Raw genomic sequence first — 115,343 nt, forward strand, 5'->3', positions numbered from 1 at the left:
TTACTATACTTGAAACCACCATAAATAATAAAAAGTCCAATGAGACCTAAAATAATTTTGAAAATCATTTTTTCACCTGTAGTTATCATTATTGTTAGTAAGAGGAGCGCTTTTTAGATTTTTAGATAATCAAAATCTTATTTTACATCTTTGAATTAATGTTTAAATTAAATAAAAAAGGGCTATTCATTAGAATAACCCTTTTTTATTACATAATTTTAGCAGTGGTGGAGACAAAATTCATTTTTTCATTCTGCATTAAAATGAAATGTAACGTAAAGGATTTACTAGTCCCACTTTTTGCCCTTGCCAAGATGTGTTATGCATTTCAAAATGTAAGTGGCTACCAGTTGAACGGCCAGTAGAACCCATATAACCAATTACTTGTCCTTTTTTAACAGATTGTCCAACGCTTGTATTATAACCGCTTAAATGCCCGTATACGGTTGTCCAAATATGCCCGTCAATTGAGTGAGTAATCATTATTACATTCCCATAAGTAGATAATGGGCTTGCGCGGAAGACAACGCCATCTGCAGCAGCAACGATTGGTGTACCTTGTACATTTGCAATATCTGTTCCGTAGTGGACTTCAGCACCTGCACCAATATCACGGACACCAGAGTTAGAAGTTATAGTGCCAGTTGTTGGTCTAGTCCAAGTACCGCTTGATACATTAGATGAAATTGCTGGTTCACTGTGCTTGGAAACCGAAGCTGTTTTTGCAATACTTGGTTTTTTTACATGTGAATTTGTTTGTCGGGCTGATTTAACTTGACGAGCTCTTTCAGCTTCCTGACGAGCTACTTTTGCTAAACGTGCTTGTTCTTTTACGATGCTTGCTTGTACTTTCTTGCTAATTGTTAGTGCCTCTGAATATTCCTTTTCAGCTAACCGTTTACCAGCTAATAATTTAGCTTGTTCTGCTTCTAAACGATCTATCACTTTATTTTTATTTTTCTTTTGACTTTCTAATGAATTTCGTAATGCTTTTAATTGATCGCGATTATTTTGTTGTTCAACAAGTTTTTGTTTGAGTTCTTTTTTTTGTTCTTCAAGTTTCTTTTTATCATTTTTTTGTTCATTTATAATATCACGATCAGCGGCTACTAATGTATTGACAGCTGATATTCTGTCTATAAAGTCAACAAAACTATCAGAACCTAGTAATACATCTACGTAACTAACAGAGCCACCATTTTCTTGAATAGAGCGAGCTCTATCCTTCAATAAAGCATCACGTTCTTTTATGTTTTTTTCTAATTTCGTAATTGATGCATTTAGTTTTTCTATGTAACTTGTTGTGGATTCAATTTCTGCGAGGACTTTATTGATCTTTTTGTCCATATTATTTATTTTTGAATTTAGCTTGTTAATCTGGTTCATGAATACATCAATTTTAGATTTCGTTTGATTTATTTTTGAAGATTTTCGTTTAATATTTGAAGATAAGTCCGATTTTTTTTGATTTAATTCTTGTTGTTGTGTTTTTAAATCATTCAACGATTCCGCGCTAGCGCTAACCGATGGAATTGCTACAGTTAATGCTAATGTTGCTGCAATGAATTTGTTTAAATTTTGTGATTGTGCTTTCAATTAGTAACCCACCTCTAGTTAAATTAAATAATATCTCTTTTAATAAATATCTATTTACCCACAGCAAAAATCCAAGATATAGTCTACTCCCGTTGGGCATTTCGAAATTTAACGCTTTATGTACAACGATCTCATCCTGTTATTCTTAAAATGTAATCCGTACTATCAATTTTCACCTCTATTTCTCTGATCCTCTTTTTTCAATAAATCCATTATATCTGTTATATTCCATTTCTTTCATTACAGTTTTTTTAAATATATGGTCAGATCACTCCTTAAATTGTATTATCTGTCATATAGGAAGTCGGAGTTAAATATTTTGTTCATCTATTTATGTTTTTATGTAGAAAGTGATAGAAGGTAAAGGAGAAATAAAGGAGCCTTAGTTTTGTTAAGAAGCTGGGTAAACAAGTAAATCTAAAGGCTGAAAAAATTTTAGAAAGAGTAGAACTAAAGAGAGTACTTAAGAATCCTAAAGCAACAAATGTTTATATGGAGTATGTTGGAATCAGAGACGGTTCATTCCGGTTATATGTATCAGACAATGGTTTTGTATGGATTGATGTGGATGGGAGATATTATAAATTTGTAAATATAAAAATTATTAACGATTTATTATGCGAAATAAAAAAGCAATGGCCTAACGAGCATTGTTTTTTAATTTACTTTAGTATGAATGAAAAAAAGACCAGCTTCTAAATGAAGCTGGTCTTTAGTATTTAGTTTTCTCTTTTTTGTTGTTGATTTGTATGGATTGCTAATAAACGCTGTTTTAAATCTTCTTCCATTCGGGCAATTTCAATTTCGGCCGCTTTCCGTTTTTGGCGTCCGTCCTGTTGGATTTGCAGCGTTTCTTCTATAGTGGAGATAAGATTTTCTTGTGTTTTCTTGAGTGTATCGATTTCAACTAATCCACGTTCGTTTTCTTTGGCTGTTTCGATAGTGTTTATTTTTAGCATTTCAGAATTTTTGAGAAGCAAATCGTTAGTTGTTTTCGTTACTTCTTTTTGTGCTTCCACAGCTTTGCGCTGGTTATTAAGCGTTAAAGCGATGGCTATTTGATTTTTCCAAAGCGGAATTGCTGTCATAATGGATGATTGTATTTTTTCAGCAAGCGTTTGGTTTGTTTGCTGAATCATTCTAATTTGAGGCGCAGTTTGAATAGTGATTTGGCGTGACAGTTGCAAATCATAAATTCTTTTTTCAAGACGATCTACAAATTGAGTGAGATCGTTGTATTCTTGTACATCCATTTGGTCTTGTGAATTTTCAGCTTTTTGTCTTAATTGTGGAAGAAGGTCAGTCATAATTTCTTCCTTTTTAAGTTCAGCAGCTGCAATATAAACATTCAGCGCTTTAAAATAGGTTTTGTTTTGCTCATATAATCCGTCAAGCATATGAACATCTTCCACTAAACCAGCCTTAGAATGTTCGAGTTGAATGCCTATGCGATCGATTTGAGTGCTCAGTTTTTGATATTTTGTCATGAGTTCTTGAATTGAGTGCGAAACGCGACTAAAGAATTTTCTAAGTCCTGTTTTCTTTTCTTGGTGCAAAGCTTCAGGCTCTAATTCATTTAGTTTATCCATTAAACTTTTCAAAACATCTCCGACAGGACCTATATCTTTTCCTTGGACATGATCAAGCATTTGATGAGAGAAACGTGACAATTCAGTTTGTGCGTTAGCCCCATAAGTTAAAATCGCTTCATAATTTCCAACTGGAATTTGTTCGGCTAGTTGCTTTGCTTTTTCTTGCTCTTCTTTTGGCAATGTATCGAGCATTGTCTTTTTAGTTTCATTTGAAATTGCCTTTGTTTGAGCGGGCTCCGGCTGCAAATCAAAGGGATTGCTAAGTAAATCATCTATTGAATGTGAAGTATTGGAAGGTGAATCCTTCATGCTAATTCTCCTCTCGATGCATCAATTTTTCTTTTGGCGTTGTGTTCAGTTTTGCAAAATCCAGCTCCATTTTGAGCTCTTCAATATCGGATGCCAGAACTGTCTGTAAATCCTCTTGCATCACGTTATTCAAGCTTTCTAATGTATCTCGTGTCTCTTGTAATGTTAAATGTACATCTGCACTTTTGATTGGCTGCGTGGAGAGAAGAGCATACTTTTCAGTTAATTCGCTTGCAGAGTGAATATGTGCATAAAAAAATTGTTCTGCCTGGTAAAACTTCCTTGGGTTTTTACGTACTATATTAATGATTCTTTTTGCCATCCGATTCATTTCTAACAATTGCTTAAATATAGAAATGGAACGAATCTTCGTATAACAGCGATTAATATTTCGAAGCTCAGTGTTCGCTTCACTCAATTGCATTTCGATATGTTTATATTCTGAATGGGTCAGACCCCATTTTTTTAAAAATCGAAACTGCTGTACATATTTTATTGCAATATTTGATATCCCATAACCAACGACACCTAACAACGTACTGATTCCAAAATTCACGTCAAACCATAAGCTAATTGACCATGTCGCAACCATCACGAGGATATTAAGTATATGTCGAATTGTTATTTGTTTAAGGTTAAGCATTATTTTATCTCCTCCTGCCATAATATTAAATACGAATGATTGATTAGAAAGTTTCATTATTCACCGAAGGATTTGTTTTATAATTTATTTGTTTCTATTATTTTAATCTATTCGTTGGATAAATGCGAAAGGGAACGCTTAGGCAAATATTTTGGCATCCAACGATTCACGTAATACAATGAAGTAAATTCCTAAGGAAGAGAATAAAGCTTTTTAGACAACTGTTATGTATACGAATTGTTGAAAAGTAAAAATGAAGGATTGACAAGCATGTACAAGATAATTTATATGAAAGCAGACTATGAACCATGGTGGCAATTTGACGGTTGGGAGCAAACAATACAATCAGTAAAAGAGTTTGATGATTTAGCAGAAGCAAAGAAATATTTGGAAAATATATTAACAAATTTTGAGAATGAATTTCCATTTAAAGCGATGAAAAAAGAGCGTTTTTGGGCATTTTGGTCTGAAGATGAAATTGAATTTTGCGAGGCCTGTGATGAAGATATCCAGACGTACCATGGGGTCGTGTGGGAAGAAATAGGGCAACACACTAAAAAGTTATAAACTTTTTGAAAAATCACCAAAATTGTTGACATTGGAAATTAACGTGTTATACTTAATTTAACAAATGAAATTGATTTACCGCAAACTTCCATTCACATATTACAAAAAGTGATCGGCTTGTCTCGGTACTTTCTGTAATATGTGAATTTTTGTTTTAGGTAATGATTTTTATTTGTTCACTTTATTTTTGGAGGTTTTCTCACATGAAACAAGGTACAGTAAAATGGTTTAACTCAGAAAAAGGCTTCGGTTTTATCGAAGTAGATGGCGAAAACGATGTTTTCGTACACTTCTCAGCTATCCAAGGTGATGGCTTCAAAACACTTGACGAAGGTCAAAAAGTAGAATTTGAAGTTGTTGAAGGTAACCGCGGACCACAAGCTGCAAACGTTGTAAAACTTTAATTCACAACTAACAGGGGTAACTTGTTTACCCCTTTCCTTTAAATAGATAGTTTTATATTTATATATTACAAAGAGTAGCTTATAAAAGATGCTTTTTGTAATATGTAAAATTTTAATTTCGATTGAAACTTGCGTATTAAATTTATTTTTGGAGGTTTTCTCACATGAAACAAGGTACAGTAAAATGGTTTAACTCAGAAAAAGGCTTCGGTTTCTTAGAAGTTCAAGGTGAAGATGACGTATTCGTACACTTCTCAGCAATTCAAGGCGAAGGCTTCAAAACTCTTGAAGAAGGCCAAAAAGTAGAATTCGAAGTTGTTGAAGGCAACCGCGGACCACAAGCTGCAAACGTTGTAAAACTTTAATTCTTTCAAAAGCATCCTTTGTGGATGCTTTTTTTATTTAGTTTTTAATAGGAAGAGAAGAGAGAGTAGGAAAGTACAAAAACCACAATAAAAAGTGTGTTCATTTAAGAACACACTTTTTATTTAATCTAATTTATTTGCTTCTTTCCATTCAAGGAATTCATCATACGAAAGTTGTTTATCTAAAATAGAGCCATCTTGACGAATTTCAATAACACGATTTGCAATCGTTTGGATAAATTGATGGTCATGAGAAGTGAAAATCATAGCACCTTTAAAGTTAATTAATCCTTCATTTAGCGCTTGAATGGATTCAAGGTCCAAATGGTTAGTTGGTTCATCTAATAAAAGTACGTTGGAATGAGAAAGCATCATTTTAGAAAGCATACAACGAACTTTCTCGCCACCTGAAAGAACAGCAGGGGATTTCTTTACTTCTTCTCCAGAGAAGAGCATACGGCCTAAGAAGCCACGTAGAAATGTTTCTGTTTCGTCTTCTGGTGAAAATTGACGTAACCAATCAACCAATGTTTTTTCATCACCTTGGAAGAAATCTTCATTATCAAGCGGGAAGTAGCTTTGAGAAGTAGTTACACCCCATTTGAATGATCCTTCGTAGTTTTCGTCTTCTCCAGCAAGAATTTTAAGAAGTGCTGTTTTTGCAAGAGCATCGCCGATTAAGATAATTTTATCTTCTTTATTCATTGAGAAACGTACATCTTTAAATTGTACTTCATCCTCAATTGATTTACCTAGGCCTTCAACAGTTAATACATCATTTCCAATTTCGCGTTCCACTTGGAAGTTGATATACGGATATTTTCGGCTAGATGGTTTGATATCATCCAGTTGGATTTTTTCAAGCATTTTCTTACGGGAAGTAGCTTGTTTTGATTTGGATGCATTCGCAGAGAAACGTGCAACGAATTCTTGCAGCTCTTTTATTTTTTCTTCTTTTTTCTTGTTTTGATCATTTAGCATTCTTTGAGCAAGTTGGCTTGATTCATACCAGAAATCATAGTTCCCAACATAAATTTGGATTTTGCTATAATCCAAATCAGCAATATGCGTACATACTTTATTCAAGAAATGACGGTCATGGGAAACAACGATTACTGTATTTTCAAAGTTAATAAGGAATTCCTCTAACCATTGAATAGCTTTTAAATCAAGATGGTTTGTCGGCTCATCCAATAGAAGAACATCGGGTTTACCAAATAGGGCTTGCGCTAACAAAACTTTTACTTTTTCGGATCCTGTTAAATCACGCATTGTCATATAATGCATCGATTCAGGAACACCTAATCCTTGTAAAAGAATAGCTGCATCAGATTCAGCTTCCCAGCCATTCATATCTGCAAATTCACCTTCTAACTCAGCGGCACGAATACCGTCTTCATCAGTAAAAGGATCTTTCATATAGATGGCATTCTTCTCTTGCATCACATCATATAATCGTTTGTGACCCATCATTACTGTTTCTAAAACTTGGTAGTCCTCATATTCAAAGTGGTTTTGTTTTAAAACAGCAAGACGTTCATCAGGATTCATGCTGACATGGCCATCTTGTGGTTCAATATCACCTGATAATATTTTTAAAAATGTTGATTTACCTGCACCATTGGCACCGATTAAACCGTAGCAATTTCCTGGTGTAAATTTAATATTTACATCCTCAAACAATTTACGGTCGCCATAGCGAAGTCCTACGTTACTTACTTGAATCATGTATGTAAGTACCTCCTTATTCACAATGTATCTATTATATCACGGAAAATAAGAAAGCCAAACCCTCAAGTAAAAACTGTGTTTCAGAATCTAATACATTCTGTTGAGATAGGGAAAAGCAGCTAAATATTAAAAACCAGCTTCTAAATTCGCTCCTTTATTAGTAATTCAAAAATATATTTCAAAAGAATAGAAAAATAATTAATTTGAAGAAGCTGCTAATTGTTACCTCTTTAATTTTCTCTTACGATTGCTTCTAAAACTACTCATCTTAAAATAAAAAAAGAAGAGAGTAGTCTACTCTCTTCAAAAAACTTATTTTTTCATTGAACCTGTTTTTTCTAGACGTTCATACATTTCAAATGCTCGACTTAAAATATGTGGTGTTTGTGCATTGCCAGTTGCTTCAACAGCTGCATTATAATATTCCCATAATTGTTCTTTAAAGTCAGGGTGTACGCAGTTATTAATGATTAGCGGCACACGTTCTTTTGGTGCTAATCCACGAAGATCCGCAACACCTTGTTCTGTAACAAGTACATCAACATCATGTTCTGTATGATCTACATGGGTAACCATTGGTACGATAGAAGAAATGCTTCCACCTTTAGCATAAGATTTTGTTATAAAGATACCTAGGCGCGCGTTACGAGCGAAATCGCCTGAACCGCCAATTCCATTCATCATTTTGCTACCTGATACATGTGTAGAGTTAACGTTTCCATAAATATCAGCTTCCAGGGCAGTATTGATTGAAATAAGGCCTAAACGACGGATTAATTCAGGTTGGTTTGAAATTTCTTGTGGACGTAATACTAATTTATCTGCATATTTGTCAAGGTTACCGTACACTTCTTTTCCTTTTTCAGCGGAAAGAGTAATAGATGTTGCTGAAGCAAAATCTACTTTACCAGCATCAATCAGATTGAATACAGCATCTTGCAATACTTCTGAATAAACTTCTAAATGTTCAAATTCAGATTCTTTGAAGCCATCTAGAACAGCATTTGCGACAGATCCTATACCTGATTGGATTGGTGCTAAAGTGTTTGTTAAACGGCCAGCTTTAATCTCAGAACGTAAGAAATCTAAAATATGGTTAGCCATAATTTGAGTTTCTTCGTCTGGTGGAACAATTGTAGATGGTGCATCAAGGTTTTCAGAGATTACAATTGCTTTTACTTTAGATGGATCGAGCTTAATGCCTTTTACACCTAGGCGGTCAGAAGTTTTTGTCAATGGGATTGGTTCACGGTTGCCTTGTTCTCCTGGTACATAAATATCATGCACACCAATTAAAGATTCGGGCTGTGCTACATTCAGTTCAATAATAATATTTTCAGCAACTTCCGCAAGAATAGGATTGTTACCGACAGAAGTAGTAGGGATTAAATAGCCATCTTCTGTGATTGCAGTAGCCTCAATAATAGCATATTTGAATGTACCAAAAATATTTTGACGATATTGCTCAGCGCCATGAGATAAGTGCATATCAGCAAAAAGAATTTCACCATTGTTGATTAAAGTTCGAATACCCTTATCCGCTTGGAATGGTCCACGTTTGCGAATCCCACCAGCTATAGCTAAGTCGTGGTCAACTTCTGGTCCCAATGAAGCGCCAGTGTATACATCAATTTTAAATTTCTCATTTTTAGCGCGTTCAACTAAGGCAGCTGGTACTACTTTCGCATCGCCTGCACGAGTAAAACCACTCATGCCTACTACATCGCCATCTGAAATGAGAGCAGCAGCTTCTTTTGCTGACATAACTTTGCCAGCTAATTCTTTCATTCCAATACGATTTTCAAATGTTGCTTCCATTTTTCATTACCTCCTAAGTGTATTGTTCTTCCAACTTGTTATGATAATATATTAATTCAAGTTGAGATTGAATGCTAATATGATATATATGAGTCTATGTAAATTGAAATGTAGGCTGAATCATTTATAACATTCTGAACAATAAATGAAATCGGTTTCTGTATATATTTTTACATATGCTAATCTTTTTATCCACTATTTTTTTCTAAAATTTTTTTAGACAATAAAAATTATTTATAAAATTCAGTTATTTAAATTCATTTAATCATCTTTTTTTCTTTTGAATTTGCATTTTAATTTCCAATTTTATAATCCCAAAAAAAGAATAAAACCTTTGTAAATAAAGAGATTAAACTAATAAATGATATTAGAATAATGGAATAATTTTATTTTTTATTTAAAAAAGGAATTTATTACAAAATGTGAATTTTAAAGTAATATATTTTATACTATATTAATTTGATTGAATTAGAAGATTAAAGTGCTTTTTAGAATTTTGTTGCAAAAAATAGAAAATCCATGGAAATTAGAAGCTTATATTTGTGTGTGTTATCGAAAGGCGTCTAAAATTAGCAAATGATAAGATTTGTATAAAATTATATTAAAATTATTTTTAAAAATATTTTCCTGGGTGACATGAAATTTTAGAAATAGATTATTTTGTTGAGTTTTTAATTTTTAAGTGCAAAAAAATTAAAGCCCTCCTTAAACATTCGAAATGCTAAAGAGGGCAGGATGATATAGGATTATTTATCGTTCTGAATTAGCTTTTAATACAGCTTGTAAAAAATCAATGCCTAATTCTGAAAGGTCACAGCCAGAGGCATTTGGATGACCACCGCCTTGATAAGCTTTGGCGATGTTTGAAAGATTGACTTTATTGCCGATTGAACGTAAAGATACCCGATTTTTAACAAGACTGATGATAAAAACAGCATCAATTTCTTCGCAATATTTTTCTGCCAAAAAGTTTCCTAATTCACTATAATAGGAATCCGTTTCCACAACCCCAATATTTAGTGTTCCTTCATGGCCTTTCAAATTATACTCTTTTACGATCACCATTTGTTTTGACTTTTTCTTCAAAACTTTTTGAAGCTCTTCCTTAGAAAATTCTAAATAAGCTGAGTCCTCAGGTGTAAACAATTCGCCGTGTATAATATAATCTAAACGGGCTTTAATAAATTCATGTCTCCGCCTTGCGTAAAAAATTGTATTTAAGTCTGCTGCTTCTTGTATTGATAAAATATGCCAGTCCCATGTATCATATAAACGGATTTTTTCAACTAATTGAACTAACCGGTTATAGTATGTTTCTTTTTCTTTAACGGTATATTCGTTAGTACTAATTGAGCTTTCAAGAGATTCATCTTCTTCCATTTGAAGGAGAGGAGATACTTCATAATCAGCTTGGTGCAAGGCCTTGAAAATGAGAGTAGTAGCAGACATTTTTACATCATTTAATGTAGGAATTACCGAAGCCCATTCATAATCATTTAAAGCAATCGCTGATTGGTGATGATCAATTAACACAATATACCGTCCATCTGGATGTTTGTTTATTTGATCAATCATTTGCGCAGTTTCATCATTTACGCTGAGGTCTGTAATAATCAGTAATTCCTGATCATTCAGTTCATTTAATTTAACTTGTACAGTTTCATCAACTTTTCGGGTTTCTACATAATAAGGGGTATGTGGGATTCCATAGGCACGGAGGACAATGGATGGACCTACTCCATCTAAATCTGTATGAGTGATAAGATGAATATGTTCATAATTATGCAGTTTTTTAGGCAATTTTTTAAAATTCAATACTTTCCACGCCTTTCTTTCAAAACATAGCTCTCATTATAGCATTATTTGAAGCAGAAAAAAAAGTCGGTCATTCTCTAAAAGAATGACCGACCGTCTTTTACTTGAAAGCAGAAATTTCGGTGATTGTTTTTCCGTTTGCTACCTCTTTTATAAGACCAATATTAGGAGCATAGTAAGAATAATTCTTTCCTTTTCCGTTTTTCACCATCACGACGTGTTTGAAGCTGCCGTCTTTCGTTTTAACTGTTTGGTTGGTACCAAGAACTTTCATTACTTGGCCATCGGAACCTTGCCATGTTTGTTGTTTTTTTATAGGGTATTTAATAGCCAATGTTGCAATACCATCTTCTTTATAGCCTGTAAATAGCCCTTTTGTTGTTTCATATTCCATCATGCCATAGTTGTCCGGTTCAGCTTTATGTAGCCAAAAGTTTGTAACTGTACGATTGTCGGCATACACTTTTTGGAATGTTGATTTATGTGTTTCTTTGAATTCCGATCCTTTATTAAAAGGTGTTCTATATTCATATGTCTTGTTAATATTTCGTGCATAGTGCGTGTTTTTATGGGGAGCTAATGAATGGAGATCACTTGTTTTAACATAGCCTTTACCAAAATAAAGAGAAACCTTTGTCCATCCATTTTTGGTTCCTTGTAATACCGCAATACCTTGCCCTTTTTTTAATTTCTGAATGACAGAGCTTTTGGCTGAAGGCTTTTCGTAGATCTTTGTATTTGTTGTTGCTATTTTAAACGATTTGAGAGAAGCGGTTGTATATGGATCCTTAGTTGTTTTAGAGACCGCAGATGCATTGGATTGTGCTGGCTGCGCTGCAATAGAATATGTCCCAAATGTAAATGTAGAGAATAGAGCCATCGATAATAGTATTTTTCTTTTCATGTTCATTCCTCCTCAATCATCTATATGTATTTATTCCACAAATCATGTCGTAAGATTTAGGTTAATACTTTTCTATAACCTATTGAGAAGTTTCTAAACGTAAAATTAAAGGATTTATCGGATTAAGAGAGAATAAATAGGGGAAGTCTTATAAAATGCTTACTATGTAACTAAACTAAAAAAGGCCTACATTAAAGTAGAACCTTTCCTTGTGTTTATTCGTTTATATAGGGGTATTACCAGTTGGATTTAATAAATTCATCTCGACCCGATTCTGCGCGATCTTGTTGATAATGATCTGGATTCTTTTTATAAAAATCTTGATGGTAATCTTCAGCAGGATAGAATGTCTCAGCTGCCCTTATTTCAGTAACAATCGGTTTTTGGAAGCGGCCGCTGTTTGCTAAATCCATTTTTGATTTTTCGGCTGATTGTTTATGTTCTGGCTTATGATAAAAGATTGCTGTACGGTAACTGCTTCCGCGATCTTGAAATTGGCCTCCATCGTCAGTGGGATCAATCTGTTGCCAATAAATTTCAAGTAATTTTTCATACGGGAAGATGCTTTCATCAAATACAATTTGCACAACTTCTAGATGACCAGAAGTGCCTTTTTTTACGTCCTCGTATGTTGGATTTTCTAAATGGCCGCCCATATAGCCTGAAACAACACTTTCTATGCCATCCCATTCAACAAAAGGTTTTACCATACACCAGAAACAGCCCCCAGCAAAAGTTGCAGTGGAAAGTTTTGTAGTTGTCATAATTGTGGCCCCCTATAATTGATAGTATTCATACTTGATTGTTTTCTATCTTTAGTATGTAGTTAATATAATAACTTTTTCAAAAGTAAGTAGCAATGGAAGGAGAAGCATTATGAAAGAAACAAGACATAAGCACATACGCAAGAAACGGAAATTAAGAAAAGGTAGAGTCTTTTTCTTACTTATCGTTGTAGTACTCATAGCAATAGGAGCATTTGCGTTTACTCAATATAAAGCAGGATTGAATCTAGCGAAAACATCAGGGGATATACAGAAAATCGCTAAATTTAACGGAGATCCACAGACTAAAAAAAATGTAGAAAATATATTATTGCTTGGCGTCGACTCAAGAGGCGAGGCTAACTCAAGAACCGATTCAATGATATTGGTTTCAGTGAATAAAGATACAAACAAAATTAAAATGGTCTCATTTATGCGTGATATTTATGCAAACATCCCAGGATATCAATCGTACAAGTTAAATACAGCATACTATCTAGGAAAAGTAGATTTATTAAAAAAGACGATTCAAAATATGTTCGACGTAGAGATTAACCATTATGCATTAATTGACTTTAAGAGTTTTGAAAAGTTAGTGGATATCGTCGCTCCGAATGGTGTAAACGTATATGTTGATCATGATATGTCTGAAAACATTGGTGTTTCATTAAAGAAAGGTGAACAAACGCTAAATGGTAAGGAATTACTAGGGTTTTCTCGTTTCCGTCATGATAATAAAGGTGATTTCGGTCGTGTTGATCGCCAGCAAAAAGCATTAGAAGCACTAAAAAAAGAAGCTATGTCACCAAGAAACTTTAAAAATTACCCAAAATTACTAGGCGCTATTCAAGGATATGTGCAGTCAGATTTAACAGATCAGCAAGAACTTGCATTAATGCTTTCTATCATAAAAGGAGGCAATCCAGATATTACGCGATTAACTATTCCAGTGCAGCATAGTTATGAGTATGGTTATTATCCTCAAGCAGGCTCAGTCCTCAATATTAATATTGAGCAAAACCAGCAAGCCTTAGATAAATTTCTTGATTCTTAGCAATTAGAAAGGGTTATAATGGTTGTAGACATTGTAAGCTCGCAAAGAGGGGGATCTTGATTGCAGACAGAGAAAAAATCATTTTTTACCACTCGCTTCATCCAATTTATGGGTGGTAAAAATTTGTTATTTGGTTTGATTACTTTATTATTAGCAGGTTGTATTATTTGGATTTATGATAGAATATCCTTCATCTTTTATCCGATCGTTGTTTTTCTAAGAACAGTCGTCCTGCCGGTTATATTAGCGGTGATTGCTTACTATTTATTGAGGCCGATTCTTAAAATTCTCGTAAAGTGGAAGGTTCCAAAAGTGGGCGGTATCTTCTTGATTTATATTGTAGGAATTGGATTAATCTCTCTCTTTGTAACACTCATCTTTCCATTTTTAAAAGAACAATTTATGAATTTGATTCAAGAATTCCCGAGCTACTTTATGCAGGTAGTACATTCTGTACAACACCTTTTGGAAGACTCAAGATTAAGTGAAACACTTGCAAAATATAATTTTGATTTAAATTCTGTGTTGAATAATATCTCGAATCAGCTTAATGAAATGGTAAAAGATGCGAGTAGCGAGATTGGGACAGGTCTAGCTAGCGGAGTCACCGGATTTATATCAACCTTAACAGGAATTATCTTGGCCATTGTTACTGTTCCATTTATTTTGTTCTATCTTTTAAAGGATGGTGAAAATTTACCGAATTATCTATTGAAGCTTTTGCCTCCACGCATGAGAAAAGATACTGCTCATGTTTTGCATGAAGCTGACCATCAAATTAGTAGCTATATACAAGGACAAATCCTAGTGGCCATTTGCATCGGTATAATGGTGACTATTGGATTTCTAATCATTGGCTTACCGTATGCAGTTATATTAGGGGTATTAGCGATGATGACAAGCGTAGTGCCATATTTAGGTCCTGTTATTGCCATTACGCCTGCAGCAATCATTGCAGTTGTCAATGCTCCTATCATGTTACTGAAGTTGGCTGTTGTATGGACGATTGTCCAATTAGTGGAAGGGAAATTTATTTCACCTCAAATAATGGGGAAATCCCTACATGTGCATCCAATAACAATTATCTTTGTATTACTGACATCTGGATCGCTATTTGGCGTTCCAGGAGTGGTTTTGGGAATCCCAGGGTATGCAGTCCTCAAGGTACTCGTATCGCATCTATTCTATCTATTCAAAAGACGTTACAATAAATATAACGATCAGCCTTCACTGAATTATGAACTGGATGATTGGGCAAAACATAGAGAAGAAGAGAAATGAAGTAAAAAATAAAAATATCCTGCTGATGAAAACGTATCATCTGCAGGATGTTTTTTTATGCGTGCACTTTATTGAGTGTTGCAAGCCGTCCAATTGCATCTTGAAGCAATGATTCATCTTGCACAAGTGCAATTCGAACATAATTCTTACCAGCTTCTCCAAAGACAGAGCCAGGTACTAGAACAACCCCAGTTTGCTCTATCGTATCAAATACAAAGTCAATATCATTTAGCTCTTGATTAGGATATTTAGCCCAAATAAACATCCCACCATTTGAAGGCGTAACATTCCATCCAAGCCCTTCTAGTCCTTCAACTAGGATTTGATGACGTTTTTTAAAGATACGGCGTAATCTTTCAGTAATCTCTTCAGCATGATCTAATGCTACACATGCTGCATCTTGTATTGGTTGGAAGGTGCCAAAATCGAGATTTGACTTTAACTCATGGAAAATAGAGATAATCTCAGCATTCCCTACGATATATGCAATTCGCGCACCTGCAAGGCTAAAGCTTTTGGATAGCGAGTTAATTTCAATACCTACTTCTTTTGCACCCTGCGTAGCCAAAAAGCTTATCGGACGATCTCCCTCAAAGTAAAACTCAGAGTAAGCAGCATCATGAATAACTATAATATTATACTTTTTGGCAAATTCAACCACTTCCAAGAAAAATTCTTTCGAAGGATTTGCTGGGACAGGATTACCTGGCAAGTTTAAAATAAGCAATTTGGCCTTAGATGCGATTTCCTCTGGTACTGCAGAGAAATCCGGCAGGAACTGATTTTCTTCTAAAAGAGGCATATAATAGGGGATTGCTCCAGCCAAATGTATTCCTGCATCATATGCTACATATGCAGGGTTTGTTGTGAGTACATAATCTCCTGGGTTGCAAAATGCTATCGGTAGATGGATTAAGCCTTCTTGCGATCCCATTGTTTGAAGAATCTCCGTTTGAGGATTCAATTCCACATTTGATCTGCGTTTATAATAATCAGCAACAGATTGTGTAAACTTCGCTGTGCCGCTTAAAGTATAGCCATACGAATCAGATTTAGCTGCTTGTTTTGATAGCTCTTGGCGAATTCTTTCGTCAGGTGGCAGGTCAGGACTGCCGATGCTTAAATCGATTAAAGACGTTCCCATCGCTGCCTTTTTATTTGCGGCAGCTTTTAAATCTCCGAATATGGCTCTTTTAAACATAGCCATTTTTGATGAACGTTCGATTTTCATTGAATTCACTCCTAATCTTATTAACACTCTATGAGCTTACTATATTTACACTCATAAAGAGTATAGAACGAAGCTAAACTAGAGAGAAAAAATAGAACTCTCATTAGTTAAACTCCGTTTAATTTTTATATAATTTTATCACGATAAGCTGCTATAATACAGATGAAATTAGTATGATACAGATGAATGAAGTTTTATTATTTTTAGTAAATTTAATTTATTCGAAAAGTTTTAACAAATAACGAGGTATATTTGCATAATTTTTGATATACTAATGGGGAAGTTAGTCTATGTGTCTAAATAACTATCATTATAGTTTTGTTAGTGAAGGTAGAGTGTATTTTTGATAGAGCAGCTTCTTATTAATCGGCTTTATTAAAAACTATTTATTTTTAACACATAGAGGTTAATTTCAAGCTTTATAAAAAGAAGCCTTTGCTCTAATTAATAAGTATGAAAGGAGTTAGTGTGATGGGGAAAACGATAAAGTGGAAAATTATTAGTGCAGTTATGGTATTGGTACTAATTAGTCTAGTGGTTTTGAATCTATTTAGTACATATATTGTTAATGAGAAAACTAACAACAATCTTATTTCACAAAGCAAAGCAATAGTAACAGAGATGTCGGCATCTATTGATTACTTTTTACAAGGATATGAAAAAGGTGTTGTTCAATTTTCAGCAAATCAAGAGCTTGAGGGAACTGCGAAACAAATCAACCTAAAACTTTCAGAATTTTTAGATAATTATGACGGAGCTACCTCTGTTTATTTCGCAAAACCTGATAAGCAACTTGAAATCCAGCCTTCTGTAGAATTAGGAGATGATTTTGATCCTACAACTAGAGAATGGTATACAAATGCTGTGAATGACCCCAAAAATGTTTTTTGGACAAAGCCTTATTTAGATGAAGCCACCAAAACATATACCATTACTGCAGCTAAAGCAATAGAGAAGAACGGTAAGTTAATTGGTGTTGTAGGTGCAGATATCCTACTCTCAGATTTATCGAAAGAATTGTCAAAAAGAAAACTTGGTTTTGACGGTTATCCAGTATTAATTGCAGAGGATGGGACAGCTATTGTTCACCCTTCAAAAGAAGGAAAAAGCTTAAGCCGATACAGCTATGTGAAAAAAATGATGGTAAACAAAGAAAAGGTTGGTGTGGTGGAAGCATCAAATCAAGGCAAAAAAATGATTACGGTGTATAACACATTACCTAACTTGAATTGGAAGGTCGCTGCTGTTTATGAAAAGGAAAAAGTAGAACAGGCAGCACACGATATAAGAAACTTCTTTCTTATTTTTTCTATTATATTATTAGCCCTTTTATTTATTGTCTTAATTCTTATTATTTCTTCAATTACTAGACCTATTGCTGTTTTAAGAAAGTTAATGGACAAGGCATCTGGCGGAGATTTAAATGTTGCTGCAACCTATAATGGTTCTAATGAAGTAGGACAGCTATCGAATGATTTTAACTCCATGATAAACAGCATGAAATCCATTGTTCAAGTGGTAAATCGAACATCGCAAGAAGTAGGCCACCACTCTCAGCAACTTAACAAGCTTGTCGAAGAAACAACAGCTTCGAGCGAAGAAGTGACGGCTGCAATCGGAGAGATTGCTAAAGGAGTGAGTAACTCAGCTGAAAAGTCAGATCTTGCATTTGAACATGCTAATGCTTTAAGTAATCAAATTAACCAAATAAAGAATAAGACAATATCAATGCAAGACATTGCTGAACAAGCACAAGGAGTTAACAAAGAAGGTCAATCTCAAATGGAACAATTTCAGGCTGCCTTTTCTAGCTGGGAAAGTAATCTAATTAGTATGGCGGAAAAAATTGCATCTTTGGAAAAACAAATACTCTCTATTGATACAGTAATGGAAACCATACGAAATATTTCAAATCAAACGAATTTGTTGGCTTTAAATGCAAGCATCGAAGCGGCTCGAGCTGGTGATCAAGGGAAAGGGTTTGCAGTTGTAGCAGAAGAAGTAAGAAAATTAGCTGAGCAAACAGCTAAAGCCACAGAAGAAGTAAGAGAAACAGTACAGGCTCTGCAAAGAGAATCCAAAATAGTCACTGAACAAATGCATTCTACGAAAGACAAATTTCAAGATCAGTTGGTTGTGGTAGATTCTACTAGTGAATTGTTTAACAATATCTCTTCTTTAGTTTTACAGTTAGAAGAGGCTATTGATAATATTTCAAATGACACATTTAAGATCACAAGCTATAAAGATGAAGTAATAGACATGATTCAAGAGATGACAGCCACTTCTGAAGAATCAGCTGCAGCTTGTGAGGAAGTAAGTGCCTCTTCTTCCGAACAATTGGCAGCAATTGAAGCAGTTTTAAATTCGGCAGAGAAGCTTTCACACTTGAATAACAAACTTTCTGAATCAATCCAAAAGTTTAATTTATAGTTTTTAATTATTTGAATTTTTATAATAATCATGTTACGATCAATATAATTTTATATTTCTTATCAAGAGAAGCTGAGGGGAAGGCCCTATGACGCTTCAGCAACCTCTGTGTATGCAGAAAGGTGCTACATCCTGCAAGATTAAATCTTGGAAGATAAGAGTGCACGCATATCAATGCCCCTTTTCTTCTTGTAAGGAAAAGGGGTTTTTGTTTTATAAAGAAAAGGGGGTTATTTAATGCCAATTAATATTCCGAAAGATTTGCCGGCAACGGAATTATTAAAAAAAGAAAAGATTTTTGTCATGGATGAAAGTAGATCAAATCAACAGGATATCCGACCGCTTAACATTGCTATTTTAAACCTAATGCCCGAGAAAGAAAAAACCGAACTGCAGCTTCTTCGACTTTTAGGCAATACACCATTACAGGTTACTGTTACATTTTTACATACCGCTACGCATATCTCTAAAAATGTTAGCAAATCTCATTTAGATACATTCTATAAAACATTTAATGAAGTAAAAGAGTTTCGTTTTGACGGATTAATTATTACAGGTGCTCCAGTTGAGACGTTGGCCTTTGAAGAGGTGGATTACTGGGAAGAGATGAAAGAAATTCTTGAGTGGTCCAAAACTAATGTCACGACAACACTTCATATATGCTGGGGAGCGCAAGCAGCGCTTTATTATCATTATGGAATTGATAAATACTCATTAGATCAAAAATGTTTTGGTGTTTTTCAGCATACTGTTCAGGAGTCAACAGCAAAACTAATACGAGGGTTTAATGATGTGTTTGTAGCACCACATTCACGCCATACTTCTGTTTCGGTACACGCAGTGGAGGAACATCCTAATTTATCTGTACTCTCTAAATCAGAAAAAGCAGGTTTGTTTATTGCTATATCAAACGACGAAAAAATGATTATGGTAACAGGTCATTTAGAATATGATGCTGAAACTTTAAGTGAAGAATTCAAACGCGATTTGGCTAGGGGTAATGACATAGCTATACCGAGTAATTACTATCCAGACGATAACCCTAATAATCAGCCGTTAAATACCTGGCGTTCGCATACACATCTTTTGTTCTCAAACTGGCTTAACTACTATGTTTATCAAGAAACACCTTATGAATGGGCATAGGTTAACTCTCATTCTCTATTGCTTATCTTTCTATTTGTTATAATAGACGAAAGAAGATACAAGAAAAGAGGATTATATGTGTTTGTGACTATTGGTATTTTAGCGCATGTGGATGCTGGAAAAACCACCTTATCCGAAAATTTATTATATCAATTTAATAGCATAAAAGAACGAGGTCGGGTGGACCACCAAAATGCTTTTCTAGACCATCATGCCATTGAAAGAGAACGGGGCATTACGATTTTTGCAGAACAAGGAAGGCTTGAAATGGGAGACGATACATATACCATTATCGATACGCCAGGGCACGTCGATTTTTCTCCAGAAATGGAGAGAGCAATCGCTGTAATGGATTATGCCATACTTGTTGTTAGCGCTTTAGATGGTGTACAGGGACATACAGAAACAGTTTGGTCTTTACTTAGAAAACATGACGTCCCCACCTTTATTTTTATTAATAAAATGGATGCAGATACAGCAAATGGTGAGGCAGTTTTACATGAGTTGCGGCAAAACTTGTCAAAGAACATTGTTCCAATAACAAACGAATTTACAAATGGTAGAGTATCAGATCAACTGATTGAATGGGTAGCAGAGAGAGATGAAGAAATACTTGAAAAATATTTCAACCAATCTCTGCTTGAAGGGGATGTAAAGAAAGCTTTTCAAAAGATGATGATAGAAGGAAAGGCTTTTCCCTGTGCTTTTGGCTCTGCCTTAAAAGATGAAGGAATTACCGAATTCTTTGAGCAAATTATGCTTTTAGCGAGAACCAGCTATGATGAGGCACTGCCATTTTCAGCGAATGTGTTTAAAATCCGCCATGATGATAAAAAGCAAAGAATTATATTTATGAAAGCACAAGCAGGAAAGTTATCGGTTCGAGATGTACTTGAACTAGGTGGAACCCCTGAAAAAGTAACCGAAATTAGGCTTTACAATGGGAATGATTATAAGGTAGTTAAAGAAGTGCAAGCAGGAGAAATATTTGCAGTGACTGGCATTTTAAATGCAAATATTGGAGATGTCGTTGGAACAAAGAGCATTGCGCAAATGCCTTTTGAACTCATACCAACATTGCAATCTACTGTTGTGAATGATGGGACTGATCATATTAAGGACGTATTAGCATGCTTTAGATTATTAGAAGCAGAAGATCCTTCTTTAGAAGTCAGTTGGATAGAGAGATTTCAAGAAATCCGTGTTCATGTCATGGGAGCTATTCAACTTGAAGTACTGAAAGAAGTAGCAAAACAGCGTTTTTCTCTCGATATCCATTTTGAAAGCCCCCAAGTTTTATACATGGAAACCATCAGTAATACTGTAATTGGGTACGGTCATTTTGAGCCGTTAAAACATTATGCAGAAGTACATCTTCTGATGGAGGCAGCCGAAAGAGGTGCAGGCATATTATTTGAAAATAGATGCCATGATGATGATTTATCTACCGGGCATCAGCGTTTAATCGAACATCATATTTTTGAGAGGTCGCATAATGGACTTTTAACAGGCTTCCCTCTAACAGATGTCAAATTTACATTACTGACGGGGCGTGCACATGAAAAACATACAGAGGGTGGGGATTTTCGTGAGGCCACTTTTCGTGCAATACGGCAAGGACTCGAAAAAGCGAGTATTCAATTATTAGAACCATACTATTTCTTTAAAATGAAGACAGACCAAGTTCATATCGGACGAATGATGACAGATGTTCAGCAGGCAAGCGGTACTTTTGAAGCGCCGATTATGAATGGTAATCAAGCTATTTTGGAAGGAAGGGTACCTGTCTCTACGTTTATGGATTATAGTACTGTATTTGCTGCATATACAAATGGCAAAGGTGCAATAACATTGAATTTTTGCGGGTTTGATCAATGTCATAATCCTGAAGACACCATTGAAAGAATTAATTATCGAAAAGACGCTGATCCGGAATATTCATCATCCAGCATATTTTGCGCGAGAGGCAAGGGGTATGCTGTTCCTTGGGAAGAAGCAGAGCAAAACATGCATTGCTTGAAAAAATGATCGATGAAATCGTCAAGCGTAGATTAAAGTAAAACACAAAGTTATAATTGAAAAGGAAACCTTAGCTAAGGTTTCCTTGTTTTTTCTCAAAATAGAAATACATAATACTTTTTATAATAGTATATGATAATATACAAATTATAATATTCAGTATATTTTAAAAACGTTTGTTGGAATTGTTTTTTGGAGGTGAAATATGACAACTACCTATGCAGAGTGGGGAGAAGCTAGAGTTAAATTAACTTGGAAAAAAGACTGCTTACTTCCCTTAATTAATGAAATTACAAGTGTACATGGTTTTTGCTTTTACGATGATAATTTTTTGTTGGTTGATTTAAAACATAGAGGATGGGATATTCCTGGTGGACATATTGAAGCTGGTGAAACACCAGAGGAATGCTTTAAGCGGGAGGCGAGGGAAGAAGCTTATATTGATGGGGAGTGTACTTTGTTAGGATACATTATTGTTGACCATAGTGAAAATCCTGCATGGACAGATGACAGCCCATATCCCCAAATAGGATTTCAGGTATTTTACAAAATGGAAATAACAAGTCTACTTCCGTTTGAAGGAAAGTATGAATCTACACAACGAATATTTATAAATCCTGAGGAGGTTTCAGCGTATCATAGCGAATGGAATATTCTTTTTCAAGAAATATTAGATTATGCAACATCTATACAATAGAAGAATTTCTATTAGGAAGCTAATAAGTAATAATTCATTCATTCATAAAAAAGACTGCAGACAAACACAAACTAGTGTCTATCTACAGTTTAGATATCATGAAAATTTGTATGGGCGTAGTGGGAGTCGAACCCACAACCCCCTGATTAAGAGTCAGGTGCGCTGCCAATTGCGCCATACGCCCGTTTGCCTTAATGACATATATAGTGTAACGCCGAATCCCTATAAAGTCAAGAGGCAAACTTGGTTATATTGATACTGTACTAGTGATGCTCAATCTTATCTTTTTTAAATATCTCAACATCTACAAGGCGGGCACCAGCTTTATGCAATATCCCCTCAATTTCCTTGACTGTTTGATCTGTTGCTCCTTTGGCTAGTGTCACGATAACTCTCCTTAAGTACCAATCATCATCATCAATAGAGAACACGCAATGGACAGGCCATTTTTTGCGGATCACTGATAAGGTTTTTGCAAGGATACCTTCTTGATCTGGCAAAGCGATCGTTAACGCACAGCTTCCTGTCTTATACCCCCATGCTTCTTCTAATAGTTCAAAGACACGAGAATGTGTAAGAATACCAGCAAAATTATCGTTTTCATCTAGTACCGTTAAATATGGCAATCGCTTGATTGTAAAAAACACTTCATAAAATGAGCTTTCCATTCCGATAGTACCATCAGGATCTGCCGCTAAATCCCCGATAGGAATATCTTCATCATTACCATGTTCTAACTTATACTCTAAAATTGCAACCTTAAAGGCATTCCCAACAAACTTTTCTTCTTTATCATCTAAAATTGGAATGCAACGATAACCCGAGGAGTAAAGCTTTTTTAACACAGATGAAATTGAATCACTTTCCTTGCAAAAAATAACATCATGCTTATTTACATATTTTTGTTTGACAATCATTGTATGACCTCCAAATTCTGTTTAAACATTTTTATTTGCAAAAGAAGCATCACGGCTAATAAGCCGAGAGAGTATTTAACCCCTCTCAAAAGCATACTCGCTATCATATGCATGAGCTTTTTTAACTATTCCCTTATAATTGATTTTACAATCCTCATTATGATAATTAAATAGTTTTCTGTACAAAAATTCAGAATTGTGTAATATTATAGTAGAGTAAAATTGGATAAAGGAGGCTATTAAGTAAAATGTCGTATAATCATAATAGTGTAAAGGAACGCCTAAATTCTATGGAATTGCCTGTTATTGCTGCCCCTATGTTTTTAGTGTCTGGAATTGAGTTAGTTGTAGAAGGATGCAAATCGGGTATAGCGACCACTTTTCCTTTATTAAATGCAAGAACGAATGAAGAGCTAGAGAAGTGGATGAAAGAAATCACTTTACAGTTAGAGGATGCAACAAAGAAAGGAAGTACTGTTGCACCATGGGGAGTCAATTTGATTGTACATCATACAAATACACGTTATCACGAGGATGTGGAATTGGTAAAAAAATATCAGCCTCCTCTGGTTATAACATCTTTGGGAAAACCAACTGATATTGCAACCACCGTACATGAATATGGAGGACTTGTTTTTTCGGATGTCATCAGCATAGAACATGCGAAAAAGGCAATGGAAGCAGGGGTTGATGGACTTATATTAGTATGTGCTGGAGCAGGTGGTCACGGAGGTACCTTACATCCTATGGCCTTCGTGCATGAAGTGAAAAAATTCTTTAACGGGATTATTATTTTAGCGGGATCTATATCATGTGGGGAAGATATACTTGCTGCTCAAGTAATAGGTGCCGATTTTGCCTATATGGGGACAAGACTAATTGCTACTGCCGAATCGATGGCAAGCGGAAAATATAAAGAAATGACTGTTGAAGCAAGCGCCAGCGATATTATTTATACGGATAAAATTAGTGGGGTGAATGCAAACTTTATTGTACAGAGTATTGTCAATGCTGGGTTAGAGCCAACTGATTTACAAAAGCCTCAACAATTAGAAATTGTACACAAAGCTGATGAGGCAAAAGCCTGGAAGGATATTTGGAGTGCAGGTCAGGGAGTTGGCAGCATAAAAGAAATTTTGCCAGTTTCAGAGCTTGTTGCTCAATTATTAGATGAATATCAAACAAGTATAGAAAAAATAGTCAAAAAGCAACTGGTAAAGATAAACGAAGCTTAATAGTGAGGGAAGCTTTTATGTCAAAAAGACATAAAAAGCTTCTTTTTTTGTTCTTTTTAAGAATTATTAGTTTACATAATTAAAGTTGTTTAAAAAAACGAATTTACTATGTATTGAATATTTTTTATTATTTTTATAAACCTCGCTAGTCTATATAATAAAAACATAACAAAGCACTAAAGAGCAAAATCCAACAAAACCGTATATAACCTAAAAAAATGATAAGAATAGACGTGGAAAAGTAAATGAAATTTTTACTAAACTTCCTATTTACATATAACATAAGAGTAAAAGGACACTGCTACTTCAATTTCAAAGGGGAGTCGATAAAATTGAAGGCATACCACTATGCACTTCTTATATTGCCTATTATGATTATTATTTGTTTGCTTATTTTAATTTTTTATCCCAAGCTTTTCACATCAATTCAACAGCGGGAAGAAAAATCATACACTTATTTAGGGAAGGATGCGCCCCTTCCAACGGAACTAAACCCAATTGTAGAAGAAAAGAAAAATACATTAATTAATCAGGCAGCAAAAAAGAAAATCGATATAGTTATCACAGAAGGAATTCGATCATTTGCAAAGCAAGATCAAATCTATCAACAAGGACGCTCTAGACCTGGGCGTATTGTTACTTATACGAAAGCTGGGGAGTCGTACCATAATTATGGACTTGCATTTGATTTTGCGTTGGTTGATCATTCTGGCAATATTATATGGAATACGCAATATGACGGTAACCAAAACAGCAAAGCAGATTGGTACGAGGTGGCTGATCTTGGCAAAAAATTAGGGTTGGAATGGGGCGGTGATTGGCCGAGCTTTAAAGATGATCCACATTTTCAGATGACATTTGGTTTAAGTATTGAACAGCTAAAAGAAGGGTACCGGGTAAAATCAGTAGAAAAATGAAAAAAACAAGCAACCTTTCTGGGGAAGAGGGCAATGAACATTTATAGCATATTTTTTATACATTCAACATATTGAATAGGAACAGTGCATAGGAATAATGTGTAGGCATTGGACAACCTCTGCTTAATATAATAAAAAAGGAGTCTGCATATGAAATTTATACTACTATTTCTAACCAGTATTGCTGCTTTTGTTTTCACTTTCATCGTTCCTACACTTGAAGCGAAATTTATATGTTTAATTGGTTCATTGTTATTATTTAGATTAGGAATTTATATGATAAATCAATCTGAAAAAAAAAGAACTGCCGAATTAGAACAGGAAGTAGATGATTTATTACAACATCTTCCTTTCACACATAAAACAATATCAGATGATTATCTTCAAGCATTATTTATAGATGAGGCTTCCCAAACCCTTTTCACTGCCATAAGAAAGGATACAGGGGAATCTTTTGATGTGAAAGAATATCTATTTCCTGAAGTGTATGAAGCGGCGATTGAAGAAGATGGGAACCAGCTTGCTTTTATAGCAAGAGGAGGAATACTTGGGGGTTCTTTATTGAAGAACGTAGACCATATCGAAGTTTTCGATACCCAGAAAGAAGACGATGATTTAAATGATGAAGATTTTAGTGAAGAAGAGCAAGATGACATAGAAGAGGGCATTTCGAAAGTAAGCCTAAAATTAGTATTGGACAACCTAGCACATCCTATTTTTGAATTTATCTTTTTTGAAAGTGAGGAACCTGTTGACCCTGATTCAGATGAATATAAAGATGCTTTTAAAGCATGTAATCAATGGTATCAAATGATAAGTATTCTAATAAAACGCCAAGATCATCAAAAGCAAGTACTTGTTACGAGATATGAAGAAGCCCAAAAGGTTATTTAATAATTTAAATAACCTTAATAATCCTATTTGAATAAATAATTTAATCAAAGATAAACTAAATTTTTTCGAAATAAAATTAAAAAAATGGTTTAAAAAAATGTACAGAAGGTATACTATTAATGATTTCACTTATAAATCCTTTTCTGGTAGGAGGGGTTAACCAATGGGTGAACCAAGTCCAGGTGAGTAGTAAAGCTCGACCGCAGATTAAAATGTACCATGCCAAAGAAAGGAAACGGAGTGAAGACCCGTGGAGTAGTCTTGGGCAACATAGCGATTCTTTAACCATTTAATCGTCATTTCGATGATGAGGAGGAAGAATTCCATGAGTATGCCGCCAAAAAAGCGCTAACAAACAAGAATTCAATGTCTCTAGACCAGATTAAATAGTAATGATCAAGTTGAAACGGAGTGAAGACTCGTGGTGTAGACTTGTCAGTTATTTTTAATCATCGTAAACCATATGATCTGGAGAGTGAAGTCCGATGAGCATGTAGAACGATTGTTCCACTGTTTGCGGAAGTTCAGCTACTGTGGGCTAGATTAAAAGGTCAAAAATGAAGCTTGCATAATTTAATCGCCGAAGAGGATAAGTGAAATCAAGCTCGGGGAATTTATTTCCCGGGCTTTTTTATGTGTTTTTTTTTGAATAAAATCATGAAAGTTATCAATACTATCTAGGATTCACAATTTTAAAACTACATGTCGGGAGGAAGAACATAATGAGTAAACAACAACAGCTTGATCCAAAATCTCAAAAAGTTCATCAGCTCTGGAGTAGGATTAAACATCAAAAATCTCAAGTTAACGGTCAGACAGAAGTAACCTTGTCTAATCGAATTTTGAGAAGCCTTGCAAAGGCAAGACATTTTTAATCCATGTAGATATTGTGCAATCACCACCAAAAAACATGATCAGTTTATACTGATCATGTTTTTTCTTTTTTAGGCTAGCGACACACTTTTTTAAATAGTGACATATCCTTTAAGTGAAGAGGTGGTGAAGGATGAGACCAGGAGAAAATATGAAAATTTCTCATAAAGCGGTTGAAGTTGAACAACAAGAATGGAAGAAGAGACGGTTAAAAGAACGCATGAAGCAGATGCTTACGATTGCTTCACCAATTATTCTCTTGTTGGTGTGGGAATGCCTTTCCCGAACCAATTTGATTGATGTTCGATTTTTTCCGCCTCCAACTAAGATTATTGGAACTCTTTTTTCTATGATTTATAGCGGTGAATTATTTCACCATATGTGGGTTTCTCTCTACAGGATATTCTGTGGATTCTTACTCGGGGCAATACCAGGTATTGTCATTGGCTTATTAATGGGCCTATACTCTCCCATTCGACATTCCATATCACCAATTGTCATGGCGTTGATGCCAATACCAACATTGGCGCTTTTGCCAATTATTATTATTCTTTTTGGAATTGGCGATTTCTCCAAAGTGGTGACGATTGCAGGTAGTGTATTCTTCCCAGTAGTAATCAACACGACTGCAGGAGTTATAAACATTGACTCCATTTACTTAGATGTTGCAAAAAATTATGGCGCGAGCTCTAAGGACTTCTTCTTTAAGATTGCGCTTCCTGGATCGCTCCCGGTTATGATGGAAGGTATTCAGATGGGGCAGGCAATTGCGTTATTAACAATCGTAGCAGCTGAAATGATGGGTGCCACATCTGGCATAGGCTATTTGATATGGACTTCTTACAAAGCATTTATGCTACAGGAAATGTTTGTAGGGCTTATTCTCATCTCATTTTTTGGCTATTTATTTTCTTTGCTGCTTCGTTTTATCCAAAAGAAAATATTACCTTGGAGGTGAGTAAGTGGACACCAAAATTTCAATCGAAAATTTGACTAAAGTATTTTATAAAAAAAATGCAAGTGTTACAGCTTTAGATGAGGTATCTATGGATATCGCAGAGGGAGAGTTTGTTTGTATTGTAGGGCCAAGCGGTTGTGGGAAAACAACTTTGCTTCGAATACTGGCAGATTTGGAAACATTAAGCGCAGGAAAAATTGAAATTAAACAAGATAAGAAAGATCGTCCTCTTCAATCAATGGTTTTTCAAGAAAGAGGTATTATCCCATGGCTGACAGTAGAAGAGAATGTTTCCTTTGGTTTAAAAATGCGGCATCTGCCCATACAGCAAGTTAGAGAAAGAACAGATTATTATTTACAAAAAGTGGGGCTGGATCAGTTTAAAAAGCTCTATCCAAAAGAACTGTCTGGTGGTATGAAGCAAAGAGTTAGTATTGCTCGAGCCTTTGCCAATGATCCGGAAATTTTACTAATGGATGAACCCTTCGCGGCTCTTGATGAACAGAATAAATTTATCTTACAGGAAGAGTTACTTTCGATTTGGGAAGAGACAAAGAAGACAGTTATTTTTATTACACATAGTATAGATGAAGCACTGCTGCTGAGTGACAGAATTCTATTAATGAGTGCACAACCCGGTAAGATTATAAAAGAAATAAAAAATGATAGCCCGAGACCGAGGAAGATAGAACAGATGCGCGCAAATCAAAAAACTGCAGAACATTTTATAGAGATATTAAACCATCTACATGAGGAAGTTCAAAAGTCTAGAAGCTAGGATGGAGGGAATATGATGAAGGAATGGCTTAAAAGAGGGCTGGTACTACCACTTCTACTTCTAGCAATATTGATTGCAGGTTGCACAGAAAAAGGAAGTGATACAAAAAAACCAGTGGATAATACTGTGAGTAAAGAAAATCCATCAGGCGATCTTGCACCTTTAAAGAAAAAGGTGAAAGTAAAAATAGCTGAAGATGGAGCGGCATCTGGTGCAGGTTTTTATATTGCCAATGAAAAAGGGTACTTCAAAGATTACAATATTGAGGTAGAATTTGCTCAATTTGCAAATAGTGATGATATGTTGCCAGCACTTGCTGCTGGAGAAGTTGAAATGGCAGGCGGCATTTCGACAGCATCATTCTTTAATGCTATTGCTCAAGGAATTGATGTAAAAATAGTAGGGGATAAGGGTCATAATATGCCAGGTAAATCCTATTTTACATTCGTTATAAGCGATAAAATGAAAAATGTAATTAAGGATTATACAGATATGAAAGGTAAAAAAATTGCCATTTCTTCTAGAAACTCAATTGATGGTTATATCTATGAATTAATGCTTCGCCATGCGGGACTTACCGAGAAAGATGTAGAAACAGTTGTTATGTCTGACTTTGGTAGTATGCTAGGAGCGTTACAAAACGGTTCTATTGATGCTGCGCTTAGCATAGAGCCTCTGATTGCACAAGGTGTTGAAAAAGGGATTATCCATCGTTTTAAGGATGCAACTGATTTTGCTCCAGATTCGCAAATTGCTTTAGTTTTGGCTTCACCGAAATTCGTGAGTACAGACCGTGATGTGTCACTTCGCTTTATGCTTGCTTATCTAAAAGGTGTCCGAGATTATAATGATGCCTTTACGAAAGGAAAAGGAAAAGCGGAGATTGTCAGTATTATGACAAAATACACAGCTCTAAAAGATCCAGCCATATGGGATAAGGTAAATGTAACGGGATTAGATCCGAATGGTGAAATGCGTATGGAGGATATTCAGAATCAATATAATATGTATAAAGAAAATGGGGCAACAAAGGGAACATTTGAATTTGATAAGGCAATTGATACTTCACTAACAGAAGAAGCAGTAAAGATAATAGGGAGTTATAAGTAATAAAAAAAGGAGTAAGCAAATGCTTACTCCTTTTAAAATTTAGTTTCTTTTAAATCGGAAATTTTGAAGAAGCTGTTATTTTCATCGCCATCCACATAATCGTAATATACAGAATATGTTCTGTCATAGGCGTTAAGAGATTTATTTCCATTTTTCGTTTCGTTAATATATTCTTTGGTTTTCACAACAAAATCTGTATCACTTTTACGGTCAATTGAAACAATCTCTACTTTATTGACTTCTTCTAGATCGCCTTGCTTATGTTTTGTGGGAATTTGTTTTGATAAATTTTCATATAACTTTGTGTCATGCATGATTGCTTCGTTTGCAAGTGGTTCAAAGTTACCTGAGGCAATAGCTTCGGAACGCATAACAGGATAGTCAGAAATAAACTGAGTTAATTTTTCTTGTTCTGCTTTTGACATTTTTTGACCTGTTACTTTGGTTTCAATTATATCTTTAGTTTGGTGCTTATCAGCTTTCGATATAGCATCCTTCGATTTTTCTGTTAAGAAAGCATCTTCTTTTTGATCCTGATTTTTTTGATTTGCATCGTTACCACAAGCTGTAAGAACTGAAGCAGCTAAGAATAACGAACATAACACTGGCCATTTCTTCATTTTATTGGTCCTTCTTTCAACAATTATTTCTATTATCATACCCTATTTTATACTGCAATAACACTGTAGTATGAAATCGTCTAAAAGTGTTGAAGCTTTCATTTTTTCTTTCTTCCTTTATTAGTTACAATTCAGTCTAAATGATTAAAAAAGAATGAATAGGGGTACTATTGAAGGTCGTCCGACTATGCTTGCTAAATTGTTAATTCACTTTAATATATGCAAGGAGACGTGAGCAGGAAATTTGGTTTATGGTTAATTTAATATCTAACTTTTCCTATACATATTGCTTTGTACAACTAAAACATACAAATTATGAATTAAAAAAGGATCTTATTTATTACATTTAGATGTCAGTATAGCTAGATTTTTAAAATTCCTGTAATGCTAAATGCTTTTTTTTCTACGTAAGATGTATAGCAAACAAAAAAAGCATACTAGACTACAGATTTAGAAGTCTTCTTCATAGGTACATTATAAAAAAAGAAGGGTGATGTATGATGATTAGAAAATCTTTGAGTTACTTACGTTTAATGGGTATGTGTTTAGGGATTGCCATAGTAGGATCAATAGCAGCTGGATGTTCGAGCGCTAAATTGATAGAAGGGAAAAAAGTACAAGCGGGAGTTATGGTAGAAGAAAATGAGAACATCGTCGATAAAAATGTACAATCAATAAAGCATGTACTAAAAACAGAATTTACAAGCCCTAAGCAGGAGTATAATAAAATTCTTCATAATCCTGAAAACTTTACAATAATAGAAGGAAAGAAAATGCTGAAAGCTTCATACGGTAGTGAACTGCATAATTATGTTGAGGGATTATACAAGCCATACTTCACAAAAACTGGATTCTCTTCTTTTTTTGTAACATCAGCATTTAATTATACGCTGAAATCTAAAGATATAAAAATAAATGTGAAAGATATGGAGATAGAAAAAACGGATAAAAATCACAACTATCATTTTGTTGTGAGTGTTAACTATAAGAAGGGAGATCATGCAACAAAGAAGTATCAAATTAAAGGGATTGCTACTTTACCTGAAGAAGGTAAGATTGCTCAAATTACTTATAAGGATGATGGAGGATTGCTTAAAAATATAAAAAAGAATAGCTAAAAATTAGGGATTTGAATATAGAGGAAGTTTTTAACTTCCTCTTTATTTTGATTTAAAATCATAAAGTAAATCGTCTAAGGTCTTTAGTCCCTAAACTAAGTAGGCGTAAGATTAAAATTTAGGTATAATAGCTATAGGGTTCATTAAAATATAGATATCTCTTGAGTAGATATAGAAAGTTTAGGTAAAATGTGGCTAGTATTAATTGGTTTTTTGACTTCTTTCTTCATATGAATGAAAAGATTTTAGAGGTTTAAATATTCTGATAAGTGCATTGGCAACATTAAGATTTTCTTATTATAATATATAAAGTACATATGCATAGTACATATACAAAAAAGGGAAGAAGTGATTTTCATGTACATAGGCGGTCGGCAAGATTTAGCTGCGCTTGACCAATTTACAATAGAACAGGTCGGGCTTCCAGGTGCTGTATTAATGGAGAATGCAGGTTCTGCTATCGTGTCTTCAGTTTTGTCAACATACCATGACCTAGACGCGCGCATTCTTGTGTTAGCAGGTAACGGTAACAACGGCGGCGATGGATTTGTAGCTGCCAGAAAGTTATGTGATCATGGATATAATGTGGAATTGTGCCTTCTGCCTAAAGAGGAGACATTAAAGGGAGATGCACTTACCCACTTTTTAGTCTATAAAAATAGAGGTCTTCCCTATTTAACAATGGCGACAATGGATAAGGATAAGCTTCAGTCAAAAATAAACTGTGCTACTATTATTATAGATGCAATGATAGGTTCAGGGATGCAGGGCATAATTAAAGACCCATTTCGTTCAGTCATTGAAATGGTAAATGAGTCTACTGCTTATGTTTTAGCAGTAGATATTCCTTCAGGCTTGGAGGCTGATACCGGACTAGTTACAGAAATGGCCATCAAGGCTGATCGTACCGTTACTTTTGTGATGCCTAAAAAAGGATTCTTCTTGCAAGACGGACCAATGTATATTGGTGAATGGGAAATTGCAGATATCTCAGTACCTTATCAGCTTGCAGAAAAATCCACTCAATCTCTGCCAAGGCTAATTACAAACGGAGATGTCTATGCACAATTGCCAAAGAGACCATCAAACAGTCATAAAGGAACATTTGGCCATGGTATTGTGATAGGAGGCTCTAGTTCATATGTAGGAGCACCTATTTATTCCGCCAAAGCTGCATTTCACTCAGGAATTGGGCTTGTGACATTAGCTGTGCCGGAAGAAAATTATGCAATCTCAGCATCTCAGTTGCCAGAAGCATTATATATAAAGCTTTCAAATATAGAAGACCACATATCTCCAGCATCGCTTTCTGAAATTTCATTTTCTACATATAAGGCAATTGCCATAGGTCCTGGACTTAGTCGTTTTAAACATGGCGGAAAAATATTGGAGATCTTGTTTAGTAAATGCCACGATCAGCCTATTATTATAGACGCGGATGGCCTATTCTATCTTAAGGATTACCTCCATTTATTGAAGGAATACAAGGGCCCTGTTATTATTACACCCCATCCGGGTGAAATGGCAGCACTTTTAGATTGCAGTGTAGAAGAAATTGAAAGTAATCGATTAGAGGTAGCAAAGCAATTTGCAAAAGAGCATGGTGTATACGTATTATTGAAAGGTCATCGCTCTATTGTTGAAGTTCCAGATGGTAATACATGGGTAAATCCCCATGGACATGATGCGCTAGCACGGGGAGGTAGCGGTGATGTATTAACCGGCCTTATTCTGTCCTTTATATGTCAACATGCAAGCCCTGAACAAGCGTTAGTATGCGCTACATTTTTACATGCTAGAGCTGCGGAAGTGAAAGCAGAGAAATTATCCCATTACAGTGTAACTCCAAATGCTATAATAGAAGGGATTCCTGAAATTCTAAATGAAATGCGATAAAATATATAAAGAATAGAAAGGAAGATGGCAGTGCGCAATTTAGCCTGGTATATTTCACTGGCCATCTCGTTTTTTGGCTGTCTTGCCATCGAGTTTTTCTTCACAGGAAAGCCTACACAGTCAATCAACCATGCCAATACAGCAATTGTACCAATCGTATTATTAATTCCTTTTTTGTTTTTAAGTTTATTTATAACCTGGACAGTCGGAAGAAAGTACTTTGCTATTAGACCGTTGCGAAGACCTGGGATATTACTACTTGCTATAATCATTATTTTGGTTATTGCCATTACAGGTGAATATCAGACAATTCAAGAGACAATCAATGGATTTGAAAAAAAAGGGAAGACAATGATGTCTGTTTTGAAACATCAAAGCTATTTTAATTATTTTACTGTGAATTGGTATTTTAATGAAAATTCCTTTTTGCTAGTTCATCTTATCTCATTTTGTCTAGGTTTCGTTGGCCGCAAAAGAGAATGGCAGCTAGAGCTAGAGGAAAATGAATATAAAGCGAACAATGAGTAGCGTGGCAAACATAGCCACGCTATTTTTACTTCCTTATACGTCGTTTCAGAAGCTATCTGGTGAAATCTATAGAAATTCTATTAGGATATAGTCAAAAGTCCAGTTTAAAAATTATGCTATGATAGTGTATATAATCCTTGAAAGGAAGATGATTATGAAATCACCATTTACATTTATTTATTCTGCTCCAACAAATATTGTAGAAGGAAAGAAATATCCTGCAATATTTTTACTGCACGGAATGGGAAGCAATGAAGAAGACTTGCCACAGCTAGTGCAAGAATTAAAAGAAGATTACTTTATATTTAGCTTGCAGGGCCCCATCCTTCAAGAACCTGGTTATGCTTTCTATCATGACAAAGAGTTCGGAAAACCGGATCGCCATGTATTTGATCAAGTTGTTATCCATATTGCAAAATTTATAGAAGAAGCAGCTACTGAGTTCCCGCTTAACTTAAAAGAGTTGTATATTTTGGGCTTTAGCCAAGGTGCCGTGCTGGCCAATTCTTTAGCATTTGTAATGGGAAATCAAAAACTAGCGGGAGTTGTAGCATTAAGCGGCTATATTCCAGACTTTGTTAAGACAGATTATAAAAAGAAATCCGTTGATAGCCTTCCTATTTATATTGCACATGGCACTATGGATTACGTTCTTCCTTATCAATGGGGGGAAGAAAGCAAAGGCTTCTTCTTAAGCTATGATGCAGAAGTAACTTTTAAGGGATTCGAAGATGGTCATGGAGTACCTCCATATATCCAAGAAGAAGTGATACAGTTTTTTAAAAAGAAATCTTCAAATCAATAACGTTTAAACACTATGATAATAGGGAATATTATTAAAATTTAAAACTTTTAAAAAAGAGGAAAAAAGAACCAAAGAAATTTTTTCTTCTTTTTTAATGTCTATTTACCTTATGGTTAATAAAGGTTTTATATTCATAAGAACTATTAGAGGAAATGTAGTTCATACTTTTGATACAAATTAGTCGTAATAAAAATAACTTTTTACCTATGGAAGAAAATCGAAAAATACTTCTCAACGTCACCTCATGTTGATTTTTGTAATTTTTTAGGTTAAAGTTTGGTTAACGTTAAAAAATCAAAATGAGGTGAGGAATATGAAAAAGTTTAGATGCCCTGTATGTGGTTTTATGGGTTTAGCAAAGAAACCGTATGATAGTAACCTTAGTGGATCTGGTGAAATTTGCCAGTGCTGTGGATTTCAATTTGGTTATGATGATCAATCTAGCCAAGCAAGAAAAAGGATCCAGGAATCCCATGATAGTTATCGAATTAAATGGTTATTTGAAGGTGCAAAAGTATTTCATCCCTCAAGTTTTCCAGTTGAATATATCCAAAAAAACAGTACACGTATGACAGAGACGCAATTGATCAGACAGCTAAATACAATTGGCTTTAAACATAATGTACCGAATAAAAAGTTGATGAAGACCATCATGAATTGAAAAAAGAAGGATTGTATAAATAAGATTTTTAATGATTTGCTTAAATTAAAATATTTCTAAGCGAGAGTATGAAGATCCGTTCAGTGAAAACACATTGGGCGGATGTTTTTTTATATTGTCTTTGGTTTTTAGGTCTAGCATATAGATAAATTAGGGGTGTATTTTTATCAAAAAAGGATTGATATTGGTTTATATTTTATTGAGCTGTATCCTTAGCAGCTGCACTACATCCAATAAGAAGGGATTACCAGGTGACCGTCCTCCGTCTGTTTTTGTAGAATTGAATGGGGAAAAGTATAGCACGACTCAAGGTTCATTCTGCTGGACAAATATGTGTGTTGACAAGGTAGGACCTCCAGAATTATTACAAAATAAAAAGCCAATCAGGCTTACATCTAAGGCAATAGCCCAAATTAAGATGGATTATAAGCCACAGCCAACCGAAGTTCATTTATCTTTAATGGAAGGTAATGAGGAAAAGAAAATACAGTTAAAAGGTGATGGACAATTCAAAACCCCAACAAAAAAGGGTGTGTATTATTATGTATATAGTGTATGGTGGGATACCGATGAAAAAGGGAAACAATACCATGGAGATGCGGCTTATGTTTTTTCATTAGAGATAGAATAATGACTACGTAATAGAGAGAATAAAAAAGAGATCAGGAGAATCAACCCCCAATCTCTTTTTTATTAGCTAGCTATTTTTAAGTCCAGTATTCGCTTTCACAGTTACTTCTGCATACTTGCGAACATCTGATTTTTGACCTACTAGTGAACCAATCCAACCTGCTAAGAAACCACACGGAACTGAAATGATTGCTGGATTAGTAAGAGGGAACAATGCTGTCCCTTTTAGAATAGCCGTACCTTCTGGACTCCAAATATTAGGGCTTAATGCTACAAGAATCAATGCTACAACTAGTCCAGTTACCATTGCTGAAACAGCACCTGTTGTGTTAAATTTCTTATAATAGATAGTGTAAATAATAACTGGCAAGTTTGCACTTGCTGCAATACAAAATGCTAGCGATACTAAGAAAGCTACATTTAATGTTTGAGCACCTAATGCAAGAAGGATAGAAATTACCGCAACCCCTATAGAAGCATAACGTGCAGCTTTCATTTGTTCTTTTTCTGTTGCTTTGCCTTTACGAATAATTTGGCCATAAATATCATGAGCGAAAGCAGAAGCACCTGATAATACCAATCCGGCAACAACAGCTAAAATAGTCGCGAAAGCAACTGCACAAACAAATGACATTAACAAGTCTCCGCCTAATGCTTGAGCAAGAAGTGGTGCGGCCATATTTCCGGCTGCATTGGCTGAAACGATTTTTTCAGACCCTACAAATGCAGCGGCTCCAAAACCAAGGAAAATAGTGAGGACATAAAAGATACCAACAATCCATGTTGCGCTTACAACTGAGCTCCGGGCTGTTTTTGCATCTTTTACAGTAAAGAAGCGCATTAATATGTGAGGTAAACCCGCTGTACCTAAAACCAAAGCAATCATCACAGATAATGTATCAAAGCCGTTAGTATATTTTACGCCAGCATTGAGATAAGCTTCACCATGAGATGTTGATGTTTTAACAGTTTGGAACATTTCAAGAATATTAAAATTGAATTTTAAGAGTACAAGGAATGAGATAATAACAGTACCGATCATTAAAAGAACAGCTTTAATAATTTGTACCCAACTTGTAGCGGCCATCCCGCCCCATAGAACGTAAATTGTCATCATTACGCCCACTAACAATACAGCTATCCAATAGTCTATTCCTAGCAAAAGCTGTATTAGTGCACCAGCCCCAACTAATTGTGCAATCATGTAAAATAACACAATTACTATTGTACTTATAGCAGCAGTCCCACGAACTTTCTTTTGATTAAAACGTGCAGTAATCATATCTGCCAATGTGTAGCGTCCAAGATTTCGTAAAGGTTCAGCTACAATATATAAAACAACTAAATAGGCGACCAAGTAGCCAATACTATAGAAGAAACCATCAAAACCAAATAAAGCAATAGCACCTGCTATTCCTAAAAATGAAGCAGCAGATAAATAGTCACCAGCAATCGCAATGCCGTTTTGCCAACCTGTTAGGCCACCGCCGGCAGTGTAGAACTCGCTAGCTGAATTTGTTCTTTTCGATGCAATATACGTAACAATCAAAGTGAGCACTACAATTGCCACGAAGAATAAGATCCCAATAGCTCCCATTAATAGCCACCATCCTTCGCTTTTTCAATAATTTTTTCGCTGTCTTGATCAAATACATTTGCTTTTTTGACATAAAGCATACAGAGTACCCACGTCATAATAAATAATCCTAAAGAATAAATCCATACCCAGGTAATATCACCAAAGGCTTTTCCATCCAAAATTGTTGTGAAAGAGGTTAAGATAGGCAATAGAATGTAGAGACCTAAAAATAGAATTGAAATAGATCCAATAAAACTATTTTTCTTTTTTACAAGCGCTTTAAATTCAGAACTTTCTGAAATAGATACATACTTTTCTTCTGTCAGGCCATTCAAAACATTTGGTTCTTGCCCCAAATGATCGCTCACAACTTGTTTTTCTTCTAACGAGTGAGCTAAATTTTGACTCATACAAAATCCCCCTTTAAAAATATGAAGTTGGAAGTGCTTCCAATTCCTTGAAATAATCATATGCAAATTTGACAAAAATAGCAACATTTTTTAGAAAATTAATTATTTTTGGAAAATAAGTAAAAACCACTATTTCTAAAGAGGAAATAGTGGCTACCTATATAATAGAAGAAACTTATTCATGTACCGTTTAGCTTTGATTATTTTTTAACTGATATAACAGTATACCAATAGCAGTCATTCCTTCTGCAATAGGAAAGGCTAACCAAAGTACTTTGCCCGAAAACGCTGCAGGCAATAAATAGAGCAAGGGGAGGAATAATACAAGGGAACGCATAAGAATGATAATCATCGATAAGCGTATTTTCTTAATCGATTGATAAAATTCTGCATACAGCAAGTTATAACTAAGAAACAAATAGCCAATAAAGAAAAGATGTATGCCTTGCTTTGTAAATTCAATGATAGCAGGGTCATGCACGCTAAATGCTTGGATCAACTGATCATCAAGGAGCCATCCCACAAGAATAATGAGTATACCTGCAATAATGCCAGCAAGAAGTCCCAATTTCAAGACAGCTTTGAGTCGTTCTGTTAATTTTGCCCCATAGCTAAAGCTTACAATTGGTTGTATGGCTGCACTTATACCAAAGAAAAGCATGATAAATACGGCATGTAAATAATTGATTACAGCATAAGAGGTGACGCCAATTTCACCAACGAAATGACTAAAGGCAATATTATAGCCTACGACTACAATAGCGGTAGAACCTTCTGTAATAAAGCTTGGTGAGCCGATTTTTAAAATTTCTTTCATATTACTAAAGTTAAAGTGGAATGTTTTCAAATTAAAACGTAAATGGCTATCGCTTCGTAAAAAATGCAAAAGAAGTACACATAAACCTACGACTGTTGAAAGTGCTGTTGCATATGCAGCTCCACTAACACCCATGTTCATCTGAAAGATAAAGATATAGTTCAGGATGATATTTAAGACTGATGTGGTGATTAAACCAATCATAGCTAGTTTCGGATTCCCATCGTTTCGTATAAAAATGCTTAAAACATTTTCTAATACATATATGAGACCGAAAAGAAGAATGACATGAAGATAGTCTTCAACATAGGGAAGAACTTTAGTACTTGCGCCGAAAAGCAGAGCAATCTCTTTTTGTTTCCAAAGACAAATAATAACAAGTACACCAACAATGCTCACGGTCATTAATAGGCTCTGCATAAAAATGGAGCGAGCTTGCTGTATGTTATCCTTGCCCATTTCGATAGAGTAAAGAGTTGCACCTCCCATTCCAATCCATAGAGAAATGGATAACAATATAGAGAAAATAGGAACTGCTATATTGACTCCCGCTAAGGCAAGCGGTCCGACTCCGTTGCTGACAAAAATGCCATCTACAAGAATATTGACAGACATTAAAATCATACCGAGTAGTGAGGGGAATAAATACGATAAAAATAGTTTGTGAATTGGGGTTTGCGTTAATTTGATTGATGTATCACTCATAGATGCCTCCGTAAAATGGAGCACTTCCTTTCTAGATAGAACGTTTCTTTTCCTTTTCTAATATGATTTTAAAGTATATAGTTACTATATAGTCAATACGTATGCACTTAATGGAGAGGTGGAATGTTATGTCAGAACAATCACACAAATATTTTACTACTGGAGAGTTTGCTAAACTTTGCCATATATCAAAACAGACCTTATTTTATTACGATGAAATCGGTTTACTTTCACCCTATATTAAAGAGGACAATGGATACCGTTATTATACCTATTCACAGTACGAAGTTTATATAGTAATTGAACTGCTGAAAGATTTAGGCATGCCTCTTAAAGAAATTCGTAATTTTTTAAATAACAAAACGCCAATTGAAGCTATTCAATTACTTACTAGCCAATTGGACGAAATTGACAATAAAATTAGTAAGCTTCAGCATATTAGAACAATAGCCGAAACGACTATCAAAATTATCAAAGAAGCATTAGAAGTGGATTGGGAAAGTATTACCGTTGAAAATCTTCCTGAGAGAACATTGCTCATAAGCCAGCATCTACGTCATGCAACGAATCGTCAATACTTGAATGCTGTGACTGATTTTATTGATTTGTGCAATAAGCATGAATTATATACGGGGCATCCAATCGGAGCCATTTTAGCAGAGGAAGAAATATTGGCTGAGAACTTTGGAAATTATAGTTATCTTTATACCGAAATGCCTTCGAGTATTGAAAAGGTCTCCACAATTGTTCGACCAGCAGGACAGTATATTATCGCCTATCATAAAGGAAACGATAAGGAAATTGCTCCATCCTATCACCGAATATTTGAATTTGTAAAAGAGCATCAATTAGCAATTAAAAATTTTGCGTATGAAGAATATATTTTAGATGAGGTTGCTGTCAATGGTGCAGAGAATTATGTGACTAAGATTATGATTCCAATTAAATAGTCTATTTATTCTAGTTTATACTTATAATTTCTACTTTAACGTTAAATTATTCTCACTTGTTTTAATTCCGCTTCCTAAGAGAATTATTTTTTATTAGTAGAATAGTTTAACCATTACATTTCGACAAAGTCGAGTCTTCTAAGTAGAGGATTCGACTTTTTATTATCTTCTTTTATTAAAAAGGTTCCCAAATGTATATTTGGGAAAGTTATTTATGATAGAATAGAAGAAATTGAGGTGACGTGAGATGGATCCAAAAAAACCAAAAATACTTAGAGATTTTTTAATTTATTTAACAGCTATTAAAGGAAAGTCAAAACGCACTCGAGATGAGTATGAATACGATTTGACCTTATTTCTGAGGTTTACTCTTAGCGTACAACAAGATAAATTAGAGCAAATTGATACAATTGATATACATTCATTTGATGCCTCGTTCTTAAAGGAAATAACACTCGAAGATATGTATCTTTTTTTAGAATACTGTGAGGAGAGACGAAAAAATAGCGCACACACCCGTGCAAGGAAGGTAGCGACATTGCGCTCATTCTTTAAATACTTGAAATCCAAGCGCCATATTATAGAAGAAAACCCCGCAGATGATTTGGAAACACCTAAAATAGGAAAAAAGCAGCCGATTTATCTCAGTTTAGATGAAGCGAAGACATTTATGGGCGGCATCCAGTACAGCGCACATTATGATAGAGATTATTGCATGATGACATTCTTTTTGAATTTGGGTATTCGTGTATCTGAATTATGTAATCTAAATATGGACTCTATCCATGAGCGTACACTTACTGTGAGAGGGAAAGGAGATAAAGAAAGGTCTGTTTATCTCAATGATGCATGCCTTAAAGCCCTGAAAACTTATTTAGAGCAGGAAAGGAATAAAATGAAGAATGCTGATAAAAATGAGGCTTTATTTCTTTCTCAAAAAGGAACACGTTTAACAAGGCAGCGAATTGCAAAGATAGTGAAAGAAATCAATTTATCATCAGGGTTAGAAAAAAAGAAGCTGTCGCCACATAAATTACGCCATACATCTGCTACGATGATGTATAAAAGTGGAGCAGATATTAGAAGCCTGCAACAAATTCTAGGCCATTCTAACGTATCAACAACTCAAATTTATACACATGTGGAGAATGAAGAGATCCAACGAGTAATTGAAAACAATCCTCTAAATATTTTATAAATAATAATATTATGTAAACAAATAAACAGGTACTTTATATAAAGTGTTGAGGTATGGCTACCGATGCAAAAGGGTATTAAAGGTAATACTAAATCAAAAATGTACTTAAACTAATGGGGCAGTATAGTTTAAGTACAAGTGAATTAGAATATTAATTCTTTTATAAGAAGTCCAATATATTTTATTTTAAAACAACGAGGAGGCGTCAATCCAAAAGTGTGATGGACGTCTTATTCGTGTGATTAGAATTGTATTTTAAAAATCAAAATAATCTACAATCATTTGTACGACTAAAAGAACTGTTACTAATCTAAGAAGTGGTTTTACATGTTCTGTTTTTAATTTACGAGCTAATCTTACTCCTAACTGTGCACCAACAATGGATCCAAGCATTAATGCTATGGTAAGTGGCCATAAAATTTTACCCGTTGATATGTAAGTGATGGCTGATCCAAAACAACTTGCAAAAACCCCAACTCTTGCTAAGCCAATTGCTCGGATATAAGAGATTTTTTGGCTTGCATATAAATATAATGCAAGTGTACTGCTTCCTGGCCCAAACATTCCGTCATACATTCCTATCCCAATTAGTGCAGTCCCTGATTTTTTACTTGCATGAAATTGTTCAGTTCCATCAAAATTACCTGTATTCATGAAGGAAGTTACAAAAGCAAAGCTTAATAGAATGATTGCAATAAGCGTTAGGGCACTTCCGCTTAAAAAGGAAGCAATGAGTCCACCTAAAATACCTCCTCCAAGACAAAATAGTAGGACTATTAATGCTTCTTTTGTGGAAACTTCTTTTTTCTTTAATATGACAAGAAAGCTTGAGAGTGAACTGATAGTATTGGAAACCTTGTTTGCACCAATTGCTGAATGTACGGGTAACCCCATAAGTAACATAGTAGGTAAGCTAATAAGTCCCCCTCCTCCGACCAATGTACCGACTACATTACCTATAATTCCAATTAAAAAAAAGATAATAAATTCCATTAAATAACCTACTTTCAAAATTGCTCCATAGATTCAGTTTGCCACGTATAATCAACTTTAAAAACATGATGAATGCAACGATGAGGTAGAAGAATTTGAATTATTGATAAGTAAATGATATGAGCATAATTTTAGATATTGTTTTTTAATTTTCATTTAAAGGTTTTTTATTAAACCAAAATGAAAAATACTAAAAAAGCATCCATTTTGATTATCTTTTTTCAAAATGGAAGCTTCTTATTAATTTTAAACAAGTAAGGTTAAATGGTGTTTTTGTTTAACTTTTTTGCGGCTACACCATTATCTCAAAGATTGATTTAATGGATGTATTTTTATCACTCAATTCCCTAAAAAGTTTTCGGTAAAAAAGGGCCTAGATGCTTGATCAAATGCAACTCCTACACCAAGCGCGTCAAATTTATCATTTAAAATGTTTTTACGATGCCCAAGTGAATTCATTAATCCTTCGTGAGCATATACACTGCTGATTTGCCCTTCAGCTATATTTTCTCCGGCTGTCATAAAAGCAATTCCATCATTCTTCATCCGATCAAAGGGTGATCCCCCGTTTAAATCTGTATGACTGAAATATTGATGAGAAGCCATATCATCACTATGTTTTTGAGCGGTCGCTTTGACCTGAACATTCCAAGAGAGTGGAGGTAGGTCATTTTTTACGCGTGCTGCATTTGTAAGGTCAAATAATTGATATTCAAAGCCTTTTGTAAGGCGTTTACTGCTTCGAGGGTAAAAGTTTTTCTTGTTCGCCTCTAAATTTTTACTAATAATTTGTACTGCGGTTAACGTATTATTATTATGCTTATCGAAAAATACTGTCACGTAGCTCCTGTCCATTTCGTATATGTCATACTCTCCGTTATTTTGCATTTGATAAAGGACAAAGCCTTTTTTAATACCTTTTAAGGGAGTGCCAAGTTTCTTTTCGACAGAGTGTTTAGAATTACCGATTTGTATCCCTTGTTTTGAAGATACCAAATTTTGATTTGTGTATAATCCAGCCACAAGTTGATTGGAATCATAGGTAACCATAAAAAAGTTGTGATAGTTTTTATGATACGTGTACCATTTAGCGCCATATTCATTATAGGTAGAACGCTGCGCTTTTCCCATCTGTTTTTCGACGCTTTCTTTTGTGTTCCCAATTTCTATATTGTGTACAGAGAGGGCTTGATGCTTAGGTATTTTTAGGTCAGGCTTTTTGACGTTCTCAATCGTATCCTGCTTTTTTGAAGTTAATTTTAAGTCGTGTACCTTTGCTGTTATAAAATCAAAACCTTCTCTGAAGGTATTTGAAACAGATGACAGATCCTTAGTATTAATTTGATCCTTTTGAATAATGAAATATACTCCGAGGAGAATCAAGCAAAAGAAGATTATCCTTAATAATTTCACACGGAACCACTCCTAATAATTTACTTTTCCTAGCTTTATATGCCTAGCTTCTTATTGATTTTATAATGTCTTAGGATTGATAGCAAAAAAGACATGAGTGATTTCTATATACGAGTTAGAATTTCATCGTGCCATCATAGCAGTTTTTATACTGCTATTGAGGCAAATGCTCAGATGAAAATTGTTTAAGATGAACAGGATTTGTAAAGTGTTTGCCTCTAGGGAACAATACAAAAGCCTCCCATAATGAGTTTTGTATATCGGATGATAGTAAAGCTTCAGACGGGTATTAAACTTAGTTTTTAAAAAAATGATTATTTAAACTAATAGTTACTACACTACTTTATCATGGTCCTAAATTATTTAAGCCAAAATTTTTAGTGTAATATGTATAGGTGAAATCATCCAACTTGTCAAGTCGACCGATATTTTGATAAGTAATAATAGGTTATGCAAAAAATTATCCTTTTTGTTTTCAGCAAAGAGGGTAATTTTTTCTCTATAAAAAGATGCTTACTTATAGAGTTATGATAAGGATTGATTAGAGATTCAGCATAGGATTGAAAAAAAACCTTTAGATTTAAAATAATTTTATTATGTAAACTAATAAATCACTTCACAGTCTAAATCGTTTATTTTACTTAAAAAAGGGAATAGATAAACTGTACAGCAAACATAACCAGAAGTGGAGTGAAAGAAATGGCTTCTGAAAAACAGAACAATCAACAAGAAGATGAGTCATTAGTAGATGAAGGAGTTACAATTGGCCAACCGGAATCTGAAACAGGCCCTAATCCGCCGGAAAGACAACCAAAAGCAATACGGACAATCGGATTCGTTGTTTTAGGAATTGTCTTAATTGTCCTTGGATATACGCTAATCTACCATTTAATGTATTAACATGACGAAGTTATTAGAAAAGATTGAACCTCTGTATAGGGGTTCAATCTTTTTGTTTTGTTGAAGCAAAAAATTTAATATTTCCATCTGGACAAGCCTCCTTTTTAAAGGAGTTTTTTGGCAGTGTAAACATCTTGGTTCAGAATGGCTGAAAATTTTGATCAAAGCAAGAGGCAAGAAAGCTATTCTTGCAGGAGGAGCAGAATTATCATTCACCGGTAAAACTGATTTAGAGTATTGTTATATGTTAAGGCAATCTTATGTGATGATGTTGCCTTTTAGTTTGGTAAGAAACATATACTTTTAGAAGGCTACCTTCCATCAGATAAATGTGCATCTTTTCATGTTAGCATAACCTATGATAAACTATTTTAACAGAATCTTCTAAATGAGAATATACTTATTGCTCTGTGATTTAATAGCTAAGAGGGAAATGCAAGAAGCAGGACCAGCGAAACATAGAAGATTTTATTCGATTTTACTATCAATCTAGTTTTAAGCGGATAACGAAAATGTGCAGTTGTATAGGATATTCCTTCCTAAATTTAATTAATTACATAGAAAAGGAGGTTATTATGAAAAAAGAAGATATAAAAAACAAAGTTCATTTTGAAAAAACAAAGAAAGCAATGATGTATTTAATCGATCTTTTATAGGTACTCCTGCCATTGGCGGAATGATAATTATGGGAATATTAATTCTCTATGTTATATACAATATGTATTTCAAGTGACTAATGTTATAGTTGCATACTTGGTTTAATACCGTTAGGGTAGAATTATAAAGTGCGTTACTAGTAATGCGCAATCTCCTACTTGGTACTAGGAAAAACATATATGAAAAGTGTCCTAAAGATAATTCTTTCCTAATTACAATTGATTTTTTGCAGGTGATATCATAGCAGAACTACTATATTATTTGGAAAATATAGAAATAAGAAAAGAAGAATGCCTGTCTAAAAGGAAATGCGTATGTTTCACTAATTCCAAGTAAATAATGAAACGTGAAAGAGATGTCCGTTTTTAGAACATCTCCTTCTAGCTATAGATAGAGAAAGAGGTAGAAGTGATGTTAGAACAACTTATAAACGAAGCCAAATTACATACTAAAGAAGGAAAACCGGCATCTTATATTCCAGCCCTAGCGCACCAATCTGTAGATCAATTTGGTATATCTTTAATAGACGAATATGGAAATTATTTTGAAAGCGGAGGAACAGATACTCTTTTTACATTGCAAAGTATTTCAAAAGTAATCAATTTTATGGTTGCTTGTGAGTATCATGGTTTAGATTTTGTTCTGGATAAAGTTGATGTAGAGCCAACTGGTGACCCTTTTAATTCGATAATGCGATTAGAGAGCTCTATTCCTGGAAAGCCTTTCAATCCGATGATTAATGCAGGTGCTATTACAATCGCTTCCATGTTACCCGGGAAAAAGCCTGAGGAACGTGTTGCACATGTTGCAGACTTTTTAGGCCGGACTACTGGCAGTATTCATAAAGTAAATGAAGAAATATATAGTTCCGAAATTGAAACAAGCCACCGAAATCGTGCAATTGCTTACTATCTAAAGGCAAATAATTATTTACTTGATGATGTAGAAAAAGCGCTAGAGACCTATATCTACTTATGCTCATTGGAAGTGACAACTAGAGATCTAGCAAAAATAGGATTAATGCTAGCAGGAAACGGTATTTATCCAATAACAAAAGAAGAAATAATCACTCGCCAAACTGCTAAAGTCACTAAAGCATTAATGACAACTTGTGGACTGTATAATGCTTCAGGCAAGTATGCTGCTTCTATTGGAATTCCAATGAAAAGCGGTGTATCTGGCGGAGTCTTATGTTCAGTACCCGATGGAAAAGTGGAGCAACTTAAAGGGAAAATAGGGATTGGTGTTTTTAGTCCTGGAATTGATGAGATAGGGAATAGTGTAGCAGGGATGAAATGTATTGAAAAACTTTCAAAGACATATGATTTGAGTATTTTTTAAATAACCCCATGAGGAAATCATGTAGCAGGTCGATATCCATTGACCGTTATGAGGCGTTGAATTATAACAGTTTCAGTGGTATTGGAGTCATGGAATAGCAATTCTCATGGTATACATACTATGTCTTTCTAGTATTTACTGTACTGCTAAATTGCTTGATCTTAGACCTATTTAAGTTTTAGTGAATAAAATGCTGAATTTTTAAAATATTATGTTATAATTGAACTCTATTAATAGAAAGGTGTGATTGATATGAAATGTGCTAACTTCTATAAACAAATTTGTATGGATAAGGTGAACTGCGAGTAATTCAACATTCAATTAGAATGCTCGCAAATTTTTAAATTACTGGAGGAGCATTCATGTTAAATAAAAAAGGTTTTGATCTGTGGGCAGACCATTATGATGGAACAGTACAAGTAAGTGAGGAAAATAACTTGTATCCGTTTGCAGGCTACAAAGAGATTCTAAATGGCATTTATAATGAAGTGATGCAAAAAGAGAATTCAAAAGTGCTAGATATCGGTTTTGGAACAGGCACTCTGACAAATAAATTGTATGTGAATGGTCATCAAATAAATGGCATTGATTTTTCAACCGAAATGCTTTCTATTGCCCAAGTTAAGATGCCTAAAGCAAACCTCATGGAATGGGATATATCGAAAGGCTTGCCCGCTGAAATCTTAACAAACCAGTACGATTATATTATTAGTACGTATACGCTGCACCATTTGACAGATGAAGAAAAGGTAACATTCATCAATAGTTTGCTACCTCTTTTAAAAAAAGGTGGTAAAGTTTTAATTGGTGATATTGCCTTTGAAACGAGAGAGCAATTGGAGAAATGTCGCCAAGAAAGCTTAGCTTATTGGGATCCTGATGAATATTATTTTGTATATGAGGAATTAAAACATTCCTTTAAAAATCTCTTTGAATTTTATCCGATTTCTCATTGTGGAGGCATTTTTATCCTCTCAAACTAAATGGGTTTAAAGATAAATGTTATAAAGATCCGATTTATTTTCCTTTTCGCTTTGTTTCAGCTATAATATAGGCATAGATGCATATATTAAAAATACCGTTAGTGCGGGTACACTAACGGTATAACAATAGCAGGCTCCATCAAAGGGGTCAGCTAGTAGAGGAAATAATCCACCGAGCTGCTAACTCAAGGGTGGATTATTTTTTTTGGTTAAATGACAGCATTGCAACAATTAAGCTAGAAAAAGCTACAGCAAACATAAGCGCTTCGAAAACTGTCATACGGCACCACCCCCTTTCTAACGGGGAGTGAGCCGACCACCCTTGAGAAATCCTATACTATTGTCTCTCTATTATAACATTATTTGTCCTCTAAACTTTCATTTTTCACTTTAAAAAAGTAAAATAGTAAGGAATTCTATTGATATAAAAGGGGAGTTTCTATGAATGATCCGCGTTTTAAGATTGCTCACCGAGAAGCAGTAATTGGGGTCTTGCTCGTGCTCATCAATTTTGCAATATGGTTTGGCTTTGCCTATGGGCTTGGATCAGCGGACCCGAAAGAATATACATATGTTTTCGGTTTTCCGGCTTGGTTTTTCTATAGTTGCATTGCAGGAACAATCTTTATGATTTTACTAATTATTTTTGTCATCAAGGTATTTTTCAGAGATATGCTTTTTGACGATGAAGGCGGTGATAAGTCATGATGCACTGGCAGGTAATTTTCCCGCTCTTTATTTTTCTGGTTATCATCTTTTTAATAGGTATATGGGCAAATAAACATGTAATGAATTCGAATTCTTTCTTGCAGGAATATTTCTTAGGCGGGAGAGATATGGGTGGTTTCTTACTGGCGATGACCATGATGGCTACTTACGGTAGTGCTTCTAGTTTTATAGGTGGTCCAGGTGTCGCTTATAATACCGGTCTTGGATGGGTATTACTTTCAATGGCTCAACTGCCTGCAGGCTACTTTGTATTGATGATTTTAGGGAAAAAGTTTGCTATTATCGCAAGGAAATACAAAGCGATTACGCTGATTGACTTTTTGCGTGAACGCTACCAAAGCAATTTTGTTGTAGTGGTATCTGCATTAAGTATTATTATCTTTTTATTTTCTTCTATGGCGGCCCAATGGGTGGGTGGTGCACGGCTTATTGAATCGTTGACTGGCTTGCATTATACAACTGCACTCTTTATTTTTGCCGCTGTGGTTCTCGTATACGTCATTATCGGAGGTTTCCGTGCTGTGGCATTGACAGATGCTGTCCAAGGGTCTGTCATGCTGGTTGGTAGTATCATTTTACTTGTAGGAACGATTATAGCAGGCGGTGGTGTTTCTAATATCATGCATGATTTAGTTGCTGAAAATCCGAAATTGGTATCACCATTCGGTGCAGATAACAGTCTTACCCCCCTATATGTTTCAACATTTTGGATTTTAATTGGGATTGGTGTTATCGGTTTACCACAGATTGCTGTTCGGGCTATGTCATATCGTGATACAAAAAGCATGCATGCGGCAATCATCATTGGAACTATTGCTCTTGGTACTGTTATGTTCGGTATGCACTTAACAGGCGTTTTAGCTCGTCCAGTCCTACCTGGCATTGAAATAGGTGATAAAGTAATGCCTCTTTTAACATTAAAAGTTCTTCCGCCATATTTAGCAGGTATCGTGCTGGCTGCGCCAATGGCAGCGATCATGTCGACGGTCAATGCATTGCTTATGCTTGTGAGCTCAACAATTGTAAAAGATATATATCTGAATTTTATTAAACCAAAGGCGACTGATCCTGAAATTAAAAGAATCAGTTTCCTAGTAACAGCTGTCATCGGGGTTGCTGTTATATTTGTTGCGTTAAAGCCTCCAAGTTTACTGGTATGGCTAAACTTATTCTCATTCGGTGGTTTAGAAGCTGTCTTTGTATGGCCAGTTGTATTCGGACTATATTGGAAGACGGGAAATAAATACGGTGCGATAGCCTCTATGATTGTCGGTTTAATAAGTTACATTACGCTTTACGATATTACACTGAAGAAAAATATTCCAGACATATTGGGCATGCATCCTGTTACATTGCCAATTTTGTTTGCGTTGATTACCTATGTCGTCATTAGTATATTCACACGTCATAAAGTGAATCAAAAACAGCATATCATTTAATATTTTGCCAAGCTTCTTCTTAGAAGCTTGGTTTTTTTGTGGAAATAGGTTCTAAATTCTCTTGAAACGGGCATAGTATAATATACTTTTAATTTTTTTAGTATAATTACAGCATCCGAATGGAGAGGATACATATGAAATTTAAACAAAAATTGTTATCAGCTGCTTGTGCCACTGGCTGCTGTTTCTTAATACAAACAGCTACTACCCAAGCAAAAGAAACGTCAACACATCTACAGGATGTACTTATTTCTTATAAAGATTACCAAGGTAAACAGTATGCGGAACAACATGTAGAGCATGTAGAGAAACGGTTAGGCGACATGAAAATGGTTAGAGCTAATATAAATGCAAAACAATATCGTCTATTAAAAAATAATCCCCATATAGAATGGGTCAAAACCAGTACAGATAAGATGCACATTGCTTCCACTTCAACCATTAAATCAGTAGCGCCGAATTACAAACCAAAATGGAATATGAATTATGTCAAAGCACCTACCTATTGGAAAAAGGGATATCTCGGAAAAGGTGTTAAAGTGGCCATTATTGATACTGGAGTAAATGAAGTAGAGGGATTAGGAAATGTGGTTAAGCGCATATCCTTTGCGAAAGATAACCCAGCAACAAAAGATATAGATGAATCAGACCCATATGACCGTGGAAATTATGGGGATGGACATGGAACAAGCGTAGCAGCTATTCTTGGTTCACAGCTCGATAAAAAAACACAAAGTTCTAGTCATCTGAATGTAGCAGGAGTTGCTCCTAATATACGAATCTATTCATTAAAATATGCAGACGGAACATCCAATGGACAAATCGGCGATATGATCGAAGCTATTCAATGGTCCATAAAGCATCATATGCAGATTATTAATATTTCATCTAGTATCTATACAGATCATCCAGGCCTAAAAAAGGCAATTAACCAAGCTGCTAAAAAAGGAATTATCATAGTAGCATCCGCCGGTAATGATGGCCCGCATGATGCGCCTACCTATCCGGCTCGTTATGAAAATGTGATAGGGGTTGCATCCATTGGTAAAGATAAAAAAAGTAGTGCCTTCTCAAATAGAGGTGCTTCAGTGGACTTCGCGGCACCAGGCGATGATGTTGCAACATTGAATGTGGTTGGAGAAAAAATTGTCACATCAGGCACCTCATTTGCTGCCCCTCATGTGACTGGACTCGTGGCACTTTTAATAGAAAGATATCCTAATAGCTCACCAACGACTATTATCAACAAATTGAAAAAAAGCGCATTGGATTTAGGAGCAAAAGGGAAAGACAGCACATATGGGTATGGACTGGCACAATTGCCGAAAATTCCAACAAAAAAGTAAGACCTCTCAAGCCTTAAATATTACCACTATTTAGAAAAATATTGGTATAATATTGTTAAAGGCCCAAAAGGAGGTTCCTTTATGAAAGAAAAGAATTTTCAACAGACAGTGGGCTTTAGTGTGAAGGACACATTGGCACTTTATTGGCTCTATGCCACACAATCTAAAGCAAAATATTCAGTTGAAATCCATCAAGACTTTGAAAATGAGTTCCCTGGTCGTAAAGTAGGGTATGAATATGTAGCTCGTATTGCTAAAAGGCTTGAAGCAGAAGGGGCATTGTCATCAAGGCAAGAACATAAAAAAATTCTTTATAGTATTACAGAGCTTGGTCGAAAACGTTTAACACGTTATAACGAATTATATTACGGTCGTTTCCATGAAATTGTTTTAGTCCTAGATCGCTTTTATTACGAATTAACCCGAAATGGTGAAAAGCCTCCAAGGCCAGCTCATCCATTACCCGAAGAATTTCGAAGCTATTTTTCAAAGCTGATTTCGGTGAAAGACGCTGTACGTTATTTAGCCTTAAAGTTAAGCCAAACACGTTCGAGTTTTTATATGGCGGAGGTAGGTCAGCAACTAGAAGATCTCTTTGGCTGGTGTCCTTCCAATGGATATCTCTATCAAATTGCCTGGGAACTAGAAGAAAAAGGATACTTGGTTGGTTCTTGGCCGGATGAGAAGCGAACAGTACGTAACCTGAGGAGTACAGATGAAGGGGCATCATTTTACAAAACGATCGCTATGAATTTGCAAGAACGTATTACAACTATTAGAAGATATCTGCATTATATGCTGAAATTCTTCACTGACCTGAAAGTAGAGCAGCTTTAAAGTAGACCTCTTTAGAGAAATCTAGAGGGGTTTTTATTTTGTTTCAAATAATTATATTATGTAAACTAATATAGAAAAAATGAAGCTATCATTTTATAGACAGCCACATTCATTCCTAACTAAAAATATAAATGTCCCACATCAAGACTGCCAAGTCGATCCCACTTAATCCATGCAAGAGCTAATTCCTTACCAATCTGAATATAAAAAGTAGATTCTTGCTCAATATAATCACTTTCTGTCCGATTATAAATAGATAAAATTTCATGCAAATCTTGCCCTTTTAAATGAGCTGTGTAGATTTCTTTATAAGCCAATAGCTCAGGTTCCTGACTTAGTGCTGCTTCATCGAAATCTGCTATGGCATGTGCTAAGTGGCGGAGTGTATTTGTATCGTAATAGAGTATAAATGCTCCTTTTACCGGTAAATCTTTTACCAATGATTCTGGGAGGGAATCGTACATTTTTTCCGTTTCCTCATTAAGACCAAAATGCTCAATCTTTGCTATTTCAATATGTAATGCAGATAAATACGCTGCAACAGCTAACTTATTCTGCTCCATTAAATAGGCAACTTTTCCAATGCCTCGGTATAAGTCGCTGTTTGAAGGTTGTTCTTTGATGGCTGCTGTATACATATTCAATGCCTGATCGTATTGACCCTCGTTTCGCAACTTTAAAGCATGCTCTACCATCTTTTCAACATTGCCCAATTTCATCAACCTTTCCTTATGTAGATAGCTTCATTATAAAGGTTGGAGTAAGAATAGGGAATGGCAAAGAAGTTCAATTACTAATAGAGGTTAATTTAGAGGAGATATTTACTAATATGTTGAATTAGATCTAGTATTAATACTCCTAAAGAGAGGTTTAAACATGTATAAAATAATTCAAGTTGACAAAATAGAATCTCAGTATTTAAATCAAAGAATCATTGAAGGCCTAAAAAAGATGAATGGGCGAATTAACTCTAATAATTACGAAGAACTCTTTGTAGCGTTAAAAGATTCAAGTATTGAAGGTTTTGGTATTAGTTGGACTAACTCAAACCATCCCACTGCAAAATATATAGATTTCTGTTCTGCTATTCCTATACCTCAGCTTATGGAAAGATTATTGAAATATTCAGCACCGCATAATAAAGTTATACTTTCTTGTTGGGAAGATGAGATAGATAAAATTGAAATCGCAAAGGAATCTGGTTTTTCAGTTTTTAGGAAAACTTATATAGAAAGATATTCAATCAAGTATATTATAAATAGACTACAAGCCACTCCAATTCCGCATACAGGTTTTTCATTACGAGAAGTATTGATAGACGCCCGATTAACTGAAGATTTATTTCATTTATTGAAACATAATTACGAACAAACACATTTGGCTAATGAGGCAAAGGATATTTCATGGGAGCTGTGGCGAGAAAAACTTTTAAACGATAATCCAGATCTTGATTTAAGTTATATTGTTGTGAACGATAATCAAATATCAGCTTATATGTTCTTACATAAAACGGAAGAATGTCATTATGAAGTTGGATGGATGGGAAAACGAAGGCACGTTGATATTTTGCCTGGATTACTGAAGAAACAATTAATAGATTTAGAAGCAGAAGGGATTCAAACTGTAGAATTTGAAATTGATACCACTGATTATTTCGCCTATGAATTTTGTGAAATACTCGATTTAAAAAACAAGAAAAGTTGGGATTCTTTTTTATGGAAAACTAATAGATGAAGCTACAACAAGAACATTTGTTCTATGTACTATAAAAGAGCATTTTTATTAAAAAAATGCTCTTTTACTATTTAAATAACAATAATATTATCATTTTGAACTGTTTATCCAATGGCCACCTTGGCAAATATAATCAACTAAGAACAAATGTTCTTTTGGCTGGTGACAATATATTAAATTTTTTGTAACATCTCAATAAAATTCTCTGCTGCCTGCGATAAGCTATGATCCTTGAGCCATATTAATCCAACTGATCCTGTTAACTCTGGTGTATGAGATATTCGGTAAGCATTAATCGGATATCCGTGATATCTTTCGAGAAGGGTTTCTGGAACAATAGATGCTGCAAAATCAGATGCGATGAGATCCATCAACAAACTAATATCTGAACATTCACCAACAATATGTGGCTGTAGCTTCGCGCGAGAAAAAGCTTCTACAATTAAGTAGTGTACACCTAATCCCTCTGTACTTGGAAAAAGAAGAGGATATTGTTCTATTTCAACAAGTGATACTTCTTGATCTGTTAAAATTTGCTTTTCGGATGTAATGAAATAAAATGGCTCATTACATAAATGAAGTACAGAAAAATCGTCCAGATTTAGGGGCAACCTGATAATAGCTAATTCCACCACCCTGTCTCTGACTAACTGACAAAGGTGGGACGATTCATTCTGTTGAATTTTATACGTAATCTTAGGGAACTGGTTTTGAAATTGTTCCAGTATTTGAGGCAATCCACTAACTGAAAATGTGTTAACACCCATTGTAAGCCTTCCATTTACACCCTCACCAACCTCTTTTACCTCGGTTTTGGTTTCCTCCATTAATTGAGTTATTTGCAAAGCGTTTTTATATAGTGCTTTTCCTGCCTCAGTCAATTCTAAAAATTTCCCGCTTCTCTCGAATAATTTTGAGCCCAGTTCATCTTCCATTGCTTTCAATTGCTGGCTTAATGGTGGTTGAGACATATGAAGCCTTTTAGCAGCAGCGGAAATTTTCCTTTCCTCTACCATGGCAATAAAATAGCGCAATTGTCTGATATCAATCAATGAAATTCCCTCCTTATAGTTAAATGATATATGAAAAATATAAGTAAAACTAATTTTATTAATATTTTTCATATACTTAAGCGCGTGATAACATATTTATATCGGCGATGTAACTCCTAAAACAGAGTGCATTACTGCCGTTAAAGGTTAGACAAATTAAGATGAGGTGAATTGAAATGGATTTTGTACAACGAACAATCGATTTAGCGCGTGAAAATGTGGAAGCGGGTGGACGCCCATTCGCTACAGTAATAGTTCGAGACGGTGAGATTATTGCTGAGAGTCCCAACTTAGTGGCGCAAACAAATGATCCGACTGCACATGCTGAAATAGTCGCTATTAGAGAAGCATGTAAGAAGCTACAAACTGAACATTTAACAGATTGTGATATTTACATCCTCACTACACCATGTCCTATGTGTTTAGGTGCAATGTATTATTGCAGCCCTAGAAAAGTAATCTATATAACAACTCGTGAGGATTATGCTCCATATTATAAGGATGATCGTAAGTACTTTGAGTTGGAAACATTTTATGATGAATTTAGTAAACCTATAGAAGAACGCCGATTACCTATGGTTCAACAGCCAAATGAAGATAGTATTAAAGTGTATCAACGTTGGAACGAGTTAAACTCAAAATAAACGGTGAAAGGATTGATGTGTGTGAATTCTACTTATTGGTTAACTAATACACGTCTAGAGACAAGTTATCAAATCAATGAAGGAAATGTAACAGGAACAAATTCAGAAGAATTTCACTTATTGATTAGAGATAAGAAAATTGCAAAAATAATTGCTGCTTCTGAAGAGATCACAGACAATCTACCGCAAAAAGATGCGAAACAACTACTAGCTCTACCTTCTTTTATTGAAAAACATTGTCATTTGGACAAAACCTTACTAGGCGACCGTTGGCGATCTGTGACACCAGTTCGGAATATTTTTGAACGTTTGGAGATTGAAAAAGAAGTTCTACCTTCTTTAGAGACTACTACACAAGAACGAGCAGAATTGTTGCTTGAAAAATATGTGGAATATGGCATTACTCATGTGCGTACACATGTAGATATTTATCCTGAGGTAGGTTTAAAGAATTTAGAAAATGTCCAAAAGGTATTACGAAAATTTGAGGGGAAATTAACATATGAAATTGTAGCCTTCCCTCAGCATGGACTGTTACGTACAGATTCAAGAGACTTAATTAGAGAAGCGTTAAAAAGTGGAGCAAGTTTTGTAGGCGGTGTTGACCCGGCTACAGTGGATGGGGATATAGAGGCTTCACTAAAAGCAATGGTGGAATTGGCCGTTGAAGGTAACGCTGGAATCGACTTGCATTTGCATGATCCTGATCATTTGGGTATTTTCACAATGAAAAAACTAGCTCAATTAACAAAAGAAGCAGGTTTGCAAGGAAAAGTAGCGATTAGCCATGCGTTTGGTCTCGGAGATATCTCGATATCTCAAGCAGAAGAAATGGCCGAATTACTAGCTGATGCCGGAATCACTATTATCTCTAGCGTACCGATTGATCGTAAATTCCCTCCGATGGGCTTATTACGCGAGCGTGGCGTATCAGTTGCAGTAGGATGTGATAACATTTTTGATGTTTGGTCACCTTTCGGCAATGGAGATATATTAGAACGGGTTGGACGTTTAGCTGAGATTGCTCATTGGGTGGATGAACGGTCACTTTCACAAGCACTTTATTATATTACAGGCGGTAAGACACCATTGAATCAAGAAGGAAAACAAGTATGGCCAAAGGTTGGAGATGAGGCAAATCTTGTTTTGGTCGAAGCATCGTGTTCTGCAGAAGCTGTTGCTCGCAGATCTAAACGAGTAGCTACCATTTTCAATGGAGAAATGACTGCAGGTTCACTTTAAGCATACTAAGAGCATTAGGGGTGTAAGGTTCTGAGTTGTGAGGCGTTAGAATAAGAAAATATAGGAAGTTGTCTTTGAATACTTGTTCTCATAATAGAAGTATTCAAAGACATACTTCTATTTGGTTTTAGTCAACAAGAAAACTATACATAAAATCCTAAATGAATTGAGTTGGATGTTCTTTTAGCAAAGCAGCGAGAGCTATCTAGCGCATTGAATGGGACTAAAAGGGGAGTGGTTTTTTGCAAATATTATTAAAAAATGTGCGTTTGGAAACAGGATATCTGTATGACCAAACATTTGTAACAGCGACAAAAACAGATTTATTTGATGTGTTAATTGAAAATGGGACATTTATTGAAATTGCCCCAACGATTGAAGTAAGTAATGTAGTAGTAATTGATGCCAAAAACCAGCTACTCATTCCATCATTTAAAGAGATGCATACACATATTGATAAAACATATTTCAGTGGAGAATGGAAAGCACCAACTGCACCTACAGAAGGGATTTTTTCTCGTTTAAAGGAAGAGGCGTTATTATTACCGAAGCAATTGCATGTTGCAGCAGATAGGGCACACGCGATGATCCAACACTATATTAAAATGGGACATACACATATTCGAACACATGTGAATGTTGATCCACAGATCGAGACGAAACATATAGAAATAGTCAAACATGTATTAGAAAGCTATCAAGATCAAATCACGTATGAAATTGTGGCATTCCCACAGCATGGTCTATTACGTAATGGTCCTTCTTTTTTATCAATCCTTGAGAAAGCTCTACAATTGGGTGCTACCCATATAGGAGGGGTAGATCCTTCTTTAGTAGATCGCAATAGTAGAGAAGTGATAAAAACAACTTTTGAATTAGCTGAAAAATATGAGATAGGCATCGACATGCATTTACATGAGCAAAATACATTAGGCGAATTTGACATTCAACAAATTCTAAACGAAATGGAACAACGCTCTTTTAAAAAGGATGTAACGATTAGTCATGCGTTCGCTTTTGCAGACTTATCTGAAAAGTCACTAGATCAGTTAATAAGTCGAATGGCTACCAATAAAGTTGGTTTAACGACAACCATTCCTATTGGTCCAGGTCCTATTACAATCCCTGTGAAGTATTTGTATGATAGGGGCGTAAAAGTTTCATTTGGCCATGATAGCCTGGTGGATCATTGGTCGCCTTTCGGAAGTGGAGATACTATACAAAAATTAAATCAATTTATAGAGCGCTTTGGTTATATAGATGAATGGCATATAGGACAATCCTTAAAATATGCGACAGGCGGAATCACACCTTTAAATCTTGCTGGAGAACAACAATGGCCAAAAATTGGAGATACAGCGAATGCACTACTTGTAGATGCAGTTAGCTCCGCACATCTGATTGCTAGACAATGTCCTATTTCCACAGTAATCTCAAACGGGAAGGTCATTCATGAAGAAGAGATAGATTTAAGGGGGAAATTTCGATGAGCACATGGGTACGGGATGTTCGACTGGAAACAGGGGAAACAACATATGAAGATGGCAGTATTAAAACCGAGACAAGTTTGTTTCACATTCAAGTATCAGAAGCAGGATTGATTCAAGAAATCCTGCCTGCTTCATCGAATGTACCTAAAACAAATTCAATCGACATGCAAGGGAAATTGGCCCTTCCTGCATTTAAAGAAATGCATAATCATTTGGATAAAACCTATCTTTTTGTAGGGTGGAAGGCTTGTCGCCCTGTGAATAGTTTGTCCGAAAGATTAGAGTTGGAAGCGGCAGAATTAGAAGTCCTTTCTGAGACGGTGACGCAAAGAGCTTCTGCTATGATTGAATTACATTTGAATAATGGTGTGAATCATATCCGAACACATGTCAATATCGACCCTTTTATAAAGCTAAAAAATCTAGAGGGCGTTAAAAAAGCACTGGAGTCCTATGAGCAATATTTAACCTATGAAATCGTTGCATTTCCGCAACATGGCTTGCTAGCTCATGATGAAATGCCTGACTTATTAAGACAAGCACTAGATTCTGGTGCCACAATCTTAGGAGCGCTTGATCCAGCTGGTATTGATCAAGATATTGAAAAGTCATTACAAGTAACCATGGATATTGCTAAGGACTACAATGTAGATGTGGATATGCATCTACACGATAGAGGACAAGTAGGTTTTTATACGATGGATAAATGGCTTGATATGGTGAAGGAACAAAATTATAATGGGCATACAGCTTTCAGTCATGCATTTGGGTTAAGTAAATTAACGCCACCTTCACAAAAGAAATTTGCGGAAAAGTTAAGTGAGTATGAAGTGGAAATCATGTCTACTGTTCCTATATCAATTAATCATCAGCTAATACCTATAGATATTTTGAAAACCGAAGGTGTTAAAGTGGCTTTAGGCTGTGATGGCTTTTATGATTCTTGGAGTCCGTATTTCTCAGGCGATATTTTAGAAAAGGTACATAATTTTTGCCAATATACGGGTAAATCCAGCGAACGTGCCTTACGCAATAGTTTAAGCTTGATTACACAAGGTGTAACTCCCTTATGCACAGAAGGACAACAACAATGGCCGAAAGTAGGTACAGAAGCTAGTTTCGTATTTGTTGATGCAAGCTGCAGTGCAGAAGTAATAGCGAGACTGCCGAAAAACAGAATGTTAATGCATAAAGGCAAGTTATATCAATCGAAACACTAGAGACAAGTAGGTAAATTTAACACTAACCAAAAATTTAAAAATTATAAAATAAAAAAATCTACGACAGAGCGAGAAAAAGTTCTGTCGTAGATTTTTTAGCATGAAGGTTTTAGAGAATATTAATAATTTTCATATAGATGCTGTTATGCAAAGATAAACCCCTCAAATGGGTATAATAAGAGGGCAGGAATTTTGTTCGAATTATGTTCTTAATACTCAAATGGAGGCGGGATAAATGGAAGAAACAAAGATGGAAACATATTTTAATACAAAGGATATTGCCAAGCGAAATGCTCTATTAAAGCAAATTGTATTTGACTTGCCAGAGCAAGGAAAGGACTTTTTTCTAAAAGCATATAAAAAAGAACGATATTTGGATATGCGGCTTACTGCCATTAGAGGATACTCTGCCTTCGCAAGTGAAGAAGAAGTGGCCGTTTTAATAAACAAGATGTTAGAAATCTTAAAAAAGCGTTCTGAAACTACGCCATATAATTATGAGGAATATGAAATTTTGCGATCAGCTTTTTTAATGCCCTACCTGGTGGAAAAGTATCCTTATGACTGTTTCAAAAAATTTAATGAACAGCTAGAGAAACAGTACCATATCATGCCTGATGTTTTTAAAGGGATTTTCACCTGCAATGATAAAGGTGAACATATCCAACTGATACCACCCGCAGTAGCACGGAAACAGATGGAAGGTTTCTTGCGTAAGTGAAGAAGGGTAAAGATGAAGAGATACTTAGATAAGAGGATTAACGATTAACCAGCTCACCCTAACTGGTTCGAAATTATTTTGTACATAATGTCTTAAGAAAGAAGGTAGTATTTTGGAGACATCTGGAAATTTCTCAGGCAAGGCTGATGTATATGCGAAATATCGCCCTAGTTACCCTAAAGAATACATCGATTATTTATTTTCAACTAACCATTTGAAAGATGATCGGATAGTGGCTGATATTGGTTCAGGTACTGGCATATTTAGCCGTCAGCTGCTTGAAAGAGGCTTAAATGTGATTGGCGTAGAGCCAAATGATGACATGAGAACGATGGCTGAGCAATCGTTAAACCAATATGCTCGTTATATTTCAGTAAAAGCAACTGCAGAAAATACCACACTGAAAGGGAACAGTGTAGATTTAATAACGGTTGCTCAGGCCTTTCATTGGTTTGATAAGGAAGCATTCAAAATTGAATGTCAACGGATTTTGAAACAAAAGGCAAATGTTGCTCTTGTTTGGAACAGCAGAGATTTAACTAGCCCGGTAATTAAAGAAAATGAAGAGATTTGCCAAAGGATCTGTTCAAATTTCAAAGGCTTTAGCGGTGGAATAGAGGAAACGCCAGAAGTATTTAGCAAATTTTTTAAAGAAGGTAAGTATGAGTTTAAAAAATATTCAAGTGAGATGCTTTTTGATTATGAAGGTTTTTTGGGAAGAAATTTATCAGCATCCTATGCACCGAAAAAAGATGATAAAGAGTACGAAAAATTTGTTTTCCTCCTATCAGAGTTATTCGAAAAATATAGTGAAAACGGAAAAATTGCTCTCCAAAACATAACGCGAAGCTATCTAGGCACTGTCTAAACAACTGAACACATATTAAATGGGTTAATGTCTGTATTAATTTAGTAAAAGGTTCTTTTGATGATTTTCTGTAGCCTTCATAAATCAAAAGAATCTTTTAATATTGTTGAAAAAGGAAAGGGTGAATTTAAAATAATCCATTACTGTGTAAATTTTTGCTTTGTAGTAGAGAAACTTAGATAGAAAAAACTTTTAAAAGCCGTGCGCACATTGCACGGCTTTATTGGGTTTATTAAAAAACATTTTTATTGAGATGTGACAAGAAGGAATTTAACAGATTTACCTAGGTAGTTGTACCAATAAGTAAAAAAGTAACTTCGGCAGTACAGTAAGTAGATATCATTTGTTGTGCTACATGATCAACTAGAACTGTTTTAGATGGAGAATTATTAAAGCCAGGTGTTCATCTCAATGGATCTGGTTCATATTTGCCGAATATACGTTAAATTGATGCAACATCCATATTAAAGGCCAATAAAATAGTAGTTTGATGATTTTAATGGCGTTAAAAATGAAGCTGGGGAATTTATCCATGCTGCTGAAAAAAGGTATCTGGTCATTCGATAAGGTATATTGCGGACTTGGTGAATTTGTAACAGAACTTAAAAATGGCAGAGATGATGACGATGAGATAACTATATTTAAATCAGTAGGTGCAGCTTAATTTGTTATTGCAGTTGCTAAAGGAGAATATCAAAAGGCTAAGTAACAAGGAATTGGCTTAGGATTAATATATAATTGATAAAATAACTTCTTTGGCTATATTGCTTAAAGAAGTTATTTTTATATGAAACAAAAACATGATGTATAAACTTGAAAAATCGAGAAAACATAAGGAGACAGATTTAGATTTTTCTTATAGCCAAGCATATGGGAAAGCTCTCAGTGGTTATAAAGGAAAAAGGAGTAATGAATAGTAAATAAAAAAGTGATGAATTAGAAGTATAAAAGAGATCTACAATTAAAAATTCTTAGGGGATCTTATTTATTAAATTTTAGTTTACATAATATAAATTATAGGAAGTTATATTTCATAATAAAGTATACTTATAATAGTGAGATATTTGAGATTTTTTATAACAAAAAACCCAGCATTTCAGCCAGGCTTTTTGTTTATGGATTTTTATGACGTGCTTTAACATGTTCTTTTTTAGAATGAATCATTGAGTTGGCTGTGTTCCAAATTTTTTCTTTAATCTTTACTCCAAATTTATACCATTTGAACGATTGGATATGTTGCAGCCATTTTTGATGCTTTTCATGGCGCTTTGCAATCTCTTCATCTGGCATTTCTAATCTTTGGATAGCTTTTGTATATTGATTCATTTCCAACTTGAATTTAATGTCAAGCAATAAAAAAGGAATAAGTGCTAGAATAAAAATTGCTCCAAGATATACCAAAACCACTGATCAACCTCCTATATCTTTTCTATTCCCACTATTTCCTATGTATATGCATTCCATTCATTTATAAATCAAAAAAATTTAAATAAAACTTAAAATTGTTTTAATTATTTTGTAACACTTGATTTCACTTTTATCTGAACTGTAAGTTAAATGATTAGAGTTGGAATATACGATTGGATCTTATGCCCTTTTATGTTAAGGAATACATATTATCAAAAAAACGCTCTAGTTTGTCCCCTAACACGCTTTTGCAATACCTATATAGATATAGACACTTTTTTAATTGGTTGCTCTCTGAAGGGATTGTGGAAGCTGCAAATGCTGCTTCAATTGACTATAAAGAATTAGAAATTATGAAAAAAGAAACGATTGAATTTCACTTGGATTTGAGAGGAAAATATAGATGAAGGAGATCAAGTTGAGCATCGTGGACCTATAGTTGTCGAGTTATCTATCCATGCTTTAATATCCTTGTTTAATTACTTAACGGAGGAAACAGAAATGGAAAACGGCGAATGTCACTTCTATAGGAATGATATGAATAAAATAGTTATCCAAAAGAAAAAAAACAGCCAATAGACAAGCTAGAAATATCAGTTCAATTATCTTAAACGAAGAAGAAATTTCTGAGTACCTGGAATTCTTCAAAAATGATCATGGTTATTTACTCGACTCCCCCTTGCTCAAAGAGGTTTTGAAAGAGACAAGGAACGGGATATTGCCATAATCTTTCTAATCCAGGGTACGGGAATGCGTGTTGGTGAAATTGCCTCTTGAAGGGAAAAAGTGCATCTATTGAAATCACTCATAAAGGTGGATCTTTTGTAAGTGTACACGGTGGAACAGCGAAAGCCCTCTCCCGCCGAGCCATACAATATGTGGTTAATGAATATTCAGCTGCCTTGGGTCAAAGTAATGGTATAAGTCCCCATAAGCTTCGTCATAGTTTTGCGTAGACTTGATTCGTAAAGATGGTGATATTATCCTGCTAGCGAGAAAATCTTAACCAAAATGGATCAGCAACGAAATACAACAAATTAAAAAATCTATCTTTTAATCCTCTAAGAATAACTAATATGTATTAAGCAATTGAATAAAATATCTGAATTTGAGGATAGATGAATAGCTGAAAGGTCTGAATTCATCTATCCTATTTTTACAGCAAATGAGCTCATTTACCACAACAATAAAGTATGGTGTTATTACGAACTATGTAAACGCTGACTCTCCTTCATTATCCTAGAGGTGTTTAACCCCCATAGGTTTCTTAAATAAATTCAAGTGCATCTATACATATAATTACGATCAGATAAAAAGCAAACATGTCCACGGAAATATCTAATACAAAGTTAGAATACAATTTTTTTGGCAGGAGAATCTTTTTTTAGTCTAAAATCATATTTATTTGCATTTTGATATTTTGGATCTATATAACTGGATTTCTTATCACTTTTTGAAGCTTTTAGAAATTCGGGAAAAGATTTATGTTCTCTCTCCTTCCATATCCAAATACCGATTTCTCCTTTTTCTTTATGATAAACATTCTTACCTAGTTTATTTTTTTGATTAGTTGTAAAATAGTTAGAGATGAAAATCCGTGATGTGCCAGCAGTTAAAATATTCTTCTCAATTACATTGCTTTTTGTATCATATTGTAATAATAGCTGTCCTCCATTTAACCCCTTTGTATCATTCCGATAAAGAATATTTTGAGAGATAGTAGAATTGGTTGTACCTCCTCGATGTTTATCATAGCCACCAATTGATATCCCAGTGTAAAAATTTTCATATATGGTATTGTTTATTATATTAATATGACTAGCGTATTTTTTAGCATGCTCAGAGGTTGCTTCAATTCCAATATCACTTTTATAAATAGTATTTTGTTTAATGGTTATATTCTTTCCACCATCTACATAAATACCGCCAGCAGAATAATCCTCTCCATATGCTGGATTGCCGTAAGAGGATATTTCATAAATTATATTGTTCTTTACGATTCCATTTCGCACATAGTCCACTTTTTCGTCATTGGAAGTTCCTTCATAACCAATCAGATCAATTCCGATATTATTACTCCGACGAACTATATTATTCTCCACTTTAAAATCGTAAATATTTCCATTTAGCACAAGAGATTCACTTAATCCCAGTTTCAAATCCTGTAACGTATTATTAAAAATATTTATATCTTTTATTTTGCCTGTTCCATATATAGCAATCCCATGGGCATTCCCATCATCTGTATGAGTTTCAATGCGTTGGACTGTATTATTTCTTAATTTAATATGGCTACTAGTCCCCGTTACATAAATCCCCATTACTGTTTTGTCTTCTAAATCAGTAGATAGATCCTGGATAGTTATTCCACTGATAGTAACATAATTTTTATTATTAATCGTCACTAAAGCGGTATCCTCTTCACCATCTTTCATGTTCTTTCCACTTAAAATAACCTTCTCCTTATTGTAGGCCTTAAATAAAATTGGCTTTGAATTAGTACCACTATGTTTTACGATAAGTTTTTCATGATAAACTCCTTTACGTATAAGAATAGTAGTACCTGCATTTGCTTCTGACGCTGCTTTTTTGAGTGTGCGAAATGGCTTTGATTTTGTACCAACATTTTGATCACTTCCATTTGTTGCAACGTAAATAGCCTTAGTATTAGCCTTGGCCTGCTTCTCTTCTTTATTGGTTATAACCAAAACAGCTGCCAAAGAAACTGCTGTCAAGAGAATAATATAAATTTTTTTCATTAAATCATTCCTTATTTAATATATTTCTAACTTTCATACTAATTTAAGCTATATTAAATATAGCAAAAAAACTTAAAGCGTGGAACGGGATGGCAAAGGCTTCCTTTATTCATTGCCTATACTCAGCTCCGCAAAGATACGACCATAAAAATAAAAAGAAATGTTAATAACTTTATTACAGGATTAGCATATATTCTCGGCAATTTAATTAGCCTCCAATTTCTAGGTGCTTATTCCCCTACCATACCATCATTATCTCGGTAATCCATATATGGGTATACTTGTTAAGGGTATACTATAACCTGCTGCTTTTGCTTCTTTAATTGTCACTTGTCCATCCCCATTTATATCAACACTAGAAATATTGCCTTTTGAATTGGAATACTCATTATCAGTTAGACCAAGTGATTTGTTTACTTTATCACTGAAACTCCTGCATTCATCTATCTTTTTTATATAACAAATGAACTCATTACTATAAAATAAAGTTTTTGTATGTTCAACTAAAACGCCAATGAACTAACGCCTCCAATTGTTTAAGTATTACTTATTGACAAATATTAGATATCAACTATATTCTCTGACTTGAATAGATTTTCTTTAAAATAGTTAACAAAAGAATGCTCATTCTCTTCCATATTTCTTGCTGCTCCACAAATACTCGACTTAGTCTATTTTGGTTAAGATCCCAATTCTTTAAGATTAGGAGGCCTTGAATTGATTCGTTATAAAAGAAGATTACGAATGAAGGATTTAGAAATTTTTATGCTTTTTAAAGAGGGTACTTCGATGGGATATTTAATCATTGAAGATACGAAAAGAACGTTAAATTCAGCTGAAAAACAACTTCTACCTTTTAAAATTATGGACGAAGATGAATTAGAAGAGTATAAGAATTTGATTAAGATTTATATTTTAGCTGATGAAGAATTATCAAAAGACGATAAATCAATTTTTGAAGAATTTGCGATGGATTTAGTTGATGAAAAAGATTATTGTGCCTACATACTAGAATCATATGTAGATGAGCAATTCTTCTACGTTTCTCAAGTTGATTTAGAAGTAGAAGATTATAAAAAAATGCTTAAAATTGTTAACTCTTCTTACGATATTTCAAATTTAGATTTAAAAAACTTGAGTTATTTATCACAAGAATAATAATATTTAAGTAAAAGAAGAAAAGGTAAAGGCATCACGAGGATGTTTTTACCTTTTCTATGATTAGGTGAACAATTTTATTTAGTCAATCCACAACTTAATCAATAATTGAACCATTGGATAAAGGGATTAACTTGACAGTTAAATGTGGAATAAAACTTCTGCCGGTTGAATGAGTAATCAACGATTAATATCAATTTCATTATTCTTTATTGTGCCTCCAATAAAAGCTTTGCCAGTGGGAGGGATATCTGAAGAAGATAAAGCGGGAATTACATTATTGTCTATTATTTATAGTAGTATGTTTCTCTTGTACCGAATGGGATTTAATACAATATAGACCTAGTTATTTTGCCCCTGCTTTTAATAAAATTTTTTCAATCTCTAAATAGCCTTTTTTACGTGCATGTTGTAAAGGTGTCACCTTTTTGGTGTCTGGAATGTTCACATCTGCTCCATGTTCTATCAGCAATTGAACCGTTTGTTGCTGCTTTTCGTCCCCATCATTCAAAATAATCGCTTCTAATAAAGCCGTCCATCCAAGATTATTGACATGATTTACATCAATATCCGTATGGGTGAGTATTTCTTTTATTACATCTATATATCCATGTTCTGAAGCAGGGATTAAAGCAGTTCCTCCATACCGATTTGTAATAGTCGGATCGGCCCCTGCTTCAATTGTAAGTTTTAAAATATCTATATATCCTTCTGCACCAGCATACAGGAAAGGGTTGTTTTTCATATCATCCCTAATATTCACATCTGCTCCAGCTTTGATGAGAACTTTTGCGGTTTCTACATCATTGTTATAGGTCGAAATCATAGTAGCAGTCCTATCTTTTGAGTCTTGTGCGTTGATATTCGCCCCTTTCTTGATGAGTTTGCTTACAGTATCTACCTCTCCATGTTCCGCTGCTTGAAGCAACTGCTCATTTAATCCTTTGTGCACGATTCTCATCTCCTTTTCTTGTTTTTTTGGTTCGCCACTAATATTTGAAATACAACCTTGAAGCAAGAGAATACAACCTATAAACGCTATCATCCACTTCCACATAAATATTCCTCTCAATTCTAATTTTATTGTTACCCTGCTCTTTTTACATGATGACAAAAATTTTTTATATCTAGCGACTTATATCGGAAAACGCGTACGTTAAATATATAATTCATTTATTCTACTCTTTCCAAAGAACAAGGGATCCTTGTATAAGAGAGCTAATGCCTACCACAAAAAATGTTCGTTGCATTAAAATGGATACTTATGCTATCGATAATTGAAATAATCCCACGACCACAATAGCTAGCCTGCATACCAACCTTTTTCTCTTTAAGGGTTTTATAAGTTGGGATAAGTTTGATTTAAAACAATGATATCTTAATAGGCAGTATATGAATAATATTAAAAAAATTAATTTTACTTATTTTTTTCATATAGAAAGTGGAACTTTCCTTTAAGGGATATTATCCGAACACCATATTTTAGAGCAATTGTAGAAGAAAGATCTCTGGAGCTGTTTAAAGAACTCATAAGTCATATCTTCTGCCTCCGTTATATCGAATAATCTCAATCCATTTCTATACTTTATCACCGTTGTATAATCTCTTCTATTTCGGTGAGTCTTCAGAGATAGTAGTTTAGATGAGGAACTATTTGATGATTGGATTTTATAGCATAAATATAAAAATAGACTCTTATAAAGAGAGGATATTTTTTAAGTAAATTATTACAACAAATATTTGGCCATCTTACCATCTTGGCTGAATATGAAGATAAAAGCCCTTTGTGTAAGTGTGATTGTGGTAATCTTGTGACTCGAAGCAGATCACTACTTTGTAATGGGACAGCAAGTTCTTCGTGTGGCTGTTTACAAGGAGAAACTATCGCATAAGGCATATCAAGAAAATGATTATATAAAAAGACAAAATTCACTTGAAGTTGAAAGTGAATTTTGTCTTTTTCTAGCTTTAAAATAATGTTATCTTAAAAATACCTTGTAACCTGTATTACATTAAAAGGACTCATTTTGTGAAAAAAAGTTGACTCAAATGGGTTCTTTCTTTGTGAAGTAATGTTATCGCGATAATTATGGAAGTTCTTATTCAAAGATACTGCTCTTTACAGTATAAGTGTTATATTGACAAAACTTTTATCTAATGAATATCATTCTTTCTAAAATTACCGCCCTTTACTTCTGATACCTCATAAACAGTAACAAAAGATTTTGGGTCAATTTCATTTATAATTTCCTTTAGTTTGGTTTCTTCTAAGCGATTAATGACACAGCTGATTTCTTTAAACTTTTCGTGGGAAAACCCGCCATAAACCTCGTTAAACGTTGCACTTCTACCTAAGCGGTCGCGTATAGTTTCTACCATTAATTCAGGTTGACTTGTGATAATTTTAAAGGTTTTAGAACCACTCAAACCTTCCTCCACAATGTGAACTACTTTAGAAGCTATAAAGTATGCAATTGCCGAAAGAATTGCTCCTTGTAAACCAAATACGGTTGAAACAACTATAAATACAAACACGTTTAAGAAGAGAATGAAATCACTTGTCCCAAATGGTAATTTTCGCGATAGAAGTACGGCAAGCATGTCAATTCCATCTAATGCACCGCCATTACGTAAGGCTAGTCCCATCCCAAAACCAAGAATAATACCACCAACAACCGTAATCAACAAAGTATCCCCTTGAATAATTGCCGGCGTATGGTGAAATAAGATGGTGCCAAACGATAATGAAACAATGCCGATAATCGAAAATAGGGCAAAAGTTTTTCCGATTTGTTTATAACCCAACCAAATAAAAGGGATATTTATGATGGCAATGAGAGCTCCCAATGGTAGTCCAAAAAGTTCAGAACCCACAATGCTTAGCCCAGTCACCCCTCCATCGGATACATGATTTGGAATTAATACTGTTTCTAGTCCATAGGCAGCTATAAATCCCCCTAAAATGACTAATAATCCTCGAATAATTATTTTTAGTTTATTGGTCTTTTGTTTTTTGCTTTTCTCCATAAATTCCTCACTTCTAGTCTTTTTTAAAGTATAACACATTTTATTCTCTGCATTGTAGCCATTCCTCAAACTCAAAGTAGGGATCTTAAGCAATATTGTTTCCCTTCTAGTAAAATTCCTTCAAAGGATTTTAAGTAGCTGTTTAGTGAATATCTTATATGATTTACCAGAACGTCATATCAGTTTCAATCCATCTGAATGATCCTTGCAACTAGACTTATGCGAGACAAACAAATTTAAATGAAGATTGTTAGGAGATACTATGGATTACATACACTCGCGTTTTGGCTCTGGAGCAGTTCTACATGCAGTTTCCTATACAGAAACAGGTACCGTTTAGTTTTAGTATATTTATACTCAAATTCTTGCTAATCGAATGAGTTAATTTGTAAATATCCTTGATTTATTCTATGAATTATTTTTAAAAATCCACCTATACTATCTTTGTTTAAAAAATGGCGAAAAACAAGAAAAGGACGTGTAGAAAGTAAGGGTTTACTTAGCAGAAATCCAAAAATGCATTAAGATGAAGTATTTAGTGTTTGGACCGGTTTAACTACAAGCTACGGCATGATTTCTGGCTTTCAAACTTTTTCTAATAGTGTATATGACGAAGATGTTAAAAAATAATTGAAGAAATTACATGTAGATTATTTTAAAACCTATTAATCCGAATCGAGGGATGTAAATGTATTATTACAAAAATGAATTAATTAATATTATTAAACCTGGCAAACCAGATCCACAAGCAGCACGGGTCATGCAAGAAATATTAGGTGGTCATTATGGTGAAATGAGAACCATGATGCAATACTTTTTCCAAAGCTCTAATTTTAGAGGCAAGGAAACACAATATCGTGATTTACTTCGTGGCGTTTTCTTAGAAGAAATAGCTCACGTAGAACTTGTTCAGAATACAATTAATCAATTACTTAATGATTCTGGGGAATCTTCTGCACCGGGCAACAATGGTTTGGATCAAGCACCATTAGATGATGCTGTTAGACATGCAAATCCACACCATTATATTATGGCAGCTCAATCATCTTTACCTGTCGATGCTTCAGGTAATCCGTGGAATGGCTCATGGGTGTATGCACATGGAAACCTTATTGCAGATTTATTGGACAATTTAGTTCTTGAATCAACTGGTGTCCTTCAAAAGACACGTATTTATGAAATGAGTTCTAATCAGACTTTTAGAGAAACACTTGCATTCCTAATAGTTCGTGACAATGCTCACCAAAATGCATTTGCCAAAGCATTAGAAACTTTAGGTGTAGATTGGGGTAAACTATTCCCTGTTCCGAACTATGATATCAACAAATATCCTGAATGTAGAAAGTATGTTGAAATGGGCTATCATAATGCTCAATTTAATTTCAGATTAGACCCGACACGTATCGGTGAAATCTTTCAAGGGCAATCTCCAAGTAGAAATGGCGGAGAATTAAATGTAACTCCTCCACCAGAAGGATTCCCTGTGCCGGTTTTGCCAGAAATGCCAAATGAGCATAGCCCAGGTCTCAATGATATGAATAATTAATTCACCTATTTTCTGCTGTAGCGTGTGACAACGGTACAGCTTTTTATTATTGAGAAGTTGACTTTTAATGACAAATAACAATCAAAATTACATTAAGAGTGGTTCCATAATGGTAATTTGTTGAAAAATACCTTAAGAGGATTCTTCAATTGTTAGTTGAAGAGAGAATGAAAAAGATTCCCTTTGAGTGTTGCTTAAGCTCAATAGCTTTAATAAAAATATCTTGTTAATATGCTGCGGCATGGAACATGAAAATGTATTTAATGAACCATCAATTTCTAGATGACTATTCCCCTACCATCCCATTGTTATCTCGATCATCCTTATATCGGTATAATTAGACTATAAACAAAAACAAATATAGCTATGCCCTAATTTCAATCAGTAATCAAAAAATTGCATTAAAAATAAAGCGTTCTCCTATTTAGTGGAGAATCGCTTTATTTTTTATCTACTCTACCCTTAATACCACTAAGTGGACATGTGTTACAGCTCCTGCTTCCGTTCTTTAACCTATAAGATAAACAACATGTTTTTCTTTGTCTGATGTTGACATTGTCATTAACAAAATCGTAACCGTACTTTTCAAAAACATTTGAGTTAGAAATACCTAAAACATTTTCAGGTGCTTCATGAATAAGGTAATGGATATCTTCCTTAGCACGAATTCTGATTTCTAAGTTGTCATGAGTCGAAAGATTCTCATAAAGCCAATAAATATAAATCACAATATTTTCCCAGAGAATATCCTTAGAGATTTTAGCTTCTTTATTTAGATGGTTCACTATAAGAAATAAATGTTCAGCAAACAGTTCCTTGATGCATTCTTTTCTCCATTCATTTCTATCTTCAGTTGAAGCAAAAGTTGTTGTTTGGTTAAAATAAATCTTGGGAAGCCATTGTTCCTGATTTCCAATATTCTCTAAGGAAATGTTTTGAAATGAAATATCAAGCTTTTTATTATAAACAGTCATTGAATAAAGAAAGATAACAGCTAAAAATGCATATCTCTTCATAAAAATAGAGGCTGTTGTTTGGAGGTTTGGTGCTACCATCAAATTCGATAGTTTCTCCAAATAAATAGAGAGCATATCCCTGTCCATTAATTGCGCTAACTCAATCGAAAGCTCTGATCGGCTCTTTGTTGAAGTAAATCGAAATTCTCGTAATTTTTGTTTCTCCTGCTCAGTAAGATGCGACTCCATTTAATACCGCTTCCTCTTTTAAAATGCTTCGTCCTTTTCCGTATGGAATACACATGGGTGTTCCAAAAATTGGATCACGGATGATTTCACTCTCTAAATCAAAGACATTTTTCACGAGTGACTTTGTAATAATATCTTCAGGTTTCCCTTTTTTATATACTGTTTGATTACGAACGGTAATAATATAATCCGCATATCTGCAGGCTAGATTAATATCATGTAACACCATGATAATTGTTCGCTTTTGTTGTTTATTTAGTTTATATAATAAATCTAATATTTCTATTTGATGAGTTAAATCTAAGTAAGTAGTTGGCTCGTCTAATAAAATAATATCCGTATTTTGAGCTAGTGTCATAGCAATCCAAGCGCGTTGCCTTTGACCGCCAGATAATTCTTCGATAGGTTTATCCTTCAAATGTTCAACTCCCGTAGATATTAAAGCATTCATAACGATTTCTTCATCTTCTTGTGACCATTGACTATGCCAACTTTGATGAGGGTATCTCCCCTGCTTAACAAGCTGTAAAACGGTCAGTCCTTCTGGTGCAACCGGGGACTGTGGTAGAATAGAAAGTTCTTTAGCAACTTGTTTATTTGTAAGTTTGAAGACGTTTTTCCCATCTAATAATATGGAGCCTTCACTTGGTTTTAATAGTCTAGCGATGGAACGTAGAAGTGTCGATTTACCACAACCATTAGAACCAATTAAAATTGTCACTTCGCCTACTGGAATTGATAAGTCAAGATTATTTATAATAATAGAATTTCCGTAGCTAAGCGTTAGAGATTTTGCTTCAATTGTTTCTGTCATATTTTCTCGGACTCCTTTATTTTTTGGGGTTTCTAAATAATAAATAAATAAAGTAAGGCGCACCAATAGCGGCGGTGAAAACGCCTGCTGGTACTTCAAGTGGACTGAAGGCAGTACGACCTATAACATCTGCAATCATTACTAGAAGTGCACCAATTGTAGCGGCAGTAGGAATTAAAACACCAAAAGATGAACCTACTAGTCGTCGTGCAATATGCGGTGCCATTAATCCAACAAAGCCAATAGCTCCAGCAAAAGCAATGGCCCCTGCAACTAAGGCAGTACTCAACAATAAAAGTAAGAAACGCATTTTTTGAACGGAGTGTCCAAGGCTAGATGCAGTGTCATCTCCGAATTCTTGAACATTTAAATGTCTCGTTATAAAGAAAGTAATAAGCAACAAAAGAATTGTCCAAGGAATAAGCATTTTTACTTGATCCCAGTTAGCTCCACTAACGCTCCCTGTAATCCACATATTCGCTTCAGTTGCTTTATAGATTGGTCCAAGCAACATTAGCATCGTCGTCATTGCCTGCATAAATGCAGATACACCAATACCGATTAAAACGAGTCGAATTGGTGTAATACCATCTTTCCAAGCGAAAATATATACTAAAAATCCAATACTAGTAGCGCCGATAAATCCTGCAACAGGAAGCCATTGAATACTTACCGTTAATGAATGGTTCGAATCACTGAAAATAGCTAAAAAGGCAACCACAGCAGCTCCACCACCAGCCGAAATCCCAATAATATCCGGAGACGCCAGTGGATTTTTTATCATTCCTTGTAATATTGCACCAGCTACAGCTAAAGCCATCCCTGCAAAAGCAGCGATAAAGATTCGGGGTAATCTAAAATCTATAACGACTAACTGGTCAAAATCATTACCTCCACCAAATAAGATTTGTAACACGTTCAATGGATTAATATAGGAATCCCCAACTGAAGCGCTAAAAATGAATATCGCTATCGTTAGGAATACTAAAAGTATGATTTTCTTATATGCTTTTATATCAAGCAGAAAAGATAGTCGATCTTTAAGGAGTCTAATTGTTTTGAAGTGATTCATGCTTTTTTGAACCCCTTTCTTGCAATGTAAATAAAGAATGGTGTTCCAATGAATGCTGTCATGACTCCGACAGGTACCTCTTGAGGCATGATTATATAACGGGCAGCCACATCTGCTATTAATAACAAAATACTCCCTAATAACGCTGCCATAGGTATTAGCCACTTATGGTCATTACCAATACATTTTCTAGCAATATGTGGAATGACAATTCCGATAAAACCGATTGGACCAGCAACTGCAACAGAGCCTCCAGCAAGTAGAATAACGATTATACCAACAATTACTTTGATAAAACCTAGATTCAATCCCAATCCTTTTGCTATATCGTCGCCTAGTGCAAGTACATTCATTTTAGGAGAAATGAATAAAGCAGCAATCCAACCTAAAGCTAGATATGGAAAAACAGAGGTTAATATCTCTAATTTTCTTCCTTGCACGGAACCTGCAAGCCAAAATAATACTTGGTCAAGTTCTGCCTCGTTGGTTGCTAGTAAGCCCTGAGTAAAAGATGAAAATAGTGCACTCATAGCAGCACCAGCTAAAGTGATTTTAATAGGAGTCATTGCGTCCCTTCCGGAAGAACTTATTCCTAAAACTGCAATTGCAGCAATAGTAGCTCCTAAAAAGGCAATCCAAGCAAATGACTGTAAACCAGAAATTTTAAAGAAAACCATAGAGAAAACGACTGCAAATCCCGCACCTGCATTGATACCTAAAATACCAGGCGAGGCTAGCGGATTTTTTGTTAGCGTTTGCATAAGAACGCCTGTTATAGCTAAAGAAGCTCCAACGCTTGCAGCGATTAATGCTCTAGGAACACGTAAATTTCTAATAATAATATGCTCATTTGAGTGGTCAAATTGAGTAAAAGCATGTAATGCGGTTTCAATAGAGGTATCTGCGTAACCATATACAATGCTAATTCCTATACATAGTATCAGGATGATAACGCTAATCAATAAAGCTAATGTTTTCGAAATAGTATTATTAAATATCATATGTAGTTAAATCTCTTTCCTAAATTTAATATTCAAAGCATATGAAATAATTTCCTAAATAGTTATTGACAACGAAAATATCGTGCCATATGATTATTACAATACAAGTGATAATGATTATCATTATCGAATTTCATTTTTAATTTTATCACATACATTGGAGGAAGAAAAGAGATGCCAAGTACATTTCGCAAATTGATTGCACTGTTAGCAATCATTGCTGTATTTACACTAGCTGCTTGTGGAAATACAAAAGAAAAAAATAAAGACCAAAATGCTTCAAAAGAAAAAATAGTTTCATATTCGGTTAAACATGCAATGGGATCAACAGAAGTTAAAGGGATGCCAAAACGTATTGTTGTATTAACAAATGAAGGAACAGAAGCTTTACTAGCAATGGGTGTAAAACCAGTAGGAGCAGTAAAATCATGGGCAGGAGACCCTTGGTATGATCATATTAAAGATAAAATGGATAATGTTGAAGTAGTTGGCGAGGAGGGCGCAATCAATATTGAAAAAATTGCTTCCTTAAGACCCGACTTGATCATTGGTAATAAAATGAGACAAGAAAAGGATTATGAAAAACTAAGTAAAATCGCCCCAACTGTTTTCTCAGAAACATTACGCGGTGATTGGAAAGAAAACTTTGAACTGTATGCTAAAGCCTTAAATAAAGAATCTAAGGGAAAAGACGTTTTGCAAAAATACGACGATAAAGTAAAAGCTTTAAAAGCTAAACTTGGAGATAAAACAAACCAACAAGTATCAGTTGTTCGCTTTTTGGCTGATAAATCTCGAATTTACTATACTGACTCATTCTCTGGTGTCATTTTTAATGAGCTTGGATTTAAACGAGTTCCTGAACAAGACAAAATGTTTAAAGCTGACAGTAAGCTAGGTAACCTTGCTATTGAAGTAGGAAAAGAAGCTATTCCTAAAATGGATGGTGATCTAATATTCTATTTTACATACCTTCCAACTGGTGATGATACAGCATTAGCAACTGAAAAAGATTGGACAAATGATCCACTATGGAAAAATCTATCAGCAGTTAAAAAAGATCATGCATATAGAGTCGATGATTCTATTTGGAATACAGCAGGTGGCGTACTAGCTGCGAATTTAATGCTAGACCAAATTGATAAGATTTTCTCAAAATAACATTATTAAAATAAGACCCGGTTGGAAAATAGAGTATTTTCTATCCGGGTTTCTTTATGGGTAAAAGTAGATTATTTAGACTAGCATATTCACCTTAAATATAGGTAATACAGGTATAAACTTTACTATAACTCCCCTAGATATCAGATGAAGGCAACCTGTAGATATTTTCGTTTGTAAATTTCACGATGCATTAATCATTTAGCTTAATATTTTTAAAAAACATTTATCCTTTGCTAAAGATACTGTTCTAAAATTTATTTGTAAATTTTAGTCTTTAATAAATGAATAAATATCATTCTCGGAAAGATCAAATAAATTCATCCTAATTGTGTCGTAATGTGAAGATGAAATCTCTAATACCTCTCTAAGGGAAACACTGATTAGATAGTAATTTCCATCTTCACTAGCTAAGAAATCTCCATCAGATAAATCTCTTAAATGTAACATTCTACGGCCTTTTACTTTTACTTCAAATACATCACTCGGATTAAATTTTTTAATCCCTAAAGATAGCATAATTTCTTTTACATTTTCATCCATTTCCTTTTCTTTCACTTTAATAAAATCAATATTAATTTTATTTAGATTTAAATCAGATAGAATTAATTCATTATCGGATGAAACACCAGCAATTACTCCCGAGCTAAAAAAAATCTCAAGTTGGGTTTCATTGCTTGTTTTTTCATTAAATATTTTTATACCAGTAATAGAAAAATCTTTCTCATCTTTTTTTTCATATTTTCTTATAACTTCCCTTTTATATGAAACGCCAAAAGAATAATCCGAATCTCCAATTACAGGAACTATATCTTGCAAGATTCCTTCCATTATTTGTTTCAGATAAATCGAATATTCGCTTGGTAGTTTTTCTAAAACGGCTATCAGCATTGCATTAAACCTGTTTACATCAATTTCAATACATTCTTTTTTACGAAAAAAATTGAACAATTTCAGCCCTCCTTGTAACGTCGTCATGTACTTTCTGTAGAATAAATTTAACATATTGCTATTTCAAATAGGGTTTGCGGTGATACAGCATATACATCCGTTGTCGGGTATGTATATATTATTCTATTCTTTTTTCAACTTGTACAGTGGGATATATATCTTTTTTATCCTAATGTTTTAGCGAAGTTCAACTATTTAATTTTCCTTTCTATCAGTATTTATATTATTCTTACTCTTTTCATAAAATCTCTAATATAAAATATATAAGTTTATAATATAAAAAGATGATGTCCCAAATTGCAGACATCATCTTTTAACTTATAAAATTAACGTATTACCTTAGTAAAGCACGCTATCTGAAGATATTAAGGCATTTATCTAAAACCACGTTCATATTGTTTGGGTTCATTTATTTCCTTTTTAAGCTTAGCAGCTGCATCTAATGCCCAATATGGATTACGCAACATACCACGACCAACAGCAACTAAATCAGCTTCTTCGTTCCCGATTACAGCATTGGCTAGAATAGGATCATCTAATCTTCCCACTGCAATAACTGGAACATTCAGAGCTTCCTTGATTTTACGAGCTAGCGGTACTTGATAAGCTGCCTGTGTACCAGGTCTACCCCCTGCACCAATTGGCCCTTCTCCACCTGAAGAGATATGGAAGATGTCTACGCCTGCTTTTTGGTATTCTTTCGCAAATTGAATACTTTCATTAATGCCGTATCCCCCATCCACATACTCACTTGCAGATATTCGCATAATTAATGGCATATTTTCAGGTATCTCTTTTTTAGCTGCTTCAATAACTTCCCGGCCAAACTTAGTCAGATCTTTTCCATATTCGTCCTCTCTCTTATTTGTTAAAGGAGAATGGAATTGATGAATTAAATAGCCATGAGCACCGTGAATTTCAATGGCATCAACTCCGGCTTTTACTGCACGTTCTACAGCCTTACGGAATTTTTCGACCATTTCTTTTACTTCATCAGTTGAAAGGGCTCTTGGTGTCTTAGAATTTTCATCGAATGGAATTGCAGAAGCAGAAACCGGTACGTCTGCATCTTCTGCTTTACGTCCAGCGTGAGCAATCTGGATACCTACTTTGGCTCCATGTTGGTGGCAAGCTTCTACAATGCGCGCTAATGGAGCAATCTGTTCATCTGACCATAAACCTAAGTCAAAGTCGGTAATCCGTCCATCAGGTTCTACATCTGTCATTTCTATAATAATAAAACTTGTTCCCCCAATTGCTCGAGATACATAGTGTATATAATGCCAATCTGTAGCAATGCCGTCTTTCTTTTCAACGGAATATTGACACATAGGAGGCATGACAACACGATTCTTTAACTCTAAGCCTTTGAACTTATAAGGACTAAATAAATGTTCCATTTGAAAACTCCTTTTTCTTTAAATTTAATCGATTTAATTAAACGAAAAAGATTCATTCGAAAATTAAATGCATGACGCATGCATTTAATTTAAGGCTAAACAATACTTCATGTCAAGTCAAAGTACTTCATCTAAAATGTGGCACTTTGACTTCATTATATTTTCTTATAACCCCTCTGTTAACTGTTTCATTACAGCTTCAACATTAACAGTTGAGAGATTTGATTTTAGTATTTCATGGAAAGAGGCTAAACTTCCTTGAAGTTTTTGTTCTCCTAAATTAGTTAGACGTGTATAAGTACCCCTACGATCATCCGTGCAAACTTGTTTTTCTAATGCCCCGCAGCTATTCGCTTCCATATTGCCTACAAGCCTAGACATTGCACTTTGACTCAATCCTACCATCTCTTGTAGTTGTTGTAATCTGAGCTTTTTTTCTGGCGCTTTAGAAAGGTGGTAGAGTACGTAGAATGCTTTTAATGACAAGTTATACTCTATTTGTAGGACATCCTCTAATTCTTTCTTTAATTTACTTTGTATAGAATCTATGACCAACCAGTGCTCCATAAAATCATTATTATTCTTCATTCTATTCCACCTATTCAGCATTATATTATGGCTTTCAGATTATAATTTATACATAACCTAATATATCTCTAAAAAACATGTTACATAATAATTTCTTTAACATAAAATTCTACTATGTATTCGCATAGATAGTCAAATTGACATTAGGTGTATGAAATTAAGAATAATGTTGATCAAATTAATAAGCTATTTCTATTTATTCCGTTCTTATCAATAGCTTCTTTTAATGTTACCTATACTCAATTGAAAAATTCCATATGAGGTTTCTTTTCTTTGTAATAATCTAATCTGTCCTGCAGTGCACCAGTATGAAATTCGAACTTATGGCCATCTGGATCTGTAAAATATATAGATTTTTTATCCTTTTCGTCTCTAGGGCGACCCGAAAGTATGTTTACTCCTAATTTCTCTAATTTGCTATAGATATCATCGATTTCCGCTTCTTCTACGGAAAAAGCTATATGAGTGTATGATTGATTTATTTCATTACGAGGAATATTCTGTTCCTCATTTAGAGCAAGCCACATGCCATTTAAATCAAAGTAAGCAGTACTTCTTCCTTTAACCAATAGTTTCGCTTCACAGACATCCTGATAAAATGCTATAGATTGTTCCAAATTAGACACAGAAAATAAAAAGTGATTTAATCCTTTAATAAACAATATAGTCACCCCTATTTATTAGTATATACACTGTTATGAAGATTGCTTAGTATGCGAAGAAGAATCTTTATTCAAAGCCACCGATAATATCATCGCAATAATACAGGCAGTGCCGACCCATTGAAAAAAACCAAAAGATTCTTTTAACCAAAAAACTGTTGTTAATACGGCCGCTAACGGTTCCAAGCTCCCTAAGAGGCTTGTTTCTTTAGGTGAAAGACTTTGCAAACTTTCTATATAAAACCAGAATGCCATCATTGTACCAAAAATTATTACAAAAACTAAATATATATAAGATTCCATTGTTAAGTTAGTAAAGTCCATTTGCCAAGGAGGGTGGATAAAACTTAATGTAAACCCACCAATAACCATCGCCCAACCAACAATGACAAGAGATTCGAATTGTGCAAGAAGAGGAACTGCATATAATGTGTAAAATGCAAGAGCTAATCCAGACAAGACCCCCCACACAATTGCGGGTATTGGTACAGATAGACTTGAGATTGAACCATTCGTTAATAAGAAAAAGCAACCCCCTAATGCAAGAAAAACAGTTAACACATCTTGTCTTGTAAATACAGCCTTCTTACGTGAAACCAAATAAATAATAATCATTACAGGTGCTAAGTATTGTAATAGTGTTGCAACGGCAGCATTCCCATATTTAATCGATGCCATATATGTATATTGGACCGAAAGCATACCTAGTAATCCAAATATAATGAGTTGAACAGCTGTTCTTTTATTTTTCCAGATGCCAAAAACTTGGGAACGGCTTTTTCCAAAAAACTGTATGCTTAAAAGCAAGAATCCGGATATGAGCAATCGTGTCGTAACGAGCCAATTTACATCAATTTTACTTTGGTGAAATAGTTTCTGTGCAACTGTACCTCCCACACCCCAAAATATAGCCCCCATAATTACGAGTAACAATCCTTTTCTTCTGATAGTTCTATGCATGTTCATACTCCACCTCTAATATAATAATAGTGTTATAATAAGTGGAAAATAATTATAATAATACATAAAAAGAATGAAAAAATATAAATATATTGAGGTGATGATGTGCAGGTGAACAATTTTGAAGTAAATAAAAGTTTAAAAGAACTCACCCAACATCGTACTGTTGAATTACCAATTGCATGTTATGAGACAAAGATAAACCAAAACATTCATGGTTATATACCGCTCCATTGGCATGAGGAAATTCAATTTGTGTTGGTTGTGAGCGGTGAAGCAACTTTTCAAATAAACGAAGAGAAATTAATAGTACGAGAAGGAGAAGGTGTATTTATAAATAGTGGCTGCTTGCATATGGCAGAAGATAAGAAAAAAACAGACTGTGTCTACATTTGTTTAAATGTATCACCTCATTTCGTCCTCCCACAAGAACTCTATACGACTTATGTTCTTCCTTTTATTCAAGCAACTAACTTATCTTACATCCCTGTTGATTCGAATACGCAATGGGGTAAAAACATAGTAGAAGCAATTCTTAAAATCAAAGAGTTGATGGAACAAAAAGTGCAGTTCTTTGAAATGGATATAAACATGCAACTAACGGTGATTTGGAAAAACCTAATCTGTAATGGTTTTCAACCAGAATATATTCAGACAGAAAAGTTAAAAAGTCAACGAATGAAACAAATGTTAAGTTGGATCCAAGTTCATTATACTGAGAAAATCAAATTAGAGGATATTGCTAAAGCCGGTCAATTGAGCCGCTCTGAATGCTGTAGGTACTTCAAGCGAACTTTAAAAACGACACCATTAAATTATGTAATTGATTATCGAATTCAAAAAAGCCTTCTCCTTTTACAACAAGAAGAGACTAGTGTGACAGAAGTTGCTTATGAAGTAGGTTTTAATAGTACCAGCTATTTTATTGAAAAATTTAAGAGTTCAATGAACATGACTCCGTTAGCATATAAAAAATACTTTATGGAGGATTGAAGCATCTATTTCGGGGACTCTCTCAAAATAAGCAAAAGAAAAAGACCTATCATATCCACTATGCTAGGCTTTTTTCTTAATATTTTGGTTGCTTGCCGTAAAAACAAAACAGGTAATACATGCAACGAATGATACAACCATGCCGAACAATAATCCAAAACCCTTCATAAATATGTCTTCCCCTTGATAAGAAGGCTTGATGGTAACAAACCAATAGATGAATAGTATTAAAAGGAAAAAGTAAAAACTGCTCCCAACTACGCTCATTTTTATACGATTTCGTTTTGATCCTTGCCAAGCTTTATTTATAGCTATCCATAGAAGAATGCTAGTCAATACAGCAGCAAACATTAAAATTATGTGAAGATAAGGGATGGGAAAGAAAATCAATAGGTAAAGAATTAAGCCAGTTGAGAAGAACAAAACAGCATTCATACAAAATAAAAATAGGCCAGAGAGCCAATGGTTTTGGAACCAGTTTGCGTTTTTTAACTTATGTACAAGATTATTTTTTTTACCAAGGTGTTCAATGAATATCTTTCTAAAATAAATGATGAGTAAAACTCCGATACATCCAATCATTAATATAGATGTCATAATACTACTCCCCTTTAATCAGCTATTCAGTTGGATAATTGCTTGTGGCAGGCTTAAAAGACATACTTCAATCTATAGATCGGCATTCGGTCTTCTCAGACAGTCAAATCATATTCTGTTTTTATGTGAATAGCTCTTTCTAATATTTCTTGTAAGACTGCTGCAAATAAAGAAATGACAACAGTAGCGAAAATGATAGCAGCAGCAATAATTGCGAGGCCTGGGTGAAGAGCATTTTGTTGGAGAAGGATGAGCATGCCGATTGTATAGATGGAAATAATCGTTAACGCACTCTTCTTTATACGTCCTAATGCCTCGACAGCTACCTTTGTAAAAGCGGTTTCCTCCTGAATGAAATTTAGTAATCGATAGGCTTGATATAAAGCGATATAAAAAGGTATTGCAGTGATATAAATGCCTATTAGAAGAGGTAATGCCAAGTAAGCATATGTTGGATTAGCTTCTGCAGCTTGACTGGCCATGCTCGGTAACCAAAAAACGCCACATATTAAGAGAAGTAGACCAATCATAAAAATAGAAAACCTCAAAAAAATTAACGATCCCCTTTTCATAAAGAACCTCCATATTTTGTTATTACAGCTATCATACTAATTTATTTATCGTTTTTCAATAAAAATATATTCCTTTTCATTATTAATTTTTAATTATGTTTTTAGAAACGTATAAATGATTCATATTTTGATGCCTTTACAGAAAAACACGCAGGCCCTTAAGAAAAGGCCCGCGTGTTTTATTTCGTGAAAGTATAATGTCTTTCTACATTATCCTCAAATTTAATTTCTAATTCAATTTTCTTGTAATCTGAACCTAAATGGAAGACAGAGATAACTTCATTTAATACCTCTTGGTCTGGGGTTTTTGAATCGAATGTTAATTTTTTAAAGAGTTTTTGCACATGTTCGTACGCCGCGTTACCTTCTAACAATTGATTTTTACGATTATTTTCTACTTTTACTTCTGCCCCGTCACGTTCATTTTCATATTCAATATTGTAAAATTGATTAGCCCCATAATCTACTTCTAGATCAAATTCGGAGAAGCTAAAAGGAGCACCGTTGACTTTTTTATTGGTAGTATCGTTGCTATTTGGTGGCGCAGTTGTGACAGGTTCGTTTTCACCGCTGTTAGAGACTGGTGCATTCTTGTGTACATTTGATGCTTTATCTTTATCGCCGCAGCCCATTAGCGAAGCGGCTAAAAGAGGAATTGCAAGAATAGCAGACCATTTAGACATGTTCTTCATCTCCTTTATAGTATTAGCAATAGTATTTGCAGATAAAGGGATGAATAAACATATAACTACCATTTCCTTATAAATAAACAAGGTTTGTTCATTTTATACCTTTAAATTGTTGTGTATAGCAAACCGGTCCATCATTTTTTGACTGGATGAAGATAACCCTCTAAGCGTTACTGTATTACCATTAACATGATACTTCTGAATTACTTTATCAATGGCCAATACCGCTGAATCATCCCATATTTGAGCATTGGAAAAATCAATTATCACTTCTTTATGCTCTACATTGTAATAAAAAGAATCAATGAAACGATCTGATGAAGCAAAGAATAGTTGCCCTTTGACTATACAAATAATTTCTTCATTCACTTGTTGTTCTTTTACTTGCAAACGGGATATCTTCGCTACAAAAAATAGTGCACTTAAAATGACGCCTGCAAAAACACCTTTTGATAGGTCATGGGTGGCAATCACAATAATAACCGTGACAAGCATTACTATCGCATCCATCTTAGGAGCTTTTCTTATATATGAAAAGGACGACCAATCAAATGTTCCTATTGAAACCATAATCATAATGCCTGCTAAAACAGACATCGGAATTTGAACAACCAAATCGCCAAGAACAACAATCAAGAACATAAGGAAAATGCCTGCTACAAATGTTGACAATCTACTTCTCCCACCGGAGCTTACATTTATGACCGATTGGCCAATCATTGCACATCCTGCCATACCGCCAAAGAAGCCATTCACAATGTTGGCAATACCTTGACCTCTCGCTTCTTTATTCTTATTGCTTTCGGTCTTAGTCATATCATCTATAATGGATGCTGTTAGTAAAGACTCTAATAAACCAACGATCGCTAAGGCGAATGAATAAGGGAAAATAATTTTCAATGTTTCAAACGAAAAAGGAACATCAGGAATAAAGAAATTAGGTAATGATTTAGTAATTTCACCTAGATCACCAACTGTACGTAGATCCATATGTGTATTCATCGCTATCGCTGTTAAGATAACTATAGCAATTAAGGGTGCAGGAATTGCCTTGAAAAATCTAGGTACTATATAGACAATTAACAATGTGATACCTATAAAGACATATGTCATATTAGGGACATGAATAAAGTTCGGTACTTGAGCCATGAAAATTAAGATGGAAAGCGAGTTAACAAAACCAATCATGACAGCACGAGGAATGAATTTCATCAGCTTTGCTATTTTAAATATGCCAAATAGTACTTGGATAACCCCTGTTAAAATGGTGGCTGCCAACAAATAGTTAAGCCCGTGCTCTTTTACTAATGGGCCCATCAACAATGCCATAGAACCAGTAGCAGCAGAAATCATTGCGGGCCTTCCACCGACAAAAGAAATAATAACTGCAATACTGAAAGAAGCATACAGCCCCACCATTGGGTCAACGCCAGCAATGATTGAAAAAGCAAGTGCCTCAGGAATTAAAGCTAAAGCCACCACAATACCTGCAAGAATATCCGCTCTTACATTAGAAAACCATTGTTTCTGGATGTTTTCTAACATATATTCACCTCATTTCGATAATATCTGTGTAAGAGTTATAATAGCTTGAAGCTTTTTAACTTTTTCAGACAACAAAATGAAGTATAACACCTTGCTTCCCAAAATAGAACCATTTTGGAACTATTTTTTGATAACTTATAGTATGTTATAATAGAAAAAACGACTTTTATATAGGAGAGCCAATATGTTAATAGGATATATGAGGCCTTATATTGAGGATCAAAACTGTGAAAAACAAATCCAAACACTTCAAAGCTTTCAATGTGAACAGTTGATTCAAGAAGAACATTCGTCTGCAAAGAAAAGGATACATTTGCAAAAGATGATGGAAAACATTCAATCTGGAGATAAAATACTTGTAAACAGATTGTTTATCTTAGCAGATTCGACGCGCCATTTAGTTGAACTATTAGAGATTGCCCATGCTAAAGGTGCTTTCTTCTATTCGATTCACGAGGGTATCGATACAAGTAGCGAGGGCGGCTATTCATTTGAGGAGATTGTAAAACACTTACTTGATTTTCAAAGTGACGTCATTAGTGAAAGAACAAGAAAGGGTTTAGATAGAGCGAAACAAAAAGGAGTATCAGCTGGACGCCCTAAAAAACCGGATGAAAATGTGAAGCGCGCCATCCAAATGTATCAAAGTAAGCAACATAGTCTTACAGAAATAAAAAATGAAACAGGTATCAGCAAATCAACCTTATATAGGTATCTTGAACGTTAAATATAATTTAAAAACACCAGCGACTCCCCCAAATATTTCGGGAATCCACTGGTGTTTTATATTATCCTTCTGTTAAAGCATAGTACTTCTTTTCTATTCCGTTAATTTCAACGATTAAAACATCATTTCTTTCTTTCGTTGAGTATATCTTAGTTCCTACTGGAATATTGTTAGCCATCTTATTCTTAAAGGTTTGGCCAGAGCCATATTTACTTTCCACTTTGCCAATTTCTTTATCTTTGGTTACTTCCAATTGATTAACCCAATCAATATTTGTTTGATAAAGAGTATCATGGACCATTAACAGATCGGCATTATTATCTTCTTTTAATACTTCCGCTGCTGTAGGCGGTGCACTCACAGTCTGTGTTTCCTTAACTTTGCTTCCGCATGCTGTCACGAAAATAGATACTGCAACAAGAAGTACGATGAGTGTTTTATAGCTCATCGCTAATTCCCCCCTGAAACTAAATTAATAGCTTAGTTTACATTTCCAGCTTGCATCGCGTAATTTCTTACTATCATACCATTGGTTTGTTTCATGTCGAGCTGTTCATAATAAGCTACTAAATCATCATCACAACATAAATCCACCATATAGATATCTTCTAATTCATGCAACATACGCTTTACCAAATCTTTGCCGATACCTTTACTTTTATACTCAGGCAACACTTCTAGAAGTGGAATATACGCGGACAACACACCATCGCTAATCGCCGTTATAAAACCTACTACCTTATTTTTCTCTTTATCAAGTGCAAGTACAACTTTATTGCTGTTTTTTAGTAATTGTAGATGTGTTATCGGACTTGGCGGGTTTGGCCAATCCACGAAAAAGCCTTGTAGCATATCTGAAGAAATGTTATCTAGAGAATTTGTATAAATCATCATCATTCAACTCCTGAATTGTATTTTTCAACATCATAGAAGCAGATGATTAATCAAAAGTATAATAACAATATAGCGACCCCCACATTTTAGTTCACACTATAAAGTTCGATAAAGTAACAGCAAACCCCTTCCATTATTCGAAAACTTTTATAAAACTTCTTTAGTGCCAAGACTGATTAAATGGTTTAAAACGAAGCAATACTTTTCCTCTGATCTCTTTCCTGTAATCGATCGGCCCAAAGTCTCTAGAATCCATAGAATGATTGCGATTATCGCCCATAACAAAGACTTTATATTTTGGAATCACGATATCAATTGACGGACTATCCATTGTTTCTTTTATGTATGGCTCTTTAACCATTTTTCCATTGCGATAGAGTGTTTTTCCTCTAATTTGAATATGGTCTCCCGGCAAACCAATGACACGTTTTATATATAAGTCATGGCCCGCTATAATGTCAGCATCAAAACTGACAATATCATTATATTTTGGTGCATGAAATTCGTAGGAAACTTTGCTGGAAAGCAGGTAATCCCCTTCATGTAAACTGTTTTCCATACTATCTCCTACGACGACCTCGGGCGTAAAAAAAGTCCGAAAGAGCATCACCAAAAGAATCATTACTACAAGAGTAAAAATAAAATATTTAAAGTCCTCTATTAATGCAGCATATTTTTTCACTAAAATCGCCTAATTTCTATTAAGAATATGGTTGTGGTTAATTCTATTATTATCTATACTCCCTTCCTTACGCAATGCTATAAAAGGAAAGATGTCTCAAACTCTCCTAATACTTGATAAAGACATAATGGTCGGAATAGCAATCATGAGAATGACAAAAATCCACAGCATTCCTTCTAAATTTGAGTCATTTCCTATTGCCATTTGTATAGACTGCCAGATATAAACCGATTGAAAGAGAAATAGCATGGTTCTGATAAAAACTAAAAGGCACACCATTTGTTTCGTTTCTCTTTGCTGATCGCTAGTAAGCTGGATGTGCGGGTTCTTATGATAGGTTGGTGATTTTTCTAACCAATATAGTCCCACAGCCAGAATGCCAATTAACAATGGAAGGAAAAGCAAGAAAACGCGTGAGCCGAGTTCTATAGACTCTCCTCTTACCCCAAAATCAATAGGTACTTTCAATGGAATGCTTGAGAACATAAACCATACATAAGAAGCAGAAACTACAAATAGTCCAAACCCACTTAAATTGACGAGTTGCAACAACAAAAGGCTTCTTCCTTGAAAAGTTGTATGGTGTTTCATGCTAAATCTCCCCGCTTCTTTTTATAAAAGTTATGGTTAGATTGGACAATTATACAATTATTATGTATGTTTCTAAACCTGATAAGATGAAAATTTGGTAAAATGATTACAATTAAGATAAAATAGTTAATGGTAAAAGAAGGAGTGAATAATATGGTAAAACAAACAGTTACATTAAATAATGGCAATGAAATGCCTGCAGTAGGCTACGGTACATTTCGTGTAAAAGATAGCAATGAGCTTTCAGACATGGTTGTAGTAGCTATCAAAGAAGGTTACCGCCACATTGATACAGCACACATCTATCAAAATGAAGAGAGTGTTGGTCTAGGTATTAAAAAAGCAATCGATGAAGGACTTGTTACTCGTGAGGAGTTATTTGTAACATCAAAAGTTTGGAATGACGGGCTTACATATGATGAAACAATCGCAGCTTATGAAGAAAGCCTTCGTAAATTAGGATTGGATTATTTAGATCTTTATATTATTCACTGGCCAGGACTAGATGAAAATTATGTAGAAATTTATAAGGCGCTTGAAGAACTTTATAATAATAAAAGAGTCAAAAACATTGGTGTCAGCAATTTCCATGTTCATCACCTAGAAACTTTGCTTTCAAAAACATCAGTAGTTCCTACAGTAAATCAAATCGAATTCCAACCTAAATTAACACAAGTGGAAGTACGAGAATACTGCAAAAAACACGGCATTCAAGTTGAAGCTTGGTCTCCTCTTATGAATGGCGAAATTTTAAACCATGAAGTTCTTGTTGATATCGCAAAAAAATATAATAAATCAACAGCTCAAATTGTATTAAAATGGGACTTAGAAAATGATGTTATTACGATTCCCAAATCAATGACACCATCTAGAATCCGTGAAAATCTTGAGTTATTTGATTTTGAATTAACACAAGATGAAATCGACAAAATTTCTTCCTTAAACGAAGGATTCCATTTTGGTCCGAATCCTGACGAATATAACTTCAATAATTAATCATAAAAAGGCAAAAGCTCTAAGAGCTTTTGCCTTTTGTTTTTTTATTGAGGTAAACTGTCGTTGACAATTTTACGATAGTATTTTGTTGAAAGGATAGCGAAGATAGAGTAAAGAACAATATAGATGCCAATCGTTACAACTAGTGGGATTACTAATTCTGTTCCAAATAACATCCAGCCTGATTTTACTGCAAAGTAGCTATGGCAAACACCAACAACTAGTGGGATGCCAAAACTAAAGAGTTGCTTGCGGCGTATTCCTTTCATGATTTCGTCTGTCGTAAAACCAATTTTACGAAGAGTTTTAAAGGATTCCCGCTCTTCTTCAGCTTCTGTCATCTGTTTAAAGTAGAGGATGCTGCCAGTTGCAAGTAAGAAAGCTAGTCCTAAAAAGCCAGTCACAAAAATGAGTAATCCAATGTTTTCTAGAGAATGCTTGTATGTTTCGCTCTTGATGGAAAATTGTTCTTCCGGAGCAAAATCCCCTTTACTATGTGATGTGAAAATACCACCTTTTGTTGACTTTTTATAAATTGAAATGGCTTTATCCATCTGTTCACTATTAGTAATCGTGTAGCCAGTATAGGTACGCCAGCCTGTTTGTTTAAGAATTTGTTTGTTAGTCTTAATTTGATTAAACAACTGATCTGACAGTACAATTGTTTTTTTTCCGCCATATGTTATTTCTGAAGGAACACTATTCTTTGCTTCAACCCCTATTAACTTCAAATGTTTAATCGAATTATTTACTCTTAATTTCATTTGGTTACCGATTTCTAATGGCATTATTTTTTGGAATATGGAGTTGTAACCCAGTATATAAGCTTCGTTTTTATTTAAGCTAATAGAAGGTAATTTTTTCTTTACATCACTTTCTTTTAGAACAATTGTATCAGAGTACTGATTACCTTTGCTCGCTTGTTTTGCTTCTTCATTTTTCATCACTGGTGTGAAATCGATAGGGACATTTAATAATTCATAATGATCTGTTTTATAATTTATTTCTTTTGCTTGTAGTGATTTTTCAAAAGCACTATCTTCATCATTAGCAACACTCATATCATAGGGAGTATATTGCTCTATTTGTGCCCCTATTGAATAGTAGGTAATGGACGATAGAGAAAGAACTGTAAGCGCGAGTGCCGTCAAAACCGTAATAATTGATAATGACAATGCATTACTTTTCATTCTATGCATAATGGGCGATACGGCCAGGACATCTTTTAATGAGAGATGTCCATTTTTAGAGCTGCGAATGGCATTCATAATTAAAGCAATAGAAAAACGGAAGACGAAATAAGTACCAATAATGACACTAGCCAATACGACTCCCATTTTGATAAATAATGTGTTTTCGTTTGCACTCTCATTTATATTAAAAATTGTAGTTGATAAATAGTACCCATACACAATAGCTGCTAGGCCTACTGCCCCTAAAATGAGTTGAATTGGATTCATCTTTTTCATTTTTTGCTCACTGTTACTTGTTGTATGGAATAACTGTAACAACGTTGAACGATTTACAACCCATGTTGTTTGAATCAATACAATAATAAATAATCCAGCAAAAACAATCAGTGTTTGGACTAGTGCTATGAATGAAAAATCTAGCATAACTAATCCATCAACATGTATAATCTTCAAGAAAATTAGCGCAAAGAAACGTGAAAATAGGAACCCGATTAGAATGCCTGCTACTAAGGCAGCCACCCAAAGCAATAAGTTTTCAAGTGCAAGAATATAAGAGATTGTTGACTTTGGCATTCCAACAATTTGGTATAATCCAATTTCCTTACTTCGTCTTTTTAAAAATAACTGATTCGCATAGAAGACGAAGAAAAAGACAATAATCACAAGCATAACAGCGCCTACTTTAAAGCCGGCTCCTGCCTTTATGCTTGACTGAGTTAATTGATCAATCGCATCATTATGCTGCAATGTCACAAATGAAAAATAAAGGGCTGCACTGAAAATCAATGCGAAAAAATAGAGATAGTAGTGTTTAATGTTCTTTCGCATGCTGCGAAGAATTAATGTACTAATCTTCATAGCCATCACCGCCTAGAACACCTTGCGTATGCATGATGTCTTGGAAAAATTGCGTGCGTTTTTTGTCGCCTTTATATAATTGTGTATAAATCTGTCCATCTTTTAAGAAAAGAACGCGACTGCAGTAACTTGCAGCGACGGGATCATGAGTGACCATCATAATAGTTGCACCATTTGTTTTATTTAAAGATGCTAAGTTCTCTAATAGAGACGAAGCAGCTTTTGAATCAAGTGCGCCTGTGGGCTCATCTGCGAATACAATACTCGGTTTAATAATTAGCGCACGAGCTGCTGCTGTACGTTGTTTTTGGCCGCCTGATAATTCATTTGGGTATTTCTTTAATAAATCTACAATCCCCAATTGCTTAGCTAATTCTTGGCACCGGTTTTCTGCTTCTTTTTCATTTGTTTTACCAACCGCGAGTGGAAGTAAGATATTTTCCTTAACTGTTAGCGTATCTAGAAGGTTGTAATCTTGAAAGATAAAACCCATCTCAGTACGGCGAAATGAAGCAAGTTGTTTTGATTTCATTTTTTGTAACATTTGCCCATTAATCTCTATTGTCCCCTGTGTAGGATTATCAATTGAACAGAGTACATTTAAAAGCGTTGTTTTCCCAGAACCTGATGGCCCCATGATCCCAACATATTCCCCTGCTTCTACATCTAAGTCAATCCCCTTTAATACTTCTTGTGCAGACTGTTTTTTTCCATATATCTTTTTGATTTTACGTCCTTTTAATATTTCCATATTATCTCCTCCTGATTAACTATTTATATTTTATAAAACTCTTGATAAATAATCGTTCGATTGACGTGACATTTAAAAAAGCAAAGTGACAAAAATGTCACTTTGCTATGGTTTCCAAGTAAGGATTGGATGTAGGGAAAGTAAGTGTGAACGTACTCCCTTCATTTATTGAAGATTGTACAGTAAGATTAATCCCTAATTTAACAGCCGCATTCCTTGCGAGGTAAAGGCCCATTCCTGTTGATGCGCTCTGCTTTCGTCCTGTCGTTCCTGTAAAGGATTTATCAAAAATTCTAGGTAAATCAGAAGGAGCAATCCCTTCTCCAGTATCTTCAATGGACAGTATTTTATGTCCTTTATCATCAGTAGACATACGGATTGTAATAACATCTCCATTATGGCTATATTTCACCGCATTGGTTAGTATTTGTCTTAGCAAAAAGGATAACCATTTTTGATCTGTTAAAACCTTTTCTTCATTACCCTCTACTTCAATAGCCAAATTTTTCGCAAGGCACCAGGATTGTAGCTCCTTTACTTCAAGCATGATAACAGATGAAAGGTTTATCTGCTGCATCATAGTATCCTGCTCGATTTCAGCCAGTCGCAAAGTATGAAGCGTTTGATCTAGAAGTAAATGAATTCTGAGCCATTCAACTTGAAGTGGTTTTTGATATTCTCTTGGCAAATCTTCAATCATGAGTTTCATAGCTGTGAGAGGCGTTTTCACCTCATGAATCCATGCTAAATGCTCATCGCGCTCTTGCATTCTTCTGATATTCAGTTCATTTTGATAATGCTCAAACTCCCGTTCCATTACCTTGATTCTAGCGAGAAATACATCATTCATACACTGATACTCGCTAAGATCTTCATCCATTTCCTTAATGGCAATAGATTCTCTAAAGTAACGCCACAACAAAAACACTAGGAAAAAGAAGATTGTCGTTAAATTCATATACATGATGGAAATCAGCTTAAAGCCTGTATCTAGGTAGATTAAAAAATTAATCCATACTAAGCAGCCTATGAAAAATAGAATCCAAGGAAGCCGGTCTTTTAGATAAAATAAAAACAATTAGGACACGTCCCTTGTAATCGCCATATAACCAAGTCCTTTTTTTGTAACAATCACATCAGCCAAGTTCAATTGTTCTAGTTTGCCTCTTAATCGGTTAATATTAACTGTCAGTGTGTTGTCATTGACAAATCGTTCGTCATCCCAAAGCTCACGCATTAAATCATCTCTAGAGACAATTTGGTTTTTATACTTTAATAGAATTCGCAAAATGGATTGCTCATTCTTAGTTAAATCAGCGGTTTGGTTTTGGTATGTAACAGTGCTAGAAGCGTAATCGATTGATGCTCCATTCCATAATACATACTCATCTTTTTCTCCTTCTTCTGCATAAGCGTAGGTCCTTCGTAAAATAGCTTGTACCTTTGCTAGTAGAACGTCCATATGGAATGGCTTTTGAATATAATCATCCGCTCCCATTCCCATTGCCATCACCATATCCATGGGCTGATCGCGAGATGACAAGAAGAGAATTGGTACATTAGAAATAGCACGAATTTCTCTGCACCAATGAAATCCATCGTATGCAGGAAGCTGAATATCAATTAAAACAAGCTGGGGATTTATTTCATGATATGAATGCATGACATCCTTGAAATTTTCAGGCTGTTTCACGTTTAAATCCCACTTTGTAAATTGCTGTTTTATTAGTTGAAATATTGACGTATCATCTTCGATTAATAAAATAGTAAATGCCATATGTAAGCTCCTTATCAAGTCCTTTAAACTTTATTTATCATACCACTTCTTTTAAAATATTTTCATCCTCATCTAAATCTTTAATAGTTGAATATAACAACAATAATTAATAATAAAAAGGCAAAAGTTCTAAGAGCTTTTGCCTTTTTGATACACAATAAGAAGATTATATTTGAATTTCAATCGACGTTCCGCAATCAATCTCACTTTGAATGGTGATTTGACCGTCATGGGCTTTGATTATATCATGGGCAATCGCCATACCTAGTCCAGACCCCTTATGTGCAGCTCCAGTATTTGTACCCCGATAGTAGCGATCAAAAATCCTTTCTATCTCTTTCTTCTTAATGCCCTTACCATTATCTTTAATCAAAATATGTGTATGGTCTTTCTTTTCAATACTTATTTCTATTTTTACATGATCATTGTTATGAACAATAGCATTATAAATTAGATTATTAATAGCCCTGCGGAAAAGTATTTCATCCACTTCTTCCATTATGATCTCTTGCTTCACATGAAACTGTATTTCACGATTTCCATATTTAGGATCATTCAATACATCAATCACAATTGTACGCAGAAGGGCGACAATATTTATTTCTTTTTTGTTTAAAGAAAGTTCTTTGTTCTTTATTCTAGTTGATAAATTTAAATCTTCCATGACGTCTTTAATGTATCGTGACTTTTCCTCAATTATTCCTGCATATTCCCTTATTTCATCAGTAGAAAAAGTATAATCTTTATCTTTCATCATTTCTGCATAGCCTTGAATAGAGGAGAGCGGAGTTTTAATATCATGAGAAATGTTGGAAATCCATTCCTCTCTCATTAAATCGAGTCTTTTCCTTTCTTTCTCACTTAACTTTAATTGGTCAGCTAAATGATTTAAATTATAAAAGACATTTTTATATAACCCTCTTGGCTTAGCATGGTGATTAAATTCATGATTAGCGAGTTTTTTTATACCGTCAATTAGAGTATACAATGGCTGTGTTAACCTTTTGCTAAAGACATAACCGATCATTAACGCAATTAAGATATCAACAAGAAAAATAATTACCCCAATATTAAATAATCTAATGATATCTTGATTGTTGTAGGAGATAAATTGGCGATCTAAATTTTGATTTTCAATACCTAACAAATAGCTAAACTGATGTCCATCTATATTCTTTTCCCCTACATAAACGACTGTTTTTGCATTTATTTCTTTATACTTATACATTTGAATAATATCTGCAGGTATATACTTTTTCTTACTATTTAGAGGAGTTCTAAACCCGTATACCTCTGTGCCGTTTTCATTCAAGATTTGAATCCAAGCATTCTTTTTCGTTAACTTTTTTTCTCCTTCTTCAGAAATTGTCACTGCATGCTTCTCTGTGATGATCTCTTTATTAAAGTTTCTTGTGAATTGTTCGGGTGATATTTCATGATTTTGAAAAATTGGGACACCAAAAGAATTCTGTGCTGTAAGCAAACCTATCCCAAGGAAGAGATTAATGAAAATAACTGAAATAACTACCAATACAATAGAAAATAAATATCTTCCTGTTAGCTTCCACTTCATAACTATGCTTCCTCTATAACCAGCTTATACCCTAAGCCTTTAACTGTCATCAGAAATTGAGGATGAGAAGGCTTTTCTTCGATTTTTTCACGAAGCCTTCGTATATGAACCATGACTGTATTATCCATCCCGAAAAAATCTTCACCCCATACTAAATCATAAAGCTGTTCTTTGCTAATTACCTTGTTTTTATTTTGTAGGAAAACTTTCATCAGCCCAAGTTCTTTTGGTTTCAATTCAATCACTCGTCCATTCTTTTTTAACTCCGCTTTTTCTTCGTTTAATTCAAATGGACCTGCCTTTAATTTTCTCTCTACCACTGCTTCAGACTTCATGTATTCTGTGCGGCGTAAATGAGCTTTAACACGATAAGCAAGCTCTTTAGGGCTAAATGGTTTTGTAATGTAATCATCCCCACCAATGGCAAAACCCAATATCTTATCTATTTCTTCCGTTTTAGCTGATAAGAATAGAATAGGTACCTTGGAGATATTTCTTATTTGTTTACAGACATCATAGCCTTCTCCATCCGGTAGCATAATGTCCAATATAACAAGATCTGGGTTATTGTTTTGAAATTGTTCCAACCCTTCTTGAGAAGTAGTTGCCGTTATAACGTTTTCGATTCCTTCTTTTTTTAGTACGGTTTTGATAAGGCGTAAAATATCTTCCTCATCATCGATGATTAGAATTTTATTGTTTATTGACACGATGTATGACCTCCAGATTTGTCCTCTGCTTATTATATTATAGTAAAAAGGAATCCTTTTACATAAGGATTCCTTCTTCATAATTATTTTACCAACTTCTCACTAGCTTTTTTGGGAATATCCCCTTTTTTCACTTCCTGATATGAAGTAACACCTTTATCATTTTTTACAAATAAAGATAAATAAGCATTTTTCCGAAGCTGTTTTTGTGCGGTAAATGTTAATGTTTTAGCTTTACCATCCTTATCGAAAGCGGGGAGTTTATACTCATAAGAAACATATGTTTTTCCATTATCATCTTTATCTTTTAACATCGTTCCTTCTCCAGTAATTTGAGTGTAGTATTGTTCTGCACCTAACCTATTGAAGTTAACATTCTGAAGAATAACTAATCCGCCGACTATTATGACAATAGCTACAATAAATCCAATTAATTTTTTCATGTTTTTTTCCTCTTTTCTATTTAATGATTATCTTGTAATAGTTCCTTACTGTTAAGAAATAATAGACAATGTAAATACATACGTATACGCCTATACAGATGCTGACAGGCATCATCAAATTTGTTTCCATTAACTTAGATAGCATGGTTAGTGCCACGATTGAGTGTGAAATACCTGCTATTAATGGCAATGCAAAAATGAATAGGATTTGTTTTGAAATCGACCTTTTCACTTCTTTTTTGTTTACACCAATTTTGTGTAAAATCACATAACGGTCTTTATCTAAGGTTGCCTCAGTCAGTTGTTTAAAGTAGATAATGCTTCCTGTTGCTGCAAGGAATACTAATCCTAAAAATCCTGCAATGAAAATGATTAAACCTGTTGATTCCAAACCTTGGGCATAATTTGAATAGAAACTTGAGAAATCTGCTTCCTCTGGTAACAAGTTTTCTATTTTTTTTGTTAAAACTTTGGCATTCTCGTCATTACTTAGTTTGTAAACTTCCATGTTGACGACTTTTGTTTTACCTGCAAATTTTGCGAATAGTTCATCACTAATTACAATTGTCATACCTGCTGTAGGTGTATTTAATACATTATATTTCTTCAATTTTTTAAAGGTAATATTCTCATTTTTATTATTCACTTTTAAAGGAATTGATGCCCCTATATACTTAGGCGAGAAACTCTCTGAATAGCCGGCTTCTAATGCAGCTGCTTCATTTCCCTTTAATGATAAAGATTCATTTCTTTTTTGTAATTTAGCTAACTGGTTAAAGGTTTTGTTGTTGATTATGCTGTATTCCATTTCGTCAGGTAAATTGTTGTTATGAAGATTTGATATATTGACATCCACTATAAATGTCGGGACCGTCTCATGATAGATAATTTTATGATCTTTCGCTCCCCAGATCTGTTCATCGATCTGCTTAGATACATTCTTATTTTTGGCGATAAACATCATGCTATTAGGATTTATTAATTCTGCATTGCTACGATTGTTATAATATAAACTGTAGGCGGCTCCCACTGCAGTTAATGTTGTTGCACTTAGTACAGCAATAATTGTTAATGTACGTGCATTTCCTTTTATTCTATACAGTAGTTGCGATGTACTAATTAAGTTAATTCCATTCCAAAAATGTTTTTTGTTTTTTCGTAATAACTTTAATAAATAAACCGTTAATGTACTAAACAATAAATACGTGCCCAAAATAACTGTTAGTAAGATAAGAATTGGTGTTACCAAAAACCCTATCTTTTTCCATACTTCAGACATTAAGATATCTTGTAATGCAAGCCAATATCCAATGCCAACTAAGAGAACTGCAATTAATGCGGTGGTAATAGAAGACTTTGGTTCTTTTTCGCCTTCTTGTTCTGCTTTAAACAGCTCAATTAATTTAAACCGGTAAATTAACCGATATCCGTGTATTGAAGTAATGGCAGTAATCAGAATAAATACGATAACTGTATTTACAATTGCTTGAGAAGAAATAGCTAGACTTCCAATGGCTTTAAAACCCATTACTTTCATTAAAATGATGACAAAAACCTTTGAAAGGAACAAACCAAGGATAATGCCGATCACTAAAGCGATGAGCCCCATTATAAAATTTTCGTAAAATAGCATTCGGCCGATTTGCTTCTTGCGAACTCCAAGTAAAGAGTAGAGACCGACTTCTTTCTTACGTTTCTTCACAAAAAACGAGTTTGAATACCAAATAAATACAGCAACAAATATAATTAGCACAATGGAAGCACCATTAAAAACTGAGCTAATTTTATCGGATGTTTCCGTTGTTTCTTGTATTGATTGGTCATACTTTAAAGAAACAAAGGTAAAGTAAATGATAATACTAAAAATCATTGATCCTATATATAAAGAATAGTTAGCAAAGTTTTTTCGTATATTCTTTCTGGCGATGCTAAATAGCGTCATTTTATTGTCCACCTCCAAGAGAAGCAAGGACATTTAGTATTTTTTGAAAGAATTCTTCACGGGAAAGTTGCATTTTTTGAATTTCCGCATAGATTCCTCCATCTTTGATAAATAAAATACGTTTACAAAAGCTTGCTGCGAAGGCATCATGTGTGACCATCATTATGGTTGAATGATTTTGCTCATTAAGTACTGTTAAACTTTCCAATAAATCAGTAGCAGATTTGGAATCCAAGGCCCCTGTTGGCTCATCCGCCAAAATAAGACTTGGTTTTGTCACCATCGCTCTTGAAGCGGCTGTTCTCTGCTTTTGCCCGCCAGAGATTTGATATGGATATTTATCAAGTATTCCTTGAATACCAAATGTTTCGGCTATTTCTTTTACACGTGTTTCTATTACATTTGGAGATACTTTGGACAATGCTAGAGGCAATAAGATATTTTCCCTTACTGTTAAAGTATCTAGTAAATTATAATCTTGAAAAATAAAACCAAGGTTATTACGGCGAAAATCTGATAACTGCTCTTCCTTCATGGTTACAATATTTTGACCAGCTATGATTACTTCACCTGAAGAGGGAGTATCAATAGTAGAAAATATATTAAGTAATGTAGATTTTCCTGCACCTGAAGGACCCATGATACCAATAAATTCACCTTCGTTTATTTTAAAGTCAATATCCTCCAATGCTTTATATTGATTTCCTTTTGTCCCATACACTTTTTGAACATTTTTTGCGGATAAGATGGTTTTCATTGAAATGTCCTCCTTTAATGACTACATTTCAGATTATATTGGACCGACCTTACACTGTTTTAATCTAAACCTTACATAAACCTTAAATATAGAGAAATCATCAAGAATGAAGTTAAAAAGTTGTAATTTCAAATGTAGTTTCGTAGAAACTCATTGTAAAATATCATAATGTTTCTTGTTGTGGATTTTTGATTTATTAATATAGACTAACGAGGTATATAAATTTAGAATATAACGATAAATAAAAAGAGATGGCTGAATGCCCATCCCTTATTTTTTGTGTAAGATTTCTTTTATTTGATTGAAGTGATGCTGATCATGTTCTCCAAGACCTTCAAAGTAGTCATATAAATTTAGCGTTGTTTGTCCAATAGTTATCTCTTCTTTCCAACGAATATCTGGAATTCCCTCTATTTTTTGAAGAAGTTCACTTCTTACTAAAATAAAGTCGGTTATAATTACCTTTTTTTCTTGTTCTCTAGCATTACGAGCAGATGTAGCATTTAATGTTTTTACATCAGGCCCTATTGGAAGTTCCTGAACTGAAAATAGGTAAGGTAAACGGTTATTTATGACAAATTCATCCCAAGGAATTAAATGTCCAATGATTTCAGCTACAGTCCATTTCCCTTCTTCTATTTTCCTCCTCCATTGCTCTTCTCTTAAATTATTCAATGATCGCACAAATTCTATAGCATATTGATGATGTTTAATTATCTTATTTCGTCCATTTATATTCATATAATCGTCTCTCTTCTTATATTATTTACTATGTAAGGTTCCAAACAAATAGAGTGGTTTTCCAAATGAATTAGCTATAGTTTATCATCCTTAATAATTATTTTCTGTATCAAGATAAAATAAAGCCCCTCAGCTAATTGCTGAGAGGTTTTATAGTTTTATTCTGCTTCGTCTGCTTTTTTCTGGTTAAATTCAGTTTTGATCGCATCTAACAAGTCAGGTTCAGTTATTAAGCGCAAAGCAGTAAGAGCAAGTGCTTTAGCACCTTTAATTAACGCTTCATCACCCTTTTCAGATTTTGCAGCTTCTCTAAATGCAATCGTGTGAGGTACAAGATCATCTGGACCAATTTTAATATATGGATGTATAGTAGGGACTACCTGGCTGATATTACCTGCATCTGTAGAGCCGATTCCATCACGTCCGCCAGCAACCTTCTCCCCTAACTCTTCTATTATGTCTTTAAACACTGCATTGAATGTATCATTAAGCAACAGATTATCTACTTCATTTTGGAAGGCAATAATATTAAGTTTTGTCCCAGTTGCGAGTGCTGCTCCTTCAGCGATAGCTTTTACTCGTTTGGTTACTTCGTTCAAACCTTTTCTTGTTGCTGCTCGAATAAAGAATCTAGCTTTTGCATATTCAGGCACAATATTCGGTGCATCTCCTCCATGTGTAATAATGCCGTGTATACGAACATCGCTTGTCACATGTTGGCGTAAGGCATTAATGCCATTAAACAATTGAATAACAGCATCCAGTGCATTGATACCTTTTTCAGGGGTTGCTGCTGCATGCGCCGCTGCGCCGATAAACTCGAAATCGAGCGGATCTACTGCAAGCGAAGGCGATGTTAGATTGGTTACACCTTGGGGATGAATCATCATTGCCGCATCGATTCCCTCTACTAATCCGTGTTTCACAAAGCTACCTTTCGCGCTTCCATTTGGTCCTCCCTCTTCAGCAGGTGTACCAAAGACAACCGCTTCTCCACCAACTTCATCCATCACTTTGCTTAAACTGATAGCAGCAGCAACACTCATGGTTCCAATAATATTATGCCCACATGCATGACCGATTCCAGGAAGAGCATCATATTCAGCTAAAAAAGCAATTGATGGACCTGGTTTAGTAGATTTATAGCGAGCAACAAATGCTGTTTTGTGACCAGCCACATCCCTCTCTACTGCAAAACCTTCTTCTTGGAGAAGGTTTGTTAATTCTTCAGAAGCAAAAAATTCCTCATTTCCGATCTCTGGTTTATTATGAATCTTGTGGCTTGTTTCAATATACCTTCCTTGATTAACATCAACATTGGTTGTTATTGCCTCACTTAAATGTGTAAGTACTTGTGTCATATTAGATCCTCCTCATATTTTATTAAACTTTTAGCAACAATCTTTCTACCAACCTATCTTCTTCAATGGTACAAATGTTGGGATCAGTGTGCCGCCATATTCTTTATTGATAAATTTCGCTGTATCTTCCTCTTGGTATAGCTCTGCAATTCGTTTTAAGGTTTTGTTGTTTTTATCTTTGTCATTCACTGCGATAATGTTCAGGTAATCAATTGCTGTCTCGCTCTCATGGAAAATTGAATCTTTGATTGGATTAAGACTTGCATCTCGGGCAATACCGTTATTAATAACGCCTGCATCCACATCTTCTAATGCTCTCGGTATTTGAGCAGGAGCAGTAGGAATAAGTTCAATATTTTTAGGGTTTTCAATGACACTATCTTTAATAGAACCTAAGCCATCATAACCATCCACTAATTTTATAAGGCCAGCCTGCTGTAGTAATAAAAGGGCTCTCCCTTGATTTGAAACATCATTTGGCAAAGCAATCTTTGCACCTTTTTTGATATCTTTAATGTCCTTCAATTTGTTTGAGTAAACAGCCATAGGTGCTAAACATGTTGTAGCAATTGGAACAAGTTTAAGATTATGTTCTTTAATAAATTGGTCAAAATAAGCAACAGTTTGGAATGAATTGGCATCCAACTCACCATCTGCTAACGCTGTATTTGGAAGTACGTAATCATTAAAAGATACAAGCTTAATTTTGATTCCTTCTTTAGCTGCTTTTTTCGCTACATAATCCCAAATTTGCGTATCTGTCCCCGTAATGCCGATTTTATATGTTTTTGATTTTCCATCTGCCTCCTTACCGCTGGATTCGCTTGAACAGGCTGCCGTAAAAATAACTAGTGACAGCACCAGAATGGATAGTAAACATTTTTTCATTTTAATTTCCTCCTTAGATTAACCTCTTCTTATTTTTTTCGATAAAATGTTGCCAAATGACTGTAGCCCCTGAACCAAAACAATTAGTATGGCTACGGTAATTAGCATGGTGGTCGTATCAAAACGTTGATAGCCGAACGTTATGGCTAAGTCGCCAATACCACCGCCGCCTACGGTTCCTGCCATTGCCGATGCTCCAATCAGACCAATTGTCGCGATGGTAAAATTCACAATAAGTGAACTAAGAGCCTCAGGCAGTAAAAACCTGAAAATTGTCTGAAATGGAGTAGCCCCCATAGCATCTGCCGCCTCTAAAACACCTTTATCAACCTCTAGTAGCGAGCTTTCAACTAATCGAGCAATGTAAGGGCCTGCGTAGAAGACTAGTGGAACAATAGCTGCAGATGTTCCAATAGATGTTCCGACAATGAGCCGGGTAACTGGGATGATGGCTACGAGCAAAATAATAAAGGGCACAGATCGGAAAACATTGATCACTGCATTTAAAACCGTGAATACTGGAAGATTCTCAATGATCTGTCCTTTACGAGTGACAAATAACAGGATGCCTAGCGGAAGGCCGATAATGATTGAAAAGATAAATGAAAAACCAACCATTTGAATAGTTTGAATGAGCGCTTCAATGATTTGTTCAGAATTAACTAGCATGTGCTATCACTTCCTTGTAAAGAATTTGTTGAGCTTGCATATATGATAATGCTCGTTTCACTTCCGTATCGGCTCCTTGGATTTCAACAATCAGTTTGCCAAAAGGAATACCTTGCAGTTCGGTAATATTGCCGAATAGCACATTGATTTCCACATCGAGAATTTTAGATAACTGTGATAAAAAAGGACTTCCTGTAGACTCGCCGACAAACGTAATATGGAAAATATGATTTAGTGCTTGCTTGCGTTCCATCATATTGAGTATTGATGGTGGAATTTGATCATGCATTACGGTACTAACAAAGTTTTGAGCAGTGTTAGTTTTCGGCGCGGAAAAGATATCAAATACTGTTCCTTCTTCTATCACTTTCCCCGCTTCCATCACTGCCACTCTGTCGCATATTTCTCGAATGACAGCCATTTCATGCGTGATCATTAAAATCGTAATCCCATACTCTTTGTTAATCTTCTTCAAGAGTTCCAATATGGAACCAGTTGTCTGTGGATCTAGAGCAGAGGTCGCTTCATCACAAAGTAGAATTGAAGGCTGTGTTGCTAAAGCGCGCGCTATGCCTACGCGTTGTTTTTGGCCGCCGGATAGTTGATCAGGATAGACTTGAGCTTTGTCACCTAAACCAACGAATTCAAGTAATTCTGAAACCCTTTGTTTGATTTGATCCTTAGGAACTTTACTTAAAATGAGCGGCATGGCTACATTTGCATATACTGTTTTGGAATTGAGCAAATTAAAGTGTTGAAATACCATACCAATGCTTTTCTTTACTTCGCGAATTCGTTTTTTGCTAATGGTTGTTAAGTCATGACCGTCTACTATGACTTTTCCGGAAGTAGGTTTTTCTAGTGAATTTACACAACGAATTAAGGAGCTTTTTCCTGCACCACTGAAGCCGACTACGCCAAATATTTCACCTTTATTAACTTTTAAATTAATCGAATTTAATGCTCGTATCTCCTTTCCTCCGCTGTTATACACTTTAGAAACATTTTGGAATTCTATCATCCGTTCAATCTCCTTCCGATTTTTTCAACAAAAAAGTCCTTCTCCATGGAAGAAGAAGGACAGTAAGACATATGACTTCATATGTACAGAAACGTCTTCTTATCTTCCAAGCTAAATCGCTTGCTGGAATTGGCACGGTGCAAAAATGTCCGCTGCCGAGGTTTCAAAGGGCCAGTCCCTCCACCTCTCTTGATAAGAGCAATATTTAATTAAGTATAAGTGGTACATCTGCTAAACTGTGTTTTTAATTCCCCCTTTCAAATTAATTTTGCCATAAAAAAATCCTTCTCCATGGAAGAAGAAGGACACAAAGACATATGGCTTCATATGTACAAATACGTGTTCTTATCTTCCAAGCTTAATCGCTTGCTGGAATTGGCACGGTGCATATGTCCGTTGCCGAAGCTTCACAGGGCCAGTCCCTCCGCTTCTCTGGATAAGAAAAATGATTATTTGATTGATTTTTACTATACATGGTCATTTTTGAATTGTCAATATAAAATAATATTTTAAAAGATTTTTATTTTTCTTATTGCTGTTTCTTTTATTATTTACATAGACTAACGAGGTTTATATATTTATTATTTTTATCTATTTTCAATGATTATTTATCTAATAAACATTATATATTTTAGAAAATTTTGATAAAATGTTATTACCCATATTTTACAAAGGAGTAATTATATGAAAAAAATACTGACTGTTTTTTTGCTTGTAAGCTTTGTATTTCTTCTTAACTTTCTTATTTTAGGTCCTACTCGTACCTTGCTACCTTATTGGACTTCTTTCTTTATCATTTGTTTAGTCATTACCTTATTTAATTTCTTCCGATCAATGAATAAAAATTTTACAGTAACATTAATTTTTATGGGTGTTGCATTGGGTTGTTTAGGTTTATGTTTATTTTCTTTTTTGATTACTAGTGGATATGAAATTTACAAATAAAAGAGGAAAAATACTCTTTCCAATTTAAAAGCCGATGAAATTTTACAGCTAAGTAGAATTTCATCGGCTTTTATAGATAGTTTATAGTAAATAAAGTACAAGAAAGAGACTTTAGTAGTTTCGTTTATTAATTATTTTCCAAGCTTATAATCATACTGATACACTACTTTCCCTGTTTCTTTGTTGATTTTATATTGATAACGCCCCGTCCAAGCATAGACAAACTTTGTGTCAGCGAATACTTCTAATGAAGTGGTGGCATTTTCAAGTGGAGCATCTAAAAGTTGCTCCCAGATCAAGTCTCGTTTTGTAAGATCAAGCAAGGCTAAGGTCTGTCGATTATCGTTGCGCTTTTTCTGATAAACAATGAGCTGCTTTTCAACAGGCTTACTTTCAACTAGCCTTACGCCCATTAGCTCGGGGTAAAGTTTTTTTATTTTCTCGCTTCGTTTTTCAACACCTGCTACACTCTCATCCCATCCTACTGGTAAAGTACGTATTTTATCAGCATAACTCGGATCTTCTTTTATTTCGTTCGTAGCTAAATTTAACTTAAAATAACGACCATCTAAGCCGTAAAGATAGACTTTATTTGGACCTTTAATAGAATAGTCAGTATACATGTAGCTTAAATTATCTTCTAATACAGGGAATTTATTCAGAAAGTCTTTTTCGTCTGCTTGCCTTTTCCCTGTTTTTGGATCTATAAAATAAAGGGTTTTCTTTTTATTATTTAACACCAACAGTCCCTCGCTAGTCTCTCCTACTAAGTATTCTTGCCAAGTAGAGATCCTACTCCACAGCTTTTTACCAGTACGAAGATCAATAGCACTCATTAAGAAACCTTTAAAGTTGGTGGTTATTCCATTTTCTGTTCCATTGGGTGTAGTTTTACTTATTTTAACGACGGATATTGGCTTTTCTTTTAAATCGAAGAGTACAACAGGTGATTCTAGTTCAATTCTTTTGGGTGCGAAAAGTCCATTAAACCCCCATAACAGGGATGAAAAAACGAAAAACACCGTTATTAAAAACGAGCTGAATTTCAAGAACATTTTACCTAAGGTTTGTTCTTTTTTCTTCAATTGATAAATTTGGCGAGGTATAAAAATAAATAATGATAGGATAACTAAGGCAGCAATCACTGTTAACAGAATGTAATCAGACCGCCAACCTGTTGGTATCCAATTGGCTAGATAATTTGGCTGCAGGAACTTGAGTAAGGCTGAACCAAGTAGAAAATTAAAGAACAGTACAATAATTAATTTTTTAAAAATCTTAATTATTGAAGAAGGCTCAGTTTCTTCGTTTCTCTTCTTCGCTACTATATAAATCATCTTGATAGGCAAATATAATAAACGGAGGTAGAGTAAGGTTAGAGCCGTATTATGTATTATATTAGTATTAAAGTTTAACAGCATAAGCCACTTTTCAAAAAAAATTGTTATTATATCCATTTTCCAATCCTTTTAATTAAAATTTTCTTAATTATATCATTCTCTTCCTATTTCTCACAGTTTTCACATGTACAAGGCCCAGGATTTGCCTCACCAGCCTCTAACATTTCCAGAAGCCCTAGTTTCAACAACCTGTCCTCACAAAAATCGTTCAGCAATTAATTAAATGTCACCTATGAATCGCCTAAGAACATCTTATTAATCGCGATTTGAATAACTTCATTATTCATATACTTAATTAAACCCTCTAACTCAAATAAACTTCTATATTTTTCAGTCAATACTTAAGTTGCTTTTTTATAGCGTTAAAAATTATTTAGCCTGGATCTCTATTAAAATAGACCTTCGCAACAATTTTTTAACCAAAATACCCCTTCTTTACAATATCTTATCTTTCTATCAATATCTGCTTAATAATAGTTGATTAAAGTATAGTTAGACCAAATAAAGGAGGAAATGTTATTGATGAAATCATTCTTATCAAAAAAGCTAATCTCGATTGCAGCCGTATCTACTCTAGCACTTAGCAGCTTTACTATTGCTGGTTCAGAGGCAGAGGCTAAAAGTTCTTCCAAGAAAACAACGCCTAAAAATGTCATTTTCCTAATCGGTGATGGTATGGGGAACTCATATACTTCCGCGTACCGGTATTTGAAAAATTCTTCAAACTCAAAGTTTAAAAACCAAACATCATTTGACAGGTACTTAGTTGGTCAACAAATGACTTACCCAGAAGATCCGTTACAAAATGTAACTGACTCTGCTTCTGCAGCAACGGCTATGTCAGCAGGGGTAAAAACGTACAATAATGCAATAGCAGTCGATAATAATAAGAAAGATGTGAAAACAGTCCTCGAATCAGCAAAAGAAATGGGCAAGGCAACTGGTTTAGTTGCTACTTCTGAAATTACACATGCTACTCCCGCTGCTTTCGGATCACATGATGAAAGCCGTAAGAATATGAACGGTATTGCTGATGATTACTTTGATGAATTAGTAAAAGGAAAACATAAAATTGATGTATTACTCGGCGGAGGCAAATCTAATTTCGTACGAGAAGATCGTGATTTGACAAAAGAATTTAAAAAAGATGGCTATAACTATGTTACCTCGAAAGCTGAATTACAAAAGAATAAGAATAAACAATTACTCGGATTATTTGCTGATGGCGGTATGGACAAGATGATTGATAGAAATGCCGAAACCCCTTCTCTCGCAGATATGACCAATTCAGCAATAAAACAGCTCAGCAAAGATAAAGACGGCTTCTTCTTAATGATTGAAGGAAGCCAAATTGATTGGGCAGGCCATGACAACGACATCGTTGGCGCTATGAGTGAAATGAAGGATTTTGAAAAAGCATTTCAAGCTGCTATCAATTACGCTAAAAAAGACAAAAACACATTAGTTGTGGCAACTGCCGATCACTCTACTGGCGGATTTTCGTTAGCAGCAAATGATGACTATAATTGGTTCCCTGAAGCCATTAAAGCTGCAAAGAAAACTCCTGATTTTATGGCAGCACAAATTGCTGGAGGAGCCGATGTTGAAGGTACATTAAAGAAATATAGCGGTTTGTCTTTAACAGAAGATGAAATCAATTCTGTAAAAGAAGCCAACACAGGTAAAGTAACAGATATCGATAATGCTATCGAGAAAATTTACGATAAGCGTTCAAACACAGGATGGACTACTGGCGGGCATACTGGAGAAGATGTAAATGTTTATGCATTTGGTCCAGAATCAACAAAATTTGCAGGCCAAATCGATAATACAGATCAAGCGAAAATTATCTTTAATCTAATTGAAAAAAATAAAAAGAATAAAACAAAGATTAAAGATAAATAATACTCAGCTTTTAATATCTTTTCATCCCAAAACAGGTATATTTTCTATTAAATCTGTGAGAAAGCAGGCGTCTAAATGGCGCCTCTTTTCATAAGTTGGAGGGTTTTCTTTGAAGAAATTGTTATCTATGACCTTTATATGTCTCTGCTTTGCCACATTAACTGCGGGCTGCTCATTCCAATCAAACTCTTCAACTGATACACATGTTGAAGCTGCAAGTAATAAGGATTACCTAAAAACGTATCAACCTAATCCTCAAGTAACAGACGATCGTACACTTTTAAAAACCGCGGATGATATAACGGACAAGCGTGGTTATGCAAAATTAGAGAACATTAATTTATCTCAGAAAAGCTATAAAATTGGAGACATTACACTAACCATTCGTGATGTTAAAAAAATTCATCTTGAACCAACGTATAGTATGATGGATTATTTTCATGTTTTAACACAAGATGAAACATTTAGCGTTGTAAAAGCATTCGTAGAAATTACGAATAATAGCGATAAAAGTTTACTTTTCTCCCCTGTTGGATCACTGACTGCTAATACCGGACAAAAGTGGACGTTTGAACATGATATATACCTGGACGATATAACAGGAGAAATCAAGCCTCATGAAACGAAAAAAGGTAATATTGGTTATGTTTTAGAAAATGGTAGCAACCCCAGGGAATTCACCCTTCAAACGAGTGATATTTTTGATAATAAAGAGCAAAAAGTAGCAGCTGGCACAAAAATTATACTTACTTTGCCAAAGTAAGAGTTTATGCCAGAAAGACAAAAAGAGGAAAATAAGGTGATTCTCTTTTAGCCATTTACATATTCGATATACGAACCAGCTAGCAATTCTATTGTTTGCTGGCTTTTTTGCAATAATACACTTAAGGATTATCAGGCAACCCCTGTTTAACGATTACTATTCAATTCCCAAAATTGAAAGAACCAATAATAGTATCATAAAAAAAATAAAGCAACTCAGTATATGAATTTTAATCGACTTTTGTTGTTTTTTACTTTTTCCTAATCCCGAAATAGCAATAATAATAAGTGATCCAAAAAATAAGAACATGATTGTTTGTGCAAATATCACTGACCAATACATTATAACAACTATAATCGTTAAATAGTTTAATAACATCAGTAACTTCAATACCTTAAAGGGATTATTAAAGTTTAATTTTTTCTTCATATTAAGTATGAATATAACAAAAGATACTAAATATAAAATACAAAAAGTAATGCTAACAACAGACATAGACAAAATTAATTACCTTCTCTTTCCAAAATTAATGTATTCAACTACCCTGCTCCTGAGGAACGTTTGTAAATAATTATCTTAATCTATTAGTTTTGATTTATATATTACTATTTATAGTATGATTGTATTGTTACTTTCACATAGTGCCGTCGTCCTCAATTGACGGTTTGCTTATTTGTCCTCATATAAACAACCTTTTATAGCACCACCTATATCCCCTGCAATAGCTAACCCATAACATTTTAACATAAACAATTATATGAAGAGGAATCACCTTAGTGTCAACTGCAATGACCTTTTTATATGGGTTTATTCTTAGATTGATACCAATCTTTGTGATTCCTGTACAGCCTACACATGTATCTGTATAAGTGGTTGTTGTAACATACATAGACTTTGGCTTTGCTTTCACTTAATCATTAGTCGGCAACATACAAAACGAACTAAAAAAAGAATTTCACCAATAGTATTAGAGCGTCCTAATGTATTCGTTTCTTAAACTATATACAATATTTGAAATAGAAAAAAGTTAAAAAATAGTCGGGACCATTCCACCATCCATACGGATTGGAGAACCTTTAAATGCGGTTGCATAAGGACTACACACAAATGTAGTTAGTCTACCAATTTCCATTGGCTTAATAAATCGTTGTATTTCAGATTGTGGTAGGTTTTTAGACATAAAATCTTTCTCTTTTTCTGAAAAAGTCAAATCCTCATTAGGGTATATACCATCAATTATTTGATGAACATTTTCAGAGAGTGTTGGTCCTGGTATAATTGTATTGACTGTAACTTCTTTTCCGATTGTTAATTTAGATAAGCTTTTTGATAATGATAATAACATTGATTTTGTCATACAATACTGAGGCATTTGTCCTGATGGCATTATTGCTTCCTCACTCGCAATAAAGATAATGCGACCATAATTATTTTTTAACATTTTAGGTAAATAAAATTTAGATAACCCATTTGCAGCAAGAACATTAGTGCGGAAGTATTTTTCCCATACTTCATCCTCAATGTCCTCAAATTGCATAATTTCATAGATACCCATACTGTTAACTAAAATATCAATAGTGGGGGACTTTTTAAATAAAGCTTCTCTTTGTTGAATATCTACAATATCGGCTGTAGCATTTTGAGGAGAGGTAGCAGGGAACTCCGTTTTAATTTCATTTACAATTCGTTCTACCTCTTCATAATTTCGTCCATTAATTAGTACATTGACACCTTCTTTGGCAAGTTCAATGGCGATTGCTTTACCTATACCTTTCGTTGATCCTGTAACTAAAGCTGTTTTATTGTTTAATCCCATATCCATAACACATTTCTCCTTTTCATTTACCTTTTAGTTAATAATAAAAATAGATAATAATTAGGTTAATCTTTTCTAATATAATGTAAAAAATTGTACATATAAGGAAAAGTTAATTTATCGAGTTTGTATTTAAATGTTCAGTCCGCCAATTTGCGGGAGTATCACCTTCCCAAATGCGGAAAGCGCGGTAGAACGAGTTTTGGTCTTCGTATCCAATCATAAATCCTACTTCTTTAATATCGAACGAGGGGTTTGCCAAGTACTCCCGAGCCAACCCATATCGGACTTGTGTCAAAAGATGTTTGAAGCTCGTGCCTTCGTCCGTAAGACGTCGTTGCAAGGTGCGACCGCTCATCCCCAGCTCGCTTGCGACAGTCTTAATGTCAGGGCACCCTCCTGGTAGGCTACGTTTCAAGATCCACTTGACCATTTCAGTGATTGAGCGACTGTGTTGCTGCTTATCCAACGATTTATCCAATACGGGAGTTAAAATCTCTAGCAACTCTTTGTTATACGAGACAAAAGGGAGGTCCAGATCTCCTCGATGTAGCGTCAACCTGTTACAATTTTCTCCAATCCGGATATGGCAGCCAAAGTAAGCTTCAAGTACCTCTTTGTCCCCCATTGATTGTGAAAATTCGATAGATCTCGCCATCAATGGTTTACCTGTGCCACGACGTCCAAGCTCCAAAAGAAATGCCAGCGTGATTCCAACCAGCATAGATGGTCCCGATTGCTCGGTATACAACCAATCTAGTTCAATTGTACAGACCTCACCTTCCTCAGTGATACGAAGGCTTTCAGGAGGACACAGTTGTTTATACCGTGCCATACGTTTTAAAGCGTCACGGTAGTCACGAGCATGGTAAGTCGCTAAGACGGCGGGTGGGTAATGCACTGTTTCAAAGACGGTCGTAAGCATAATAATTCCTTCGGCAGTGTCATCAATGAGATCCGAATATGCCTGCCAAATCGCAAAATATTGTTGGGTGGTGACAGTAAGGTCAGTAATAATGGTGAGCGGTAGTTGTGCTTTTCGAGCCACTTCGTGGGGAGCAATCCCTAATTGATGTACGCCTGCCCAGAATCCTGCTGGGAATTTAATACGATTATGAGACTTCATAATGGGTCCTCCTTTAGCTATCTATAAATTTATTAGTTCTGATTGTGTTTGCGTTCTACCTAGTTATCAGGATAGATATTATAATACCTATTTAATGTCGCCTTGTAACTAGTGGAGGGCGACATTTCGCTAGCCAACTGCGTCAACTAAATCCGTTAGTATTAGTACGATTAACGAAATGAAGCTGCCGATTAAATAGGCAGCTTCATTAAAAAGATATGATTCTTTCTTTTAGTAAATAATTTATAGTAATCTCAGCTTAATGGCTTTCATGCTTGATAATTATAGAGGGCTTTTTAAAGATTATGGGGCTGGTCATCATATTTTTCCTATCAGAAAAAATTAACATGTCTGCGTCAGCTTTGATAAGAGATTTGACGGTAACTTCTATTATTTCATTTTTAAAGATGAAATTTTGTTTAATCATTTTAAATTTATCATTAAGAATGTCTCAACATAGGTAGTAAAGACGTTTACTTGAAATTCATTTTCAAACCATTCAATAGAATGAACTAACTATTGTTTAATCTTTATTAATTTGTATCCAATGTAAAGAATCAAGAACCAAATCGGTGCAACAAACAATGCAACCCGCATACCAGGAATGAACGCCATTAAGACAACGACCATTAATAAGAATGCTAGGGCAATATATGAAGAAATTGGATGCCAAGGCATTTTGAATTTCAGCGCTGCAACTTCTTCTTTTGATTTTGCTTTACGGAATTTAATTTGTGTACATAAAATAATTGTCCAGCTCGTCACAACGGCAACTGTTGCCACCGCTGAGATGTATGTGAATACTTGCTCTGGTACGACATAGTTTAAGACAACGGCTATTAACAACATCGCAGACGAGAATAAAATACCACGGACAGGTGTACCATTTTTGCTTACTCGCTTGAACACTTTTGATCCCTGATTTTGTAATGCTAAGTTGTATAACATGCGGCCTGAACCATATAGTCCACTGTTGAATGCTGATACCGCTGCTGTAATGACAACGAAGTTAATAATATGTGCTGCTGCGGGAATACCGATTGCATCGAATATTTGAACGAATGGGCTGCCACTTGAACCAACTTCATCCCAAGGATAAATCGCCATCATAACACCTAAAGCGCCAATGTAGAAAATTAAAATACGCCAAACGATATTGTTAATTGCCTTTGGCACTGATTTACTGGGATTTTTCGCTTCTCCAGCTGTGATACCAACTAGTTCTACGCCCCCAAATGAGAACATTACTAAGACGAAACACATTAACAATCCTTCAAGACCATTTGGCATGAAACCGCCATGTTCCCAAAGATTACTTAAGCCCATTGGCTCGCCATTATTACCGACACCGAAAATAATAATACATAAACCTACAATAATCATTGCAACAATTGCCACAACTTTGATCATCGCGAACCAGAATTCGAATTCACCGTACATTTTTACATTCGCTAAGTTAACAAGTGTCATGACGACAAGAACGACAAGTGCAGTCACCCATTGTGGTATATCTGGGAACCAGTAGTTAATATATACGCCTACCACTGTTAATTCTGCCATCCCAACGACAATCCACATGAACCAATATGTCCATCCTGTTAAGAAGCCCGCGAATTTCCCTACATATTTATCGGCATACTTGCTGAATGAGCCAGAGACAGGTTCAGCAACAGCCATTTCGCCCAATGCACGCATGATTGTGAAGATGACTAATCCGCCAATTAAATACGCTAGCAATACAGCAGGACCTGCTAATTGAATCGTTGAACTTGAACCATAAAATAAGCCGACGCCAATCGACCCACCCAGAGCAATTAATTGCATGTGACGGTTACTTAAACCACGTTTTAACTGTGAATCTTGATGATTTTCTTTCATACTTCCTTACTCCTCATCCTGTGAAATTTTCAAAATATTTTGTGCAAAAAGGATAAAAAAAAACGCCCTTTTGGATTAACCAAAAGGACGATTCAACTCGTGTTACCACCTTTAATTTGTAAGCAACTCACATTGCTTACCTTAGAAAGTACGGCCAGTCATTTACTGACGATACTCTTGCACATGATTACGGATGCTTACCGGTATAGCCTACTAAGAAAAATCTTTTCGGTACACAGCTCCAAGATGAATTCTCAATCGTTTTACATGCACCTCTCAACAACCGGTAACTTTCTGTTCGTAAAAATGAATTGATACTATTTCTTTTCATAGCCTTTATTTTATACAAATGTTTTTGAATTGTTTTTAATTTTATACTTTAAAAATTTTTTGTCAATATATAATTATTAAATTTTCTTAAATTATTTATATTTTAATATAAATCCTTCACTAAAAAAAGGTATTCCCTATTTATAATAATGAGGAGGGCCCACATGTTTAATGAAAAAAATACCGTCGTAATGATTTCTGATGATCATACGCTCTTCAAAATATCCATGACTTAATGCGGTGATTGGTTTGAACATCCACTCATTATGTTTCTCTTTTTTCTGATATTTTAAATCGATGAATGAGTAATCGTAGGGTATCTCATTAAGGATAAATTCAAGACTATTAGCGCTATACTTTTTTCCAAAATTAACTTGATTAGAAATTGGAGCTTCTCTTTCTTTGATTGTTCCATCATGCATATAAAAACCGATTATATAGCTTTTCTTTTTATAATCGCTCGGAAGATTCTCATACATTGATTGTATTTTCCATTTATGAAAGGTATTCTCGCCTTTATCTTTTCTAACAATTTCTACTTGACGATCTCGAACATGATTGTTGTGTCCCCACACTATTATTTTTTTGTCAGGGTAAACCTGAGTTGATAACCATAGCAAGTTTTCTTCCATCAATTTATCTCTAATAATACTACCGGTTTCCTCTATTGTGGTTTCCTCTGTTTTTTTAGCCTTATAATATTTTTCCAACATCACATAGCGGTTTTCTAAAGTTTTCACTATTACTTTTTCAAGATTTTTCTCATCCGGATATTCATGCTTTAATTCTTCCGAATGACCGTGTATAAATGCTATAATCTCTTGATAGGACTTCTTATAATTACTTAATGTTTCCCTTGAGAGGCTCTTTCCCTCTTCCATTGTATTATCGTATGTTTCACGCCAGTTAAATTCTAGTTTTT

At 34.7% G+C, this 115,343-nt stretch carries 107 protein-coding genes, 1 tRNA gene, 3 riboswitches and 1 other annotated feature (2 of these 112 only partly in view); of the genes, 48 read left to right on the plus strand and 60 right to left on the minus strand.

Going from position 1 to position 115,343, the window contains the following annotated elements; genetic code table 11:
* The 4 genes from RST01_RS00340 to RST01_RS00355 form a co-directional block, all read right to left on the minus strand.
* Positions 1 to 68 carry the beginning of a hypothetical protein gene (locus RST01_RS00340; protein WP_147193381.1) on the minus strand. It extends 211 nt beyond the left edge of the window, so only the first 68 of its 279 coding nucleotides appear in the window; it begins with the start codon at positions 66 to 68; its stop codon lies off the left edge, out of view.
* A gap of 190 nt (positions 69 to 258) precedes the next feature.
* Positions 259 to 1,596, minus strand: a complete 1,338-nt coding sequence (locus tag RST01_RS00345) for a murein hydrolase activator EnvC family protein (protein WP_147193382.1) — start codon at positions 1,594 to 1,596, stop codon at positions 259 to 261.
* Between the two features lie 719 nt (positions 1,597 to 2,315).
* The gene (locus RST01_RS00350) at positions 2,316 to 3,497 is read right to left on the minus strand and encodes a toxic anion resistance protein (protein ID WP_066787394.1); all 1,182 of its coding nucleotides are present in this window, start codon (positions 3,495 to 3,497) and stop codon (positions 2,316 to 2,318) included.
* A 1-nt stretch (position 3,498) separates the two neighbouring features.
* Positions 3,499 to 4,140, minus strand: coding sequence for a 5-bromo-4-chloroindolyl phosphate hydrolysis family protein (locus RST01_RS00355; RefSeq protein WP_184117476.1), 642 nt, complete (start codon positions 4,138 to 4,140; stop codon positions 3,499 to 3,501).
* Between the two features lie 270 nt (positions 4,141 to 4,410).
* Here RST01_RS00355 and RST01_RS00360 point away from each other — a divergent pair, with 270 nt between their 5' ends.
* From RST01_RS00360 to RST01_RS00370, 3 genes are all read left to right on the plus strand, one after another.
* Positions 4,411 to 4,707, plus strand: coding sequence for a DUF1033 family protein (locus tag RST01_RS00360; protein WP_147193384.1), 297 nt, complete (start codon positions 4,411 to 4,413; stop codon positions 4,705 to 4,707).
* A gap of 203 nt (positions 4,708 to 4,910) precedes the next feature.
* Positions 4,911 to 5,111: a cold-shock protein gene (locus RST01_RS00365; RefSeq protein ID WP_066787385.1), complete on the plus strand. Its 201-nt coding sequence runs from the start codon at positions 4,911 to 4,913 to the stop codon at positions 5,109 to 5,111.
* A 164-nt stretch (positions 5,112 to 5,275) separates the two neighbouring features.
* A complete protein-coding gene (locus RST01_RS00370) occupies positions 5,276 to 5,476 on the plus strand; it encodes a cold-shock protein (protein WP_066787382.1) in 201 nt (66 codons plus the stop codon).
* A 123-nt stretch (positions 5,477 to 5,599) separates the two neighbouring features.
* On the opposite strand, the gene RST01_RS00375 is transcribed toward RST01_RS00370, so the two are convergent.
* From RST01_RS00375 to msrA, 5 genes are all read right to left on the minus strand, one after another.
* Positions 5,600 to 7,204 carry an ABC-F family ATP-binding cassette domain-containing protein gene (locus RST01_RS00375; RefSeq protein WP_147193385.1) on the minus strand — a complete coding sequence of 535 codons (1,605 nt, stop codon included), beginning with the start codon at positions 7,202 to 7,204 and terminating at the stop codon, positions 5,600 to 5,602.
* Between the two features lie 315 nt (positions 7,205 to 7,519).
* Complete coding sequence (gene scpC, locus RST01_RS00380) at positions 7,520 to 9,025, minus strand: succinyl-CoA:acetate CoA-transferase ScpC (protein ID WP_147193386.1); 1,506 nt, start codon at positions 9,023 to 9,025, stop codon at positions 7,520 to 7,522.
* Between the two features lie 750 nt (positions 9,026 to 9,775).
* Positions 9,776 to 10,840, minus strand: a complete 1,065-nt coding sequence (locus RST01_RS00385) for a DHH family phosphoesterase (protein WP_147193387.1) — start codon at positions 10,838 to 10,840, stop codon at positions 9,776 to 9,778.
* A 100-nt stretch (positions 10,841 to 10,940) separates the two neighbouring features.
* Positions 10,941 to 11,744, minus strand: coding sequence for an SH3 domain-containing protein (locus tag RST01_RS00390; RefSeq protein WP_184117477.1), 804 nt, complete (start codon positions 11,742 to 11,744; stop codon positions 10,941 to 10,943).
* A 236-nt stretch (positions 11,745 to 11,980) separates the two neighbouring features.
* The gene (msrA, locus tag RST01_RS00395) at positions 11,981 to 12,508 is read right to left on the minus strand and encodes a peptide-methionine (S)-S-oxide reductase MsrA (RefSeq protein ID WP_147193389.1); all 528 of its coding nucleotides are present in this window, start codon (positions 12,506 to 12,508) and stop codon (positions 11,981 to 11,983) included.
* A gap of 112 nt (positions 12,509 to 12,620) precedes the next feature.
* On the opposite strand from msrA, the gene RST01_RS00400 reads away from it, so the two are divergent.
* Positions 12,621 to 13,562 carry an LCP family protein gene (locus RST01_RS00400; protein WP_147193390.1) on the plus strand — a complete coding sequence of 314 codons (942 nt, stop codon included), beginning with the start codon at positions 12,621 to 12,623 and terminating at the stop codon, positions 13,560 to 13,562.
* Between the two features lie 60 nt (positions 13,563 to 13,622).
* Complete coding sequence (locus RST01_RS00405) at positions 13,623 to 14,843, plus strand: AI-2E family transporter (RefSeq protein ID WP_244946626.1); 1,221 nt, start codon at positions 13,623 to 13,625, stop codon at positions 14,841 to 14,843.
* A gap of 55 nt (positions 14,844 to 14,898) precedes the next feature.
* On the opposite strand, the gene RST01_RS00410 is transcribed toward RST01_RS00405, so the two are convergent.
* A complete protein-coding gene (locus tag RST01_RS00410; RefSeq protein WP_147193391.1) occupies positions 14,899 to 16,074 on the minus strand; it encodes an aminotransferase class I/II-fold pyridoxal phosphate-dependent enzyme in 1,176 nt (391 codons plus the stop codon).
* Positions 16,075 to 16,545: 471 nt separating this feature from the next.
* On the opposite strand from RST01_RS00410, the gene RST01_RS00415 reads away from it, so the two are divergent.
* From RST01_RS00415 to RST01_RS00430, 4 genes are all read left to right on the plus strand, one after another.
* Positions 16,546 to 18,507: a methyl-accepting chemotaxis protein gene (locus tag RST01_RS00415; RefSeq protein WP_184117478.1), complete on the plus strand. Its 1,962-nt coding sequence runs from the start codon at positions 16,546 to 16,548 to the stop codon at positions 18,505 to 18,507.
* Between the two features lie 56 nt (positions 18,508 to 18,563).
* Positions 18,564 to 18,668: riboswitch (SAM riboswitch) on the plus strand.
* Positions 18,669 to 18,744: 76 nt separating this feature from the next.
* Positions 18,745 to 19,653 carry a homoserine O-acetyltransferase MetA gene (gene metA / locus RST01_RS00420; RefSeq protein WP_147193393.1) on the plus strand — a complete coding sequence of 303 codons (909 nt, stop codon included), beginning with the start codon at positions 18,745 to 18,747 and terminating at the stop codon, positions 19,651 to 19,653.
* Positions 19,654 to 19,731: 78 nt separating this feature from the next.
* The gene (locus RST01_RS00425; RefSeq protein WP_147193394.1) at positions 19,732 to 21,681 is read left to right on the plus strand and encodes an elongation factor G; all 1,950 of its coding nucleotides are present in this window, start codon (positions 19,732 to 19,734) and stop codon (positions 21,679 to 21,681) included.
* Positions 21,682 to 21,877: 196 nt separating this feature from the next.
* Entirely contained in the window at positions 21,878 to 22,369 is a 492-nt protein-coding gene (locus RST01_RS00430) for an NUDIX hydrolase (RefSeq protein WP_147193395.1), read from the plus strand.
* 111 nt (positions 22,370 to 22,480) lie between these two features.
* On the opposite strand, the gene RST01_RS00435 is transcribed toward RST01_RS00430, so the two are convergent.
* Positions 22,481 to 22,553, minus strand: a tRNA-Lys gene (locus tag RST01_RS00435).
* 79 nt (positions 22,554 to 22,632) lie between these two features.
* Entirely contained in the window at positions 22,633 to 23,286 is a 654-nt protein-coding gene (cbpA, locus tag RST01_RS00440) for a cyclic di-AMP binding protein CbpA (RefSeq protein ID WP_147193396.1), read from the minus strand.
* Positions 23,287 to 23,534: 248 nt separating this feature from the next.
* On the opposite strand from cbpA, the gene RST01_RS00445 reads away from it, so the two are divergent.
* The 7 genes from RST01_RS00445 to RST01_RS00475 all read left to right on the plus strand — a co-directional run bounded on the left by RST01_RS00445 (position 23,535) and on the right by RST01_RS00475 (position 30,051).
* Positions 23,535 to 24,521 (plus strand): NAD(P)H-dependent flavin oxidoreductase, encoded by a 987-nt coding sequence (locus RST01_RS00445; protein WP_147193397.1) that lies wholly within the window; start codon positions 23,535 to 23,537, stop codon positions 24,519 to 24,521.
* A gap of 332 nt (positions 24,522 to 24,853) precedes the next feature.
* A complete protein-coding gene (locus RST01_RS00450) occupies positions 24,854 to 25,438 on the plus strand; it encodes a M15 family metallopeptidase (RefSeq protein ID WP_244946627.1) in 585 nt (194 codons plus the stop codon).
* 150 nt (positions 25,439 to 25,588) lie between these two features.
* Positions 25,589 to 26,332 (plus strand): hypothetical protein, encoded by a 744-nt coding sequence (locus RST01_RS00455; RefSeq protein ID WP_147193398.1) that lies wholly within the window; start codon positions 25,589 to 25,591, stop codon positions 26,330 to 26,332.
* Positions 26,333 to 27,054: 722 nt separating this feature from the next.
* Entirely contained in the window at positions 27,055 to 27,207 is a 153-nt protein-coding gene (locus tag RST01_RS00460; RefSeq protein ID WP_147193399.1) for a YpzG family protein, read from the plus strand.
* Positions 27,208 to 27,356: 149 nt separating this feature from the next.
* Positions 27,357 to 28,163, plus strand: a complete 807-nt coding sequence (locus tag RST01_RS00465) for an ABC transporter permease (RefSeq protein WP_147195031.1) — start codon at positions 27,357 to 27,359, stop codon at positions 28,161 to 28,163.
* Between the two features lie 4 nt (positions 28,164 to 28,167).
* Complete coding sequence (locus tag RST01_RS00470) at positions 28,168 to 28,941, plus strand: ABC transporter ATP-binding protein (RefSeq protein WP_244946629.1); 774 nt, start codon at positions 28,168 to 28,170, stop codon at positions 28,939 to 28,941.
* 15 nt (positions 28,942 to 28,956) lie between these two features.
* Positions 28,957 to 30,051: an ABC transporter substrate-binding protein gene (locus tag RST01_RS00475; protein WP_147193400.1), complete on the plus strand. Its 1,095-nt coding sequence runs from the start codon at positions 28,957 to 28,959 to the stop codon at positions 30,049 to 30,051.
* Positions 30,052 to 30,083: 32 nt separating this feature from the next.
* Here the strand turns inward: RST01_RS00475 and RST01_RS00480 are convergent, their stop codons facing one another.
* On the minus strand, positions 30,084 to 30,671 hold the full coding sequence (locus tag RST01_RS00480) for a TcaA NTF2-like domain-containing protein (RefSeq protein ID WP_147193401.1): 588 nt from the start codon (positions 30,669 to 30,671) through the stop codon (positions 30,084 to 30,086).
* 497 nt (positions 30,672 to 31,168) lie between these two features.
* Here RST01_RS00480 and RST01_RS00485 point away from each other — a divergent pair, with 497 nt between their 5' ends.
* The 6 genes from RST01_RS00485 to RST01_RS00510 all read left to right on the plus strand — a co-directional run bounded on the left by RST01_RS00485 (position 31,169) and on the right by RST01_RS00510 (position 36,310).
* Positions 31,169 to 31,789, plus strand: coding sequence for a hypothetical protein (locus RST01_RS00485; protein WP_147193402.1), 621 nt, complete (start codon positions 31,169 to 31,171; stop codon positions 31,787 to 31,789).
* A gap of 357 nt (positions 31,790 to 32,146) precedes the next feature.
* Positions 32,147 to 33,685: an NAD(P)H-hydrate dehydratase gene (locus tag RST01_RS00490; protein ID WP_147193403.1), complete on the plus strand. Its 1,539-nt coding sequence runs from the start codon at positions 32,147 to 32,149 to the stop codon at positions 33,683 to 33,685.
* A gap of 30 nt (positions 33,686 to 33,715) precedes the next feature.
* Positions 33,716 to 34,213: a hypothetical protein gene (locus RST01_RS00495; RefSeq protein WP_147193404.1), complete on the plus strand. Its 498-nt coding sequence runs from the start codon at positions 33,716 to 33,718 to the stop codon at positions 34,211 to 34,213.
* 154 nt (positions 34,214 to 34,367) lie between these two features.
* Positions 34,368 to 35,018, plus strand: coding sequence for an alpha/beta hydrolase (locus RST01_RS00500; protein WP_147193405.1), 651 nt, complete (start codon positions 34,368 to 34,370; stop codon positions 35,016 to 35,018).
* Between the two features lie 313 nt (positions 35,019 to 35,331).
* Positions 35,332 to 35,679 (plus strand): hypothetical protein, encoded by a 348-nt coding sequence (locus RST01_RS15900; protein WP_184117479.1) that lies wholly within the window; start codon positions 35,332 to 35,334, stop codon positions 35,677 to 35,679.
* 184 nt (positions 35,680 to 35,863) lie between these two features.
* Positions 35,864 to 36,310, plus strand: coding sequence for a hypothetical protein (locus tag RST01_RS00510; protein ID WP_147193406.1), 447 nt, complete (start codon positions 35,864 to 35,866; stop codon positions 36,308 to 36,310).
* Between the two features lie 66 nt (positions 36,311 to 36,376).
* On the opposite strand, the gene RST01_RS00515 is transcribed toward RST01_RS00510, so the two are convergent.
* From RST01_RS00515 to RST01_RS00525, 3 genes are all read right to left on the minus strand, one after another.
* The gene (locus RST01_RS00515; protein WP_147193407.1) at positions 36,377 to 37,906 is read right to left on the minus strand and encodes a solute symporter family protein; all 1,530 of its coding nucleotides are present in this window, start codon (positions 37,904 to 37,906) and stop codon (positions 36,377 to 36,379) included.
* The gene (locus tag RST01_RS00520; RefSeq protein WP_147193408.1) at positions 37,906 to 38,298 is read right to left on the minus strand and encodes a DUF485 domain-containing protein; all 393 of its coding nucleotides are present in this window, start codon (positions 38,296 to 38,298) and stop codon (positions 37,906 to 37,908) included. Before RST01_RS00520 ends, RST01_RS00515 begins: the two co-directional genes overlap by 1 nt.
* Positions 38,299 to 38,488: 190 nt before the next feature.
* On the minus strand, positions 38,489 to 39,820 hold the full coding sequence (locus tag RST01_RS00525) for an MATE family efflux transporter (protein ID WP_147193409.1): 1,332 nt from the start codon (positions 39,818 to 39,820) through the stop codon (positions 38,489 to 38,491).
* A gap of 128 nt (positions 39,821 to 39,948) precedes the next feature.
* On the opposite strand from RST01_RS00525, the gene RST01_RS00530 reads away from it, so the two are divergent.
* Positions 39,949 to 40,770, plus strand: a complete 822-nt coding sequence (locus RST01_RS00530) for a MerR family transcriptional regulator (RefSeq protein ID WP_066787311.1) — start codon at positions 39,949 to 39,951, stop codon at positions 40,768 to 40,770.
* 247 nt (positions 40,771 to 41,017) lie between these two features.
* Entirely contained in the window at positions 41,018 to 41,968 is a 951-nt protein-coding gene (locus RST01_RS00535; RefSeq protein ID WP_147193411.1) for a tyrosine recombinase XerC, read from the plus strand.
* A 255-nt stretch (positions 41,969 to 42,223) separates the two neighbouring features.
* Here RST01_RS00535 and RST01_RS00540 read toward each other — a convergent pair whose 3' ends face one another.
* Positions 42,224 to 42,961, minus strand: coding sequence for a sulfite exporter TauE/SafE family protein (locus RST01_RS00540; protein WP_147193412.1), 738 nt, complete (start codon positions 42,959 to 42,961; stop codon positions 42,224 to 42,226).
* Positions 42,962 to 43,300: 339 nt separating this feature from the next.
* Positions 43,301 to 44,374: a CAP domain-containing protein gene (locus tag RST01_RS00545; RefSeq protein ID WP_147193413.1), complete on the minus strand. Its 1,074-nt coding sequence runs from the start codon at positions 44,372 to 44,374 to the stop codon at positions 43,301 to 43,303.
* A gap of 699 nt (positions 44,375 to 45,073) precedes the next feature.
* Here RST01_RS00545 and RST01_RS00550 point away from each other — a divergent pair.
* From RST01_RS00550 to RST01_RS00580, 7 genes are all read left to right on the plus strand, one after another.
* Positions 45,074 to 45,274, plus strand: a complete 201-nt coding sequence (locus tag RST01_RS00550; RefSeq protein WP_066787299.1) for a hypothetical protein — start codon at positions 45,074 to 45,076, stop codon at positions 45,272 to 45,274.
* Between the two features lie 1,068 nt (positions 45,275 to 46,342).
* A complete protein-coding gene (glsA, locus tag RST01_RS00555) occupies positions 46,343 to 47,272 on the plus strand; it encodes a glutaminase A (RefSeq protein ID WP_147193414.1) in 930 nt (309 codons plus the stop codon).
* Positions 47,273 to 47,634: 362 nt separating this feature from the next.
* Complete coding sequence (locus tag RST01_RS00560) at positions 47,635 to 48,255, plus strand: class I SAM-dependent methyltransferase (protein WP_147193415.1); 621 nt, start codon at positions 47,635 to 47,637, stop codon at positions 48,253 to 48,255.
* A 441-nt stretch (positions 48,256 to 48,696) separates the two neighbouring features.
* Positions 48,697 to 48,963: a YhdT family protein gene (locus RST01_RS00565; protein WP_147193416.1), complete on the plus strand. Its 267-nt coding sequence runs from the start codon at positions 48,697 to 48,699 to the stop codon at positions 48,961 to 48,963.
* Positions 48,963 to 50,423: a sodium/pantothenate symporter gene (gene panF / locus RST01_RS00570; RefSeq protein WP_147195034.1), complete on the plus strand. Its 1,461-nt coding sequence runs from the start codon at positions 48,963 to 48,965 to the stop codon at positions 50,421 to 50,423. Before RST01_RS00565 ends, panF begins: the two co-directional genes overlap by 1 nt.
* Before the next feature lie 134 nt (positions 50,424 to 50,557).
* Positions 50,558 to 51,769, plus strand: a complete 1,212-nt coding sequence (locus RST01_RS00575) for a S8 family peptidase (protein ID WP_184117480.1) — start codon at positions 50,558 to 50,560, stop codon at positions 51,767 to 51,769.
* A gap of 81 nt (positions 51,770 to 51,850) precedes the next feature.
* Positions 51,851 to 52,606 carry a helix-turn-helix transcriptional regulator gene (locus tag RST01_RS00580; protein WP_147193418.1) on the plus strand — a complete coding sequence of 252 codons (756 nt, stop codon included), beginning with the start codon at positions 51,851 to 51,853 and terminating at the stop codon, positions 52,604 to 52,606.
* A 119-nt stretch (positions 52,607 to 52,725) separates the two neighbouring features.
* Here the strand turns inward: RST01_RS00580 and RST01_RS00585 are convergent, their stop codons facing one another.
* Positions 52,726 to 53,325 (minus strand): tetratricopeptide repeat protein, encoded by a 600-nt coding sequence (locus RST01_RS00585; protein WP_147193419.1) that lies wholly within the window; start codon positions 53,323 to 53,325, stop codon positions 52,726 to 52,728.
* Between the two features lie 157 nt (positions 53,326 to 53,482).
* On the opposite strand from RST01_RS00585, the gene RST01_RS00590 reads away from it, so the two are divergent.
* On the plus strand, positions 53,483 to 54,340 hold the full coding sequence (locus tag RST01_RS00590; protein ID WP_147193420.1) for a hypothetical protein: 858 nt from the start codon (positions 53,483 to 53,485) through the stop codon (positions 54,338 to 54,340).
* A gap of 173 nt (positions 54,341 to 54,513) precedes the next feature.
* On the opposite strand, the gene RST01_RS00595 is transcribed toward RST01_RS00590, so the two are convergent.
* A complete protein-coding gene (locus RST01_RS00595; RefSeq protein ID WP_147195035.1) occupies positions 54,514 to 55,389 on the minus strand; it encodes a LysR family transcriptional regulator in 876 nt (291 codons plus the stop codon).
* Between the two features lie 179 nt (positions 55,390 to 55,568).
* Here RST01_RS00595 and RST01_RS00600 point away from each other — a divergent pair, with 179 nt between their 5' ends.
* From RST01_RS00600 to RST01_RS00630, 7 genes are all read left to right on the plus strand, one after another.
* Positions 55,569 to 56,036, plus strand: coding sequence for a nucleoside deaminase (locus RST01_RS00600; RefSeq protein ID WP_147193421.1), 468 nt, complete (start codon positions 55,569 to 55,571; stop codon positions 56,034 to 56,036).
* Between the two features lie 15 nt (positions 56,037 to 56,051).
* Complete coding sequence (locus RST01_RS00605) at positions 56,052 to 57,278, plus strand: amidohydrolase (protein ID WP_184117542.1); 1,227 nt, start codon at positions 56,052 to 56,054, stop codon at positions 57,276 to 57,278.
* A gap of 242 nt (positions 57,279 to 57,520) precedes the next feature.
* A complete protein-coding gene (locus RST01_RS00610) occupies positions 57,521 to 58,768 on the plus strand; it encodes an amidohydrolase (RefSeq protein ID WP_147193423.1) in 1,248 nt (415 codons plus the stop codon).
* Complete coding sequence (locus RST01_RS00615; RefSeq protein WP_147193424.1) at positions 58,765 to 59,988, plus strand: amidohydrolase; 1,224 nt, start codon at positions 58,765 to 58,767, stop codon at positions 59,986 to 59,988. The genes RST01_RS00610 and RST01_RS00615 overlap by 4 nt, the downstream gene beginning before the upstream one ends.
* Before the next feature lie 235 nt (positions 59,989 to 60,223).
* A complete protein-coding gene (locus RST01_RS00620) occupies positions 60,224 to 60,709 on the plus strand; it encodes a hypothetical protein (protein ID WP_147193425.1) in 486 nt (161 codons plus the stop codon).
* Positions 60,710 to 60,821: 112 nt separating this feature from the next.
* Complete coding sequence (locus RST01_RS00625) at positions 60,822 to 61,577, plus strand: class I SAM-dependent methyltransferase (RefSeq protein ID WP_147193426.1); 756 nt, start codon at positions 60,822 to 60,824, stop codon at positions 61,575 to 61,577.
* Between the two features lie 511 nt (positions 61,578 to 62,088).
* Positions 62,089 to 62,241 carry a hypothetical protein gene (locus RST01_RS00630; protein ID WP_184117481.1) on the plus strand — a complete coding sequence of 51 codons (153 nt, stop codon included), beginning with the start codon at positions 62,089 to 62,091 and terminating at the stop codon, positions 62,239 to 62,241.
* Positions 62,242 to 62,690: 449 nt separating this feature from the next.
* Here RST01_RS00630 and RST01_RS00635 read toward each other — a convergent pair whose 3' ends face one another.
* Together RST01_RS00635 and RST01_RS00640 are read right to left on the minus strand one after the other, a co-directional pair.
* Entirely contained in the window at positions 62,691 to 62,984 is a 294-nt protein-coding gene (locus RST01_RS00635) for a hypothetical protein (protein ID WP_147193428.1), read from the minus strand.
* Between the two features lie 1,349 nt (positions 62,985 to 64,333).
* On the minus strand, positions 64,334 to 65,743 hold the full coding sequence (locus RST01_RS00640; protein ID WP_147193429.1) for a right-handed parallel beta-helix repeat-containing protein: 1,410 nt from the start codon (positions 65,741 to 65,743) through the stop codon (positions 64,334 to 64,336).
* Positions 65,744 to 66,460: 717 nt separating this feature from the next.
* On the opposite strand from RST01_RS00640, the gene RST01_RS00650 reads away from it, so the two are divergent.
* Positions 66,461 to 66,901 (plus strand): hypothetical protein, encoded by a 441-nt coding sequence (locus RST01_RS00650; protein ID WP_244946630.1) that lies wholly within the window; start codon positions 66,461 to 66,463, stop codon positions 66,899 to 66,901.
* A 346-nt stretch (positions 66,902 to 67,247) separates the two neighbouring features.
* On the opposite strand, the gene RST01_RS00655 is transcribed toward RST01_RS00650, so the two are convergent.
* Positions 67,248 to 67,958, minus strand: coding sequence for an ankyrin repeat domain-containing protein (locus tag RST01_RS00655; RefSeq protein WP_147193430.1), 711 nt, complete (start codon positions 67,956 to 67,958; stop codon positions 67,248 to 67,250).
* A gap of 1,097 nt (positions 67,959 to 69,055) precedes the next feature.
* Positions 69,056 to 69,928, minus strand: a complete 873-nt coding sequence (locus RST01_RS00660) for a YitT family protein (RefSeq protein WP_147193431.1) — start codon at positions 69,926 to 69,928, stop codon at positions 69,056 to 69,058.
* Between the two features lie 688 nt (positions 69,929 to 70,616).
* Between RST01_RS00660 and RST01_RS00665 the strand changes: the two genes are divergently transcribed.
* Complete coding sequence (locus RST01_RS00665; RefSeq protein ID WP_147193432.1) at positions 70,617 to 71,474, plus strand: manganese catalase family protein; 858 nt, start codon at positions 70,617 to 70,619, stop codon at positions 71,472 to 71,474.
* 440 nt (positions 71,475 to 71,914) lie between these two features.
* Here the strand turns inward: RST01_RS00665 and RST01_RS00670 are convergent, their stop codons facing one another.
* The 4 genes from RST01_RS00670 to RST01_RS00685 are packed head-to-tail and all read right to left on the minus strand — an operon-like array spanning position 71,915 to position 75,566.
* Positions 71,915 to 72,679, minus strand: a complete 765-nt coding sequence (locus RST01_RS00670) for an IucA/IucC family C-terminal-domain containing protein (protein ID WP_147195038.1) — start codon at positions 72,677 to 72,679, stop codon at positions 71,915 to 71,917.
* Positions 72,660 to 73,493, minus strand: coding sequence for an ABC transporter ATP-binding protein (locus RST01_RS00675; RefSeq protein ID WP_147193433.1), 834 nt, complete (start codon positions 73,491 to 73,493; stop codon positions 72,660 to 72,662). Before RST01_RS00675 ends, RST01_RS00670 begins: the two co-directional genes overlap by 20 nt.
* Positions 73,494 to 73,509: 16 nt before the next feature.
* Positions 73,510 to 74,565 (minus strand): FecCD family ABC transporter permease, encoded by a 1,056-nt coding sequence (locus RST01_RS00680; protein ID WP_147193434.1) that lies wholly within the window; start codon positions 74,563 to 74,565, stop codon positions 73,510 to 73,512.
* The gene (locus tag RST01_RS00685) at positions 74,562 to 75,566 is read right to left on the minus strand and encodes a FecCD family ABC transporter permease (RefSeq protein WP_147193435.1); all 1,005 of its coding nucleotides are present in this window, start codon (positions 75,564 to 75,566) and stop codon (positions 74,562 to 74,564) included. Before RST01_RS00685 ends, RST01_RS00680 begins: the two co-directional genes overlap by 4 nt.
* A 174-nt stretch (positions 75,567 to 75,740) precedes the next feature.
* On the opposite strand from RST01_RS00685, the gene RST01_RS00690 reads away from it, so the two are divergent.
* A complete protein-coding gene (locus RST01_RS00690) occupies positions 75,741 to 76,727 on the plus strand; it encodes an ABC transporter substrate-binding protein (RefSeq protein ID WP_147193436.1) in 987 nt (328 codons plus the stop codon).
* A gap of 270 nt (positions 76,728 to 76,997) precedes the next feature.
* Here the strand turns inward: RST01_RS00690 and RST01_RS00695 are convergent, their stop codons facing one another.
* The 5 genes from RST01_RS00695 to RST01_RS00715 form a co-directional block, all read right to left on the minus strand.
* Complete coding sequence (locus tag RST01_RS00695; RefSeq protein ID WP_147193437.1) at positions 76,998 to 77,678, minus strand: hypothetical protein; 681 nt, start codon at positions 77,676 to 77,678, stop codon at positions 76,998 to 77,000.
* Positions 77,679 to 78,052: 374 nt separating this feature from the next.
* Positions 78,053 to 79,078: an NADH:flavin oxidoreductase/NADH oxidase gene (locus RST01_RS00700; RefSeq protein ID WP_147193438.1), complete on the minus strand. Its 1,026-nt coding sequence runs from the start codon at positions 79,076 to 79,078 to the stop codon at positions 78,053 to 78,055.
* A 165-nt stretch (positions 79,079 to 79,243) separates the two neighbouring features.
* Positions 79,244 to 79,666 (minus strand): MarR family winged helix-turn-helix transcriptional regulator, encoded by a 423-nt coding sequence (locus tag RST01_RS00705; RefSeq protein ID WP_066787218.1) that lies wholly within the window; start codon positions 79,664 to 79,666, stop codon positions 79,244 to 79,246.
* Positions 79,667 to 79,905: 239 nt separating this feature from the next.
* Positions 79,906 to 80,328, minus strand: coding sequence for a FosM family fosfomycin resistance protein (fosM, locus tag RST01_RS00710; protein ID WP_147193439.1), 423 nt, complete (start codon positions 80,326 to 80,328; stop codon positions 79,906 to 79,908).
* Between the two features lie 33 nt (positions 80,329 to 80,361).
* Positions 80,362 to 81,288 (minus strand): EamA family transporter, encoded by a 927-nt coding sequence (locus RST01_RS00715; RefSeq protein ID WP_147193440.1) that lies wholly within the window; start codon positions 81,286 to 81,288, stop codon positions 80,362 to 80,364.
* Positions 81,289 to 81,393: 105 nt separating this feature from the next.
* Between RST01_RS00715 and RST01_RS00720 the strand changes: the two genes are divergently transcribed.
* Positions 81,394 to 82,281 (plus strand): AraC family transcriptional regulator, encoded by an 888-nt coding sequence (locus RST01_RS00720; RefSeq protein ID WP_147193441.1) that lies wholly within the window; start codon positions 81,394 to 81,396, stop codon positions 82,279 to 82,281.
* Between the two features lie 63 nt (positions 82,282 to 82,344).
* On the opposite strand, the gene RST01_RS00725 is transcribed toward RST01_RS00720, so the two are convergent.
* From RST01_RS00725 to RST01_RS00740, 4 genes are all read right to left on the minus strand, one after another.
* On the minus strand, positions 82,345 to 82,878 hold the full coding sequence (locus RST01_RS00725) for a hypothetical protein (RefSeq protein ID WP_147193442.1): 534 nt from the start codon (positions 82,876 to 82,878) through the stop codon (positions 82,345 to 82,347).
* A 95-nt stretch (positions 82,879 to 82,973) separates the two neighbouring features.
* Positions 82,974 to 83,450: a DUF2975 domain-containing protein gene (locus RST01_RS00730; protein ID WP_147193443.1), complete on the minus strand. Its 477-nt coding sequence runs from the start codon at positions 83,448 to 83,450 to the stop codon at positions 82,974 to 82,976.
* Between the two features lie 179 nt (positions 83,451 to 83,629).
* The gene (locus RST01_RS00735) at positions 83,630 to 84,133 is read right to left on the minus strand and encodes a YusW family protein (protein ID WP_184117482.1); all 504 of its coding nucleotides are present in this window, start codon (positions 84,131 to 84,133) and stop codon (positions 83,630 to 83,632) included.
* Positions 84,134 to 84,235: 102 nt separating this feature from the next.
* On the minus strand, positions 84,236 to 85,684 hold the full coding sequence (locus RST01_RS00740) for a SulP family inorganic anion transporter (RefSeq protein ID WP_147193445.1): 1,449 nt from the start codon (positions 85,682 to 85,684) through the stop codon (positions 84,236 to 84,238).
* A 184-nt stretch (positions 85,685 to 85,868) separates the two neighbouring features.
* Here RST01_RS00740 and RST01_RS00745 point away from each other — a divergent pair, with 184 nt between their 5' ends.
* Positions 85,869 to 86,411 carry a recombinase family protein gene (locus tag RST01_RS00745; protein ID WP_147193446.1) on the plus strand — a complete coding sequence of 181 codons (543 nt, stop codon included), beginning with the start codon at positions 85,869 to 85,871 and terminating at the stop codon, positions 86,409 to 86,411.
* Between the two features lie 61 nt (positions 86,412 to 86,472).
* On the opposite strand, the gene RST01_RS00750 is transcribed toward RST01_RS00745, so the two are convergent.
* The 4 genes from RST01_RS00750 to RST01_RS00765 all read right to left on the minus strand — a co-directional run bounded on the left by RST01_RS00750 (position 86,473) and on the right by RST01_RS00765 (position 88,578).
* Positions 86,473 to 86,859: a hypothetical protein gene (locus tag RST01_RS00750; protein WP_147193447.1), complete on the minus strand. Its 387-nt coding sequence runs from the start codon at positions 86,857 to 86,859 to the stop codon at positions 86,473 to 86,475.
* A gap of 32 nt (positions 86,860 to 86,891) precedes the next feature.
* Positions 86,892 to 87,302, minus strand: a complete 411-nt coding sequence (locus tag RST01_RS00755) for a GNAT family N-acetyltransferase (RefSeq protein WP_147195040.1) — start codon at positions 87,300 to 87,302, stop codon at positions 86,892 to 86,894.
* Positions 87,303 to 87,465: 163 nt separating this feature from the next.
* Positions 87,466 to 87,987, minus strand: coding sequence for a signal peptidase I (gene lepB / locus RST01_RS00760; protein ID WP_147193448.1), 522 nt, complete (start codon positions 87,985 to 87,987; stop codon positions 87,466 to 87,468).
* A 96-nt stretch (positions 87,988 to 88,083) separates the two neighbouring features.
* Complete coding sequence (locus RST01_RS00765) at positions 88,084 to 88,578, minus strand: hypothetical protein (RefSeq protein WP_147193449.1); 495 nt, start codon at positions 88,576 to 88,578, stop codon at positions 88,084 to 88,086.
* Between the two features lie 153 nt (positions 88,579 to 88,731).
* Between RST01_RS00765 and RST01_RS00770 the strand changes: the two genes are divergently transcribed.
* Positions 88,732 to 89,574 (plus strand): aldo/keto reductase, encoded by an 843-nt coding sequence (locus RST01_RS00770; protein WP_221297927.1) that lies wholly within the window; start codon positions 88,732 to 88,734, stop codon positions 89,572 to 89,574.
* A 44-nt stretch (positions 89,575 to 89,618) separates the two neighbouring features.
* Here the strand turns inward: RST01_RS00770 and RST01_RS00775 are convergent, their stop codons facing one another.
* From RST01_RS00775 to RST01_RS00840, 14 genes are all read right to left on the minus strand, one after another.
* On the minus strand, positions 89,619 to 91,625 hold the full coding sequence (locus RST01_RS00775; protein ID WP_184117483.1) for an FtsX-like permease family protein: 2,007 nt from the start codon (positions 91,623 to 91,625) through the stop codon (positions 89,619 to 89,621).
* Positions 91,615 to 92,376, minus strand: coding sequence for an ABC transporter ATP-binding protein (locus RST01_RS00780; protein ID WP_147193451.1), 762 nt, complete (start codon positions 92,374 to 92,376; stop codon positions 91,615 to 91,617). Before RST01_RS00780 ends, RST01_RS00775 begins: the two co-directional genes overlap by 11 nt.
* A gap of 97 nt (positions 92,377 to 92,473) precedes the next feature.
* Positions 92,474 to 93,454, minus strand: coding sequence for a sensor histidine kinase (locus RST01_RS00785; RefSeq protein WP_147193452.1), 981 nt, complete (start codon positions 93,452 to 93,454; stop codon positions 92,474 to 92,476).
* Entirely contained in the window at positions 93,455 to 94,153 is a 699-nt protein-coding gene (locus RST01_RS00790) for a response regulator transcription factor (protein WP_147193453.1), read from the minus strand.
* A 166-nt stretch (positions 94,154 to 94,319) separates the two neighbouring features.
* The gene (locus RST01_RS00795; protein ID WP_147193454.1) at positions 94,320 to 95,726 is read right to left on the minus strand and encodes a sensor histidine kinase; all 1,407 of its coding nucleotides are present in this window, start codon (positions 95,724 to 95,726) and stop codon (positions 94,320 to 94,322) included.
* Between the two features lie 2 nt (positions 95,727 to 95,728).
* Positions 95,729 to 96,436 carry a response regulator transcription factor gene (locus RST01_RS00800; RefSeq protein ID WP_371859424.1) on the minus strand — a complete coding sequence of 236 codons (708 nt, stop codon included), beginning with the start codon at positions 96,434 to 96,436 and terminating at the stop codon, positions 95,729 to 95,731.
* Positions 96,437 to 96,519: 83 nt separating this feature from the next.
* Positions 96,520 to 96,879 (minus strand): YxeA family protein, encoded by a 360-nt coding sequence (locus RST01_RS00805; RefSeq protein ID WP_147193456.1) that lies wholly within the window; start codon positions 96,877 to 96,879, stop codon positions 96,520 to 96,522.
* 16 nt (positions 96,880 to 96,895) lie between these two features.
* Entirely contained in the window at positions 96,896 to 98,821 is a 1,926-nt protein-coding gene (locus RST01_RS00810; protein WP_147193457.1) for an ABC transporter permease, read from the minus strand.
* A gap of 1 nt (position 98,822) precedes the next feature.
* Positions 98,823 to 99,578: an ABC transporter ATP-binding protein gene (locus tag RST01_RS00815; protein WP_147193458.1), complete on the minus strand. Its 756-nt coding sequence runs from the start codon at positions 99,576 to 99,578 to the stop codon at positions 98,823 to 98,825.
* Positions 99,579 to 99,848: 270 nt separating this feature from the next.
* Positions 99,849 to 100,319 (minus strand): DinB family protein, encoded by a 471-nt coding sequence (locus RST01_RS00820; RefSeq protein WP_147193459.1) that lies wholly within the window; start codon positions 100,317 to 100,319, stop codon positions 99,849 to 99,851.
* A gap of 158 nt (positions 100,320 to 100,477) precedes the next feature.
* The gene (locus RST01_RS00825; RefSeq protein WP_147193460.1) at positions 100,478 to 101,680 is read right to left on the minus strand and encodes a M20 family metallopeptidase; all 1,203 of its coding nucleotides are present in this window, start codon (positions 101,678 to 101,680) and stop codon (positions 100,478 to 100,480) included.
* Between the two features lie 45 nt (positions 101,681 to 101,725).
* Positions 101,726 to 102,568: a MetQ/NlpA family ABC transporter substrate-binding protein gene (locus RST01_RS00830; RefSeq protein WP_147193461.1), complete on the minus strand. Its 843-nt coding sequence runs from the start codon at positions 102,566 to 102,568 to the stop codon at positions 101,726 to 101,728.
* A gap of 18 nt (positions 102,569 to 102,586) precedes the next feature.
* Positions 102,587 to 103,237: a methionine ABC transporter permease gene (locus tag RST01_RS00835; protein WP_066787149.1), complete on the minus strand. Its 651-nt coding sequence runs from the start codon at positions 103,235 to 103,237 to the stop codon at positions 102,587 to 102,589.
* On the minus strand, positions 103,227 to 104,258 hold the full coding sequence (locus tag RST01_RS00840; protein WP_147193462.1) for a methionine ABC transporter ATP-binding protein: 1,032 nt from the start codon (positions 104,256 to 104,258) through the stop codon (positions 103,227 to 103,229). The genes RST01_RS00835 and RST01_RS00840 overlap by 11 nt, the downstream gene beginning before the upstream one ends.
* A gap of 96 nt (positions 104,259 to 104,354) precedes the next feature.
* Positions 104,355 to 104,457: riboswitch (SAM riboswitch) on the minus strand.
* A gap of 143 nt (positions 104,458 to 104,600) precedes the next feature.
* Positions 104,601 to 104,701: riboswitch (SAM riboswitch) on the minus strand.
* Positions 104,702 to 104,942: 241 nt separating this feature from the next.
* On the opposite strand from RST01_RS00840, the gene RST01_RS00845 reads away from it, so the two are divergent.
* Positions 104,943 to 105,203 (plus strand): hypothetical protein, encoded by a 261-nt coding sequence (locus RST01_RS00845; protein ID WP_147193463.1) that lies wholly within the window; start codon positions 104,943 to 104,945, stop codon positions 105,201 to 105,203.
* Between the two features lie 131 nt (positions 105,204 to 105,334).
* Here RST01_RS00845 and RST01_RS00850 read toward each other — a convergent pair whose 3' ends face one another.
* A complete protein-coding gene (locus tag RST01_RS00850; RefSeq protein WP_147193464.1) occupies positions 105,335 to 106,660 on the minus strand; it encodes a PA2928 family protein in 1,326 nt (441 codons plus the stop codon).
* Between the two features lie 465 nt (positions 106,661 to 107,125).
* On the opposite strand from RST01_RS00850, the gene RST01_RS00855 reads away from it, so the two are divergent.
* Positions 107,126 to 108,508 carry an alkaline phosphatase gene (locus tag RST01_RS00855; protein WP_147195043.1) on the plus strand — a complete coding sequence of 461 codons (1,383 nt, stop codon included), beginning with the start codon at positions 107,126 to 107,128 and terminating at the stop codon, positions 108,506 to 108,508.
* A gap of 109 nt (positions 108,509 to 108,617) precedes the next feature.
* A complete protein-coding gene (locus RST01_RS00860) occupies positions 108,618 to 109,271 on the plus strand; it encodes a DUF4352 domain-containing protein (RefSeq protein ID WP_147193465.1) in 654 nt (217 codons plus the stop codon).
* Positions 109,272 to 110,298: 1,027 nt separating this feature from the next.
* On the opposite strand, the gene RST01_RS00865 is transcribed toward RST01_RS00860, so the two are convergent.
* From RST01_RS00865 to RST01_RS00880, 4 genes are all read right to left on the minus strand, one after another.
* Positions 110,299 to 111,093 carry an SDR family NAD(P)-dependent oxidoreductase gene (locus RST01_RS00865; protein WP_147193466.1) on the minus strand — a complete coding sequence of 265 codons (795 nt, stop codon included), beginning with the start codon at positions 111,091 to 111,093 and terminating at the stop codon, positions 110,299 to 110,301.
* Between the two features lie 106 nt (positions 111,094 to 111,199).
* Positions 111,200 to 112,213 carry an AraC family transcriptional regulator gene (locus RST01_RS00870; protein ID WP_147193467.1) on the minus strand — a complete coding sequence of 338 codons (1,014 nt, stop codon included), beginning with the start codon at positions 112,211 to 112,213 and terminating at the stop codon, positions 111,200 to 111,202.
* Positions 112,214 to 112,729: 516 nt separating this feature from the next.
* Positions 112,730 to 114,091, minus strand: coding sequence for an amino acid permease (locus RST01_RS00875; protein WP_147193468.1), 1,362 nt, complete (start codon positions 114,089 to 114,091; stop codon positions 112,730 to 112,732).
* An 80-nt stretch (positions 114,092 to 114,171) separates the two neighbouring features.
* Positions 114,172 to 114,431 (minus strand) — a binding site (T-box leader).
* Between the two features lie 127 nt (positions 114,432 to 114,558).
* Positions 114,559 to 115,343 carry the 3' portion of an erythromycin esterase family protein gene (locus RST01_RS00880; protein ID WP_184117484.1) on the minus strand. Its footprint extends 403 nt past the window's final position, so the window shows 785 of its 1,188 coding nt (coding positions 404–1,188); its start codon lies off the right edge, out of view; the stop codon is at positions 114,559 to 114,561.

It is taken from the genome of Rummeliibacillus stabekisii, assembly GCF_007988965.1.
In the GTDB taxonomy this organism is placed as follows: Bacteria; Bacillota; Bacilli; order Bacillales_A; family Planococcaceae; genus Rummeliibacillus; species Rummeliibacillus stabekisii.

Bases quoted from the DNA above. Each gene is read 5' to 3' on its own strand.
- RST01_RS00815 (WP_147193458.1), bottom strand. From the start codon at position 99,578: ATGAAAACCATCTTATCCGCAAAAAATGTTCAAAAAGTGTATGGGACA.
- RST01_RS00585 (WP_147193419.1), bottom strand. From the start codon at position 53,325: ATGAAATTGGGCAATGTTGAAAAGATGGTAGAGCATGCTTTAAAGTTG.
- RST01_RS00605 (WP_184117542.1), top strand. From the start codon at position 56,052: ATGTGTGTGAATTCTACTTATTGGTTAACTAATACACGTCTAGAGACA.
- RST01_RS00530 (WP_066787311.1), top strand. From the start codon at position 39,949: ATGTCAGAACAATCACACAAATATTTTACTACTGGAGAGTTTGCTAAA.
- RST01_RS00830 (WP_147193461.1), bottom strand. From the start codon at position 102,568: ATGAAAAAATGTTTACTATCCATTCTGGTGCTGTCACTAGTTATTTTT.
- RST01_RS00745 (WP_147193446.1), top strand. From the start codon at position 85,869: ATGTTAATAGGATATATGAGGCCTTATATTGAGGATCAAAACTGTGAA.
- RST01_RS00685 (WP_147193435.1), bottom strand. From the start codon at position 75,566: ATGATATTTAATAATACTATTTCGAAAACATTAGCTTTATTGATTAGC.
- RST01_RS00590 (WP_147193420.1), top strand. From the start codon at position 53,483: ATGTATAAAATAATTCAAGTTGACAAAATAGAATCTCAGTATTTAAAT.
- RST01_RS00550 (WP_066787299.1), top strand. From the start codon at position 45,074: ATGGCTTCTGAAAAACAGAACAATCAACAAGAAGATGAGTCATTAGTA.
- RST01_RS00490 (WP_147193403.1), top strand. From the start codon at position 32,147: ATGTACATAGGCGGTCGGCAAGATTTAGCTGCGCTTGACCAATTTACA.
- RST01_RS00525 (WP_147193409.1), bottom strand. From the start codon at position 39,820: ATGAGTGATACATCAATCAAATTAACGCAAACCCCAATTCACAAACTA.
- RST01_RS00520 (WP_147193408.1), bottom strand. From the start codon at position 38,298: ATGAGTCAAAATTTAGCTCACTCGTTAGAAGAAAAACAAGTTGTGAGC.
- RST01_RS00845 (WP_147193463.1), top strand. From the start codon at position 104,943: ATGAAAAAAATACTGACTGTTTTTTTGCTTGTAAGCTTTGTATTTCTT.
- RST01_RS00455 (WP_147193398.1), top strand. From the start codon at position 25,589: ATGAAATTTATACTACTATTTCTAACCAGTATTGCTGCTTTTGTTTTC.
- RST01_RS00770 (WP_221297927.1), top strand. From the start codon at position 88,732: ATGGTAAAACAAACAGTTACATTAAATAATGGCAATGAAATGCCTGCA.
- RST01_RS00750 (WP_147193447.1), bottom strand. From the start codon at position 86,859: ATGAGCTATAAAACACTCATCGTACTTCTTGTTGCAGTATCTATTTTC.
- RST01_RS00400 (WP_147193390.1), top strand. From the start codon at position 12,621: ATGAAAGAAACAAGACATAAGCACATACGCAAGAAACGGAAATTAAGA.
- RST01_RS00465 (WP_147195031.1), top strand. From the start codon at position 27,357: ATGAAAATTTCTCATAAAGCGGTTGAAGTTGAACAACAAGAATGGAAG.
- RST01_RS00765 (WP_147193449.1), bottom strand. From the start codon at position 88,578: ATGAAACACCATACAACTTTTCAAGGAAGAAGCCTTTTGTTGTTGCAA.
- metA (WP_147193393.1), top strand. From the start codon at position 18,745: ATGCCAATTAATATTCCGAAAGATTTGCCGGCAACGGAATTATTAAAA.
- RST01_RS00660 (WP_147193431.1), bottom strand. From the start codon at position 69,928: ATGGAGAAAAGCAAAAAACAAAAGACCAATAAACTAAAAATAATTATT.
- RST01_RS00485 (WP_147193402.1), top strand. From the start codon at position 31,169: ATGATGATTAGAAAATCTTTGAGTTACTTACGTTTAATGGGTATGTGT.
- RST01_RS00670 (WP_147195038.1), bottom strand. From the start codon at position 72,679: ATGGAGTCGCATCTTACTGAGCAGGAGAAACAAAAATTACGAGAATTT.
- RST01_RS00540 (WP_147193412.1), bottom strand. From the start codon at position 42,961: ATGGAATTTATTATCTTTTTTTTAATTGGAATTATAGGTAATGTAGTC.
- RST01_RS00735 (WP_184117482.1), bottom strand. From the start codon at position 84,133: ATGTCTAAATGGTCTGCTATTCTTGCAATTCCTCTTTTAGCCGCTTCG.
- RST01_RS00790 (WP_147193453.1), bottom strand. From the start codon at position 94,153: ATGGCATTTACTATTTTATTAATCGAAGATGATACGTCAATATTTCAA.
- RST01_RS00620 (WP_147193425.1), top strand. From the start codon at position 60,224: ATGGAAGAAACAAAGATGGAAACATATTTTAATACAAAGGATATTGCC.
- RST01_RS00430 (WP_147193395.1), top strand. From the start codon at position 21,878: ATGACAACTACCTATGCAGAGTGGGGAGAAGCTAGAGTTAAATTAACT.
- RST01_RS00730 (WP_147193443.1), bottom strand. From the start codon at position 83,450: ATGAAAAGGGGATCGTTAATTTTTTTGAGGTTTTCTATTTTTATGATT.
- RST01_RS00820 (WP_147193459.1), bottom strand. From the start codon at position 100,319: ATGAATATAAATGGACGAAATAAGATAATTAAACATCATCAATATGCT.
- RST01_RS00855 (WP_147195043.1), top strand. From the start codon at position 107,126: ATGAAATCATTCTTATCAAAAAAGCTAATCTCGATTGCAGCCGTATCT.
- RST01_RS00835 (WP_066787149.1), bottom strand. From the start codon at position 103,237: ATGCTAGTTAATTCTGAACAAATCATTGAAGCGCTCATTCAAACTATT.
- RST01_RS00360 (WP_147193384.1), top strand. From the start codon at position 4,411: ATGTACAAGATAATTTATATGAAAGCAGACTATGAACCATGGTGGCAA.
- RST01_RS00630 (WP_184117481.1), top strand. From the start codon at position 62,089: ATGAAGCTGGGGAATTTATCCATGCTGCTGAAAAAAGGTATCTGGTCA.
- RST01_RS00675 (WP_147193433.1), bottom strand. From the start codon at position 73,493: ATGACAGAAACAATTGAAGCAAAATCTCTAACGCTTAGCTACGGAAAT.
- RST01_RS00640 (WP_147193429.1), bottom strand. From the start codon at position 65,743: ATGAAAAAAATTTATATTATTCTCTTGACAGCAGTTTCTTTGGCAGCT.
- RST01_RS00535 (WP_147193411.1), top strand. From the start codon at position 41,018: ATGGATCCAAAAAAACCAAAAATACTTAGAGATTTTTTAATTTATTTA.
- RST01_RS00870 (WP_147193467.1), bottom strand. From the start codon at position 112,213: ATGAAGTCTCATAATCGTATTAAATTCCCAGCAGGATTCTGGGCAGGC.
- RST01_RS00690 (WP_147193436.1), top strand. From the start codon at position 75,741: ATGCCAAGTACATTTCGCAAATTGATTGCACTGTTAGCAATCATTGCT.
- RST01_RS00755 (WP_147195040.1), bottom strand. From the start codon at position 87,302: ATGATTTATACAAATTCTCTAGATAACATTTCTTCAGATATGCTACAA.
- RST01_RS00840 (WP_147193462.1), bottom strand. From the start codon at position 104,258: ATGATAGAATTCCAAAATGTTTCTAAAGTGTATAACAGCGGAGGAAAG.
- glsA (WP_147193414.1), top strand. From the start codon at position 46,343: ATGTTAGAACAACTTATAAACGAAGCCAAATTACATACTAAAGAAGGA.
- RST01_RS00415 (WP_184117478.1), top strand. From the start codon at position 16,546: ATGGGGAAAACGATAAAGTGGAAAATTATTAGTGCAGTTATGGTATTG.
- RST01_RS00795 (WP_147193454.1), bottom strand. From the start codon at position 95,726: ATGAAGTGGAAGCTAACAGGAAGATATTTATTTTCTATTGTATTGGTA.
- RST01_RS00810 (WP_147193457.1), bottom strand. From the start codon at position 98,821: ATGACGCTATTTAGCATCGCCAGAAAGAATATACGAAAAAACTTTGCT.
- RST01_RS00600 (WP_147193421.1), top strand. From the start codon at position 55,569: ATGGATTTTGTACAACGAACAATCGATTTAGCGCGTGAAAATGTGGAA.
- RST01_RS00700 (WP_147193438.1), bottom strand. From the start codon at position 79,078: ATGGAACATTTATTTAGTCCTTATAAGTTCAAAGGCTTAGAGTTAAAG.
- RST01_RS00715 (WP_147193440.1), bottom strand. From the start codon at position 81,288: ATGCATAGAACTATCAGAAGAAAAGGATTGTTACTCGTAATTATGGGG.
- RST01_RS00740 (WP_147193445.1), bottom strand. From the start codon at position 85,684: ATGTTAGAAAACATCCAGAAACAATGGTTTTCTAATGTAAGAGCGGAT.
- msrA (WP_147193389.1), bottom strand. From the start codon at position 12,508: ATGACAACTACAAAACTTTCCACTGCAACTTTTGCTGGGGGCTGTTTC.
- cbpA (WP_147193396.1), bottom strand. From the start codon at position 23,286: ATGATTGTCAAACAAAAATATGTAAATAAGCATGATGTTATTTTTTGC.
- RST01_RS00355 (WP_184117476.1), bottom strand. From the start codon at position 4,140: ATGCTTAACCTTAAACAAATAACAATTCGACATATACTTAATATCCTC.
- RST01_RS00370 (WP_066787382.1), top strand. From the start codon at position 5,276: ATGAAACAAGGTACAGTAAAATGGTTTAACTCAGAAAAAGGCTTCGGT.
- RST01_RS00850 (WP_147193464.1), bottom strand. From the start codon at position 106,660: ATGGATATAATAACAATTTTTTTTGAAAAGTGGCTTATGCTGTTAAAC.
- RST01_RS00565 (WP_147193416.1), top strand. From the start codon at position 48,697: ATGAATGATCCGCGTTTTAAGATTGCTCACCGAGAAGCAGTAATTGGG.
- RST01_RS00500 (WP_147193405.1), top strand. From the start codon at position 34,368: ATGAAATCACCATTTACATTTATTTATTCTGCTCCAACAAATATTGTA.
- RST01_RS00875 (WP_147193468.1), bottom strand. From the start codon at position 114,091: ATGAAAGAAAATCATCAAGATTCACAGTTAAAACGTGGTTTAAGTAAC.
- RST01_RS00575 (WP_184117480.1), top strand. From the start codon at position 50,558: ATGAAATTTAAACAAAAATTGTTATCAGCTGCTTGTGCCACTGGCTGC.
- RST01_RS00560 (WP_147193415.1), top strand. From the start codon at position 47,635: ATGTTAAATAAAAAAGGTTTTGATCTGTGGGCAGACCATTATGATGGA.
- RST01_RS00365 (WP_066787385.1), top strand. From the start codon at position 4,911: ATGAAACAAGGTACAGTAAAATGGTTTAACTCAGAAAAAGGCTTCGGT.
- RST01_RS15900 (WP_184117479.1), top strand. From the start codon at position 35,332: ATGAAAAAGTTTAGATGCCCTGTATGTGGTTTTATGGGTTTAGCAAAG.
- RST01_RS00665 (WP_147193432.1), top strand. From the start codon at position 70,617: ATGTATTATTACAAAAATGAATTAATTAATATTATTAAACCTGGCAAA.
- RST01_RS00825 (WP_147193460.1), bottom strand. From the start codon at position 101,680: ATGACACAAGTACTTACACATTTAAGTGAGGCAATAACAACCAATGTT.
- RST01_RS00655 (WP_147193430.1), bottom strand. From the start codon at position 67,958: ATGTGGAAGTGGATGATAGCGTTTATAGGTTGTATTCTCTTGCTTCAA.
- RST01_RS00615 (WP_147193424.1), top strand. From the start codon at position 58,765: ATGAGCACATGGGTACGGGATGTTCGACTGGAAACAGGGGAAACAACA.
- RST01_RS00445 (WP_147193397.1), top strand. From the start codon at position 23,535: ATGTCGTATAATCATAATAGTGTAAAGGAACGCCTAAATTCTATGGAA.
- RST01_RS00410 (WP_147193391.1), bottom strand. From the start codon at position 16,074: ATGAAAATCGAACGTTCATCAAAAATGGCTATGTTTAAAAGAGCCATA.
- RST01_RS00775 (WP_184117483.1), bottom strand. From the start codon at position 91,625: ATGAAGATTAGTACATTAATTCTTCGCAGCATGCGAAAGAACATTAAA.
- RST01_RS00580 (WP_147193418.1), top strand. From the start codon at position 51,851: ATGAAAGAAAAGAATTTTCAACAGACAGTGGGCTTTAGTGTGAAGGAC.
- RST01_RS00780 (WP_147193451.1), bottom strand. From the start codon at position 92,376: ATGGAAATATTAAAAGGACGTAAAATCAAAAAGATATATGGAAAAAAA.
- RST01_RS00725 (WP_147193442.1), bottom strand. From the start codon at position 82,878: ATGACATCTATATTAATGATTGGATGTATCGGAGTTTTACTCATCATT.
- RST01_RS00375 (WP_147193385.1), bottom strand. From the start codon at position 7,204: ATGATTCAAGTAAGTAACGTAGGACTTCGCTATGGCGACCGTAAATTG.
- RST01_RS00680 (WP_147193434.1), bottom strand. From the start codon at position 74,565: ATGAATCACTTCAAAACAATTAGACTCCTTAAAGATCGACTATCTTTT.
- RST01_RS00705 (WP_066787218.1), bottom strand. From the start codon at position 79,666: ATGAAGAATAATAATGATTTTATGGAGCACTGGTTGGTCATAGATTCT.
- RST01_RS00805 (WP_147193456.1), bottom strand. From the start codon at position 96,879: ATGAAAAAATTAATTGGATTTATTGTAGCTATTGTCATAATAGTCGGC.
- RST01_RS00515 (WP_147193407.1), bottom strand. From the start codon at position 37,906: ATGGGAGCTATTGGGATCTTATTCTTCGTGGCAATTGTAGTGCTCACT.
- RST01_RS00460 (WP_147193399.1), top strand. From the start codon at position 27,055: ATGAGTAAACAACAACAGCTTGATCCAAAATCTCAAAAAGTTCATCAG.
- RST01_RS00390 (WP_184117477.1), bottom strand. From the start codon at position 11,744: ATGAAAAGAAAAATACTATTATCGATGGCTCTATTCTCTACATTTACA.
- panF (WP_147195034.1), top strand. From the start codon at position 48,963: ATGCACTGGCAGGTAATTTTCCCGCTCTTTATTTTTCTGGTTATCATC.
- RST01_RS00350 (WP_066787394.1), bottom strand. From the start codon at position 3,497: ATGAAGGATTCACCTTCCAATACTTCACATTCAATAGATGATTTACTT.
- RST01_RS00475 (WP_147193400.1), top strand. From the start codon at position 28,957: ATGAAGGAATGGCTTAAAAGAGGGCTGGTACTACCACTTCTACTTCTA.
- RST01_RS00865 (WP_147193466.1), bottom strand. From the start codon at position 111,093: ATGGATATGGGATTAAACAATAAAACAGCTTTAGTTACAGGATCAACG.
- RST01_RS00480 (WP_147193401.1), bottom strand. From the start codon at position 30,671: ATGAAGAAATGGCCAGTGTTATGTTCGTTATTCTTAGCTGCTTCAGTT.
- scpC (WP_147193386.1), bottom strand. From the start codon at position 9,025: ATGGAAGCAACATTTGAAAATCGTATTGGAATGAAAGAATTAGCTGGC.